Annotated in this window: 106 protein-coding genes, 1 tRNA gene and 1 pseudogene (1 of these 108 running past the window's edge); 59 read left to right on the top strand and 49 right to left on the bottom strand. The window is 56.8% G+C overall.

Annotation, left to right across the window (positions count from 1 at the left end; genetic code table 11):
• Together EB809_RS09525 and EB809_RS09520 are read left to right on the top strand one after the other, a co-directional pair.
• On the top strand, positions 1-940 hold the 3' portion of the coding sequence (locus EB809_RS09525; protein ID WP_123634573.1) for a low temperature requirement protein A. The gene continues 269 nt to the left of window position 1, outside the view; 940 of the gene's 1,209 nt are visible here — the last part of the coding sequence; the start codon falls outside the window, past its left edge; the stop codon is at positions 938-940.
• A complete protein-coding gene (locus tag EB809_RS09520) occupies positions 930-1,388 on the top strand; it encodes an AtaL-like protein (RefSeq protein ID WP_123634572.1) in 459 nt (152 codons plus the stop codon). Before EB809_RS09525 ends, EB809_RS09520 begins: the two co-directional genes overlap by 11 nt.
• 30 nt (positions 1,389-1,418) lie before the next feature.
• Here EB809_RS09520 and EB809_RS09515 read toward each other — a convergent pair whose 3' ends face one another.
• Positions 1,419-2,342 (bottom strand): LysR substrate-binding domain-containing protein, encoded by a 924-nt coding sequence (locus EB809_RS09515; protein ID WP_123634571.1) that lies wholly within the window; start codon positions 2,340-2,342, stop codon positions 1,419-1,421.
• Positions 2,343-2,456: 114 nt separating this feature from the next.
• On the opposite strand from EB809_RS09515, the gene EB809_RS09510 reads away from it, so the two are divergent.
• The 3 genes from EB809_RS09510 (at position 2,457) to EB809_RS09500 (ending at position 4,677) form a co-directional block, all read left to right on the top strand.
• The gene (locus EB809_RS09510; protein ID WP_123634570.1) at positions 2,457-3,326 is read left to right on the top strand and encodes a pirin family protein; all 870 of its coding nucleotides are present in this window, start codon (positions 2,457-2,459) and stop codon (positions 3,324-3,326) included.
• Positions 3,327-3,402: 76 nt separating this feature from the next.
• Complete coding sequence (gene ycaC, locus EB809_RS09505) at positions 3,403-4,023, top strand: isochorismate family cysteine hydrolase YcaC (protein ID WP_123634600.1); 621 nt, start codon at positions 3,403-3,405, stop codon at positions 4,021-4,023.
• Between the two features lie 81 nt (positions 4,024-4,104).
• A complete protein-coding gene (locus EB809_RS09500) occupies positions 4,105-4,677 on the top strand; it encodes an NADPH-dependent FMN reductase (RefSeq protein ID WP_123634569.1) in 573 nt (190 codons plus the stop codon).
• Between the two features lie 664 nt (positions 4,678-5,341).
• Here EB809_RS09500 and EB809_RS09495 read toward each other — a convergent pair.
• From EB809_RS09495 to EB809_RS09465, 7 genes are all read right to left on the bottom strand, one after another.
• On the bottom strand, positions 5,342-6,202 hold the full coding sequence (locus EB809_RS09495; RefSeq protein WP_123634568.1) for a helix-turn-helix transcriptional regulator: 861 nt from the start codon (positions 6,200-6,202) through the stop codon (positions 5,342-5,344).
• 157 nt (positions 6,203-6,359) lie between these two features.
• A complete protein-coding gene (locus EB809_RS09490; RefSeq protein WP_123634567.1) occupies positions 6,360-7,613 on the bottom strand; it encodes a benzoate/H(+) symporter BenE family transporter in 1,254 nt (417 codons plus the stop codon).
• A gap of 54 nt (positions 7,614-7,667) precedes the next feature.
• Positions 7,668-8,471, bottom strand: a complete 804-nt coding sequence (locus tag EB809_RS09485) for an enoyl-CoA hydratase/isomerase family protein (protein ID WP_123634566.1) — start codon at positions 8,469-8,471, stop codon at positions 7,668-7,670.
• Positions 8,472-8,491: 20 nt separating this feature from the next.
• Complete coding sequence (locus tag EB809_RS09480) at positions 8,492-10,021, bottom strand: AMP-binding protein (protein ID WP_123634565.1); 1,530 nt, start codon at positions 10,019-10,021, stop codon at positions 8,492-8,494.
• Positions 10,014-10,547 carry a (2Fe-2S)-binding protein gene (locus EB809_RS09475; RefSeq protein ID WP_123634564.1) on the bottom strand — a complete coding sequence of 178 codons (534 nt, stop codon included), beginning with the start codon at positions 10,545-10,547 and terminating at the stop codon, positions 10,014-10,016. The genes EB809_RS09480 and EB809_RS09475 overlap by 8 nt, the downstream gene beginning before the upstream one ends.
• The gene (locus EB809_RS09470) at positions 10,531-11,376 is read right to left on the bottom strand and encodes an FAD binding domain-containing protein (RefSeq protein WP_123634563.1); all 846 of its coding nucleotides are present in this window, start codon (positions 11,374-11,376) and stop codon (positions 10,531-10,533) included. Before EB809_RS09470 ends, EB809_RS09475 begins: the two co-directional genes overlap by 17 nt.
• A complete protein-coding gene (locus EB809_RS09465) occupies positions 11,373-14,375 on the bottom strand; it encodes a xanthine dehydrogenase family protein molybdopterin-binding subunit (protein ID WP_123634562.1) in 3,003 nt (1,000 codons plus the stop codon). Before EB809_RS09465 ends, EB809_RS09470 begins: the two co-directional genes overlap by 4 nt.
• 226 nt (positions 14,376-14,601) lie before the next feature.
• Between EB809_RS09465 and EB809_RS09460 the strand changes: the two genes are divergently transcribed.
• Together EB809_RS09460 and EB809_RS09455 are read left to right on the top strand one after the other, a co-directional pair.
• A complete protein-coding gene (locus tag EB809_RS09460; protein WP_190294862.1) occupies positions 14,602-15,603 on the top strand; it encodes an XdhC family protein in 1,002 nt (333 codons plus the stop codon).
• A 1,070-nt stretch (positions 15,604-16,673) separates the two neighbouring features.
• Positions 16,674-17,471, top strand: coding sequence for a site-specific integrase (locus EB809_RS09455; RefSeq protein ID WP_123634560.1), 798 nt, complete (start codon positions 16,674-16,676; stop codon positions 17,469-17,471).
• Between the two features lie 395 nt (positions 17,472-17,866).
• Here EB809_RS09455 and EB809_RS09450 read toward each other — a convergent pair whose 3' ends face one another.
• Positions 17,867-18,409: a cysteine hydrolase family protein gene (locus tag EB809_RS09450; RefSeq protein WP_123634559.1), complete on the bottom strand. Its 543-nt coding sequence runs from the start codon at positions 18,407-18,409 to the stop codon at positions 17,867-17,869.
• 43 nt (positions 18,410-18,452) lie between these two features.
• Complete coding sequence (locus EB809_RS09445; RefSeq protein ID WP_008175533.1) at positions 18,453-19,331, bottom strand: MBL fold metallo-hydrolase; 879 nt, start codon at positions 19,329-19,331, stop codon at positions 18,453-18,455.
• 144 nt (positions 19,332-19,475) lie between these two features.
• Between EB809_RS09445 and EB809_RS09440 the strand changes: the two genes are divergently transcribed.
• Positions 19,476-20,429 (top strand): GlxA family transcriptional regulator, encoded by a 954-nt coding sequence (locus EB809_RS09440; RefSeq protein ID WP_123634558.1) that lies wholly within the window; start codon positions 19,476-19,478, stop codon positions 20,427-20,429.
• Positions 20,430-20,510: 81 nt separating this feature from the next.
• Positions 20,511-20,738 (top strand): annotated as a pseudogene (locus EB809_RS21280) (IS3 family transposase); the annotation flags it as partial.
• Positions 20,739-21,007: 269 nt separating this feature from the next.
• Here the strand turns inward: EB809_RS21280 and EB809_RS09430 are convergent.
• The gene (locus tag EB809_RS09430) at positions 21,008-21,310 is read right to left on the bottom strand and encodes a putative quinol monooxygenase (protein ID WP_008175538.1); all 303 of its coding nucleotides are present in this window, start codon (positions 21,308-21,310) and stop codon (positions 21,008-21,010) included.
• Positions 21,311-21,373: 63 nt separating this feature from the next.
• Between EB809_RS09430 and EB809_RS09425 the strand changes: the two genes are divergently transcribed.
• Positions 21,374-22,387, top strand: a complete 1,014-nt coding sequence (locus EB809_RS09425) for a GlxA family transcriptional regulator (RefSeq protein WP_123634557.1) — start codon at positions 21,374-21,376, stop codon at positions 22,385-22,387.
• A 101-nt stretch (positions 22,388-22,488) separates the two neighbouring features.
• Here the strand turns inward: EB809_RS09425 and EB809_RS09420 are convergent, their stop codons facing one another.
• On the bottom strand, positions 22,489-23,358 hold the full coding sequence (locus tag EB809_RS09420) for a LysR substrate-binding domain-containing protein (protein WP_123634556.1): 870 nt from the start codon (positions 23,356-23,358) through the stop codon (positions 22,489-22,491).
• Between the two features lie 198 nt (positions 23,359-23,556).
• On the opposite strand from EB809_RS09420, the gene EB809_RS09415 reads away from it, so the two are divergent.
• Positions 23,557-24,684: an S-(hydroxymethyl)glutathione dehydrogenase/class III alcohol dehydrogenase gene (locus tag EB809_RS09415; RefSeq protein WP_008175541.1), complete on the top strand. Its 1,128-nt coding sequence runs from the start codon at positions 23,557-23,559 to the stop codon at positions 24,682-24,684.
• A gap of 54 nt (positions 24,685-24,738) precedes the next feature.
• Positions 24,739-25,578 carry an S-formylglutathione hydrolase gene (fghA, locus tag EB809_RS09410; RefSeq protein WP_008175542.1) on the top strand — a complete coding sequence of 280 codons (840 nt, stop codon included), beginning with the start codon at positions 24,739-24,741 and terminating at the stop codon, positions 25,576-25,578.
• Between the two features lie 379 nt (positions 25,579-25,957).
• Here fghA and EB809_RS09400 read toward each other — a convergent pair whose 3' ends face one another.
• Positions 25,958-26,848, bottom strand: a complete 891-nt coding sequence (locus EB809_RS09400) for a LysR family transcriptional regulator (RefSeq protein ID WP_123634555.1) — start codon at positions 26,846-26,848, stop codon at positions 25,958-25,960.
• A gap of 97 nt (positions 26,849-26,945) precedes the next feature.
• On the opposite strand from EB809_RS09400, the gene EB809_RS09395 reads away from it, so the two are divergent.
• Genes EB809_RS09395 through EB809_RS09385 form a run of 3 tightly spaced genes read left to right on the top strand, consistent with a single transcriptional unit; the run spans position 26,946 to position 29,853 of the window.
• Entirely contained in the window at positions 26,946-27,728 is a 783-nt protein-coding gene (locus EB809_RS09395; protein ID WP_123634554.1) for a CmcJ/NvfI family oxidoreductase, read from the top strand.
• Between the two features lie 7 nt (positions 27,729-27,735).
• On the top strand, positions 27,736-29,067 hold the full coding sequence (locus EB809_RS09390) for an aldehyde dehydrogenase family protein (protein WP_123634553.1): 1,332 nt from the start codon (positions 27,736-27,738) through the stop codon (positions 29,065-29,067).
• A 9-nt stretch (positions 29,068-29,076) separates the two neighbouring features.
• Positions 29,077-29,853 carry a prolyl hydroxylase family protein gene (locus EB809_RS09385; protein ID WP_123634552.1) on the top strand — a complete coding sequence of 259 codons (777 nt, stop codon included), beginning with the start codon at positions 29,077-29,079 and terminating at the stop codon, positions 29,851-29,853.
• Between the two features lie 138 nt (positions 29,854-29,991).
• On the opposite strand, the gene EB809_RS09380 is transcribed toward EB809_RS09385, so the two are convergent.
• Positions 29,992-30,615, bottom strand: a complete 624-nt coding sequence (locus EB809_RS09380) for a TetR/AcrR family transcriptional regulator (protein WP_123634551.1) — start codon at positions 30,613-30,615, stop codon at positions 29,992-29,994.
• Between the two features lie 154 nt (positions 30,616-30,769).
• Between EB809_RS09380 and EB809_RS09375 the strand changes: the two genes are divergently transcribed.
• The gene (locus tag EB809_RS09375) at positions 30,770-31,630 is read left to right on the top strand and encodes an alpha/beta fold hydrolase (protein ID WP_223807898.1); all 861 of its coding nucleotides are present in this window, start codon (positions 30,770-30,772) and stop codon (positions 31,628-31,630) included.
• 204 nt (positions 31,631-31,834) lie between these two features.
• On the opposite strand, the gene EB809_RS09370 is transcribed toward EB809_RS09375, so the two are convergent.
• From EB809_RS09370 to EB809_RS09360, 3 genes are all read right to left on the bottom strand, one after another.
• A complete protein-coding gene (locus EB809_RS09370) occupies positions 31,835-32,731 on the bottom strand; it encodes a zinc-dependent alcohol dehydrogenase family protein (protein ID WP_223807897.1) in 897 nt (298 codons plus the stop codon).
• Between the two features lie 22 nt (positions 32,732-32,753).
• Positions 32,754-33,761, bottom strand: a complete 1,008-nt coding sequence (locus EB809_RS09365) for a zinc-dependent alcohol dehydrogenase family protein (RefSeq protein WP_123634550.1) — start codon at positions 33,759-33,761, stop codon at positions 32,754-32,756.
• Between the two features lie 74 nt (positions 33,762-33,835).
• Positions 33,836-34,594: an SDR family oxidoreductase gene (locus tag EB809_RS09360; RefSeq protein ID WP_034734193.1), complete on the bottom strand. Its 759-nt coding sequence runs from the start codon at positions 34,592-34,594 to the stop codon at positions 33,836-33,838.
• 159 nt (positions 34,595-34,753) lie between these two features.
• Between EB809_RS09360 and EB809_RS09355 the strand changes: the two genes are divergently transcribed.
• Positions 34,754-35,647, top strand: a complete 894-nt coding sequence (locus EB809_RS09355; RefSeq protein WP_123634598.1) for a LysR family transcriptional regulator — start codon at positions 34,754-34,756, stop codon at positions 35,645-35,647.
• Positions 35,648-35,764: 117 nt separating this feature from the next.
• Here EB809_RS09355 and EB809_RS09350 read toward each other — a convergent pair whose 3' ends face one another.
• The 3 genes from EB809_RS09350 to EB809_RS09340 all read right to left on the bottom strand — a co-directional run bounded on the left by EB809_RS09350 (position 35,765) and on the right by EB809_RS09340 (position 38,576).
• Positions 35,765-36,379, bottom strand: a complete 615-nt coding sequence (locus tag EB809_RS09350) for a tyrosine-type recombinase/integrase (RefSeq protein ID WP_011786646.1) — start codon at positions 36,377-36,379, stop codon at positions 35,765-35,767.
• Positions 36,380-36,513: 134 nt separating this feature from the next.
• A complete protein-coding gene (locus tag EB809_RS09345; RefSeq protein WP_123634549.1) occupies positions 36,514-37,386 on the bottom strand; it encodes a hypothetical protein in 873 nt (290 codons plus the stop codon).
• Positions 37,387-37,475: 89 nt separating this feature from the next.
• On the bottom strand, positions 37,476-38,576 hold the full coding sequence (locus EB809_RS09340) for a CdaR family transcriptional regulator (protein WP_123634548.1): 1,101 nt from the start codon (positions 38,574-38,576) through the stop codon (positions 37,476-37,478).
• Between the two features lie 204 nt (positions 38,577-38,780).
• Between EB809_RS09340 and EB809_RS09335 the strand changes: the two genes are divergently transcribed.
• The 4 genes from EB809_RS09335 to EB809_RS09320 all read left to right on the top strand — a co-directional run bounded on the left by EB809_RS09335 (position 38,781) and on the right by EB809_RS09320 (position 43,534).
• Positions 38,781-39,479: a spondin domain-containing protein gene (locus tag EB809_RS09335; RefSeq protein WP_123634547.1), complete on the top strand. Its 699-nt coding sequence runs from the start codon at positions 38,781-38,783 to the stop codon at positions 39,477-39,479.
• Positions 39,480-39,962: 483 nt separating this feature from the next.
• The gene (locus tag EB809_RS09330; protein ID WP_223807896.1) at positions 39,963-40,832 is read left to right on the top strand and encodes a hypothetical protein; all 870 of its coding nucleotides are present in this window, start codon (positions 39,963-39,965) and stop codon (positions 40,830-40,832) included.
• 31 nt (positions 40,833-40,863) lie between these two features.
• Positions 40,864-41,730, top strand: coding sequence for a class I SAM-dependent methyltransferase (locus EB809_RS09325; RefSeq protein WP_123634546.1), 867 nt, complete (start codon positions 40,864-40,866; stop codon positions 41,728-41,730).
• The gene (locus tag EB809_RS09320; RefSeq protein ID WP_123634545.1) at positions 41,717-43,534 is read left to right on the top strand and encodes a choline/carnitine O-acyltransferase; all 1,818 of its coding nucleotides are present in this window, start codon (positions 41,717-41,719) and stop codon (positions 43,532-43,534) included. The genes EB809_RS09325 and EB809_RS09320 overlap by 14 nt, the downstream gene beginning before the upstream one ends.
• A gap of 2 nt (positions 43,535-43,536) precedes the next feature.
• On the opposite strand, the gene EB809_RS09315 is transcribed toward EB809_RS09320, so the two are convergent.
• Entirely contained in the window at positions 43,537-43,725 is a 189-nt protein-coding gene (locus EB809_RS09315) for an isochorismatase family protein (protein WP_223807895.1), read from the bottom strand.
• A complete protein-coding gene (locus tag EB809_RS09310; protein WP_123634543.1) occupies positions 43,709-44,590 on the bottom strand; it encodes a WYL domain-containing protein in 882 nt (293 codons plus the stop codon). Before EB809_RS09310 ends, EB809_RS09315 begins: the two co-directional genes overlap by 17 nt.
• 287 nt (positions 44,591-44,877) lie before the next feature.
• Here EB809_RS09310 and EB809_RS20935 point away from each other — a divergent pair, with 287 nt between their 5' ends.
• Positions 44,878-45,051, top strand: a complete 174-nt coding sequence (locus tag EB809_RS20935; protein WP_190294861.1) for a hypothetical protein — start codon at positions 44,878-44,880, stop codon at positions 45,049-45,051.
• Position 45,052: 1 nt separating this feature from the next.
• Positions 45,053-45,385 carry a YegP family protein gene (locus EB809_RS09305; protein WP_123634542.1) on the top strand — a complete coding sequence of 111 codons (333 nt, stop codon included), beginning with the start codon at positions 45,053-45,055 and terminating at the stop codon, positions 45,383-45,385.
• A gap of 78 nt (positions 45,386-45,463) precedes the next feature.
• Here the strand turns inward: EB809_RS09305 and EB809_RS09300 are convergent, their stop codons facing one another.
• Entirely contained in the window at positions 45,464-46,201 is a 738-nt protein-coding gene (locus EB809_RS09300) for a tyrosine-type recombinase/integrase (RefSeq protein ID WP_123634541.1), read from the bottom strand.
• 184 nt (positions 46,202-46,385) lie between these two features.
• Here EB809_RS09300 and EB809_RS09295 point away from each other — a divergent pair, with 184 nt between their 5' ends.
• The 5 genes from EB809_RS09295 (at position 46,386) to EB809_RS09275 (ending at position 52,187) form a co-directional block, all read left to right on the top strand.
• Positions 46,386-47,054, top strand: coding sequence for a TnsA endonuclease N-terminal domain-containing protein (locus EB809_RS09295; protein ID WP_123634540.1), 669 nt, complete (start codon positions 46,386-46,388; stop codon positions 47,052-47,054).
• Between the two features lie 128 nt (positions 47,055-47,182).
• Positions 47,183-48,976, top strand: coding sequence for a hypothetical protein (locus tag EB809_RS09290; protein ID WP_123634539.1), 1,794 nt, complete (start codon positions 47,183-47,185; stop codon positions 48,974-48,976).
• Complete coding sequence (locus tag EB809_RS09285) at positions 48,973-49,923, top strand: ATP-binding protein (protein WP_123634538.1); 951 nt, start codon at positions 48,973-48,975, stop codon at positions 49,921-49,923. Before EB809_RS09290 ends, EB809_RS09285 begins: the two co-directional genes overlap by 4 nt.
• Before the next feature lie 393 nt (positions 49,924-50,316).
• Positions 50,317-51,483 (top strand): hypothetical protein, encoded by a 1,167-nt coding sequence (locus tag EB809_RS09280; RefSeq protein WP_123634537.1) that lies wholly within the window; start codon positions 50,317-50,319, stop codon positions 51,481-51,483.
• 83 nt (positions 51,484-51,566) lie between these two features.
• Positions 51,567-52,187, top strand: a complete 621-nt coding sequence (locus tag EB809_RS09275) for a 3'-5' exonuclease (RefSeq protein ID WP_123634536.1) — start codon at positions 51,567-51,569, stop codon at positions 52,185-52,187.
• Positions 52,188-52,285: 98 nt separating this feature from the next.
• On the opposite strand, the gene EB809_RS09270 is transcribed toward EB809_RS09275, so the two are convergent.
• Together EB809_RS09270 and EB809_RS09265 are read right to left on the bottom strand one after the other, a co-directional pair.
• Positions 52,286-56,245, bottom strand: coding sequence for a hypothetical protein (locus EB809_RS09270; RefSeq protein WP_223807894.1), 3,960 nt, complete (start codon positions 56,243-56,245; stop codon positions 52,286-52,288).
• Positions 56,246-56,449: 204 nt separating this feature from the next.
• Complete coding sequence (locus tag EB809_RS09265; protein ID WP_123634534.1) at positions 56,450-56,749, bottom strand: hypothetical protein; 300 nt, start codon at positions 56,747-56,749, stop codon at positions 56,450-56,452.
• Positions 56,750-56,938: 189 nt separating this feature from the next.
• Here EB809_RS09265 and EB809_RS09260 point away from each other — a divergent pair, with 189 nt between their 5' ends.
• The 6 genes from EB809_RS09260 (at position 56,939) to EB809_RS09235 (ending at position 63,946) form a co-directional block, all read left to right on the top strand.
• Entirely contained in the window at positions 56,939-57,853 is a 915-nt protein-coding gene (locus EB809_RS09260) for a hypothetical protein (RefSeq protein WP_123634533.1), read from the top strand.
• Positions 57,854-58,288: 435 nt separating this feature from the next.
• Positions 58,289-58,780 (top strand): DUF1499 domain-containing protein, encoded by a 492-nt coding sequence (locus tag EB809_RS09255; protein WP_317848715.1) that lies wholly within the window; start codon positions 58,289-58,291, stop codon positions 58,778-58,780.
• Positions 58,781-59,066: 286 nt separating this feature from the next.
• A complete protein-coding gene (locus tag EB809_RS09250) occupies positions 59,067-59,801 on the top strand; it encodes a glycosyltransferase family 2 protein (RefSeq protein WP_123634532.1) in 735 nt (244 codons plus the stop codon).
• Between the two features lie 2 nt (positions 59,802-59,803).
• Complete coding sequence (locus EB809_RS09245) at positions 59,804-60,472, top strand: TVP38/TMEM64 family protein (RefSeq protein ID WP_123634531.1); 669 nt, start codon at positions 59,804-59,806, stop codon at positions 60,470-60,472.
• A gap of 6 nt (positions 60,473-60,478) precedes the next feature.
• Positions 60,479-62,242, top strand: a complete 1,764-nt coding sequence (locus EB809_RS09240; protein WP_123634530.1) for an ArnT family glycosyltransferase — start codon at positions 60,479-60,481, stop codon at positions 62,240-62,242.
• A gap of 39 nt (positions 62,243-62,281) precedes the next feature.
• Complete coding sequence (locus EB809_RS09235; RefSeq protein WP_223807892.1) at positions 62,282-63,946, top strand: phosphoethanolamine transferase; 1,665 nt, start codon at positions 62,282-62,284, stop codon at positions 63,944-63,946.
• 55 nt (positions 63,947-64,001) lie between these two features.
• Here EB809_RS09235 and EB809_RS09230 read toward each other — a convergent pair whose 3' ends face one another.
• Together EB809_RS09230 and EB809_RS09225 are read right to left on the bottom strand one after the other, a co-directional pair.
• Positions 64,002-64,766 carry a hypothetical protein gene (locus tag EB809_RS09230; RefSeq protein WP_123634529.1) on the bottom strand — a complete coding sequence of 255 codons (765 nt, stop codon included), beginning with the start codon at positions 64,764-64,766 and terminating at the stop codon, positions 64,002-64,004.
• Positions 64,767-64,976: 210 nt separating this feature from the next.
• Positions 64,977-66,611 carry a M28 family metallopeptidase gene (locus tag EB809_RS09225; protein ID WP_123634528.1) on the bottom strand — a complete coding sequence of 545 codons (1,635 nt, stop codon included), beginning with the start codon at positions 66,609-66,611 and terminating at the stop codon, positions 64,977-64,979.
• Between the two features lie 229 nt (positions 66,612-66,840).
• On the opposite strand from EB809_RS09225, the gene EB809_RS09220 reads away from it, so the two are divergent.
• The 3 genes from EB809_RS09220 to EB809_RS09210 all read left to right on the top strand — a co-directional run bounded on the left by EB809_RS09220 (position 66,841) and on the right by EB809_RS09210 (position 69,586).
• Positions 66,841-67,866, top strand: coding sequence for an adenosine deaminase (locus tag EB809_RS09220; protein ID WP_123634527.1), 1,026 nt, complete (start codon positions 66,841-66,843; stop codon positions 67,864-67,866).
• Positions 67,867-67,977: 111 nt separating this feature from the next.
• Positions 67,978-68,847, top strand: coding sequence for a diacylglycerol/lipid kinase family protein (locus EB809_RS09215; protein ID WP_123634526.1), 870 nt, complete (start codon positions 67,978-67,980; stop codon positions 68,845-68,847).
• Positions 68,848-69,046: 199 nt separating this feature from the next.
• Positions 69,047-69,586, top strand: a complete 540-nt coding sequence (locus tag EB809_RS09210) for a hypothetical protein (RefSeq protein WP_123634525.1) — start codon at positions 69,047-69,049, stop codon at positions 69,584-69,586.
• Positions 69,587-69,596: 10 nt separating this feature from the next.
• Here the strand turns inward: EB809_RS09210 and EB809_RS09205 are convergent, their stop codons facing one another.
• Positions 69,597-70,343, bottom strand: a complete 747-nt coding sequence (locus tag EB809_RS09205; protein ID WP_123634524.1) for a DUF1223 domain-containing protein — start codon at positions 70,341-70,343, stop codon at positions 69,597-69,599.
• Positions 70,344-70,594: 251 nt separating this feature from the next.
• Between EB809_RS09205 and EB809_RS09200 the strand changes: the two genes are divergently transcribed.
• Positions 70,595-72,043, top strand: coding sequence for a TrkH family potassium uptake protein (locus tag EB809_RS09200; protein WP_223807891.1), 1,449 nt, complete (start codon positions 70,595-70,597; stop codon positions 72,041-72,043).
• On the opposite strand, the gene EB809_RS09195 is transcribed toward EB809_RS09200, so the two are convergent.
• The 4 genes from EB809_RS09195 to EB809_RS09180 are packed head-to-tail and all read right to left on the bottom strand — an operon-like array spanning position 71,996 to position 74,768.
• Positions 71,996-72,199, bottom strand: coding sequence for a hypothetical protein (locus EB809_RS09195; protein ID WP_123634523.1), 204 nt, complete (start codon positions 72,197-72,199; stop codon positions 71,996-71,998). The two genes, EB809_RS09200 and EB809_RS09195, sit on opposite strands and share 48 nt — an antisense overlap.
• Positions 72,200-72,228: 29 nt before the next feature.
• Entirely contained in the window at positions 72,229-72,894 is a 666-nt protein-coding gene (locus tag EB809_RS09190; RefSeq protein ID WP_123634522.1) for an alpha/beta hydrolase, read from the bottom strand.
• A 22-nt stretch (positions 72,895-72,916) separates the two neighbouring features.
• Positions 72,917-73,567, bottom strand: coding sequence for an ACP phosphodiesterase (locus EB809_RS09185; protein WP_123634521.1), 651 nt, complete (start codon positions 73,565-73,567; stop codon positions 72,917-72,919).
• 7 nt (positions 73,568-73,574) lie between these two features.
• Positions 73,575-74,768, bottom strand: a complete 1,194-nt coding sequence (locus EB809_RS09180) for a 1-acyl-sn-glycerol-3-phosphate acyltransferase (RefSeq protein WP_123634520.1) — start codon at positions 74,766-74,768, stop codon at positions 73,575-73,577.
• A gap of 236 nt (positions 74,769-75,004) precedes the next feature.
• Here EB809_RS09180 and recQ point away from each other — a divergent pair, with 236 nt between their 5' ends.
• A complete protein-coding gene (gene recQ / locus EB809_RS09175) occupies positions 75,005-76,849 on the top strand; it encodes a DNA helicase RecQ (RefSeq protein WP_123634519.1) in 1,845 nt (614 codons plus the stop codon).
• Positions 76,850-77,051: 202 nt separating this feature from the next.
• Here the strand turns inward: recQ and EB809_RS09170 are convergent, their stop codons facing one another.
• Complete coding sequence (locus EB809_RS09170; RefSeq protein WP_123634518.1) at positions 77,052-77,609, bottom strand: PaaI family thioesterase; 558 nt, start codon at positions 77,607-77,609, stop codon at positions 77,052-77,054.
• 189 nt (positions 77,610-77,798) lie between these two features.
• Between EB809_RS09170 and EB809_RS09165 the strand changes: the two genes are divergently transcribed.
• The gene (locus EB809_RS09165; RefSeq protein ID WP_123634517.1) at positions 77,799-78,755 is read left to right on the top strand and encodes a hypothetical protein; all 957 of its coding nucleotides are present in this window, start codon (positions 77,799-77,801) and stop codon (positions 78,753-78,755) included.
• A gap of 15 nt (positions 78,756-78,770) precedes the next feature.
• Here EB809_RS09165 and EB809_RS09160 read toward each other — a convergent pair whose 3' ends face one another.
• Both EB809_RS09160 and EB809_RS09155 read right to left on the bottom strand, forming a co-directional pair.
• Positions 78,771-80,660, bottom strand: coding sequence for a methyl-accepting chemotaxis protein (locus tag EB809_RS09160; RefSeq protein ID WP_190294860.1), 1,890 nt, complete (start codon positions 80,658-80,660; stop codon positions 78,771-78,773).
• Between the two features lie 296 nt (positions 80,661-80,956).
• Complete coding sequence (locus EB809_RS09155; protein WP_190294859.1) at positions 80,957-82,846, bottom strand: methyl-accepting chemotaxis protein; 1,890 nt, start codon at positions 82,844-82,846, stop codon at positions 80,957-80,959.
• A 205-nt stretch (positions 82,847-83,051) separates the two neighbouring features.
• On the opposite strand from EB809_RS09155, the gene EB809_RS09150 reads away from it, so the two are divergent.
• From EB809_RS09150 to EB809_RS09115, 8 genes are all read left to right on the top strand, one after another.
• Positions 83,052-84,581, top strand: a complete 1,530-nt coding sequence (locus EB809_RS09150) for a bifunctional GNAT family N-acetyltransferase/carbon-nitrogen hydrolase family protein (RefSeq protein ID WP_123634516.1) — start codon at positions 83,052-83,054, stop codon at positions 84,579-84,581.
• 307 nt (positions 84,582-84,888) lie between these two features.
• A complete protein-coding gene (locus EB809_RS09145) occupies positions 84,889-85,305 on the top strand; it encodes a hypothetical protein (RefSeq protein WP_123634515.1) in 417 nt (138 codons plus the stop codon).
• Positions 85,306-85,486: 181 nt separating this feature from the next.
• The gene (locus tag EB809_RS09140) at positions 85,487-86,251 is read left to right on the top strand and encodes a helix-hairpin-helix domain-containing protein (RefSeq protein ID WP_123634514.1); all 765 of its coding nucleotides are present in this window, start codon (positions 85,487-85,489) and stop codon (positions 86,249-86,251) included.
• 139 nt (positions 86,252-86,390) lie between these two features.
• Positions 86,391-88,661: a selenide, water dikinase SelD gene (gene selD, locus EB809_RS09135; RefSeq protein WP_317848714.1), complete on the top strand. Its 2,271-nt coding sequence runs from the start codon at positions 86,391-86,393 to the stop codon at positions 88,659-88,661.
• A 120-nt stretch (positions 88,662-88,781) separates the two neighbouring features.
• Positions 88,782-89,639 (top strand): putative selenate ABC transporter substrate-binding protein, encoded by an 858-nt coding sequence (locus EB809_RS09130; protein WP_123634513.1) that lies wholly within the window; start codon positions 88,782-88,784, stop codon positions 89,637-89,639.
• The gene (locus tag EB809_RS09125) at positions 89,639-90,289 is read left to right on the top strand and encodes a phosphonate ABC transporter ATP-binding protein (RefSeq protein WP_123634512.1); all 651 of its coding nucleotides are present in this window, start codon (positions 89,639-89,641) and stop codon (positions 90,287-90,289) included. Before EB809_RS09130 ends, EB809_RS09125 begins: the two co-directional genes overlap by 1 nt.
• A gap of 15 nt (positions 90,290-90,304) precedes the next feature.
• Positions 90,305-91,783: a PhnE/PtxC family ABC transporter permease gene (locus EB809_RS09120; RefSeq protein ID WP_123634511.1), complete on the top strand. Its 1,479-nt coding sequence runs from the start codon at positions 90,305-90,307 to the stop codon at positions 91,781-91,783.
• A gap of 122 nt (positions 91,784-91,905) precedes the next feature.
• Positions 91,906-92,511, top strand: coding sequence for a hypothetical protein (locus EB809_RS09115; protein ID WP_123634510.1), 606 nt, complete (start codon positions 91,906-91,908; stop codon positions 92,509-92,511).
• 14 nt (positions 92,512-92,525) lie between these two features.
• Here EB809_RS09115 and EB809_RS09110 read toward each other — a convergent pair whose 3' ends face one another.
• The 5 genes from EB809_RS09110 to EB809_RS09090 all read right to left on the bottom strand — a co-directional run bounded on the left by EB809_RS09110 (position 92,526) and on the right by EB809_RS09090 (position 95,775).
• Positions 92,526-92,840 carry a hypothetical protein gene (locus EB809_RS09110; RefSeq protein ID WP_123634509.1) on the bottom strand — a complete coding sequence of 105 codons (315 nt, stop codon included), beginning with the start codon at positions 92,838-92,840 and terminating at the stop codon, positions 92,526-92,528.
• A 473-nt stretch (positions 92,841-93,313) separates the two neighbouring features.
• Positions 93,314-93,784, bottom strand: coding sequence for a hypothetical protein (locus EB809_RS09105; RefSeq protein WP_123634508.1), 471 nt, complete (start codon positions 93,782-93,784; stop codon positions 93,314-93,316).
• 342 nt (positions 93,785-94,126) lie between these two features.
• A complete protein-coding gene (locus EB809_RS09100) occupies positions 94,127-94,504 on the bottom strand; it encodes a PilZ domain-containing protein (RefSeq protein ID WP_123634507.1) in 378 nt (125 codons plus the stop codon).
• 173 nt (positions 94,505-94,677) lie between these two features.
• Complete coding sequence (locus tag EB809_RS09095) at positions 94,678-95,370, bottom strand: RES family NAD+ phosphorylase (RefSeq protein ID WP_123634506.1); 693 nt, start codon at positions 95,368-95,370, stop codon at positions 94,678-94,680.
• Positions 95,371-95,775, bottom strand: a complete 405-nt coding sequence (locus tag EB809_RS09090) for an MbcA/ParS/Xre antitoxin family protein (protein WP_123634505.1) — start codon at positions 95,773-95,775, stop codon at positions 95,371-95,373.
• A 304-nt stretch (positions 95,776-96,079) separates the two neighbouring features.
• On the opposite strand from EB809_RS09090, the gene EB809_RS09085 reads away from it, so the two are divergent.
• The 3 genes from EB809_RS09085 to EB809_RS09075 are packed head-to-tail and all read left to right on the top strand — an operon-like array spanning position 96,080 to position 98,282.
• Positions 96,080-97,006, top strand: a complete 927-nt coding sequence (locus EB809_RS09085; protein ID WP_223807890.1) for an ABC transporter ATP-binding protein — start codon at positions 96,080-96,082, stop codon at positions 97,004-97,006.
• Positions 97,003-97,764: an ABC transporter permease gene (locus EB809_RS09080; RefSeq protein ID WP_123634503.1), complete on the top strand. Its 762-nt coding sequence runs from the start codon at positions 97,003-97,005 to the stop codon at positions 97,762-97,764. Before EB809_RS09085 ends, EB809_RS09080 begins: the two co-directional genes overlap by 4 nt.
• Positions 97,764-98,282 (top strand): DUF192 domain-containing protein, encoded by a 519-nt coding sequence (locus tag EB809_RS09075; protein WP_123634502.1) that lies wholly within the window; start codon positions 97,764-97,766, stop codon positions 98,280-98,282. The genes EB809_RS09080 and EB809_RS09075 overlap by 1 nt, the downstream gene beginning before the upstream one ends.
• 6 nt (positions 98,283-98,288) lie before the next feature.
• On the opposite strand, the gene EB809_RS09070 is transcribed toward EB809_RS09075, so the two are convergent.
• The gene (locus tag EB809_RS09070) at positions 98,289-98,684 is read right to left on the bottom strand and encodes a DUF2306 domain-containing protein (protein WP_123634501.1); all 396 of its coding nucleotides are present in this window, start codon (positions 98,682-98,684) and stop codon (positions 98,289-98,291) included.
• 95 nt (positions 98,685-98,779) lie between these two features.
• Between EB809_RS09070 and EB809_RS09065 the strand changes: the two genes are divergently transcribed.
• On the top strand, positions 98,780-99,328 hold the full coding sequence (locus EB809_RS09065) for a PadR family transcriptional regulator (protein WP_123634500.1): 549 nt from the start codon (positions 98,780-98,782) through the stop codon (positions 99,326-99,328).
• A gap of 9 nt (positions 99,329-99,337) precedes the next feature.
• Here EB809_RS09065 and EB809_RS09060 read toward each other — a convergent pair whose 3' ends face one another.
• The 4 genes from EB809_RS09060 to EB809_RS09045 form a co-directional block, all read right to left on the bottom strand.
• A complete protein-coding gene (locus EB809_RS09060) occupies positions 99,338-100,351 on the bottom strand; it encodes a substrate-binding domain-containing protein (protein WP_123634499.1) in 1,014 nt (337 codons plus the stop codon).
• A 264-nt stretch (positions 100,352-100,615) separates the two neighbouring features.
• On the bottom strand, positions 100,616-102,451 hold the full coding sequence (locus EB809_RS09055) for a reverse transcriptase domain-containing protein (RefSeq protein WP_123634498.1): 1,836 nt from the start codon (positions 102,449-102,451) through the stop codon (positions 100,616-100,618).
• A 106-nt stretch (positions 102,452-102,557) separates the two neighbouring features.
• Positions 102,558-102,643 (bottom strand) — tRNA-Leu (locus EB809_RS09050).
• A gap of 623 nt (positions 102,644-103,266) precedes the next feature.
• Positions 103,267-103,890: a class I SAM-dependent methyltransferase gene (locus EB809_RS09045; protein ID WP_123634497.1), complete on the bottom strand. Its 624-nt coding sequence runs from the start codon at positions 103,888-103,890 to the stop codon at positions 103,267-103,269.
• 284 nt (positions 103,891-104,174) lie between these two features.
• Between EB809_RS09045 and EB809_RS09040 the strand changes: the two genes are divergently transcribed.
• Genes EB809_RS09040 through cydC form a run of 4 tightly spaced genes read left to right on the top strand, consistent with a single transcriptional unit; the run spans position 104,175 to position 110,013 of the window.
• Positions 104,175-105,620: a cytochrome ubiquinol oxidase subunit I gene (locus tag EB809_RS09040; RefSeq protein ID WP_123634496.1), complete on the top strand. Its 1,446-nt coding sequence runs from the start codon at positions 104,175-104,177 to the stop codon at positions 105,618-105,620.
• Positions 105,621-105,622: 2 nt separating this feature from the next.
• Entirely contained in the window at positions 105,623-106,624 is a 1,002-nt protein-coding gene (cydB, locus tag EB809_RS09035) for a cytochrome d ubiquinol oxidase subunit II (protein ID WP_123634495.1), read from the top strand.
• A complete protein-coding gene (gene cydD / locus EB809_RS09030; RefSeq protein ID WP_223807889.1) occupies positions 106,608-108,359 on the top strand; it encodes a thiol reductant ABC exporter subunit CydD in 1,752 nt (583 codons plus the stop codon). Before cydB ends, cydD begins: the two co-directional genes overlap by 17 nt.
• Positions 108,352-110,013, top strand: coding sequence for a thiol reductant ABC exporter subunit CydC (gene cydC, locus EB809_RS09025; RefSeq protein ID WP_123634494.1), 1,662 nt, complete (start codon positions 108,352-108,354; stop codon positions 110,011-110,013). The genes cydD and cydC overlap by 8 nt, the downstream gene beginning before the upstream one ends.
• A 7-nt stretch (positions 110,014-110,020) precedes the next feature.
• Here cydC and EB809_RS09020 read toward each other — a convergent pair whose 3' ends face one another.
• From EB809_RS09020 to EB809_RS09010, 3 genes are all read right to left on the bottom strand, one after another.
• Entirely contained in the window at positions 110,021-111,262 is a 1,242-nt protein-coding gene (locus EB809_RS09020; RefSeq protein ID WP_123634493.1) for a saccharopine dehydrogenase family protein, read from the bottom strand.
• A 55-nt stretch (positions 111,263-111,317) separates the two neighbouring features.
• Positions 111,318-111,725, bottom strand: a complete 408-nt coding sequence (locus tag EB809_RS09015) for a hypothetical protein (protein ID WP_123634492.1) — start codon at positions 111,723-111,725, stop codon at positions 111,318-111,320.
• A gap of 107 nt (positions 111,726-111,832) precedes the next feature.
• On the bottom strand, positions 111,833-112,615 hold the full coding sequence (locus EB809_RS09010) for an SDR family NAD(P)-dependent oxidoreductase (protein WP_123634491.1): 783 nt from the start codon (positions 112,613-112,615) through the stop codon (positions 111,833-111,835).
• 151 nt (positions 112,616-112,766) lie between these two features.
• Between EB809_RS09010 and EB809_RS09005 the strand changes: the two genes are divergently transcribed.
• From EB809_RS09005 to EB809_RS08995, 3 genes are all read left to right on the top strand, one after another.
• Positions 112,767-113,126: a hypothetical protein gene (locus tag EB809_RS09005; protein WP_123634490.1), complete on the top strand. Its 360-nt coding sequence runs from the start codon at positions 112,767-112,769 to the stop codon at positions 113,124-113,126.
• Between the two features lie 14 nt (positions 113,127-113,140).
• Positions 113,141-113,584, top strand: coding sequence for a hypothetical protein (locus EB809_RS09000; RefSeq protein ID WP_123634489.1), 444 nt, complete (start codon positions 113,141-113,143; stop codon positions 113,582-113,584).
• 71 nt (positions 113,585-113,655) lie between these two features.
• Positions 113,656-114,501: an ion transporter gene (locus EB809_RS08995; protein WP_123634488.1), complete on the top strand. Its 846-nt coding sequence runs from the start codon at positions 113,656-113,658 to the stop codon at positions 114,499-114,501.
• Positions 114,502-114,921: 420 nt separating this feature from the next.
• Here EB809_RS08995 and EB809_RS08990 read toward each other — a convergent pair.
• Positions 114,922-115,343 (bottom strand): transposase (locus EB809_RS08990; protein ID WP_148079177.1); only part of this gene is annotated, 422 nt, incomplete at its 5' end.

The following is a 115,343-nucleotide window of genomic DNA, read 5'->3' as shown; positions in this document are numbered from 1 at the left end:
CGCCTACGACAACGATGACAGCCTGCACCGACTGCTGACCATGGTGATGATGGCCGGTTCGCTGATCATGGCGGCAGGGATTCATCGATTTTTCGAGAGCACGCGCATCGACATGATCGTGATCGGTTTTTTGGTGATGCGCATCGCCATGGTCCTGTTCTGGCTGCGTGCTGCTTATCACGATTCCGATCGACGGAAGACGGCCTACCGGTATGCCGGCGGTATTGCGCTGGTCCAGGTGTTCTGGGTCGGGTTGATGCTTGCCCAGCCGATGCCTCCGACATTTCTGTTCAGTCTCTATGCCCTGGGAGCGATGCTGGAGTTGTCGGTCCCCCTGTACGCCGAGAGCCATGTGACAACCCCCTGGCATCGTCATCACCTGATTGAACGCTATGGGCTGCTGAACCTGATTGTGCTTGGCGAAACCTTGCTGGCAGCCGCCATGGCGCTGCAGCACGCAGACGTCGGGCATCTGGATCTCGACTTGCTGAGCGTTGCCGGATCGGCGCTCGTAATCGTGTTTTCGTTGTGGTGGGCCTATTTTTCAAAGGAAGATCACATTGCCCAAAAACGCCTGTCCCTGGCCTTGGTCTGGGGGTATGGCCACCTGGTGATCTACATGGCCGGCGCTGCCGTGGGTGCGGGTATCGCCGCCATGGTGGATGTGCTGACCGGAGAATCCGGAACCAGCTACCGGATCGCGTTGTACGCCATATCCGTTCCTGTCAGCCTGTATCTGATGGGACTCTGGTTCGTCAGGGACCGTTTGGTACTGAGCCATGCGGGGCGCCATATCCTGCTTGGCGTGTCGGTGCTGATACTGGTGGCAACGTTGTTCATGCCGTTGTGGGGGATCGCCCTGACTTTGGCTATCGGGGTCGGCGCGAGGAACATACAGGCCTGCGGCGCCAAAACAGGAGGGGAAGGGCATGCAGTTTGAGCACGTGGTGCAGGTTAATGATCTGACGGACGACCGTATCCCGAACATCACCCGGGCGCAGCTCTGGGACGGTATCGCCCTGCGAGCCACTGAACCCCACCGGTTCGTTGTCGGACTGGATGAGTTCGACCTGGAGTGGCAATCCGACACCCGACTGAAACGTCGACTGGAGCTGCCCGGCGTCGTGGTTCATGACGTCGTGACCTTCGACCGACAGCACAGCGTGCAGTACGACATTATTCCAACGGTAGACGTTGCCGGGGGCAGTCTGACGATGACGATCGAGGAGCCGGAACCCGACGCCCTGTTCGTTCGCTTTCGATACTGTGCCCGTTATGTGGAAGGTATTGGCGACGAGCTGCCTTACGACCTGTTTGTCCAGCAGGCCTACGTCACCATGGACATCGACACGATCCGGATCATCCGTGATCGCGTGACCCTCCACTAGTCGGTGGCGAACGCGGTGCCGGCCGTCTGTCTAATCGGAGTTTTGCGGAACCCTGAAATCCACATCGTCCAGAGACTCCGACAGGAAGTCCAGGAAGGTTCGGATGGCCGGCAGCAAGCCCCGGCGAGTCGGGAAGACGGCGTGGAAAATACCGCCGCGTGGTCGCCACTCCGGTAACACGCTGACCAGACGGCCCTCGATCAAGTCGCGCCCGCCAACAATCATCGGCATCTTGACGGCGCCGAGGCCAGACAGCGCCGCTTCCCGGAGGGTAAACACATCGTCGGTGACCAATCGGGGCTGATGATGAATCTGAACCGACGCGCCTTCAGGGCCGTCCAGGCACCAGACGTGCTGGCCATTCCATTGCTCAAAATCGATACTTGGCAGGCGCGCCAGATCCTCTGGCGTCGTTGGCCTGGGGTGATGCTCGAAAACGGAGGGCGCCGCCATCAGGCACTGTGGACTCTGGCTCAATACCTTCATCGTCAATCCGCTGTCCTCCAGCGGTGGATAGCGCACCCGAAGGGCCAGATCGTAGCCTTCCTTGATCACATCCACACGCCGGCTGGTGGCATCCAGTTCAATATTCACTTCCGGATAGCGCGTCATGAACCGAACCACCAGGGGCGCCACCAGGAAATAGATCAATCCCGGAGGGCAGCTCATCCGGATGCACCCCTTGGGTTCGGACCGGGACCGATCGATGACTTCCTGGGCGGCCTCCGCTTCCACCAGCATCGCCTGACAGTGGCGATAGTATTCCTTGCCCAGCTCCGTAACGGTAAAAACCCGAGTTGACCGGTTGATCAGACGTGTATCCAGGCGATGTTCCAGTGCCGCGATACGGCGACTGAGCTTTGATTTCGGTAGCCCCAAAGCGCGTCCCGCCGGCGCGAAGCCTCCATGTTCCACCACTTTGACGAAGTAGTAGAGATCGTTCAGGTCCTGCATATATCGCCGTCCTATCTATGGAACGCTGAGTATAAGTTTTAATGCCTACTCAGCCCAGTCGTCGAGGTCTATCGTGGTTTGGACGATGTTTCCCACGACACAACGGAGGGGCCGATGAAACAGGTCAAGACCATCTACAGTCCGCCGCAGGGCCATTGGGTTGGCAACGGCTTTCCAGTGCGTTCGCTCCTCTCCTACAACCGCATGGGGGCAGAGAATATTTCCCCATTCCTGCTGCTGGACTACGCCGGGCCGGCCACGTTTTCCCGTGGTCACGAGCGCCGAGGTGTCGGGCCGCATCCGCATCGCGGTTTTGAGACGGTGACGCTGGTCTATGCGGGCGAACTGGAGCACCGCGATTCGTCGGGCGCCGGTGGATTTATCGGCGCGGGCGACGTCCAGTGGATGACGGCAGGTGCCGGCATCGTGCATGAAGAGTTCCACTCCAGCGCGTTTACCGAGCAGGGCGGGACCCTGGAGATGGTTCAGCTCTGGGTCAATCTGCCGGCCCAGCACAAAAGCACGCCTGCGGCCTATCAAACGCTCTTGCATGACGAGATCCCAGTTGTATCGCTGGCCGGCGAAAACGCACAGCTTCGCGTGATTGCAGGTGACTTCCAGGGACATCGAGGGCCCGCGAAGACGTTCACTCCCATCAATGTCTGGGACCTGGTCATTCAGCCCGGAAACCACATCGAGCTGGACGTACCGGAAGGGCATACCGCGCTGATTGTCGCCCTGAAAGGAACGATTCAGATCAACGGAGCAGATGTCTTGCGAGACGCTGAACTGGCGTGCCTGGAACGCTCCGGCTCGGGACTGACCCTCGAGGCCAACAACGAGGCGCACGTGCTTCTGCTCAGTGGCGAGCCCATCGATGAGCCGGTAGTCGGGCAGGGGCCATTCGTCATGACGTCACACCGAGAGATCCAGCAAGCCATTTCCGACTTCCAAAGCGGGAAATTCGGTGAGCTGCGCCATTAGGCCCAGGGCCTGATGGCGACCCATGCCGGTCAAACGACCGGCCAACAACATAATCAGGAAAACAAGGAGATAAATGATGGCCTTTACATACAAGCGACTGGATAAAGACGATGTGGCCCTGTTGATGGTTGACCATCAGGCGGGGTTGCTTTCCCTGGTGAGGGATTTTTCCCCGGACGACTTCAAGAACAACGTGCTGGCGCTGGCCGACATCGCCAAGTTTTTTGGTATCCCCACCATTTTGACCACCAGCTTCGAAGACGGCCCGAATGGTCCGATGGTGCCCGAGATCAAAGAGGCGTTCCCCGATGCGCCGTATTTCCCGCGGCCCGGTCAGATCAATGCCTGGGATAACGAGGATTTCGTCAACGCCGTGAAAGCAACGGGGAAGAAACAGCTGTTGATTGCTGGTGTCGTAACCGATGTCTGTGTTGCATTCCCGACGCTGTCTGCTATTGAAGAAGGGTACGATGTGTTTGTCGTCACCGATGCCTCGGGCACGTTCAACAGCGTCACCCGCGACGCGGCCTGGAGCCGTATGGAAGCCGCCGGCGCACAGATGATGAACTGGTTCAGCGTCGCCGGCGAACTGCATCGGGACTGGCGCAATGACATCGAAGGCTTTGGAGGCATTCTGGCGAGCCATCTGCCGCATTATGCGAATCTCATGCAGAGCTTCGCTTCGCAGCAGAAGTAGCCCGCTCGCGGTAACGCCCACACGGACCGTGGGCGTGTTCGTCAGAATGACAACAGAAACAAACCGTTAAGAGGTGACAAGATGAGCCTGAAACTGCAGATCATCATTTGCAGCACGCGTCCGGGACGGGTTGGGCCGGCCGTTGCGAAATGGTTTTATGAGTGGGCGGAAAAACAACAGCTCTTCCAATGCGAACTCGTCGATCTGGCGGATTTCAAGCTGCCGGTCTACGACGAGCCCAATCACCCCAAGATGCAAAAATACGAACACGACCACACCAAGGCCTGGTCCCAAAGCGTTGCCAAGGCGGATGCCTACATCTTCGTACTCCCTGAATACAATTTCTGCCCACCGCCTTCGTTCACCAATGCACTGGATTACGTGTATTCCGAGTGGAACTACAAACCCGCAGGCTTCGTCAGCTACGGCGGCGTGTCCGGCGGTTTACGGTCAGCCCAGTTGGCCAAGCAATGGGTAACGGCGGTCAAGATGATGCCGATGTTTGAAGGGGTGATGGTTCAGATGCCGTGGACACTCATTGATGACAACGGTCGCTTCCAACCGGAAAAGCCTCATGAGGAGTCGGCCGAAGTGCTGCTCAAGGAACTGTTGAAGTGGGCGGAGGCATTGAAGCCGATGCGTAGCAGTGAGTAGTGAAGAAAACTTCTTCTGGTCAAAACGAGTATGAGCTAGATGGTATCCGGGCATACGGCTCCCAGGTTTCCGCGGAGTTGGGTTATCAACCCACAATACACAGACTGATACCGGCGATGACCACAGCGGTCGGGACGGCTAGCGGGATTAGCTGCGATGTATCGGTGGCTGTGGCGGTGAACGAAAGGCGTCCGATGGAGACGAGTTTCAATCCGCTGGAAATGCTGGGGCTTGGGTGCTCAAATTTTATCTCGAGTTGGACGACCACACAAAGTACTAAATATCTAGAACCGCATATCAGCTACTTGCCCACCAAATTCCACGCAAAGTGCTAAATAAACTTTAAGTAGATTCTAGAATAGGCGGCCTATTCGAGTTTCCACACAAAGTGCTAAATTCGTCGTCCACCGCAGGAGCCGGATTTTTCCAACTCTGGGTGGACCTAATACGGGGTCAGGGGCACCTGGTTTCCACCCAAAGTGCTAAACAAACTTAAAGTAAATTCTAGAATGGCGAGCTGATTTCAGTTTCCACACAAAGTACTGAATTCGCGGTCCAGCTTGGGGGCCGGATTTTTCCATTTCTGGACCTAATTCCTGGGTAGGGTCAGCAGCAAGCGCTAAAAAGAGGCCGGGCCCCTAAGTTGGCGCAGCCGGTTCCAAATCTATAAAATTTCAGAACGGTAAACATCGATGGTTCTGTGGTATTGGCTTGGAGATGCACCAATATGCCTGCGGAAAAAACGAGTGAAATGCCCCTGACTTGAGAAGCCCAGAGAATCCGAAAGATTGCCCAGCGTGCATGAGCGATTTGCTGAGAGCCACTGAAATGCCAGTTGCATCTTTCCAATATTGGCAAGCATTTGTGGTGTCATGCCTGTCGTCTTCTTAAACAGGGAGAAAAATTGTGCCCGGGACAACCCACACTGGCGTGCGATAGTCTCCATATCAAGGTCACCTTGGGGACTCTCCAGGATAAGTTCTTTAGCCTTTCGAATTCGGGCGTCAAGGAAACAGCCTTCAGGATAGACTCTCAAACGCGACAAATGACGCCAATCTGAGTGCCCGTCTATGATGCTGATCATCAGATCGAAGAGTATATCCTCCAGTCTTTCAGGGGATATGGTCTCGAAGGATAAAACCTCCGAAATCAACAGATCTGCCTTGGCGCGAAGGTGAGGCGTGAGCTGAATACTTGGCTGGGTAAAAAAATCAGGGCGACCGCTCAGTGCCAGGATTTGCTTGTGAGATGCGAGCCAGTTTGGATCAATGTAAAGTGCCAGAATAACTGTGTCGCTGGCACCCTTCTGATGATCGTAAAAATGCGGTTCCCATGCATTGATCAACACGGCCGTTTGGTCTGTCAGCGGTTGCTGCGTGTTTCGGACCGAAAAAAAAGTGTCCCCTCCTGACGCTTTGAGGAGAACGTGGCATTCTGAGTGGGCATGCGGCACCAGCGACTCATCCATGCCGAGCAACGCGACCCGCCCGAATGCTCCATGAAGAATCCTAAGAGCACTTGACATTGCTATTAGACCTTAACGGTTGGAGTCTCTCGACTTTACCACCTCATATGACGACTGTATTCTAACAATTTGCAATAGTTCTCCTGCCCGCATCAGAAGGGCCACGATTGCGCAGCCCTTTTGATGCAATTATGGAAACTATCCAGCCATACCTCGATCAGGCCGAATTCCTAGCGGGTGCCTGCTCAGAAAGCAACAACGAAACAAGAATCCCGAAAACCAGTGCCCAGAACGGGGAACTGATACCCAAAAGGCTAATACCGCTCATTGCGACTAACAGTGCAACCATCGCACCGATTTGATGCCCGGCCGCTTTCGAAAAGGCCTGCTGAAAAGCAGCTATCAGAACTCCAATCATCGCAAGGCCGGCGACTGCCCCTATCAAAGCCTTGGGCAGGGCAAGGATGAAGGGAACGGCCGCTCCGGCAAATAGCCCGAAGGCGCAAAATAGAACACCATTGACCACGGTTGCACCATAACGTTTACTTTTGTCGTCACCCGCCTGCTCCGATGAGCAAATGGCGGTCATTGGCCCCGCAATATTGGCGTTGTGACCACCGATTACCCCTGCAACGATGCCACCAATGCCGCTGATAGTGGTCATTGCGTTAACCGGCGGCTTATAGCCTTCAGCCATCAGAACACCCGTCGCCTGTGCGTTTTCCGCACCAATCACCAGAGCGGCTAGTGGAATGGCAATGGCCAGTAATCCGTTCAGCGTGAAGGTTGGCATGGTTATTTCAGGAGCAACAAACGCGATATCCACGTCGGCGGGCTGCACGGAGCCCGTGGCAAGCGCAATGCCAAATCCAACAATAGCCGCTGTCAGCACTGGAGGAATGGCTTTCGTTAAACGCGCGGAGGCGAAGAAGGCAACGGCTGCGGCACCAGCAATCAGTGGCATGCTCTCTACAGCTTGCACCGCACCTGTACCGAACCGGATCAGGGCACCGGCAATCATTGCCATCACAATTGGCATGGGGAGCCAGCTCATAATACGACCGACTACACCGCTGACACCTAATAACAACACAATGGCACCGCTCATGATGAACGCGCCAACTGCTTCCGTAAACGGAATGGTAGCAAGCGCGCCGATCATGATGGCTGCGCCCGGAATCGAGTATGCCCCGGTGATGGGCTGACGATAGCGAAGCGCCATGATCAGACTGATCAGGCCACCAATAAAGTAGATAGCGAGCAGCCAGGCGACAGTCTGACCGCTGCTAAGATTGCCTGCCTCGGCGGCACTTATAACAATCAGCGCGGGTCCAGAGCAGCCAAACAGTGCGGCCACCACGCCAGCGCTGACTGACTTGACGTTCAGGGATTGTAGAAGGCTTCTGAACCAGGGTTCAGCCGCGCCGGTAGTGGACGATATATCTTGGGTTTTGAACGCTTGTTCTTGCATAACCTGTCTCTCATTGTTGTTGGATGTCAGGTATTACAGTGGGTGAATTTGTACCTATTGGCCCCGGAATTCGGGTTTCCGTTTTTCGTGAAATGCTTCTACCCCTTCACGAAAATCATCTGAAGTACGCAGTCGGCTGTAGCAATGCCCCTCCATTTCAATAGCTACCGACAAGGACGCGTCTTCGTTATCGTTAATCATTCTTTTGGCCGTACGCTGCGCGAGAGGGGAAAAGAACAGCAGTTCCTTCACGAGGGCGTCAGTGGCATTCTCCAATTCAGCATCGGCCACGCAGTCGGTCACAAACCCCCACTCCAATGCTTTTGGGCCGCTGATTCGCCTGGCCCGCATGACCATATCCTTGGTGCGCGTAATACCGATGGTCTTCTGCAGGCGTGCAGAGCCGCCGGAACCCGGAATCTGGCCCAGCTTCTGCTCAGGCAAGGCATAGAGGGCCGTGTCTGAGGCAATACGGAAATCACAGGCGAGCGACAGTTCAAAACCCACCCCGAAGGTATAACCACGGTTGGCGGCGATGACCGGTTTACTGCAGCGGGCGGGCGCCGCAACATTGTCGGCAAGTTTCGAGACATGTTCGGGAGACGCTTCCAGGAAACCTTTGATGTTTCCACCACTTGAGAAATGCTCGCCGATGCTCCGCAATACTATGATCCGAATCTCTGGCAGCCGGTCGAGTGCTTCAAAAACCGTGCGGATCTCATCCCGCTGGCTCATTTCGATGACGTTCAGGGGAGGGCGGTTAAGCACGATATCTGCACGCCCTTCGGCGGGATCCAGGTGGACCTCAAAACCATTGAAGTCGGAGGCCAGAAAGCCCTTGAGTTCATTCATGTTCATAATAAAGTGTCCTATAGTGATTACTGGCGGTTGGTGGATGATTCATCGTGCTCCCGCAGGACTCGACGCAGTATCTTGCCAACAGGCGATTTGGGAATTTCATCAACGAAGACGTAGCGACGGGGTCGCTTGAAGCGGGTGAGTTCGCGTTCAATGCAGTGGCGGTCGAGTTCTTTCTCGTCAATGCTTGTGCGAGGTTTGATGAATGCCGTGATGAGGTTGCCCCAGCGCTCGTCGGGAAGACCGACTACAACAACCTCTTCTACTTGAGGGTGCAGGGAAAGAACGTCTTCGATCTCGACCGGGCTGACGTTCTCTCCTCCAGTGATGATCAGATCATCCACTCTACCGGTGACAAAAAGGTCTCCTTCAGCGTCGAAATATCCGGTATCGCTGGTGAAGTACCAGCCGTTTCTCAGCGCCTTCTGATCTGCATCCGGTCGCTGCCAGTAACCCTGGAATGCCTCGTCACCATTCATATCGGCGATGATCTCGCCTTCCTCACCAGTGGGCACTTCCTCATCTGGTGTTTCAGCCCCGTTACGAACCACCCGGATACGCTGATTTAGGGCTGCGCGGCCGGAAGAACCTGGCTTTCGGCTAGCATTCTGGTCAATGGTAAAGGTGTAGATTTCGGAACTGCCGTAATGATTGACAAAAAGGCTGGGACTGAAGGCTTCCTTTACACGTGCGATCAGTCCGGCACTCATCGGTGCGCCGGCATAGCCAAGTTTATCGACGCTGTGAACACGCTCTGGTGAGAAATCAGGATGCTCGATTAACATGTGATAAAGCGTCGGCACCAGGTAGAGATTGCTAACCTGCTCCTTTTCGATCGCCTCAAGCGTTGCCCTGGGATCGAATTTCGGCATGCAAACAAATTTGCCATCAACCAAGGCCATGGAGAGCATTGAGCGCACTCCCATGGTGTGGTAGAGAGGCATGACTCCCAAAGTACATTCATCGTGCCGATACAGGTTTTGCGCTACATGCGCCAGCGCCGCGGCCCGCTCGGCACGATGCATCCGAGGTACCCCCTTGGGTTTACCGCTGGTTCCTGAGGTGTACAGCATCAACGAGATATCATCAGGTCCGGCCCTTACGACTGTCTCCCCCTGATGGCCCAGCAGACTGTCAAAATCGTGACTGTCCGGATCGCCGGCCAGCCCGGCAGTGATGCGGACAAGTGATTGTGCCGCAGGGGACGTTCTGACGGCTTCGCTTGCTGATTCGTCGTAGGCAATAACCCGTGCAGCGGTGTCAGCAATGAAGAACTCAAGATCCTGGGCTGTCGAACGCCAATTGACCGGCGTAACAATAATGCCCGAAAACTGACAGGCCCAATGCAGCGTTGCCATTTGCCAGCGATTCTGCATGACAACCAGCAGGCGGTCGCCCTTTCCGAGACCGAATTCCTCGAGGGCGCGTGCAACGCTCTGGATATCGTTAAACCACGTCTCGTAGCTTTTATGGAGTGTCCCGTCTGCTACCGCATTGGCACGGGGCCGACGTTCCACGGAGGCTAGGAAACTTCGACCAAGGTCAAACATTGTTGTTCTCCTGTTCTTCGATGGTTGGTCCTGAAATTTCGCGGCTACGCGTTTCAGCGACATCGAGGACGGCGTTGACGATGCCGGTATAACCGGTACATCGGCAAAGGTGACCCGACAGCATTTCGCGTACCTGCGCTTCGGAGGGATTCGGAACTTTGGCCAGGAACTCAGTGCTGGACATAAGGATGCCCGCCGTACAAAAACCACATTGCAGCGCATGATGTTTGCGAAATGCCTGTTGGAGATCGTTCAGAGTTTCATCGCTGGCAAGGGACTCAACAGTCTGTAACTGCTTGCCTTCAGCCTGCACAGCCAACATCAGGCAAGAGCGACTGGCCCGGCCATCGACCAGTACGGTACAAGCACCGCAAACGCCGTGCTCGCAGCCCACTCGTGTACCCGTCGCACCGAGTTCGTGACGCAGGAAATCACTGAGCTGTGTGCGTGGCTCGGCAAAGCCGCTGCACACGCGCCCATTGAGTGTGAAAGTCACGCGACAGCGCATATCAGCTTTGAGATGCATAGAAGTTGTCCTCTTCGGTCGAGCAATCGTTGACCAGTCGGAAGCCCAGTTCACGTACCAGATGGCGGCGGTAAATCGCCGAGGCATGGGCGTCGTCCTGTGCATTGAGGGACCAGGCAAATTCATTGAGTGACGCACGGAGCTTTTCATCGAGGGGCAGGCTGCGGCGGACCGGCCTGTCAGCAACACCGCCGACAGACAGATCAGCACGATCCCCGGATACCGATGCGGCCAGCGCCACTATTGCAAAGTCACCGTGGCGCATGGACACTTCACGGAAGCGATAACTTTCACCCTGACGCCGGAGCGGGAAACGCACTTCTGTAAGCAATTCATCCGCACGTTTTGCCGTGGTCAATACCCCTTGGAAGAATTCCTGAGCCGGCACCTGCCGCGACTTGCCCCTGCGAGATTCCAGCACTACATCACCTCCGAGTGCGGTCAAGCACAGCGGAAGTTCAGCGCTGGGATCGGCATGGGCTACAGATCCGCAAACGGTGCCCCGATTGCGGGTCTGGGCATGGCCTATCCAGGGCATGGCCTGCGCCAGGAGTGGTACCTCGTCGACGAGGGCGGGGTACTCCATCAACTCGGCCTGGGTAATCCCGGCCCCAACCGCCAGATAGTCCCGGCGACGCTGGATGTAGCGCAGGTCGTCAATGCCGGCGATGTCAATCAGCACCTTTGGCTGGGCAAAGCGCATGTTGAGTACCGCCATCAACGACTGGCCACCAGCAATAATGCGGGCGTCGTCACCAAAACTGTGCAACAACTCGCAGACCTCCCGGCGACTGCCGGGCCGGATATACTCAAATGCAGCAGGTTTCATGATGCCCCTCCCTTGCCGGTAAATAATGCCTTGACGCGCTTCCAGAGTTGCTGGAGGAACACGAAACGAGAGGGCCGACCGCCCATTCGGTGGGAGAAGCGTGAAAAAACCTGGCCTATAATCATTTTCGAGGCGCTCTGCAGCATTCGCCCTCCGACCGAGGCAATCTTTCCACCCACCGTAGCCTCGTAGTCGTATTCCAGGCGTGTTCGGTTACCGTCGAGATCTGTCAGGGCAACCCTTGCGACGGCTTCTGCGGATCCCATGGCGCTGTTTCCAGAGCCGCGTAACTGAAGACTGAATGGGGGGTTAAGCTCATAAAGGCCGACCCGGGCATCAAAGAGGGCTCGGATCATGCCTACACCCACCGTGACATCGGCCCGGTACTCATTTTCTCCGGTTAACTCAAGGCCATGGCAGCCGGGAATGATTGCCCGTAGTGTTTCCGGATCAAGAAGCGCATCGAAAACTTCACTGGGGGACCCCGGCAACTCTACAAAGTCTTTTGCCTTGAGCCGGGAGCCCCCACCCGAAATTGCTTCGGCTTCGGGCTCTCCGACCCCTTCGGGGCGGGGCGGCTCGTCGATACCCATGAGGGTACGAACCTTCGATGGAGTCAGGGGCAGTTCGATGTCGTCAATACCGAGTGCATCAGCAACGGCATTGGCGATGCAGACCGGTGTGCTCATGTTATTGCCTTCGCCCACACCTTTGGCTCCCAGGGGAGTAAACGGTGAGGGCGTCTCCATATGCAGAATAACGGGCTCTGGTACTTCCACGCTGGTGGGAATCAGGTAGTCGGCAAGGGTTCCAGACTGAAAGCTACCGTCATCGCCGTAAGAAAACTCCTCCATCAAGGCGGCCCCGAGAGCCTGGGCAAATCCGCCCCTTATCTGTCCATCCACCAGTTGCGGATTAAGCATGCGCCCCGCGTCATGAAGAGTGACGTATCGGTCAATGCGGACGGCGCCGGTAATGGAATCAATTTCCACGCCGCAATAATCAAAAATAAAGCCATAACACAGAGAACTGTTTATCAACTCATCATCTTCCGGAGCCGCCAGTTCCGGTGGGGTCCAGAATGCTGTTTCCCTCAGGCCTCCTGGCTCGCTTTCCGGTGTGGTTGCGGGCGACCAATGAGCTGAACCTGCAATTCTATGGAACGATGCTGATTGCTCTTCCGTACCTTCGACATAAATCCGGTCCGCTGCAAAACGTATCCGATCATTGGGGACGTTCCACTGCCCGGCGGCAATATTCGTCAGCCGCTCGCGAACCTTGAGCGCCGCCTTGTAGGTCGCGCCCGCCACAGCTCCAGAGAATCTGCTGGAATAGTTTCCGGAGGCAATCGACCAGGCATCCTTTCCGGTATCCAGCTCCACATTGACGTTAATGGAGGCCATCGAAACGCCCAGTGTATCTGCCACCACCTGCGCGACGACCGTCTTGTGGCCCTGCCCCTGAGGTGTGGAGGAGATATGCACACTGATACTGCCAAGTGGGTCAACGGTAATAGTTGCAGTACTGACGGCGCCGTTCTTGGGGCCTGCGCGTCGCCGCTCCTCGGGAGTAAACGCCATGGTGATATAGCCCATGTTCGAGATAGACGGCTCCACTGCTGCGGTATAGCCGATGCCGTAAAGGCGGCCGTTGCGTCTAGCGTCGTCACGGTGCTTCAGGAGCTCGTCCAGGCCGCCTTCTTTAACGCCCTTTTCCAGTCCTGCCGGATAATCGCCGGAATCCAGAAGTGCACCCGCCGCTGACCGATAGGGAAAAACGCCGCCTGGAACAAGATTGATGCGGATGACGTCAAGAGGGTCCATTTCCAATTCTTTGGCGATACGCTGCATCAGCCTTTCCAGGGGAAAATACACCTGCGGCCCCCCAAAGCCACGATTGAGACCCGTCGGGGTCTTATTGGTCATGACAATTCGATTGCGCACCGAAAGATTTTGAATGGCATAGGCGCCCGTGAGGTTTCCGTGCATCCGGTAGGTCGTGGCTGGCTCCGGAGCACGCAAGTACGCTCCACAATCATCGACCTGATCCAACCGGAGTGCGGTAATTCGGCCGTCCCGGTTGACTGCTGCCTCAAGGGAACTAACCCGATTGGTTCCCGACGATGCGCCCTGAAGATGCTCAAGACGATCTTCGACCCACTTGACCGGTGCTCCCACTTTGCGAGCTGCGAGCCCCATCATGACCACGTAGGGGAACACTCCCTGCTTAATTCCGAAGCTCCCGCCCGAGTCGGGTGGAGTGCGCAGTCGCAAGCGATTCGCCGAGACCTTAAGCGCCCGACACATCACTGAGTGAAGTGCATAGGGCCCCTGGAAATTGGCGGTAATATCAAAAGCAGAGTTGGCGGGATCGAACTGGGCGAGCACTACATAACACTCAATGGGCATGCAGGAGCTGCGAGGGAAGCGGGTCTTTATGGATATATGCCGGTCAGCCTGAGCGAAGGCAGTATCAGGATCTCCGTAACAGAACTTGCGGTCACTGACGACGTTCCCTCCCACGCCGTCATGAAGCACTTCAGAGTCAGGCTCTATGGCAAGCTCAGTGTCGACAGTAACTGGAAGCACCGCATATTCGACAGTTACCGCGCTGAGGGCATCTTCAGCCAGATAACGGTTTTCGGCGATGACAACCGCTACAGGCTCGCCAACATAACGCACCTTATCTATGGCGAGACACCAGTGCTCCATGGGTTGCCTTACTCCGACAGGGAAGGGCGATGCCCAGCGCCGGACATCCTCACCGGTCAGAACACCATGAACTCCTTCCATCGCAAGCGCCCGAGACGAATCGACGGATTTAAGCCGTGCATGTGGGTGGGGAGAGCGGACAATGGCAGCATGCAATGTTCCTGGTGGCGTCGGAACGTCATCACCATAGCACCCCAAGCCACGCAAAAGTGCTTCATCTTCAATGCGGGCTTCACGTGCTCCGATATGCTGCTTTTCTTTTTTTGTAGTTAATGGGGCCGAACTCATAATCTCCTCCAGGGCCGCAAACTCGATATAAGGGGCCAGCTTTTGGAAAGTCTATCGGGCAGCTGTAGACGAGTCGTTACCCCGGAAAACTGTTTATTGCACTGGCGTACAAGGTTTTACCCGAGAGTCTGATTTTCGCTGGAATACCCGGAAATATGACGGACAACGAGCTCCAGAATGTGTGAAGATCGGAGCTGTCCCGTTTCAGATGATGGAAGAGGCTGCCATGACATCCTTGGAAAACCTGATCCCACATTTCATCAGTTTCCGGGAAGCTGGCCAGCTGGTTGCTTTGGTAACGCTAATCGGCAACACCGGTTCTTCACCGCGACCACCTGGAAGTCAGATGGTGGTGTCAGAAGATGGCCACTCAGTAGGCTACCTGACTGGTGGCTGCGCCGAATCGGTTATCATCTCCGAGGCAATTGCAGCTATCAGAGCTCAGAAAAATCGGCAGATTCGCCTGGGGGTAGGCTCTCCTTATATGGATATTCGGCTGCCCTGCGGTGCGGGGATCGATATCTATATAGATGTGGGTGTGTGTGATGAAGAGGCTCAGCAGATCAGCCAGTCCCTGGAATCCAGACTGCCAATCGTGCTGGACACCTGCCTGAATACCGGCAACCACCAGGTATTCATGACGCCGCCCCCTTGTGTGCAAAATGGCGTATTCAGGCGTTGGTACCTACCTCGTCGTCGCCTGCTGATCGCAGGGGTAGGCCCGAATACCGAGGCACTCACCAGTCTTGGCACAGCCGCAGATTACGAAGTGAGTGTGCTGTCCCCGGATCGCAGAACCCTGAATGCCAGCATATGCGCAGGTGCAGATTCAAAGGCTCTGACCAGCCCGGCAGTTGTTCACCTACCTGCAACTGACGCTTGGACAGCTGCCGTCCTGTTGTTTCATGAGCATGAATGGGAATCGGCTATCCTCAAACAATTACTGAGGTCAGACTGTTTCTACATTGGCGCATTGGGAAGCCGAAAAACCCATGACCAGCGCATTACTGAGCTCAAGACCGAGGGGTTCGGGAACGAGACCGACAGGATTCATGGGCCGGTGGGGATGAATATAGGCGCTATAACTGCGCCTGAAATTGCGATTTCCATTCTTGCAGAGGTTACATTGGCGTATCGAAATGCTGGGTCGTTGTCTCTTGAAACTTCAACGTCGACTTATCGACCCTGCAAAAGTAAAAATCCAAATAATGGCATAGAGTTGGCCTGAATCTGCAGTATTGTATTGACCGCAAATCTCACAGTTTCTTCTCAAAGCAATACTGCAGTCGGTTTCGTGCTGACCACTTGAGCCTGGCCTGAACCAGCACGGCGTTTCGTCTTGGGTAGCGGTGCTTCGGGATAACGCTTGATAGCTGGGCGAACTGTTCGGGCGTGAGCACGAATGCTCTTGGTGCAGCGAAGGAATGGAATGCGAGGAGAGGGTGGATGACCACTCAAAATACTTAATCAATCTAAGCAATAATCAACACGTTTCGAAACAAATTCGACATAAAAAGCCGACGATGCGGACGCATCGCCGGAAGTCCGACCTTTATCTGGACTTATCCTTGTGCAGTTGACGCTGCAAAGCAATACTGCGCATAATGTATATTATGTTAAATACGATATTTGGATAGAAACCCATACCAACCTCCGGTGGACGACCACAGAAACTGCTAAAGAAACTTGATAGAAAGCACTAAAATTTCACAGAAAGCCCTAAACCTGTCGTCCAACCATGTATCTGCATGAATTTACGAATAAAAAAGGTCATCATCTGTGACTAGACACGGATGATGACCCTTCAAAAAAAGTCGATTAAAGGGCTAAAGCTCAGGTTTGCTCCGGTTGCGCCAGTGTGCCCTCTTGCTCCTCAGTAACCGGTACATGCACATCGCCTTTGTTGTTGTTTCGATGGCTAGACCGAGCGACGTAAGAAGCATGGACAGCGATGCGAGAATCGCTACAGCAGCTCCCAGAAGTTGCTGTTCAGGAATCCCAGAACCAGCAAGCTTTATTCCGTAAATTTGAAACGCGATCGCGTGAACATGCACTCGACTTTCTCTAAATCTCTCTACCATCAAACCTCCTCCTGTTATTTCTCAAACAGGCGACACGATCTGCCGCCTTAGATAACAGACAGGAGGACATGCGAGTTGGACCCAATTTGAGGGCTCTCAGAGGGCCCCATGGCGAGAAAATTTCTATAAATTGTCGAAAATCCGTTAAAATAACATTATTACGGATTTTATTTTCGCCCTATCCTTGCGCCCATGCGGCCTTCCAGGAGCTTATCGGATGAGCAAAACCGGCCAAGCACGCGTGCTCACGCCCGAGCAGTTCGCCCACCTCTTGCGCGTGATACAGGATCACCGTTATCCGGGAAAAAACACGGCACTGGTTCAGATCAGCTTCAAGCTCGGACTGCGGGTCCAGGAAATTGCACTGCTGCAGATCAAGGACATCGCCGAGCTCGGCCCTGCAACTTCGGGTAAGCGCTCGTTCAAACTGAAGGAAATTCTGGCATTGCCGGCCGCTTACACCAAGGGTGCAGATGCGCTGAAACGGTCTAAATCCACGTACCAGCGGCGTCGGATCGGTTTCAGCGTGCATGATTTCGACCAGCTGGTTCGGCGCATTGAAACCATGGCCAAGGCCGGCGCCGAGATCAAACCGGAGGATTTTTATCCCGAGGTTAAGAAGCATCGTGGAAAATCGCGCGATCTTCCTTTGTATGACGCGGCGCTGAGAACGGCTATCGAAGATCATCTTGCGATCCGCCTGGCAGCGCACCCCTCGGTGAAAAAGACGGCTCCTCTTTTCCTGACTCAAAAAGGAGGTCCCTATTCTCCCAATACCCTCCAGGAGCACTTTGCTCTCATGCAACGGCATTGGGCAGGTGTTGAACGAGCCAGCTCACATAGTGGCCGGCGAACGTTAATGACGAATATCATTCATGAACAAAAGAAGTCAGTTAAAGTCGCACAAAAAATCGCTGGCCATGTGTCGCCGTCAACGACGCTAATTTACGAGGAACCTCCCGAGGAGTCACTGAAGGAGGCGTTGCAGGATGCTGGGTACAAATATGTTGGTTAACCCAGCAAACGAATAAACCTTGAAGCGCAGTCATTAGTGCTGCTCAAATACTCTGTTTTGCTTACTAAAAAACTGAAAATTTCGACCCGGTTGTCTTTTTGATAGCGCCGGAACCATAGCTGCCCTGCCCGCCTCTAGATAATCCCGTATTACAATTCGGGCACTCCACACGTGGGCTTCCTGGCAACGGGATATGGCCTTGGCGACAAAAATTGAAATTCAGTTTGGTCGCAAAGCGAACGTTCAGATTTTTGGAATCTGCACGCAACATATGAGGCCGTCCAGCAATAGATCCGGGCCGAACGATACCACTGAAACGACCGGCTGAAATGTTTCTGGCCGGTCGGCTTCAGTTTACGGGAGCAACCACCCGACAGATACGAAGAGCAAGATCCTCACAGGTAATCCCGGGTGGACTGGACACTCGCATAGGCAAACCCAAGAGCCGCCATAGCCGTGGCATGAACCTGTGCCGCCGGCACCTTCACGCCGTTGAACTCCAGGTCCATCGTGGCGCAAGCATCTTCCAGCACAGTGACCTTGTAGCCAAAATCTGAAGCGGCTCGGCTGGTGGCTTCGATGCACATGTGACTCATGGCACCGATCACAACCACTTCCTCAATGTCGCTGGCATCCAGCCGCTCTTTCAGGTTGGTTTTCAGGAATGAGTTGGGATAATTCTTCAGAATCACCGGCTCATCACCTTTTGGTGCCACGGATTCGTGGATGTTGATGCCGTTTGTACCCGGGGTGAATACAGGCGCATCCGGGTCCGGAAACTCATGGTGAACATGCACCAGCAGGTCTTTGTTCTGACGCGCTGTAACTATCACCTGGGCAGCCTTGGCGGCTGCCTGTTCAATGTTCACCAGAGGCAGTTTGCCGGAGGCAAAGTACTCATTCTGGATATCGACAACAATAACGGCTCGCTTGCTCATTTGACTGTTCCTCATTGGATCATTTGTTTCAGGGGTGTTCTGGTCAGAAAGAAAGAATCTCACCATCCGCCGGGATCAATACCCGCTCATCAATCCCCTCGTTCTCCACGAACTCTGCCAGCTCTTCACGGCTCAGGGTCATATGGTTCACCGCATCCATGTGCACGGCGACAATGTCCGCATCTGGTAAAGCTCGGTGCACTCGCAGGGTATCTTCTTTGCCCATGATGATCGAGTCGCCCTCAAAGCCTGTCAGTTCCGCCGCCCCGGCATTCAACACAACAACGTCCGGCTGAAAGCGCTCCAATGACTGAACCACTTCATCACGCCACACGGTATCGCCTACCACGTAAGTGGTTTCCTGCCCCTCGGCTTCAAAAACCACACCCATGATTTCACCGAGCGCCTTGGCCAGCTCGGGAATGGCATAAAGGGTATTGGAGCCGTGTTGGCCGCCGGTTTTATGGAGTATCACGCCGCCGAATTCAGCCTCGCCATCCAGAATACGCACATCCTTGAAGCCTTGTGAGCGGATCAGCTCGGCATCCGCCCCGTTCTGCACAAACAGGGGAATGTTCTTCGGCAACAGCTTCTGGGCGGCATCGTCCCAGTGGTCCAGGTGGGTATGGGTAACGATCACCGCATCGGTACCCTCAATCACATCCTCAGCGGCCATGGGCAAGCCGACCAAAGGATTACGCAGCTCACTGCGGTAAGTGTCCGGAAAGCCCGGGTAAGCTCCTTGTTCGGCCAGCATAGGATCAATCAGAAAGGTGGTCTCTCCGTATGTAACCTTGATGGTGGCATTGCGGATTTGCTGTATCTGGTGGCTGGGTTCCCGGGTATACGATTCGGCGAAAGCAGCGCCAGTAAAAACAGTCGAAGCAAGCATCAGGGCGCCAGCGAAAGTTTTGATCAACATGGTATTTATCCTCCAACAGGGTGTTCGTTGATGGAGTAAGTCTACGGAGATGTGATCACCACCAATATTGACCTGAAAGACAATGATCGAAAGGATCGGGCCAAGCAGTTATCATCGGGTTAAATGAACCACAGGAGTGACACCGTGGCGCTACCGAAAGTCGGGCTTATCCTTCACCCACAATTCAGCCCCTTCCATTTCTCTGTTCCTTACATGGTGTTCAGTATTGCCTTGCCCGACGGCCCCTTGTTCGAGTTGCTGATTATCACCCCAGACGGCGAGCCCCTCACATCCGAACGGGCCATGACCGTTCAGCCAGATGGCGGGCTGGAATTATTGGATGCGGTTGATATTGCGGTAGTACCCGGCTGGCACGATCTGAGCGAAGCCCCACCGCCGCAATTGGCGGAGGCTCTCACCCGCTGCCATGAACGGGGCGCACATGTGGTAGGCCTTTGCTACGGCACCTATGCGCTGGCCTATGCGGGTTTGCTGGATAACAAGAGAGCCTCGACCCACTGGCTGGCAGAACAGGACTTCCTCAATAGGTTTCCACAGGTGAATCTGGATACCAACGCCCTCTATGTGAAGGATGACCGGCTGGTCACGTCCGCTGGCACAGCGGCGGGGCTGGATTGCTGCCTGTTTCTGGTGCGGGAGTATTACGGTGCCAGGACCGCCAATACCCTTGCCCGCCTGATGGTTGTTCCGCCGCACCGGGAAGGTGGCCAGGCTCAGTTCATTGAGCAGCCGGTCGCGATTTCCACTCAGGATGCGCATATCAACCGACTACTTGACTATCTGCGGGAACATCTGGCCGAAACACACACAATCGATGAACTGGCCGCCCGCACCGCCATGAGCCGGCGCACCTTCACCCGCCATTTCCAGAGAGCCACCGACATGACGGTAGTGGAGTGGTTGGTGAGTGAACGACTTCGGCGAGGACGGGAACTGCTGGAGACCACATCGCTGTCTGTGGAAGCCATCTCGGAAAGAATCGGCTTCCACACAGCAACGTCATTCCGGCAGCATTTCAAGCAACGTCACCACGTAAGCCCTCGTGACTGGCGCAGGACCTTTGGAGATGTGGCCTGATAATCCAGCCACCAGTTCAGCGGGCAGGTAACAGGAGTACTGCGGGAAAGCCCGAAATACCGGTTCGGCTAGTCGAAGTGAGTGCCACAATCTCTGGAATGGCTGACGGATAATGGCAACTGCTACATTGCCAAAGAAACGCGAGTCTTCGCATCCGCTCTGGGTTTTGTGGTGTATATCACACCCGCGCGAAGCCCTCATAGTAACGGCATAGCGGAGGCTTTTGTGAAGGCGTTTAAGCGGGGCGATGTATACCTGTACGACCTTCCTAATCCAGCCACAGTGATGGCCAGATTGCCGAAATGGATCTGAGACTATAATCGCAGCCACCCGCACAAGAGTCTGAAATGCCACCGGGGAATACCGGGCTGAACTGGCAAGATGGTGCTCAGTTTAGTTGGGGCAACTACAGGCATCAGTATTATCGACCTTGTTAAAATCAGAAGGCTGGCTGCCAAGAGAATTGTCGCCAACTGGTCATCCTAATTGTCGCCGAACATCCCCCCGGCAATCGAGGGGGGCTGCGTAGGGCCGTGTGGCCCTACGCAGCGTGACCTGATTGAGTCAAGGCCGGGTTGTCATGCAGGCAGTTTGGCTGCAAGCAGTTCGACCTTCTCGATATTGGGCGGAGAACTGAGCAAGGTCTCGGCGTTGGCCATCAAGGCCTCGGCGATCTGGCCGTTCAGATGTGCCTGGCGACCTGCCTCATCGGCAAAGGCATCGAACACACCGAACGTCGAAGGGCCAAACTTCAATGCGAACCAGGCAGTGGTGCCGGACTCGGCGTTGGCGAGCGGCAGTGCGCTGGCCAGGAAGTCGGCAAGCGCAGCCTCCTGGCCGGGTTTGGCTTCGAGGCGAACAAACAGGGCGAGCTTGGTCATACTGTAATCCTTTGGGTAAATGGGTTAGGTGAATGGATCAACGAGCCTGAAGTCTAAGTCGTCATGACAGCCATCTCTATAGACAATAATGACAACTTTGATATCATTCTTGCCATGAAACTCCACATCCTTGTTTGTGATGGCGTGTTTGATCTGGGGCTTGCGGCGCTCACTGACACAGTGGGCTTGGCCAATGCGATGGCAGGCTCGCTGCCACAAGCTCCCGCGCACATAGAGCTCACGCTGGTGGGCGTGCGGCGTCGCATCCGAACTGCGCAAGGCTTGACGGTCCCCGTGGTCCCTGCGCGTGGTGTGCCGGAACCAGACGTCGTGCTCGTGCCCGCGTTTGGTGACAAGATGCCTGACACGCTCTCGGCTCGGCTCACACGCCCCGACGTGCCCGATGCGGTCGCCATGCTACAGCAGTGGTCCACCGCTGGCGCGCACCTTGGTGCCGCCTGCTCCGGTAGCTTCTTGCTTGCAGAGAGCGGCCTGCTTGATGGGCATCGTGCGACGACGTCATGGTGGCTGGGGCCGATGTTTCGGCAGCGCTATCCGAACGTCACGCTGGACGAGTCACGCATGATCGTGAACTCGACACGCTTCACCACCGCGGGTGCCGCTTTGGCCCACGTCGACCTGGCCTTGCGCATCATCCGGGAGCGCAGTCCGGCGCTGGCTGCCCTGGTGGCACGCTATCTGCTGGTCGAGACACGCAGTTCGCAAGCCGAGTTCGTGATTCCCGACCACCTTGCGCATGCCGACCCGATGGTGGAGCGCTTCGAGTGCTGGGCCAGAAGTCAGCTCGCGAAGGGGTTCTCGCTGGCCGAGGCGGCCAGCGCCGCGGGCACAAGCGAGCGCACCTTGGCGCGGCGGCTGCAAAGCGTTTTGGGCAAGACACCGTTGTCGTATTTCCAGGACCTGCGCGTGGAGCATGCCGTCCATCTCTTGCGCACCGGAAACGCGAGCGTCGACCAAGTCGCCGCACAGGTCGGGTACTCGGATGGGGTGACCCTGCGGGCCCTGTTGCGCCGCAAGCTGGGTCGGGGTGTCAGGGAGTTGCGACGCGGCGGATGACCAGAGGCGTTTGGTATATGTACGGCTGGAGACCGCCGCGAAACTGACGCAGGCCAAACGGCGCATTTGGACAAACTGACAAAACTACTGCCCCACAGAATTTAACTTAACGATTCGTCCAGGAAATCCAGCAGCATCCGCACTTTTGGGGATAAATGCCGGTTATGTGGATAAATCGCCCAGATTCCATCGTCGGCTTCTTGATAATGTTCCAGCAAGTTCATAAGTTTTCCACAGGCCAATGACGGCTGAACGTAATAATCGGGAAGTTGCACGATCCCGATGCCTTTCAGGGCCGCGTCCAGCAACGCCCAACCGCTGTCGCACTTCATGTTGCCTTTAACGCGAACGTTGTAGGGCTTACCTCGGTCCTGAAAGCGCCAGTAATCCAGATTGCCTTGCAAACAATTGTGCCGGTCCAGTTCCGAAAGCGAATGCGGCACACCATAGGTGGATAAGTATTCCGGCGAGGCGCACACGTATAAGGTTCGTGACGACAACCGCTTGGCCATCATGGATGAATCTTCCAGTTTTCCCAGCCGAATCGCCAAATCGTAACCGCCACCGACCAGATCCAGCTTCTGGTTGGTCAGATTCAGCTGCACCTCCAACTCCGGGTAGCGCAGGATGAAATCGTTCACCAAGGGGGCGATCACCTTCTCGCCATAGGTCACCGGTGCGGTCAGCCGTAATTTTCCCTTGGGGATAAGTTGCAGGTTGGTCATGGCCCGCTCGGCCTCTTCCAGACCATCGAGTACCTGGCGGCAATACTGGTAGTAGGTTTGGCCGGCTTCCGTCACCGAAACCTTGCGGGTGGTGCGATACAGCAGTTTGGTCGAAAGCCGGGATTCCAGTGCGCTGACCTGCCGGCTCACCTGAGCTGTGGAAATGCCCAATCGTTTCGCCGCAGCGGTAAAACTTTCGGCTTCCGCGACCGCCACAAACTCACTGACCCCTTCCCAAATAAACATGTTCAGTTCCTTGCGTTACGACTTGGGTGAGCTTAGATACAAAATGCCGCCAGCAAACAAAATACGGTTCATTGTTACTATACAGTAAAGGTGATTTGCTTAACTGGCCGATTATCTATCTTAAGAACAATAATACAATGATCCCATCAACATGGCAGAAGAACCTGCCGAAGCCCGACAAAATCTGGAGCACACAACATGACTCAGACCATCAAATCTAAAGCCGCTATCGCCTGGGGCCCGAAACAACCTCTGTCCATTGAAGAAGTGGATGTGATGCCGCCTCAAGCTGGCGAAGTACGTATCCGGGTGATCGCTAGCGGTGTGTGTCATACCGATGCGTTTACCTTGTCTGGCGAAGATCCCGAAGGCATTTTCCCGACCATTCTCGGCCACGAAGGCGGCGGTATTGTTGAGTCGGTAGGCGAAGGCGTTACAAGCCTGAAAGTGGGTGACCACGTTATTCCGCTGTACACCCCTGAGTGCGGCGAATGTAAATTCTGCACCTCTGGTAAAACCAACCTGTGCGGGAAGATTCGTGAAACCCAGGGCAAGGGCCTGATGCCAGACGGCACCACTCGTTTCTCGTTAAACGGCGAGCCGATCTATCACTACATGGGTTGCTCAACCTTCTCCGAGTACACCGTACTGCCCGAGATTTCTCTGGCAAAAGTGAACAAAGAAGCGCCATTGGAAGAAGTGTGCTTGCTCGGTTGTGGCGTAACCACCGGCATGGGTGCGGTGATGAACACCGCCAAAGTAGAAGAGGGCGCTACCGTGGCCATCTTCGGTATGGGCGGCATCGGCCTGTCGGCGGTGATTGGTGCCACCATGGCTAAAGCCAGCCGCATCATTGCTATCGACATCAATGAGAGCAAATTTGAGCTGGCCCGCCAGTTGGGCGCGACCGACTGCATCAACCCGAAAGATTACGACAAGCCGATTCAAGAAGTGATCGTAGAACTGACCGACGGCGGTGTGGATTATTCCTTCGAGTGCATCGGCAACGTAGATGTAATGCGTTCAGCACTGGAATGCTGCCACAAAGGCTGGGGTGAGTCGGTGGTTATCGGTGTTGCGGGCGCCGGCCAGGAAATTTCCACGCGTCCGTTCCAGCTGGTGACCGGTCGGGTCTGGAAAGGCTCTGCCTTTGGTGGCGTGAAGGGCCGTTCCGAGCTGCCGGGCATCGTTGAGCGGTACATGCAAGGTGAATTCAAGTTGAACGATTTCATCACCCACACCATGGGGCTGGAAGATATCAACAAGGCGTTTGATCTGATGCACGAAGGCAAGAGCATCCGTACCGTTATTCACTACGACAAGTAATGAAATCTGGTCGCCTGCCAGTCAGGCGGGCGACCGTTTTGTTGAGAGGTTGCAATGACTATTGAAAATCTGAGCAGTAATAAAAGTTTTGGTGGTTGGCACAAGCAGTACAGTCATCACTCCGAGACGTTGAACTGTTCGATGCGGTTTGCTATCTACCTGCCGCCGCAGGCCTCCAATGGCAAAAAGGTGCCAGCGCTGTATTGGTTGTCCGGGCTGACCTGTACCGATGAAAACTTCATGCAAAAAGCCGGTGCGCATCGCATGGCTGCCGAACTGGGTGTCGCCATTGTTGCCCCGGACACCAGCCCGCGCGGGGACGATGTCGCCGATGATGAAGGCTACGACTTGGGTAAGGGCGCCGGGTTCTATGTAAATGCGACTCAGGAACCCTGGAGCAAGCATTACCGGATGTACGATTACGTGCTCAACGAATTACCGGCACTGATTGAAGATATGTTCCCGGTGAGCGATCAGCGTTCCATCTTTGGCCACTCGATGGGCGGGCATGGTGCGTTGGTGCTGGCACTGCGCAACCCGGAGCGTTTCCAGTCCGTCTCGGCGTTCAGCCCGATCAGTAACCCGGTCAATTGCCCGTGGGGTAAGAAGGCCTTTGGCGCTTACCTCGGTAAAGACACCGCCAGCTGGGCCGAGTACGACGCCAGCTTGCTGATGCAAAAGGCGAGCAAGTTTGTGCCGGCGTTGGTGGACCAAGGCGAAGCGGACAACTTCCTGACCGAGCAGTTGAAGCCGGAAATGCTGGAAGCCGCTGCCAAACAAAGTGGCTATCCGCTGGAACTGAACCGGTATGAAGGGTACGACCACAGCTACTACTTCATCGCCAGTTTTATTGAGGAGCACCTTCGCTTCCATGCGAAGTATCTAATCGGCTGATAAATTTACACCTCATGTCCCGCGAAACCTACTACCGCCATAAACGAGAGCTACTGTCGACTTTTGGGATCGATATTTCGCACAGGGTGTGACCCGAAAACCCCTTAAAAAACAGACCTCTGAATATACATTATGCGCAGTTTAATATCAGTTTAAATAATATTATTACGGATTTTACCTTTACTCTCCTCGCATCCGAGTGGCTTAGTAGGAGCTTTCCCGATGAGCAAGACCGCCCAGGCGCGCGTGCTCACGCCCGAACAGTTCGCCCACCTCTTGGGTGAGATTAAAGAGCATCGTTACCCGGAAAAGAATACGGCGCTGATTTAGATCAGCTTCAAGCTCGGACTTCGAGTTCAGGAGATCGCGCTACTCCAGATCAGCGTGAAACCTGAACCAGTAAAGCCCTAATCCAAATATTCAGAGGGTCCTGCGATGAGCGCTGGTGCCACACGGCGATCACGTCGAATCCGGGGATCTCGGCATTCAGCTCAATCGGCCGCAACGAGTCGTCGGGCAGCAATCGCGACGGGATGAAGCCGACAAGGTCAGTCTCAGAAATCGTTGCTTTGGCCGCCGTGAAAGTTGGTACCGAGAGCATGGCTTGCCGTGGGTGCCCCTGGTCTTCAAACCAGCGATGGACGGCACCGGTAAAGTCTCCCCGCGAAGGCGACACCACAACCTGAGGCATGCTGGCGATCTCGGCAACCGACATAGTGCTGCGAACCGCCTCATTGGCCTTCCCTGCCACACAGACATAGCGCTCAGAATACAGGGTTAACGACGGATAACTCGGCGGTGCAAACTTGGGATTGGTCAACACCAGGTCCACGGCACCATCCAGCAGGTCACTTGCCATCTCATCTTGCTCAAGTTTTTTCACCGCCAACCTCAGACCCGGCGCTTCCCTTCTCAGGCGCTGCATCAGAAAAGGCAGGATGGTTTTCTGCTCCAGATCGGTGGAGCTGATGGTAAAGGTACGCGTGGTTGTTGCCGGATTGAACTCGTCCTGCTCCAGCAACTCGCCAACGGCATTGAGGATGACGTCCAGCTTCGGCTCCAGTGTCCGGGCATACGCCGTCGGAGTAACGCCATTGCCGCTGCGGATAAACAGGCGATCATTGAAGGTGGCGCGGAGCTTTTTCAGCTGATCGCTGACTGCCTGCTGAGTCACCCCGAGCTGATCCGCCACACGGGACAGGTTGCCTTCGCGAAGCAGGCACTGAAGCGTTCGTAACTGTTTAAGGTCTACCCGGTTTAAAGCGTTCACTTGTATCTCTTACATCAAACCCTTGTTTCAAATCCTATCGGCTACTCCCTAAGCTGACAAACCAAGAATCCAGCAACCCTACCCGCAAGGAGGAGCCATGTTCAGCATCAACTACGTCCAGCCCGTTGGCGACCTGGAGTACGACCAGCGATACAAGGGTCCAGGTGCCTCCGAGCTCACTCAATCGGTCGACCCCCGACACATCGACGTCACAGACATTCGCAACCAAGCCAACGACTTCAACCTGGACGACCAGGGCTTCGAAGCGGTCCGGGTCGCCTTTGATTTTGACAACTACCAGAATGACGACGCCATTCGCGAACATTTGTATCCGCAGGTGATCGAATACCTCCGTGATCAGCTCAAGGCCAGCGAAGTGCTGATCTTTGATCACACTTATCGGTCAACCAGTCGTCTGGACCAAACCATCCATAACCGGGCGCCAGTGAAGACTGTTCACAACGACTACACCGAGAAGTCTGCGCTCCACCGCATGCTGGAAGAGACCGAACAACGACCAGAGCTTCGCGACCGCCCCTACCGGTTGGTGAACCTGTGGATGCCTGTCGGCCACCGTGTCGAGGAATCCCCATTGGCTGTTCTGGACATCAACACCGTGGCTGCGGATGACTTTCATCGCATCAAACTGGTGTACCCCGATCGCATCGGTGAGATAGCCGGGATCTCCTACAACCCGGATCATCGCTGGTACTACCTGTCAGACATGGAACCCGGCGAGGCCCTGCTGCTGAAAGTCTTCGATTCACGTTCCCCCGAGGGCATATTTGGCACCCCACACACCGCGGCCGACCCCGTGAACACACCGGACAACGCCCGTAACAGAAACAGCCTGGAAGTGCGAGTCATCGCCTTTAGTTGAGAAAGTCATGAGCGAATTTCTTGTGTCATTGAACCCGTTGAATCAGGAGCCGGTCGGACAGGTGCCAATCACCTCCCGGTCCGAGCTGACAGAAATTGTGGGCCGGAGTCGGATCGCGCAGGCGAACTGGGGCCGGTTATCGCTAGAAGAGCGTGCAACCCGCCTGAGGGATGCTTACCATGCGCTGGCGTCTGCCCAGAATCAACTCGCCCGACTGATCAGCCTGGAAATGGGTAAGGACGCACGCCGGGCGACCTATGAGGTCGCCGGTACTGTAACGAATGCCCCCTATTTCATTGAGGAGGCCGCCGCTGCCCTGCAAACCGAACAAGGCGAAGGCCGCAGCCGTATCCAGTATCGGCCGCTTGGGGTTGTTGCCGTCATTTCACCCTGGAACTATCCACTGGCCATGGCCAACAACTTGCTGCTCCCTGCCCTGATGGCGGGCAACAGCGTCATTCTGAAACCCTCAGAACACACGCCGCTGGTTGCAGATCTGTTCGTTCGCGCACTACAGCACCATCTGCCCGAGCATCTGATTCAAATTGCCCACGGCCACGGAGACGTCGGTCAGGCGCTGGTCAAATCTGACATCAATATGATCGCCTTTACCGGGTCGATGGCCACCGGTCGTAGCATCATGGCGGACGCTGCCGAAGGCGTTAAACGCCTGGTCATGGAACTCGGTGGTAATGATCCCCTGATTGTCATGAAAGACGCCAATCTGTTGGCTGCTGCGCGATTTGCCGTTGCCAGCTCGTTCGAGAATGCCGGGCAAATGTGCACGGCAACCGAGCGAGTGTATGTCGACCGTACCGTTGCCGAGGAATTCAAACGCCAGGTGGTAGCGGTTGCATCGGCTTACCAGGTCGGCCCATGGGATCAACAGGGCGTCAACATAGGCCCGATCGCCAACACTACCCAGCATCAGCTTGTGCTGCGACATCTCAAGGATGCGGAGACAAAAGGCGCACGCTTTCTGCTCGGCAAGGCCGACTACCCAGCGCCATTTATTCAACCCACGGTTGTCGATGGCATGACCCCCGACATGCTCCTTGAGCGCGAAGAGACCTTTGGCCCGGTCGTTGCCATGGCTGAATTTGATGCCATCGAAGACGCCATCGCCCGTGCCAACGACTCCATCTACGGCCTGGGGGCGGTGGTCTTTGGCGGCCGGGGCGCCGCAGCCGTAGCTGACCAGCTGGAGGCCGGCATGGTGTCAGTCAACGGCGGGGCCGGCGGCAGCCCCTGGGTTGGCGCCAAACAGAGTGGCTTTGGCTTCCACGGCTCCGCCGCAGGCCATCGCCAATTCGCGCAAGTACGGGTCATGAACTTTTAAGAGGTGACTATGAAACAGCATCAGGAATCATTTTTCGTCGTTGCCCGCGAGCCGGGCGCAGAAAACCCGTCGCTACCGACTTGGGCAAATAGCGTGCCGAATCCAGCGGAACTGGACGAGAGCCGTGAGGCCTCGGCGGTGTCACGGCGGGAAATTCCGGAAGTGCCCGGTGCCTATCAGCTGCTCAATGTCTTTAGTCGCGAGGAGTGTGACCGCCTCATCGAACTGACCGAAAACCTGGGTTACCTGAAAGACGCGGCGGTCTCACTACCTCGTGAAGTTCGCCACAACGACAACGTGACCTGGGTTGTGGATGAAGTGACCGATCGCCTGATCTGGCAGCGGGTGCGCGATGCCGTGGCCGACAACCTGGACCTCTTCGGCAACAAGCAGCCTCTGGGCATCAATCGGCGCTTCCGTTTTTATCGTTACCGTGAAGGAGATTTCTTCAAGTTTCACATCGACGGTGCCTGGCCCGGCTCCAGAGTTGCTGGCGACCGACTGATTGCGGATGCCTTCCCGGACCGGTTCAGCCAGATGACGTTCCTGATTTTGCTCAGCGACGACTTCGAGGGTGGTGAAACCCGCTTTCTCGTCGATGCAGACGACCCGACCAAACCAGCAAGGCGAAGCGACAACGTACGCGAGATCGATGTACGAACGCCGGCCGGCGGCGTTCTGTGCTTTCCCCACGGCCATCACCCCCTGCACTGCTTGCACAGTTCAGCGGAGATCACTTCGGGCACTAAATACATCATCCGTACCGACCTGCTGTTTGAACGCTAGCCGCGGGCGTGGTGGTCACCAAAGAATGCGAGATGCCAGTCAAACATCGGAATCACCATGTACAGCAATTCGTTATGGCTTTGCATGATCACCCATTGTGGCGGAATATGATCCAGGAACAACGCGAGGCAAATATTTTCAGCTGGATCTCCTCTGAAGCGATCGCCATGCGGATTCCGCGAATTCTTCCCGATAATCCCGAGGCGAAGTCTGTACCCGGCCAGCTAGCCAGGCTTTGCAGTAATTTTCCGACGGGCCGACGATCAGAGAGATTACGATCTCGAACGGCTGAACAATGCTGTTACTTTCGTTACCGAAGCCAAGCAACTTTGCTTTGAGTTCCCGGAAGCCTTTCGCATTCCGATCTTTCAGCTCCTCCTGAAACGGCCCTTTGGCGACTGCTGATCGCGCCTGATACAGAAACCTTGCCCATTCGGGATTGGCGACAACCCAGTCGAGATAACTACAGATAACTGAATACACAGCCTCGCGAAGGCTGTTGGTGTTGGCTAACTCCCGGTCCAGATGTTGTCGCTGATCATCCTGAGCTGCAAAAAAGAGTGCGCTTAAAATACCCTCCTTGTTGCCAAAGTGGTGATAGATCGCCCCTACACTCGTTTCGCAGCGGGCTTTGATAGCTTCGATCGTGGTGGCTTCCACCCCAAGCTCAATAAAACAATAGAGCGCCTGTTCCAGGATGTCCCTTTTCAGCGCAGCCCTGCGGCCCGGAAACTTGTTTTCTAAAATATGGAATGGGTTCATCAAATCGATATTAGCCTGTTTGAACTAGCCGTGACCTTCATTCTACCGTTTGACAGCTTCGGCAAAACAAGAATAATCTTCTTTTACAGAATATTGTTCTTTTATTTCACAACTGCCGAATTGTTTTGGCAACAGCGGCTTACTAATTGGGTAAATGATGGAAAAAACCATAATAACCTGTGACGACGGCTATCGGCTCACCGGGCATTTTTTCAGACCAGCAACAGACGTTCCTCGCGGTGCCGTTCTCATCGCCCCTGCCACCGGGTTTCGACATCAGGTCTATTTCAGTTTTGCTACCTGGCTGAGCGAGCAAGGCTTCGCCGTGCTGACGTTTTCCAATAGAGGCATTGGGGATTCTCGCAACGGTATTCCTCTAGCAGAGATCTCTAGCGACCTGGTCGACTGGGGTACGCTGGACCTGCCGGCAGCGCTAGAAAAACTCGTCGCTCTTGCACCAGGCCTGCCGGTAAGCCTTGTTGGCCATAGCGCCGGTGCGCAGTTGATCGGTTTAATGCCCAACTTCGCTCAAATAGACAGCTACGTTCTGATTGCAGCATCGTCAGGCCATTTCGATAACCTGAAACTGAAAACAAAGCTGGCCGCCAAACTACTGTTCCACGGTTGGCAACCGCTCTCCGTTGCAGTCAAAGGATACTGGCCGACCAAAATCATCGGTTTCGGTGAGGATCTTCCCGCCGGTGTCGCCAGGCAATGGCGACAGTGGTGCCGTTCGCCAGGGTACGTAGAAAACAGTTTTGGAGAGGAAATAAGGCAGCATCACTATGCGGATATAAAAGCCCCCGTTCTGTCGCTAACCGCAACAGATGACCACATTGCCGTGCCTGCAAACGTGGAAGACTTTCTGCGCCTGCTGCCCAACGCCCAGATAAAAAAACATTTTTTGGAACCAGGCAGTTTTGGCTTGAAAGAAATCGGCCACAGCGACCTGCTACGCAGCCGATGCAAAGCCTGCTGGCCGCATATTCTGGAAGGCTTGGAGTCCAACGGCTGAACCTGATACCTCCACTCCACCGCGTCAGCTTTGAATTTCAGGGCACAGGTTTGGCTACTCATGGCAGTCCCTCCTGTGCTCTTTTTGTAGACTAGTATACCGGGGCGAATCCAAATAAGATCTATAGCCCCATTGCTGGCGATCCAAGTGCTGAAGCAATGGGGCAACTTGATCGTTTGCCGGGTTCTTTAAGAGTGACTCTTCTTAGGAATGTCCGCAGTAACGGGGTAGAACCCTTGCTCTGCGAAAACGCTCGATGTCTTTTATAACTTCAGTAAACACATACCCCCTAACTGTCAGACTTTTACGAAGTGCTATTTTTAAGGGAAAAGGGGTTGTTTCGGGACTTAATGCTCCGTGCACTATTATTGTTCCTTCAGGGCTCATTGCTTCAGCAATTTCAGCTATCTGCGGCCCACCGACAGCATCAAATGCCATTTTTAAATTGTTTGCTCCCAAGATGCTTCTCAAGCTATCCAGTAGCGGTTCTTCTTGGGTTGCAATCACATGGGCCGCGCCAGCCTTGAGCACAGCAGCCTTTTTAGCTCCTGTTAGAGTTGTAGCGATAACGGTACCCCCCAGAGAATTCACAATTTGAATCGCAGCCAATCCAACACTGCTCGATGCGGCGGTTATCAGTACTGCATCGCCTTTTTGCACGTTAGCAATTTCGACCAAAGCGCCATAAGCTGTCAGGTACTGCATCCAAGCTGCTGCGCCTTCAGCAAAGGTTAGCCCTGCTGGTTTGAGTGACACATATTCACTTGGTACGACAATCTCTTCTGCGTAGCAGCCATTCTGAGAAAGCCCCATCTGAGGGACAATACAAACCTCTTCCCCAATGCGTAAATGATTCACCTCTTCCCCGACTTCAATGACTATCCCGGATGCTTCATAGCCGATTCGCGAAGGGAAGTCAGCCTTTTCTATATAGTGGCCTCGCCTAAACATGGCATCAGCACGATTGAGCCCAACAGCTTTGACCGCAATACGAACATCAGTGGCCTGCAAACTTGGACTCGCCAGTGAGTCAATAGTTAACACCTCGGGGCCACCTAATTCATGGAAACGAACAGTTCGAATTAGTTTTCTTGGGCTCATATGCATCCTCAACAATGTCTCTTTAAGCAATTACATCAATAACTACTTTACCCATGGACCCCAACTCTACGGCATTATGTGCATCCATTGCCGTGTCAAGGGAGAAGCGTAACGGATCGAGTATTGGCTTAATTTGTCCAGCTTCAACGAGAGCCGTAATTTGCCGCAGAATGTCACCATGATGTTTGCGCCCCTCTCCGCTGAGCTGTGGGTGTAACACAAAAATCGCTGACAATGTTGCAGAGCGCAATGACGACGGTACCAGGTTATGTGAGCCGAATGCAGCACAGCTTAAAATATGTCCATAATGTGCAATGATACCTAATGAGGCATCGAGTACAGAGCCACCGGCAGTGTCGTAAATGATATCGAATCCTTTGCCTTGGGTGTATGCGTCCACGTACTCCGCAGGGCTTGCAGTGTGATAATCAATTGGCGTGGCACCAAGCGCCTTGAGCAGTTGTTGTTTTCCAGTCGATGCAGTGGCATAAACGTCGGCACCTAAGGCCTTAGCAATTTGCACAGCTACATGCCCAACTCCGCCAGCTCCACCCTGGATAAGGATTTTCTGGCCCGCTTTAACATTCGCCTTGTCAACCAAACCTTCCCAAGCGGTAAGTGCAACCAGAGGTAAAGCCGCAGCTTCACGCATGGACAAATTTTTCGGTTTGAGAGCAAGTAACTCAGCATCTACGTTGGCATATTCAGCCAATGAGCCTTGCAACCCTCGCACTCCGCCAGTCAGACCATAAACTGCATCGCCTACTGCAAAGTCGGTGACGCCGTCGCCGATAGCAACAATTTCTCCAGCCAAATCGGTGCCAAGTACTGCGGGTAATTCCGGCATGGCATAAGGAGCTATACCTCGGCGGATCTTGTAATCAATAGGATTGACGCCACTCGCAAATATTTTTACTTGCACCTGACCTGCTGATGGAGAGGGTAAGTTAATCAGGGCATCCCGGAATACTGTACCTTCTTCATAGCTATCTAATATCAAAGCACGCACTTGTCCGTTTAACGCAGTCATCAATAACCTCACAATCTGAATATTCAGCGGGTGGTTAATTCACCCGCTGGTTAATAGGTCTTTTATTAAACGAATTAAAATTCTTGAACAGTTGGGCGCAGAACAATCTCGTTGATATCCACATCCGCAGGCTGCTCAATTGCGTATGCGATAGCACGAGCAACAGATTCAGATGGAATTTCATTTTGCTGATAAAAATCTTTTACAAAGGCTGCACCCTGAGCATCTGAACTTCCATGTTTTAATTCAGATTCGACTGCACCTGGTGAAATGATTGTTGAACGAATTTTACCCCCAACTTCATGGCGCAAGCCTTCGGCAATAGCGCGAACAGCGAATTTGGTTCCGCTATAAACCGTGCCGCCGGGACTGAATACTTTGATACCCGCTACGGACGAAATATTGATAAAGTGGCCGGATCCCTGTTCCTGAAAGATCGGAAGCGCTGCGGCTACTCCATACAGCAGACCTTTAACGTTGATGTCAATCATGCGATCCCATTCGTCAACTCGAGTCTCAGCTAACGGAGCAATAGCCATTAACCCTGCATTATTGATAACCACATCAACTTTACCGAAGCGCTCTTGTGCAAGATTTACAAGGGCCTTCACTTCGTCCTGGCGAGTCACATCTGTCGCTTGAACCGCAACTTTTCCGCCCGCTGTACGTATGTCAGCAGCAATAGCTTCAAGCTTGTCGATGCGTCGGGCACCTAAAACAACAGACGCGCCAAGACTGGCTAAATGTCTTGCCGTGGTCTCACCTAAACCGCTGCTACCACCAGTGATCACAACGACCTTACCGCTGATGTTGTTTGCTGAAACACTACTCATAGTTAATATCCTCAAATCAGTTGAATGAATGACTATGTCTAACTAACAAGCAAATTATCCCTCACCTTCAAAAACCAATAAATGGAAACGTTTTGATTTGACAATTCCATAATTTGGAATAATATTTGTGTATTCATACCAAACCTGAGTGTGACTGTGATGCTTAACAGATTGGAAATGCTCCGGATATTTTGTACTGCTGCAGAGTCTCGCAGCTTTAAAGAAGCGGCTAACCGTCTGGGAATTTCTCCTCAGGCAGTGACGCGAGCAGTGAAGGAGTTAGAGCGATTGCAAGGGGAGCTTTTATTTCATCGAAATACGCGACACATACAAGTGACCCTGGTTGGAGAAAAATTTGCTGTGATCGCAAAAGAACGCCTGCGCGCTGTAGATGAATTGTTTCAAACAAGTGCCCCTGACTCGGGTAATGAATTACAAGGGCGGGTTCGTATCGCAGCGCCTGTTGGTTTTGGTCATAAATGCTTGATGCCAGCATTAATGGAACTCTCAACAGTACACCCTCAACTGGATATAGACCTGACACTCAGTGACGAGCGCGTGGATGTAGTTGACGAAAAAATAGATATTGGGATTCGTATCGGCTTCATGAGGGATAGTCGATTTATTGCCCGCCAGCTCGCCAAAATTAATCTGTATGTCGCGGCTTCGCCTGACTTAATAGATAGAGTGGGAAGGCCTGCGTCTATTGAAGATCTAAACCACTTGCCGGTTACAGGGTTAGTAGATCGCAATACGGGAAAGCTTTGGCCATGGGTTTTTTCCATGGACAGACAGTGGATGCCATCCATAACACGTTTTCGAAGTGCCGACGCCGAAGCTGAATTAATGGGTGTACAAAATGGACTGGGGTTTGCTCAAATTCCTGACTTTTTGGCCCAAGACTTATTACGCCAAGAGAAACTTGTGAGAGTGTTAGAAGAGGCCGAGCCTGTGCCTTGGGATTTATTTATTTATCGCCCTCAACGTGGTCCAGTACCACAACGTGTTCGATTGGTTTTTGATCACTTGGTGACAAGATTTAGTGTCCGCTAATGGCACAAAAGTAATATTCATAAAGCGACGGGAGGAGCCTGTAACCCGAGGGTGATCATCGACCGGGGCTTGCAGCGTCTGAGGCATCCAAAGGGACCAAGGACACAAGTTACGCACCTAGATCTCAATACTCTCAGCTATCTCCAGAGCATCCTCGACCTCGACACCAAGGTACCGCACGGTGCTCGACATATTCGTGTGCCCCAACAGCAACTGAACGGCTCGAAGATTTTTGGTCTTCTTGTAAATCAATGTCGCTTTGCTACGTCTCATTGAATGGGTTGCGTAGACGGAAGGGTCAAGTCCAATGCTCGTAATCCACTTTTTGACAAGACGGGCGTATTGGTGAGTAGTGATATGGTCGAACTTTCGCATCCGGCTCGGCCACAAATAATCCATCCCTGAGAGTCCACGCAACTCGATCCATGCTTCGACCGATTCGCGCGTCTTTTTGGTTATCTCAAACTGAACAGGCTGACTGGTCTTCTGCTGGATGACTTGCGCCCGGTCCAGAACCTCACCGTTTCTGGAAATATCTCGAACCAATAGCTTTACCAGATCGCAGGATCGGAGTTTGCAGTCAATTGCCATGTTGAACATCGCCAGCTCGCGGATGTTCTTTGCTATCTCTAACCGAATACGGATAGCCCATATTTGTTCGAGTTTGAGCGGCAGCTTCTGGCCGACGAGCTTCCCTTTGTTCCAGGGAACTTTGCTGGTAGGAAACGTCATGACGTGGCCCTCTTCGGAGGGTAAGGGCCTTTAAGTATGGCTCAAAAGATTGTTCTCTGCTGGCCAACCTGGTCGCAAAGCGAACCCTCAACCTAACGGCGTAAGTATTAAACGCTGCGGATTGCCCTCATCAATCAAAAAGCACGCAGCCTGACATAGAGCCGGAAGACCGGATTATTAAATTCATATATCCCTTGGCCCTCTGGTATTCTTCGAAGAACTGGGCCATATTTGCTATCCAGTAATCTCGGTAGGTTTTGATCGAGATAATCGACGTTAAAATCCTCAGCATCTTGCCTTGCGTGCTTTAGGAAGATTCGGCCTACATCCTCGTGGAAGAGAGTTTTTTGCTCCGTCTGTTCCGCCAGTAAGTGAAGTAGCATTTGACGGTTTTCTGAGGTCCCGATGGCTCGCTGGTACGCGCTTTCAAGTGTAGGAAATGCAACCCCATTCTTAATATCTCCCAGCACAGCCTGATAGATCTCAGTATCGACCCTATTTGTTTTACTTTGCGAAGCTTTAGTCACGCATGATTTTCCAATCATCTGAACAAAATATGGATAGCCTTGGGACACATCAACAATGTCGCGCTTTACATCGAGGTCAAACTTTAGCTCTCCTTGGTAAAGCTCTTCAGCCTTATCTAGCACAGCCAATGCTTCCGGTTCTGGCATCGGTCTAACGTGAATTGCTCCCTGCTCTAATAGGCGTTCTACAGATGCGTGATCCTCTATTAGGTCTGTGAGATCTTGACCGATACCACAGATGGCGAATTTAACGTCCTTTGAACTTAATGACTTGATGAGCGAACCTAAGCCTTTTTTATTGGCCAAAACATCAAATTCATCTAGCAATATCAATAAACCATCTCTCTTCATCCTTTTTTTAACCTGGTGTTGGACAATCGAAGAGAGAAAATTCCGAAAGGTTTGAACAGTGTCGTCGGGGACAACTTTGGCATACTTGGTGGACTCAATCCCTTTTGCTCCCCAGTTTACAACCTTCAAGTCGGCACCTGCGGAAGCTTCCTTTGCCCGAGTGAACTCGATGACCTCTTTTCATTCTTTGCTGTTTCAAGCCCTTTTTTTGTACTTCTTTACAAATTCATCCAGCGTGTTTCCAGTGCGAGCTGCAACGCCAACAAGTCCCGGAGCACGAAAGGCGACAAGCGGGTAAGCGCACCAATTTTCTGCAGTCGATAACGAACGGTATTGGGATGAATGCTGAGTTGATCGGCACACCGCTGTATTTCGCCGTCACAATCAATGTAGCGCGACAGTGTCTTGAGATAGAGCTCTCCCTGCCGATGCGCCAATAGCGGTTCAATCATCGACTGCAATTCAGCTTGCTGCCAGTGTGGCGCGAGACTCTGCCAGAGTGCCGGGATGCGTAGCTCTTCGAAGCGGAGAACTTTTGCGCCCGGGTGTTGCCCGCGTCCTACTTCCAACGTCGCGACAGCAGACTGATAACCGGCCTCAAAATTCCTGGTGAACAATTTTCCTGTCGCCAGTATGACATCGTCTTCGCTGCGGGCATTCAGGGTAGCCAACAGGTTTTTGAGTTCCGACCGATTTGGCCCGGTTTCCACGAAAATCAGGAGCTGCCGTGGTGATAGGCGAACGGCAAGTGCTGCTCGGTGACGTTGCTCGAGATAAGGTGTCAACGGTACAAGCACCTGCTCTACCGCAACCTGGCTTGTTGCTTCGAGTATCAGTCCTATCCTCGGACTATCAGCTTCAATACCTAACTGCTCGAACCAGATTTCCGGCACGGTTTTACCTTCACATGCTGCCAGCAACACGTCTTCAATCTGTCGGCGCCGATGCTGTCCTGCTTCCAACAGAGCTGCCTGCTCGAGCATTAGCTCAGCGGTCATACGAACCAGGTCCGCATACTGGGAGACTGCATCAGGTGTACCGGAGATACCAACAACTGCCGCCAACTCCCCGCCAACAGTGACGGGCAGATTTACACCCGGGCGGGTTCCCGAGTACGCGCCGGAGCGAGAGTCATCGATGATCAATGGATGCCCACTGCTGGCAACAAGCTTCGCAGCTTCGTGGTGATCACCAACCCGTCGAGGCTCGCCGGACGCGATAATAATACCGTCCGGCGTCATCACGTTGACGGACCAACCAATCGCCTGCATTGTGCGATCGACAATTCGTTGCGCAGTTTGTTCGTCCAGAGTCAGCACGTGTTTTCGGGGCCCATGGCAGGTTCAGAGAAGCGTTCCGAAGGTATTGTGCCGCAGAGAAGCCTTCCGCTCCTAATAGTGAGCGGCCAAGGAGCGCACGCTACCGAAAATGGTGACTAAACGGTGACTCTTTTGTGATGAACGCCCTCGTCAGCTTTGACGACACTGGATAGGCACGTCCAACCCTTTCAGAGGAGTCCAACAATGAAACGTGTCATCCTTACACTAACGCTGGCGGCTGCACCCTTAATAGTGCAGGCGGCTGAATTCGACGTAGAAATTCACAACCCGACTCGGGGGCTCTACTACACACCCCTGCTCGTCACGGCTCACCCTTCAAACATGAAGCTTTTCGAAGCTGGCGAAGCGGCTTCCAGCGAATTACAGGCCATGGCAGAAGGCGGTGACATTATGCCGCTGGTTACCGCCCTGGACTCAACGGGCGCCACCACGGTAGCCAATCCCGCTGCGGGACTGTTAGCGCCGGGAGAAACCACGACGGCAATCGTCAATACTAACAACGCCACAGCCAACACCCAGCTTTCCATCGTGGCCATGCTGCTGCCCACCAACGATGGCTTTCTGGCCCTCAACAGCCTGACAGTGCCCACTCAACCTGGCACTTACACCTACAACCTGAACGCCTACGACGCCGGCACCGAAGCCAATGATGAGTTGCGTGGCAGCGGCGCTCCCGGACAGGCTGGAATGCCCGTACCACCGCCGCTTGATCCTGTTCTTGGAACTAACGGCACAGGGGCCGCCAGTAATGCGGAAGGCTACGTTCACATTCATCGCGGAAACCTGGGCGATACCGACACTACCGGCGGCAATAGTGACATTGTCAGTACGCTGCATCGGTGGTTAAACCCCGTGACCCGCGTCACCGTAACGGTGAAATAGCCCGGAGGTGCCCCATGGTTGTTCATAAACACATGCTTGTACTGGTGCCACTGGCGGTGTTGTTGGCAGGCTGCCATTCCGACAGCGACGACGACACACTGACCAGTTCCCGGTCCTGCTGCCAGTGGACTGGCCGAGGGTTTCAACGCCGATAGGGACGATGTTAGAAATGCTGTTTACATTCACCCCGGAGTCGTTACCCAGGACGATGGACTGAACACCTCCACACTGGGAGGCAGTCAGCGCTGGGATAACCCTATTGCGCGGGTGCAAATTGAGCGAGTGCAGTAGTCGATAGCCACCGGCACAATTGGTTGTGCCGGTGGCCCCCCTCCTACTGAGTAAGACCAAATACTCAGCGCGTTCCGACGAAATATCAGTTATTCGTAACTGAAGCGTGGTTTAGGCTCATCGATAACCAGACTCAACGCATCGTATATGGCATTTCGATGCCGCTGAGTATTTTCGTATGAGGAGCCCCACGTGAACCTCTTCGGTTTCCAGCACAGCATCATCAAGAACTGTGTAAACCTCGCCAAGTACCCGCTGACTCTGCCAGGTGACAGTGCCTGGAACGACACCATCGACGGTATACGTCAGGATTTGGCGAGGGAAGGTTGCGCCATTCTTCCATCCTTTATTTTGCCGGAAGCTCTGGCACGTCTTGAGGCTGAAAGTTCAGCAATGGCAATCAACGCGTACTACAGGACGGAGATGGTTAACGCCTACAACATCGATATCAATACGGCGCTCCCCCGTTGGCACCCAGGCAACCTGACCATGGAACGTGGCAACGCATTTGTTGCACGAGACCAGATTCCCTCAACGGCTATAATCCAGCAACTCTACACCAATCCACTGTTCCAGAGTTTCATCGCAGATTGCTTCCAGCTTAAACGCGTCCACGAGCTTGCTGACCCGTTTTCCGGGCTCGTACTCAACGTCATCGCTCCAGGCAAAGAGCATCCGTGGCACTTCGATACGAATGAATTTACTGTCAGCCTGCTTACCCAGTCGCCAGAGGCGGGTGGCCTATTTGAATATTGCCCGCACATTCGCACAGTTCAGGAAGAGCACTTGAGTGACGTCAACGCTGTTCTCCGGGGCTCACGTAGCGACCGTATTCGTAAGGCCAACCTGTTTCCCGGTGATCTGCAGCTCTTCATGGGGCGTTACTCCCTGCACCGCGTAAGCAGAGTCGAAGGTGCAACCACGCGACACTCCGCGATCTTTGCGTACAGCGAACGCAGCGGCGTTATTGGAAGCCCCGCACGAACCCTTCAGCTATTCGGACGACTGGCTCCAGTCCACTCGGCAAAAGCTGCTATAAGAAACGATCGTTTACTGGATTAGCTGTCAACAGGCTTGTGCTAACGGAGGCGCAATGAACGATACATCGCAACTGGACAATACCGGCAAAGTCTCACTGGAGCACATCTACACCGCGCCGGACCCCCGCGACTATTTCATAACGCTTCAGCGCCTTGGTTATTGCATCCCTCAACTGGCACTACCCCACTTTGCCCGCCTGATTGACACCTATCGCCGGGCTCGGCGAGTGTCGACGCCAACCATTGTCGACATTGGCAGCTCCTATGGAATCAATGCCGCGTTGATTCGCTACGGCACCAACATGAACAGGCTTTACAAACACTACGGCTGCCAGAGCGCCGGGGCTCTGTGCAGGGACGCATTGATCAAACGCGATAGAATGTGCCTAACGGCGCACTCGTCAAAAGATGACAGCCGATGGGTTGGTCTCGACCGCTCAGCCCCGGCATTAGCGTACGCGATCGACGCTGGACTGTTAGACGATGCGATAAACGCGGACTTTGAGCATGACCAACCCTCGGCAGAGCAGCTTGCGCAACTTGAGAACACGGACATCGTTCTATCGACCGGTTGTGTGGGTTATGTGACGGAAAAAACCATCACACGAATCATCGATGCCTCCGGGGACAAGCGCCCCTGGATGGCACATTTTGTCCTGAGAATGTTCTCTTTCAAAGCGGTTGCTGACGCGTTGGCTGTACGGGGCTACGAAACCAGAAAAGTGGCCGGCGTCTTCAGGCAGCGCCGATTCGCTGTCCCACAGGAACAGGCGCGGGTGTTTGCCGCACTGGCGGATGCGGGCGTTGATTACCGGGGCGTTGAGGATGACGGCTGGCTCTATGCAGAACTGTATATCTCAACGCCAGCCAACGAAAGCCGATCCATGCCGACACAAGAGAATAGCAATGCAGAAGCCTGACAAAACAGCCAACATACCAGAGACTTTTTCCAAAGAGGCAGACCTGCCCCGAGTTAAACTTCCTGGACTGCGTCAAAGTGCTGAGCAATTTCTCGACTGGTGTCGCCCCTTGATCACCGCCGCAGAATATCAGGAAACCGTTACATCCGTGGCAGATTTCCTGAAGCCTGACAGTCCCTCACACACACTGTACGCGGCACTTGAGGCGTTCGATCAACGTAGCGACGTATACAGCTGGCTCGACAAGTTCTGGCAATACCGATATTTGGGACGGCGTGACCGAATCGCCCTCAACGCCAATTTCTTCTTCCTTTTCAAGGAAACCGGAGAGCCTTTTGTACATCGGGCGGCAACGCTGGTTGATCGTGCGGTAGCCTATAAACAAGCGCTTGATTCCGGTCAGGTTCCGGTACACATGCAGCGGGGAGCCCCCCTATCCATGCGCCAGCACCAGTTCCTGTTTTCAACCACACGTATCCCCGGGGACCCGCTTGATACCGTACGCGCGCCATACACACCTGAGTGGCCGGGGCCGTCCAGTGCGCGGCATATCCTGGTGTTCCGTTGCGGGCGAATGTTTCGCATGGATGTGCTGGACGTCGACGGTCAACGAATACCACAGCGTATGATTCAGTCCGCAATCGAGATTATTCTGGCGGCTTCAGAGACACATGCAGCTGTGGACATGTCGGTTGGTCATCTGACGACCAAAGCCCGTGCCGAATGGGCAGAAAGTCGGCAACACCTGCTGAGCATTTCCCCGATCAACGGCGAGTCTCTGGACAGTATTGAACGTGCCTTGTTCTGTCTGTGCCTGGACGACGTTCAGCCCCAAACTACTCTTGAAGCGTGCGACCAGTTGCTCAGAGGTAACGGCGGTAATCGCTGGTTCGACAAATCGCTATCCCTGGTGGTCATGGAGGACGGTAACGCCGGCATCAACATCGAACACTGTGAACTGGATGGCACGACCGTACTAAGCTTGGTAAACAGTCTAATGGAGACTCCTACAAACCCATCGAACTCATTAGGGCAGGACAACGGCAGTTCCGCTACGCTGATATCACCCGTTGAGTTCGTCCTGAATGACGCAGTGAGAAAAGATATTCGGGAAGCTGCTACAGAATTCTCACATTATGCAGCTAGCATGACTTCTACCGCGGTTTCACTGGACACTTTTGGAGCCAATCGAGCAAAACAGCTTAACGTCTCTCCGGATGCTTTGGTGCAATTGGCTTTCCAACTCGCCCATTACCGTGCGAAAGGTTTTATCGGGCCCACTTACGAGTCAATCGCCACCCGTCAGTACCGTCATGGGCGGACCGAGGCCATGCGCGTCGTCACTCCTGAAATACTTCAGTTTGTCACGGCTATGGAAAGCCGCGACACCAGTGATAAAGAGTGTTGCAGCGCACTAATGGCAGCAGCAAAAGCGCATGTCGCAAGAGCAAAATCCTGCCAGATGGGTGACGCACCGGAACAGCTTTTATGGGAACTACAACTCATACAACGGCGCGATGGCAAGCGTCTCGGCGCGCACAGACCACTGGCACTTTATGACTCTCCGGGCTGGCTCACAATGAGAACAGACGCCCTGAGTACCAGCTCGGCACCTTCAGAACACATTCAACATTTTGGGTTTGGCTCAACCAGTGAAACCTGCATTGGGGTGGGATATGTATTACTGCCCGGCAGCCTCAGAATCTACTTGAGCACAGCGAATACTGTTGCCAGCGAAATGGACGCTTTTGCCGAAGCGATTCCCGAGGCACTTAACGAACTCTGCAACCTGCTGCAACCATAGGCTTATTTTTCCTGGATGGTAAACCCTGCAAGGATGAGGTTTTTAATACCCTTAGCTTTGAGCTGTTCATCCAGATCGGTTTGCACAAACGAATTTGGAAAGTTTTTGGTCATAACCGGCTCGCCGCCTTTCGGCGCAACCGCGTCAGCAATTGAATGGATCTGAGCAAAATCCTCATAACTGTGGTGCAAGGACGTAGTTCCGGATTCCCATTTCCATAATCTCCGAGGCATTTCGCAAGTGCAGAAAAACGTGTTCGCCCTTTAATTCGGCACCAACTGTTGAATCAATGTTCCAGCTATTCAGGAGGTAACCTACTTCTGCTTTTCTAACTTGCTTTTGAAAAACACCGTCTTTCATACGGTATTCAGTTTCAATCGCACGTCTACCAGAAGCAGATAGCCTAGGATGAGGCTCAACAATAACGGTGACTTCCTCATTCCAATCAACATCCTCTGACGAAACCTCGTTCGATTTGACGGCTTCGCGTCCCAGAATCTTTGCCTCTAAGATCCGATTAACAACAAAATCACCGAATTGTTGCCTTTTTCGATCGTACGCTCGCACATGCCATCGCAATCCATCATTAATGATACTGTGCGGGCATATCACTCTGGTGGATTCCCCGCTTCCCATCGACACGTATTGCATTTCAATTGGTTTTGATAAAGAAATCGCGCGCGACAAAGTTGCGGTTAGGTTTAGGTCTGGATTTTCGAGAGCTATCAGGTGCGCACATCGAAATTCTTCTCCACCCACCATCACGTCACCGAACCCGCTCGTTAGCGTGGAGAGACATTTGTCAGCAGACAGCGGAAGTAAACACCTAAATTGATTGGTCGCCACATAATGCTTTTGCCTGGGGTCGTACACGATGTTCTCAGGAGCCTCCTCGATATAGGCGCCAATATCGCGGGTTGCGGCCGCAGAGCTGACATCGAATCGCATCATGATGTCTTTGCGCGAAACCTTGCCGGTGAAGTAAGCCAAAAACTCAATGTGCGCCAGTCTTTCCCGTTGTTGGCCAGATACCTCTTCAAAAAGCACGTTGTTCATGTCTCCTCCTCCATCGCATGCCAACCCGGGATCTTGTCCTTTGAATCTACTATAGGCACCTCACACCAGGGGTTCAACTCATTTCGACTACTGTCATCACAGTGATTGACATAATCATAATGATGCGTATTATGGATTTGACACTAAAAAGCCCGAGCGGTGTAACACCGGCCGGGCTCGTTAGTGGACCTGAACCGCCAATAGGCAGTAGGTACCAGCTTTGGTCAGCCAGGATTCTACTGTCGCTTGGCATACATGTAAACGATTCGTTCGAAAGGAGAACGGTCATGGCAGTGAATCGTCCTTATGGTGACAACAAGCGTATCGGTGCAGTCCGCAAGCGATCCCAAACGCAAATGAGCAACGGGAAATGGGTCAAACGCGACGCAGAAACGGGCCGTTTTATGGACGTGAAGTCCGACAAGCAACCCTTTAAAGGCGTTCGCAAGGAGGCTCGCTAAAATGGCAGCACGATACGAAATCTTCATCGGCAGTAACTCGCAACATTACTTTCGCCTGAAGGCTGGTAATGGCGAAATCATTTTGCAAAGTGAAGGCTATCAGAGCAAAGGTGGGGCCCAGAACGGCGTCGATTCAGTCCGGCAACACAGTCCTCATGACCGGTACTACGATCGACAAACGTCGAATGCTGGTCAGCCTTACTTCAACCTTTACGCGTCAAACGGGAAAATCATTGGCACGAGCCAGATGTATTCCTCGACGTACGCGAGGGATAACGGGATTGCCTCGGTCAAAGCAAACGGGCCCAGTGCTCCGTTGGTGGATCTGACTTAGGTATACAAAAAGCCGCGAGTAGTACCCAATACCGCCTTTTCAAAAAGGCGGTATTGACTCCCCTCTCCTCAAACTCCGTCAATGAAAATCCACCCCTTCCAAAAAATGCTCCTGATCAAAGGTCAGCACGTTGGTATAGATCTCCGTCGATTCGATACTGCGATGCCCCAGCAACTGGCTGACGTACTTAAGCGGCCGGCCGTAAAGCAGCAGGTGAATGGCAAACGAATGGCGGAAGGTGTGACTGCTGATGGCGAAGGGGGCACCGCCGACCTGCTCCACCAGGCGGTGGATGTGGCGGTTCACGGTCTGGCGGGTAATCGGGAACAGGCGCTCGTACTGCCGGAAATGCCCGCTCCAGAGGTAACTTAGCACCCGGTCTTCCAGTAACGCATCGGCGATCGGCACGTAGCGCTTGGGCGAGCGCTGCAGGCTGCGTTTGGACGGGCGCCCGGTGCCCTGCTTGAGGGTCCGCAGAATCACGCCGAAGTCGTAGCCGTCGTCGACGAAATGGGCCGGCGTCAACGCCAGCACTTCCGAGATGCGGGCGCCGGTCGTCCACATCAGGTCGAGGATCAGCCGGTACATGGCGTGCTTCTCGGCGCTCAGCAACCCAACGACCTCCGGTTTGAGCAGGTAAACCGGCATCGCATCCACCGTCTCCAGCAACAGCGGCCGCTTGGTCACCAGCCGCTCCCAGTTGATCTCCACTCGCTCGATGGGATACGCCACCTCTGGCGGCGCCTGCGGCGCAAACAGGCGCCGGGCCCGCTCAGGGCGGCGAAATGCGGCGGTGGTGGGACGCGGTCGTTCCATTTCCCGGCCTTGTTTGGTGCAGGTTGGTGGGTGGGCGCCAGCATGCGCCGGGTAGCACCCCGTCAGTATGCGCCGCGGCTGGGCGGGGCGCCAGGGTTCCAAACTAGGAGCAAACGTAAAACATTGGTCTCTTTTTATCCGGAGGCCGGGCGCATAAACTAAGGATAAGGCAAGGAGGCTTGCCATGCGCTCAGTTAAACGAACACCGCCGAAAGTGTCGGTCGCCACATTGGAACCTCGGCAGCAGCCGACCCGGCGATCGTTCCGAATTGCCGTAAATTTGTATGTCCAATGGATGCTCAAGCACCCCCACCGAAGCGAATTTCATTCCCGCGCGGAATACCTTTACGCCGGACTGCTTGAGGGTACGCCGGCGGTTACTGCCTTCGTGCCCCAGCCCTTTCGTCTGCGTATCGGCCGACGTTCCTACACACCAGATTTTTACGTGGTTCACCATGGCCAACCTCGTGTCGTTGAACTCAAGCCGGCGGACGAGGTGGATCGCTCATTGGTGGAACCGGCAGAAGCCTTCCTGGCCGCCAACGGCATTGATTTTGAAGTCGTAGATAACTCAAGTGTCTTTGCTCGTGTGATGGAGGCCGAGAACTGGCTCGAGATTGTGCGGGTTCTACACGCATGCCGCCATGTGCCAACGGAGTCACTGGAGCCGCAGCTCCTCGACGAATTCCGGGGGCAGCCGTTCCTGCAGTTGGATGACGTCATCGACCCCGGTGACCGTGACGCGTCGATGGATCGGGAAATTGCTTTGTTTCGATTGCTCCACCGAGGCCAACTGCAGGCGGATTTCGCCGACAAGCCTTTGGATTTCACAACACAGGTATGGCTCCCGTGAGGTGGCTTGATCGACTGGCTCAGGAACCTACTCTATGGACGTTCAGCGAGTGGCCGGTGATTGAGGCCACCACCTTGCCCTCTCAGCGGCGGGGCCCCTATCTCCGGAATCGTCGCATCGTAGCCAAGGTGCTGGACGGTACTACCCTGACCCAGGTGGCGGAGGAAGAAGGGCTGACCGTCGGGCGCATCAGTCAGCTCCTGGACCGTTGCTTGGGTGGGGATCCGGACAGGCCAGCAGCTCTCACCGATGCACTTATCCCGTTCAAGTCGGTGAAGCCGCGGCAGCGACATATGCCGCTACCTTGCCTCCATTCGCCAGGGGGGTATGTCGGCAGCTTCTCCGCATTGCTGGCATTAGCTCCACAGGTTCAGAAGACCCTGGATGGGGCCATTGAAGCCTACCTCAAACGCAAGCGCCAATCAGAACGTCTAACCGCAGCCGGCTTGCACCAACAATTTTTGCGCCGTCTGGCCGAACTGGATTGGCCGGTCGATCGGTACCCCTACACCACGCAGTCTCGTGGGCGCGAGGCCGTCCGCCGGTATTTCCACCGCCGCCGCGCAGAGCTCGCTCAGGCGCTGACCCAACGCCAGATCAGCCGTTATGAGGTAGGCATCATCTCCCCGCTTTCTAATCGGGCCCTGTCTTATATTCAAATTGATGAACACCCGATAGACCTCCACAACCGGTTGGCGATCGAATTCAATGGCGAATTGATCAATCTTCGCATAGCCCGCTGCACGCTTCTCTTGGCCATCGACGTGGCAACCCAATGTATCTTGGGGTTTCTCATAGTGCCCACGGGAGCGCCCAACCAACAAGATGTACTCGCGCTTCTCGAGCGCTGCCTGACATCCCAAGAACCGCCGGCGATAACAACTCCACAGTTTGAAGCGCCTACTGAACCTGTGTTTCCCACCGAACTACGACCGGTTCCGCCTCTCAGTTTAGGAGTGGTTTTGCTGGACAATGCCTGGATACACCACAGCAATGCCGTGATCGACTTCCTTGGCTGTACTTTGGGCGCCACCCTAAATTATGGATTCCCCGCCCTGCCCTTGGGCCGCGCACTCGTCGAACATGTCTTCGATTACTTGGAGCGGCACCTGGGACACCGATTCGACTCGACAACCGGCTCGTCTGTGGTCGATCCGATCAGGGAATCCGAGCGGAATGCCAAGCAGGCGCCTGCCCTGAGTTTTCAAAGCTTGGAAGAGGCGACATATTTGATGATCGGCGAATTCAATCTTACTCCCCGCCCGCATATGGCAGGAGCGGCGCCGTTTAGTCTGTTTAGGCATCACACTACCAACCACTGGCTGCGGCATCTCACTCGGGCGTCCGATCCGGCGCCGCAGCCCTTGCGTTATCGATGTACGGTTCAGGTTCACCGGCCTCCTTACGGACAAGGTCACCCCTACGTTCAGTGTATGTACTGTCGATACCGGGGCGATTGGCTGACCCAACTGCCGCTCGACGAAAAAAAAATCTTAATTGAGTTTGATCGCCGCGACATCCGCTGGCTCCGGGCAAGAAGGCTCAGTGGTCAGTCGCTGGGCACCCTCCGGGCCCCGCGCACGTGGCTGCGTTTCGCCCACTCGCTGGCCACCAGGCAGCTGCTCTTCCGAAACAAGCGCACACAGCGGTCGGATCACCAAGATCCGTTGACGGGATGGTTTCTGGACCAACTTGAGCACCGTGATCAACCGCAGGCGGCGTCACAGATGCTCCGTATCTATCTTGAATACACAGCGTCCGGGAAGGCGGACCTCCAACTGGGCCAAACCAGCGACAAGGAGACAATCGGCGGCGTTGAATCAGCCTCCCATCAAAGTAACGCCAGCGGTGAACGGGTATCTGACTCAGGGTTCACTTGGTCGCCACTGGCGGCGCTTTTTCCCCCTCGAGGAGCAGAATGACAGCATTAACGGATACCCTATTTAGTCACCCGGTGCTGCATCCCTGGCAGTTGGTGCTGGACACGCCTGCGATGGCCCAACTCCGCGGCGAGATCACCCAATGGTTGTGGACTGGTCTGCCGGGCGCAATCATTGCCGGACCTGCAAGGGTGGGCAAAACAACCGCTTTAGATGCGGTGTGTGATGATCTCGTCGACCGCAGCGGACGACACATTGCAGTGTTTAGAGTAAGCATGCCGATGCGAGACCAGTTTACCGTGGTTTCGGTGTTCCGGCAGCTTTGCACTGGAGCCGGCCTGGAATTCACTCAGCGCCACACCGCAGATCAGCTGGCTGACCGCTACATTCACTGCATCGCAGACGCCATGGCCGAAACCGGCATCGCCCAGGCCGTACTGATGGTCGATGAATGCCAGCGTCTGACTCCCAAGCAATTTAATGCTTTCGCTGAACTTTACGACCGTTTGCGGGCGCTGGAAAGAGCCCTTCTCGTTGTCTTCGTCGGTAACGACGCAGAGACTTGGAGTCTGATTGATGGAATGGATCCGCACTACTACGCGCATCTGCACGGTCGCTTTTTTCGCGTACGACGGGAATTCCGCGGCATCAGTTCCGCCCAGGAAGTTGGCGATTGCTTGCGCCAATACGACACGCGGCGTCATCCGCCGGAATCTGGCCGGACATTCGTTGCCGAATTTCTTCCGGAGGCCGTGGCCGCCGGATTTCGACTGGCGTCGGCCAGCAGTTTACTGTGGAGAGTGTTTCGAGATTATCAGAAGGCCTACAAGCTCGATGCGTGGGGCATGCAGTCGTTCGCAATAACGACCAACACGCTGCTGACGGATTTCCTGCCACGCTATGGAGTCGACGCTCTGGATGAGCAAATGGTCGAGGAGGCCTTGCGGATGTCCGGTTTAATTCCCTCTCTGGTTCATACCATACAGTGAGCGTTGCGGCGGGCCCCCATAATGGAACACGGTGTCAACACTGGCCGCTGGATGGAGAGGCCTCATCAAAGCATTTACGCCACAGCGCGCCAGCGTTTAATCGCAAATCCCGGCATGTCGGCTATCAAGTTGCGGCGGGTACTCGGCCGCGCGTTTCCAACGCCGTCCGAGGTGACACACGGCCTCGTAGCACAATGCCCGTGCTGCGCGTGGCACCTCTATCACTCCCCACTGTTTAATTTACCGTGGTTGCAGCGATGCCCGTTGCATCAGGAGCCCCTGCTGACCCGTTGCCCCCAGTGCGGTCAACCATGGCCAGACCTGCTTCAGCTGCGGCAGCGCGCCTGTAGCTTGTGCGGATTACCTACGGTGGCTGAGCTCCCGGGACGCCTCGTGCCGACCGATCAGTTCAAGCCGCTAGTCCGGCTCAGCGCCTTCGTTGAGAAGAATCACTCGGCCATGGCTTCGGCGAAATCGTGGGCTTGGATGGATGAACTCGATGCCTTGTACTGGGCGAATCTAGAGCGACATCCCTGCTGGACGCCCTTGACTGTGGGTTCTCAATGGTTTCCGACGTTCCAGCAGTCCTGGCACCCCGAATTCTCTGCAGCCGAGCTGCGCGCTCTCGGGGTGAGTCTGATGAACCGGTCGATTATTTACACAGACACCCCGCTTCGCCCTTGGACACCACCAAGCATTTCGTATCGAACCTGGTGGCGACACAGTGGAAGGGTCGAACGAATGATTCGTCCGGCATACTCAGCGCGATTGCGAAGCGTTGCCTACTGTGCCCGACAGATTACGGGCTGGGTGGAGCGTCATGCACCAGTCGGTCACACGCTAACGCTTGCCGATTTCACGTGTGAGTCTTTTCCAACCATCCTCAAACAAAGTTCGGCACCCTGCCCCTTTTGCTTAGCGTTCGCACTTTGGTGGCTGGTTGTTACGCAGCGTTACCGGTCGCCGCAAAATGCCTTAACTTCTGGCCATATTTACTTCACCCAGACATTAGGTTACGCCGGATGGCCTGCCCTGCTTGAGAGAGCCGTTCTCACTCTCGATGGTGAGGGTGCCGACTTCTCCGCGAATCAGTTCCGGCCCAGCCTCGGCTTTCGACGATGGTTTTATGAACGCAGCCTTCTGCAAATTTTCAAAGAGCTGTTTGACCTGTCCTGCTTCTTGCTCGATCGTTACGTCAAGTGTCGCTATCAGAACCCTCCGGACCTGTACAGCGCAGCCAACCGCTGGCAACCCGCTCCGGCTGACTCTGCGATGATGGCCCTAAGCGTCGACAACGATAGGCTGCGCGTGTGGTGTACTGCAGAGAACCCACTGGACAACATCAACATCACTTTACCGCCCGGCCTGGTGTACACACACAACAATCAATGGGCCGGCCGGTCGTTGGTTTGCCGTCTGAAATGGCGATCGCATTGTAATCGCCTTTGGCAGCCATGCGTGTTCAACCCACTTTTCCCATCACTGGTATATGAACTCGAGGAACTCGCAGGCCTCGGAAACCCCTGGTATCGCGGGCGTTGGGCCCGATGGGAAGAGTAAAACTTCGTGTAACGGATGCCTTCGCTTGATTTGCGCCAGTACTGTAATGTAAGCGGGCTGTAGCACGTCCAAGGAAAGTCTGAATGAGCAATGCTCGGAACAAGAACGCCCCTCTTCTGATAATCGACCTTGAGGCCACATGCTGGGAAAACCGAACGGCACCTTCCGGTAACCCGCAGAGCGTGTGGAACATGGACATCATTGAGCTCGGCTGTGCACTGGCAACCCGAGACGGTAATCTTCTGGATAGTCGGTCTTTTTTGGTCAAACCGAGTGACTCGCCAGAGCTTTCCGGTTTCTGCCAGGCGCTGACCGGCATCACCCAGGCCATGGTCGACGAAGCACCGGCGTTTCCAGGGGCCAGCATGATGCTGGAGGATTGGCTGGGCATGCCGGCCGGGTCGTTTATCTGGTGTAGCTGGGGAAACTATGATCGACTGCACATTCTTGCCGACGGCGAGAAGCATGGTCGCGTGCCAACATTCATAGAGAGCCCTCACCTGAACCTAAAGCGCCTCTGGCGCCGCACGACGGGGCAAAAACGCAAAAACGGATTGGCTCACGCGCTGGAGTATCACGGGCTTTCTTTTGAGGGACATCATCATCGCGGGGTAGATGATGCCCGCAATATGGTGCGGTTGTTGCGCTACATGGACTGGTCGCTGGAATCCGAACTTCTGAATTATCCCAATCGTTCAACCTAAAACGCAGACGTCGATCAGTTAAGGCCCTGGCTCGACTTGAATCAGGAACGATGACTGTGGAACAAGTGGCGAGCCCTGTCATAGGTCGGGTCACGCCGCTATGATGTTCTCGAGACGTCCAACACGAAGATATCAATCGTCCCGGTGAGTTCCGACGGTAAAGCGTCTTGGATCGACAATTTAAGCTCCTTGGCGTTTGCCACAGAATGCCTCTTGGCTCCCGCAACTGGGTACATCGGGCCAAACCAGATGACCAGAAAAATCCCTTGCTGTTCTGCCGCTGGATGAATTGAGTAGCGCTCGCGCAGCTGCGTTGCAGCAGCCGCATACAGCTCCCTGTGCCACTGACCTTTCACCTCGGTCACCAGCAATCGCTTCTTGCCATCAAGGAGCTTCGTTGCTGTAAAGTCACTTCGCTTAGCATCCTTTAGCTGATGTTCGGGCGTTATGGATATTCCGCGAGGCTCAAGCTTCAAACTCAGACGCTCGGCTATGATGAGAGTGGAGCGTATCTCGTCCAATCGATCGCCCTTTTCATAAAAGACATCGGCTGAATTGAATTCACCGCCGTCGATGGCCTCCTGATAGCTTTGAAGTTCATCAAGAACAAGTTGACGCAGCCCCTCTACGGTCACAACCTCATTATTGTCCAGTAAGCTCACTATGTCCTGGGGGGATGGGGGCTCAAAATCCCTTAGCGCCTTCTTTCTGACTTGCCTGGCACGAATACCCTTTAGGTCCTGATGCAAGTCGGAGAATTGCGCATTTGAGATGAGTCGGTCCAGGACCGGGAAGGCGTCATCTGGGTCGCATGAGCTCATTGACCAGATGACCTCGGTCAGGAATCGGTAAGCAATTTCCTCTTTCGGACTGCTGGAGTCCCAGTGGCTCGGCAGGTCAACCTTGGGCCATTGAGGAATAAAAGCTTCCAGAACGCTCTCGACCATTTCCGAAGTCAGTTTGGGCCAATACGACTTGTTGCCAAAACCCGTCCGGCCTGATTGCTCCTGAAGCAAAAGCACGGTGTTTCTTTCGGTTTTGAGCCAGTTCCAACAGGCATCCGGTGGATTGTTCAGAAAGTACCAAGCGCGTAAAAACCAGAATCTGCGCTTTCGCTCAAGGTCTTCGTTGTCAGTTGGTACAGGCCAGTCGGACAGAAACTTGGCGGTGCGGTCTGAGATAATGTTCGCCAGTTCGTGGCGATTCCCATGCTGGGCGGCGACTTCAAAAAGACCGTCGAGCGACTCCAGATCCAAGTCCTGGAACCGACGAAGCCATTCGATTGAAAGTGCAGCACGCGTATCGGCGAATGCTTCATCGTACCGCAAGAGACCAACTTCAGGGTGTGAGCACCCTGCCTCTGCTAGTTGGGGCTCAAGGTACTCCCGGAGAAAGTGCTCGGCACTCTGGGCATCGGGAAAAATCAAGCGGTCTACTTCATGTTTCAGCGCCTGGCGGTCTTCTGCAGAGACGTCTCGGTAACCCATATTAATGTTGGTTCTTAACGCTTTCAGAAGCCCAGTATCGACCTCTTCCAGGTTTCCCTTTTCACGCAGGAGCTCTAGACAGCTCGCGTAAAGAATCGTCTCCGAGTGCAGGCCTTGGGAAGCACACTGAAGTCGCGCGAGCTCGGTTAGGCCGGGAACGTACGGCGTGATGAACTCAAGGCAGTTTTTAAGTGCGTTGCGAACGATCGCTTCATCACCGAATTCATGCTCAATTTCATGTGGCGCCTGAAGCGCCAATCCGGAAAATCGAACGAGGCAGCCCCAATGCTGACCGCTTTCGATTAGCTCCCGATTGTTTCGGACAAACTCGATGTTAGCCAGCCGAGTCTCGTTTTGGCGCCTGCGGCGGCGGTTAATTTTCCGGTTACGACCCAGCCGGGATATCCCGTGCTCTCGATGAAACAACGCTTCGTCTCGGTTGGCCTTGACCCAGGCCTTCATGAAAGCTGGCTTTTCCAACGCTTGCTCGCGCATATGACGACGCAGAAAATCCGGCCCTTTCTTTTCCTGATTTCGATGTCTTTGATGCAGCGCAGCAAAACGTACCCATAAGTTGGGGTTGTCAGTTTCGTATGCGTAGTCAACCAAGAATTCATCATCCCTAGCTTGAAAGTGAAGACCAGAATGTGAGAGCCAATCGAATTTGGTTACTCTGATCGTGAAAATCTGTTCCTGTTCTGTTAAACGCCCAAATACATGTTTGAGAATGCCGTGGCGCAATTCCTTGGTTTCGGCAAGCGCCCTAACAGCCCAGCTTCGGTCCGGAGTCATGGGTTCGTGGAAGTTCAGCTTATTGACCCAACCCCAGACGCGTACGGGATCATAGGGCGGCGACTGAAGTTCGAAAAAACGATCCAGCATTGCTCCAATGATCTTGCTCATTCCGGTGCGACAATCACACTCATACGCCTCCTTGCCGCATCGGCACTGCAAGCCTCTAGACAGTTCATCCAGAAGCCATTCAAGTGTTGTCACTTCGAGACAGGCTATGAGCTGCTTTATGAAGAGACGCGCACCGATGTCTGAAGCTGCCTCCAAGCGCTCTTCGCGTGTTGGGTATAGGTGCGAACAAACCTTGAAATATCCGGCCAGAAAGTTGCGATCGAATGTTTGTGGCCCGAGCTGTTCGATCGTTTCGGCCGCGATTCTCAGTGAAACATGGCTTGCCTCAAAGAGAAGAACAGATAAGGCGCCGACATGATCATACTCGGACAGTTTGAGAATACATCTGGAGGCCAACAAGCGAGAGGTTTCGTTTTCGTCAGGCGATAGGACAAGCTGGCGCAATTCGTCCGTCAACAACTCAATAGCCGGGGAGTCAGCCAAGAGCTCGAGAACCAGAGTCCGAAGGTGTCCGGCACCGCCGACCATGAGTAACGGTTTAATTGTGTCTACGACATCCTGACTGAAAAAGCCGGCGACACTGAATCGACGGCCAAAGTCACCTCTCCGAAAGTAGGGATCCGTGGTTTCAACTTTTTTTAGCCGTTCCAAGAGCAACCGCCTGGAAGAAGCCTCAAGTAAAGAGGGATCACCGTTTGCCAAGACAGCGTAGGGGTCGAGTTCAATCGCAGCCCTTTGAACAGGTTTGATACCGAGACAGGCCATCCAACCCAGCAGGCCTCTTAGCTCATCTCTCACAGTGGCGTTTGGAGCAATGATGGGGAGGCAGTGAGAGAGCGTGAGGGAGTCTGCTGGGTCTGAGATCCGGCCCGTGAGATAGCCAGCCGCGCAATACTCGGTAACAATTTTATGAACTGGATTATGTAAATCCACACTGTTGCTGGGCTTAAACAGGCGGGTAGCCAAGATGCTGACGCCATCGGCGGGAAGGTACAAAGACGCCAGTAGCGGATACATACGATCGGTGCTGGCCTCAACCGTACTTACACCGTCTGCGCCCGACAGCAGGAGCTTGGCAAAAATCTCGGATGCGATGTCAACTTTCTGGGCGGTTGAAAGCGCGACGTTCGGTTTCGCAACAGCCGCGTTGGTTTCTTTTGCCAGACGCTCTACGGCTTGTGTGAAGATCGATTGCTTATCAGAAAAATGCCGTTCACTCTCGATGTAAGCGTCGATAAACAGCTTCAGAAATTGGGGATTTGGTAGTAAAGGGTCTAAATCAAAACGGGCCACTTCGGCCTGAAAAGCTGAGAACTCTTCCCCTTCCGCGTGATGCTCAAAGATTGCTCGCTGTTCCGTCTCATCAAATTCACATAGCTGTGCCACAACAGGTTCGTGACCGATAAATTCCTCAAATGCTCTCGTGGACGCGTTATCCCACTCACTGGACCGGCTCGACACATATACATGGGTTGGCTCTGCCTGGCTGGCCTGACCTAGAAGCGTGTAGATTCCAGCCGCGTCCACTTTTGAGAGTTCGTCGAAGGCGTCTATGACCAAGGGCGACTTTTTAGTTTTTGCTCCTAAAACTCGGAATTTATTTGCGGATATTGTTTCCGTTTTCAGCTGTTCGGCGAGACTGCGCATCAGTTCCGTCTTGCCACCGCCCGGCTCCGCGAGAACAACCACATATTTGGACGAAGCCAATAGTTCTGCTTCAGTGTATATTCGCCCATTAATAAGTAGGTTGCGTGGTATATAGAAGGCCGAGCTCATAGGACAAACGTGTAGCAAATAGCGGTCTTTTCGAAACCCACGACGTAAAACGGGCTGTGGGATGGCTCAAATGAATTTGATACGCGTGTCATGATTTGTCGCAAAGCCTTGTTCCCTGATTAATGCAAACGGTCGTTACTCAGAGAAGTTTTCAAAGTCATCTGGACTCATTTTCAAAATAGAACGGCCGTCATCGTTTGCAATCCTTTGCATGAGTTCGGGCGTCAGGTGGAACCGCCCCGGGACCGCAGTTTGTTTGGCACCCGTCTCTACTAAAGCTACCAAATGCTCAAATATATCAGCACCGATGGCGTATCCAACGGGCTTTCCATGATCCATCACGGCGACAATATGGTCACCTAAATATGCGCCTGGGTTTTTCTCAAACTCAGTGAGTGTCACTTGGACGTCACCCAGTTCAATCGATGCTATCATGCCTTGCCTCACTCACTGTCCACGGTTGAAGTGTATGTCATCGGCCATGATTCGCGCCTACCGGTCCCTAATCCAATCATAAGACAGGAGTAACTGACAGGGCGAGTGATTCCATGTCTAACGCCCGACGCGACTTCGTTGTGGCATGCCCTACTTTACACCGGCAACCGGAGGTGGCGGTTACGGATCATGACAGTTCCAATAAAATGGCTGTACTTTTTGAGCTTTGGCCCAATCACTACTGGGCTAGTATTGACAATATGGAAAACTGATCTGGGAATAGATAGACGAAGCGTCGTTTTCAACAGCCTTGCTGATGTGGTTTCTACGTCTCTCCAAAACATGCCTTATCAAGCGGCAATCTTTATTGGCGCTCTATTATGGGCAGTGGCTGTGCGAGCTCTATGGCACGGTGTTAACGGCTCACTAAAGGCTGACAGTTTGATCGGTCGCACAGCCCCGGGCCTACCTGGGGTGCTAATTCCGTTAGCGATCAGCTGTGTATTTTTACCCGTCATTTATGTGAATGCCTTTACGACGCTAGCGGTAAACATCATATCCTTTCTAATTCAGGGGTCGTTCTTTGCCTTTCCCGCGGAAGTGTCACACTACAGCGATATTTTTTGGTCCTCAGTTGCAGCATCTGGAATTTTCTTAATTGTAATACCTACATTCGCGAGAACTGCTGAAGCAGACATGAGAGCTATCTATTTTGCTGGCTCACAATCTTTGCGAGTATCCATCAGTCAATCTGGCCGTCATTGGAGGATTCACTTCAAACCAGATCCAGACCATAGATGGAGAGCTAAAGACTTTTTCACTCTCGAGATGGGCAACTTCGCCGTCGAGCTTGAACGTCTTGGCAAAAGGAGACCTGAAGTAATTGAAGCGGACTCAACGTTGCTCGCTGAAAAAGATTACATCGAAAAGCAGAATCGACTGTTCGACCAATTGGCTGAAGAGTTTGGCTACCGGATATCATCACAAACCCGCCACCTTACGCCGTTTCAAGTAACGATAAGGAAGCTTACCTATCCGCAGCTGAAAAACCGGATAAAAAGCAAGGAGCCGGTCCCGAGCCGAAAAGTAACACTCTTTCAGTAACCACAAGGCAGAGTTATCGGCAGGAACTACCCACGGCCAAGCTTTCCGCTCGACAGGATCTTTTAGGGGTAGCTTCTCCCCCTTGGCGAAGCTTTACCCTCAATTGCGATTTCAGGTGGGGATTGGTAATCGCCCCGACAATCGCTCGGCGAGATATTTAGTACATTGTGTAAATTAAGAGCGGGCAGCACGATTTTAGAAACTACTTTAAGTCTCTTTAGCACTTTGCGTGAAAAAATTGCCGCAACCACCTGATTTTTAGAACAGGAGGTTTAGGGGTTAGCGAGGTCGTCCATCCGGTCCTACCCAGCGGTGCTCCAAATAGCCGCCTCTGCTACTCTCCCTCGCCCAGAGCAATAAATCGAAGAGACAGCCCGAGTTCGTCGTCGTACCTTTATTGCTTTCACACTGGGCAAGCCACTTTTCAGACAAGGTATGTTCTCAGCGATGCGACACATGGCTTCCGCATTATGCGCGCTGCTCCTTCTGGCAGGATGCAGTGCCACGCGAACGGTTCCCCCGACCGGGACCGATTTTGAACTCGATGGGTGCACGCCGTTTCTCAACTGTGTATCGAGCGAGTCTTCGGTATCCCTGTATAACGTGCCTCGTATGCCTCTGACCGGACCGTTGACTGAAGATGCCTGGAAAAGGATTCTTTCGGTGGCCCTCGATCTACCCGGTGCGACGTTGGATAACGCCCGATTTGGTTACGCGCAGATCACTTGCTACAGCGATTCACTTGGCTTTCCGGATTACCTGGAAATATTGGTGACTAAGGATCAGCGGCATCTTGAGGTGCGCTCCCAGTCACGGCTGGGTTTCTACGATTTGGGCGTCAATCGGGATCGGGTTCAGGCTCTGCGAGTGGATTTACAGAGCGCGGGGCTGGTTCGCGAGGCCGCCCGAGCAACAGCCATGGAATGAAGCCCGCCAGGTCAACCGTTGCAAATTGCGTTAATTTACAACATCCATCACTTCGGTGACTGTAAAATCAAGGGCTACCCGCCTACACTTCACTCCGTTTTTGTCTGCCGCCGCCTATACGTTGACCTTTGAGGTGGCTTTGACTTTATTTTGATATTGCCGGGGTTACCCTATGCGCGCTGGTGCTGGGTAGCACTCTTCGGCGACAAAATTTACGCATACCGCTCTACAGTCGTTGCCGTTTCACAGTGTTTAATCGTTTAGTCAAGACTCTGGAGTTTTAGGATTGAAAGTTTCTGTCGTCATTCCTGCCAAGGATGAAAGTGAGAACATTGACCCACTTGTGGCGGAAATCCATCGGGCGGTTGACGGGGTCGTCCCGTTTCAAGTGATTGTCGTCGACGATGGCAGCAGTGATGGCACTGGCGACGTGGCGCTCAGGACCGGCGAACGTCTGGGGTGTGAGGTCAAATGCATTCGTCATCAGAACAGCGTTGGCCAGAGCACGGCGGTTCTGACCGGGGTGCGCCATGCGGATGGCGAGTGGATCGTGACGATGGATGGTGATGGGCAGAATGATCCGGCGGATATTCCGGCGATGATCGAATGCGCCAAAACCATGAAAAACGACATTTTCTGCATTGCCGGTTACCGCCGGGCGCGCAAGGACACCGCCTGGAAACGGTTCCAGTCCAAGCTTGCCAACCGGGTTCGGGACGCCCTGCTCCATGACGGCTGTCCGGATACCGGCTGTGGCTTGAAACTGTTCCCCCGTTCGACGTTCCTGTCTCTGCCCTACTTCGACCACATGCACCGTTTCCTGCCGGCCCTGATCCGCAGCCAGGGTGGCGATATCGAAGTGGTTGTGGTCAGTCACCGTGATCGGCAGCGTGGCCAATCCAAATACTCCGCCTGGAACCGGGTGTGGGTGGGTATTGTCGATCTGTTCGGTGTCATGTGGCTGCAGCGGCGCGCCAAGGTGCCGGTTATTGCCCGTGTTGATGATACAAAGGCCGGTTAGCCATGCGTTTTCTGAAAAAAGTGTCCGTCATGGTGATCGTGATGGCGCTGGCTGCGTTTGTCGTGCAGCAGGACTGGCTTGTCCATATCGCCGATAGCCAATGGGTGGCGGATTACCTTGCCCACGAAGGCTGGCCCGCTTTCCTGCTCATGTCAGCGGTGGCGATTGTTTACACCGCCGCGGGCGGTCCCCGTCAGGTTCTTGCCTTTGTCTTCGGGTACGCGTTGGGCGGCTGGATCGGAATGGCGGTTTCGACGCTGCTGACAACCCTGGGGGCTATGGTGTGCTTTCTGGTCTCCCGTTTTCTGGTCGGCGATTGGGCACGACGCCGTTTCGGCAAGCGCCTGGACAAGGTTCAGGTCATGCTGGCCGAGAAAACGGCCCTGAAAGTCCTGATGATCCGGCTTCTCCCGGTGGGCAGCAACCTCATCACCAATCTCCTGGCGGGCGCGACGCACATTCGGCTACTGCCATTCCTGGCGGGCAGTTTCGTCGGCTACATCCCCCAGATGGCGGTGTTTGCGCTATTGGGCGCCGGGATCGGGGTATCCGACCACCGCAAGATGATTCTCAGCATCGTGCTGTTCATCGTCGCATCCATCATCGGCCTATACCTCTATCGCACGCGCAGCAGCCGTCAAATCGGTGAACTGGTTACAAAGGATCTGTGAAGTCCCATGAATCGTTCTGTTTCCCTGTCACAACAAATCTATGAAACGCTTACCAGTGATGAATACAGCCGGGTAGTCTGGTTTCTGCTGGCGTTTGCAACGGTACTGATTTTTCTGGGAATTGGACTTCGCTCCCCGTGGCCGGCCGACGAGCCTCGGTTTGCGGAAGTCGCCCGGGAGATGGTCGATTCCGGCCAGTGGCTAATTCCCATGCGGGGTGGCGAGCCCTACCCGGACAAACCGCCGGTCTTCATGTGGTCGATTGCCTTTTTCTACTGGCTCACCGGCAGTCTGAAAGCGGGCTTCCTGCTTCCCAATGCCATCTGCGGGTTGATCACGGCGTTCCTGGTCTTTGATCTGGGAGCCCGGATCTGGAACGTTCGCGTCGGCCGCAACGCGATGCTCCTGCTGCTTCTGGTTCCCCAGTTCATCGTCCAGGCCAAAAGTGCCCAGATCGACATGATGGTGGCCTGCTGGATCACCATCGGCTGCTACGGCCTGCTGCGCCACTTTCTGGCCGGGCCGGCCTGGGGCTGGTACTTCGTGGCCTGGGCGTTTATGGGGCTGGGCATCATTACCAAGGGCGTGGGCTTCCTGCCAGCGCTGATGATGGTGCCGGTATTTTACCTGGCGTGGCGTCGCAAAGGCGCCTTGGCCGTTGCGCCGACCTGGACCTGCCTGCTGGGACCGGTGGTCATGCTGTTGGTGGCCGCCGCCTGGCTCGTGCCGATGGTGCTGTATGTGGACGCTAGCGGCTCTGAGATGTTCATGCAGTATCGCGACAACATTCTGTTCAAGCAGACGGCGGAGCGTTATGCGCACTCCTGGGGCCACATCCAACCCTGGTATTACTTCATTGCCAATGTGATTCCATCGCTCTGGTTCCCGCTGCCGTTGATGCTCCTGGCGGGGCTGGGCCGTCTTCGAGAGGCTTGGCGCACTGAGCCGGGCGTGTTCCTAATGCTGGGCTGGATTGTTCTGGTCGTATTCTTCTTTAGCATGAGCCCGGGCAAACGAGGCGTTTATATCCTGCCGGCATTGCCGATGTTCGCCTTATCCCTCGCGGTGATGTACACCGGTTATCCGCTTGCCCGCTGGTTCCGCCCCTTGATCGGTGGTATTCAGGCGCTGCTCGGTGTCGTGCTGATCACGGTGGGCGTACTGGCCTGGTGCAATCTGCCCAAACTGGTCGAGAAAGCCGCGGATTACACCAAGGATCTTGGTCAGCTGCATGAGGCCGGCAGTGTGTTGATTGTGGCAGGCCTGATCTGGCTGATGTCGCTGTTCTTCCTGCGCAAACAACACGCGCTCCTGCGCCTGCTGGTGGCGATGTCGTTGACCTGGGCACTGCTTTCTACCTGGGGCTATTCCGTTCTGGAACCGTTCCGCACCCCCCGAAACATTCTTGCCAACGTGGAGAGCACCGTTGCCGGTGAACCGGATGCGGAACTTGGTCTCATCGAATTTAAGGAACAGTTCATCTTGTTCTCTAAAATGGACGTGACGCAGTTTGGCTATTTCAATCCTCCCCAGGTTCAGGAGCGAACCGCCTGGCAGTGGATGAATGCCGCCGAACACCGTTATGTGCTGGTTTCAAGCCGCGAAAAACTGGACTGTTTCCGAATACAGAACGGCCAACCCATGGGAGTGGCGCACAGTGAAACGTGGATATTGCTGTCGCGGGATGCGATGACGCCGACCTGTCCGGCACCCAATCCGGACAAGCGCAAAATATTCACGACACCCAACCCGGGTCGATGGCTGGACTAGCAAAGCCGCACGAACCTAGATTTTCAGACGAGGGTATTTATGGCGCGTTCCAGGCTTTTCTCGCCAACGATGACCAAGTTCCAGTTGATCCTGCTGGTTTCGGTTTTCCTGATGCTGGTTGGCAATCAGCAGTTCTTTTCCAACATTACCAAGGTCTATCCGCTGGACTGGTCGACAGCGCCCTTTATTGCGTCGATTGCCGTCGTGTTCACAGCCGCACTGGTATTGCTGCTGTCTCTGGTCTGTTTTGGACGAAGTACCCGCCCTATTCTGATCCTGTTGCTGATGCTGTCTTCCTTTGCCGCCTACTTCATGGACAGCTACAACGTCGTGATCGATGCCGACATGCTTAATAATGTCGTTCACACCAATGTCGACGAAGCCGGCGATCTGTTTTCCTGGCGATTGGTGGCCTATGTGGTTCTGATGGGCATCCTGCCGTCGCTGTTCGTCTTGCGGGTGCGAATCGAGCCGGTACCCTTCAAGAAGGAACTGCTGTCCTCGGCCAAGATGTTCGGCGGATCGCTGGCCTTGGCCGCCGTGTTGATTGTCAGCCTGGGCAACTACTACGCGTCATTTTTCCGCGAGCACAAGATTCTTCGTTACTACGCCAACCCCACGTTCTACATCTACTCGACGATCAAATTCGCCGGGCGCTATGTTGAAACCGCTCCCCGGGCATTTGCGTCGATTGGCGACGATGCCCACATTCCGCCGGAAGATCAGGATCGTGAGCTGGTGATCATGGTCGTGGGTGAAACGGCACGGGCCGATCATTTCTCGCTCAACGGGTACAAGAGGGACACCAATCCCTTCCTTGAGAAAGAGGAAAACCTGGTCAACTTCAGCAATTTCTGGTCCTGCGGAACGTCCACGCAGGTCTCGGTGCCCTGCATGTTTTCCGAGTTGGACCGGGACCACTATTCCGAAGAAAAAGCGGACAGTACCTCCAACGCCCTGGATGTACTGGCCAAGTCGGGCGCAAACGTCCTCTGGCTGGACAACAATTCCAGCTCAAAAGGCGTGGCCGACCGGGTCGAATATCACAGCTATAAATCCTCCGACACCAACCCCGAATGCAGCGGCGAGGAATGTCGGGATACCGGTATGCTGACCGGTCTGGACGATTACATCCGCAATCACCCCAAGGGCGATATTTTCATCGTGCTGCACCAGATGGGGAATCACGGGCCGGCCTACTACAAGCGTTACCCCAAGGAGTTTGAGCGGTACACGCCTGTCTGCAAAACCAGTCAGCTTGAGGAATGCAGCCAGGAAGAAATCATTAATGCGTATGACAACGCCATTTTGTACACGGACTACTTTCTGGACCAGGTTATCGATGTCCTGAAGCGTTATACCCCGCAATTTGAAACGGCCATGTTCTACCTCAGCGACCATGGTGAATCCCTGGGCGAATATGACGTTTACCTGCATGGACTGCCCTACATGATCGCACCGGATGAACAGAAGCACGTGCCAGCGGTCATGTGGTTCGGCAGCAGCTATGACAGCGTGAACATCGACAAGCTTCGACAGCACAAAGATGACCGGCTCTCCCAGGACAATGTGTTCCATACCATTCTGGGGATGCTTGAAGTCCGCACGGACGTTTACAAGCCCAAGCTGGATATTCTTAGTTCTTCACTTGCGCCGGAAGATTGGCAGGAAAAGTCGGCATCGAACGCGCAACCCAAAGAATAGGCAGCAGAAAGTCCTGTCGGGTCTAACCCGACAGGCAGTTTAAAACAACATGTTGTTAGCGGGTGAGCTTGCCAAAGAAGGCAATTTTGTCGCTTTCCATGATGTAACGGATGTCAGTTGCAATGCCCTTGCTGTCATAAACGAAAACCCCAAGCCCCTGATATTCACCATTTAAAATGCCGCAATTTGCCAGAGTTAATGACAACGAAAACGCCGCGCCGGAGATGCTATGGTCATCTTCGGCTATCGAGCCGTTGACATCACAACTATCGGCGGAGTCGGATATTTTGGTCACTCCCGTTATTGTATTATCGCTACTCACAGTGAGGCTGGTCGTAGAATTAACGTTGTTGTACGTCGACGCGTAGTCGCCGTTCTTCATGCAAAACGATGACGGTTGTTGGTAGTCAAGTGTTGTAGTCAAATCCGGTGAAGTAGAGGATAACGAGAGCCGATCACCCACTGCCAGCGTCCCACTCAGGACGATTGATGTAGGTTTGCTGTTCGACCCAGCGATACCTATTCGACCATCTTCGACTGAAAGACTCGAAGCGTCTCTTTGAACCATCCCGGAAAGATACCCATCACTCGATATAACCCGGAATTCTCCGTTAGCGCCAAAAAAGGCACGGGCTTCGCTATTTCCGGCAGCATTGATGTTCATCAGCCCTTGATAGCTGCCCGACGCTTGTGCGACGCCAGAAACATCTTGAATGGACTTACAGGCGCCAGCACTATCTGACGGGGAGCCTGAGTCACTACTGCCTCCACCCCCACCCCCACATCCAGCTAATAGCAAGGAGGCACTGGTGGCAATCATTGCCCAGCAACACTTCATTTGTATGGTCCTTATACTGCTCTTAGCCACATTTCTCATTATCAATTCTGTCGCGATGTGGCCAACTCGATATACCGATGACCTGAAATTAGCACCAAATCAAACGCTTTAATAAGCAATCATTTGTATTTTTTTGCTTTGATTTCTTAACCGGCGCTCAGGGAGGCGGTTGCCTCCCCTCACCTATCCTCACTACTTAATCCAGTGATTCCCCCAATGGGTGACGTCGAGAGTCTGTTCAACCGACAGTGCCCGGGCACCCAGGGTGCTTTCTGAGGACTCAGCGGCTTCGATCTCGTCATCGATCAGGCGCGTCGACAGGGAAAGCCAGCTGGTCACAAAGGCGACGGCATCGGCGTTGATTTCAAACGCCTCGTCATCGAGATTGGTGATGTCGTCGCAGGCAGCGTGATAGCAGGGGTCGAACGCCACATCCGCCTCGCCACCGAATTTGTCGGCCTGCTCTTGTGTCTTCAACACTTCCGCGCCGGTGAAGAGGCCACCGAAGGCGATGTCGTTGTCGAAATAAGCCGCATAATCAGAGCGGAAATCGATTTCCGTGCCCTCGGACGGCAGTCCGCGGAGATTGAAGTACTCCTCAAACAGGCTTTCGATGGCAGCCGATCCGGGCGGTCCCTCAAGACCAAAGTCCGAACCATCGCCGTCGTAGATGAAGTAGGCGAAGTTGGGCGAGGCGATCATGTCGAAGTTCAGGTACGCCTTGATGCGCCCTTTTTCCTCGTCCGACAGGCTGTCGACGTAGTAAGTCGACCCCACCAGACCGGCTTCTTCCGCGCCCCACCAGGCAAAGCGAACCTGGTTATGCGGATGCGCCCGCTTCATTTGCAGCGCCAGCTCCAACAGCGCCGAAGACCCAGAGCCATTGTCATTGATGCCAGCACCGTCGTAGACCGAATCCAGATGGGCACCAACCATCACGACGTTATCCGAATCACCGCGCCGGGAATTGGTCACCACGTTGTAGGTTTCGGTTTGCTCACGCACGACGTTGGCGACCATGTTCAGTTCCAGGCCGTCGGTCTGGGCCCAGGCTACGCCGTTGTCGTAAGTTGCAAAGAACACCGGAATACCGCCGGAGTAATCTTCACCCAGGGTGGCGCTGATCAGCCCGGTTCGATCTTCCGTGTCGCCCTGATTGAAGATGATTACGCCAACGGCACCGGCGTTTGCGGCGTTCTCGGCCTTGAGGCCGAAGTTGCAGGCGCCTCGTTGCACCAGCGCGATGGCCCCTGCCGGGAAGCCGGCGAAATCCGCAGGCTCGCAGCCACTGGTCGAGGCGTTCCCCGCGCCCAGGTCCAGGTCAACCGGCACGACGGGTCCGGTCACGTTGCCAGGCTCAGTCTGGGACAGGTAGTTGAAGTCCTCCTCCCACACGTAACTCTCAGGCGTAGGCGCCGTTGCGGCCAGTTCGCCGTCGGCTTCGGGATAGAACGCGGTGAACGGGAACGTCTGAACGGTCACATCGTAACCCGCGCTTTCCAGCGTCGATTTCACATAGTCCACCGACGACTGGTAGCCGGGCAGACCGGCCGCCCGATTGCCGTCGTTGGCCTGGGCGATGCTGTACAGCATCTGTTCGTGATACTTGATGTTCTCCACCTGCATGCAGCGCGGCAGCCCAAACGGCGTGCTGTTCAATATGCCGGCGCGACATTCAAAGAAACCCAGGTGATCCGGGCTCCAGAAGCGGTTCAGCAGGTCGCTGGTGGAGGGTTGATCGATCGGCAGCTGAGGCGCTGCCTGCAAGTTGAAAGCAAGAAGACATGACCCCAGTCCCAGGGCCACATTCGATATAGCCAGTTTCATTTTTTTCTCCATTCCTCGGAGTTTTTATCCCGGCAAGGGCAGCGCAAGGCCTCCCTTGCCGCGCTGGCACCACTACGTCCTTCGGTGCTGTTAAAAAAGCGTAGACGCAAATGGCCGAGTGCAAAAATTAAACATTCACATGGCATCGGCTAATCAGCGTTCGAGCCCGCTGGGACGCGGCTTGAGCGACTGTGATAAGGTTCTCGAAAATTGCTTTCAAGGAAATGGTATGACCGAGTCCACTCTCGCCCTCGCCGACAAACTGCCCAAGGCGGAGCTTCATATGCACCTGGAAGGGAGTCTGGAGCCGGAACTGATGTTCGCCCTGGCCCGCCGCAATGGTGTGAGCCTCCCCTACCCGGACGAAGCGGCGTTGCGCCAGGCCTACCAGTTCAACAACCTGCAGGAATTCCTGGATCTCTATTACAGCGGGATGTCGGTCCTGTTGACCGAACAGGATTTCTACGACCTGACCTGGGCCTATCTCGAGCACTGCCAGGCTGACAACGTGGTCCATACTGAAGTGTTCTTCGATCCTCAGGCCCACCTGGAACGGGGCATCGCCTTCGACATCCAGTTCAATGGCACCTACAAGGCACTGTGCGATGGGCGTGACAAGCTGGGGATCAGCTTTCGTCTGATCCTTTCCTTCCTGCGCCACCTGAGTGAAGACAGTGCTTTCGAGACGTTGGAGCTGGCGACCCCTTACCTCGACCGAATCGATGGCATCGGACTCGATTCCTCGGAAATGGGCCATCCGCCGGAGAAGTTCGAGCGGGTGTTCAAGCGTTGCCGGGACCTGGGGCTCAAAGTAACCGCCCATGCCGGGGAGGAAGGCCCGCCCGATTACGTCTGGCAGGCCATCAAGCAACTGGAAATTCAACGCATTGACCACGGCAACCGGGCCCTGGAAGACGAACAGCTCACCGCGCTGATTGCCGAGAAAGGCCTCACGCTGACGGTCTGCCCCCTGTCCAACCTCCGGCTGTGCGTCGTCGACACGCTGGATGATCATCCCTTACCAACCATGCTGGAAAAAGGGTTGCACGTTACGCTGAACTCAGACGATCCCGCCTACTTCGGCGGCTACGTCAACGCCAACTTCCACGCCATGATCGAGCATCTTCACCTGACGCCCGAGCAAGTCGTCCAGCTGGCACGAAACAGCTTTGAAGGGAGCTGGTTGAGCGACGCCGACAAGCAGGCGGCGCTGGCCCGGGTCGAAGCCGTCTGGCAGGCCCACACCGGTCACTGATCCTTCCACGAAGCCGGCGTCCCTGTGGTGAATATGGCATCCGGGGGCCTGCTCCTCTATAAAGGATGGGTACCACTCCAGACGATCCCGGCCAGTGAGGGTAAGGACACCATGACGACCTGGTTAATAGCCAATCCCAAGGCGGGCGACGGCCAGCGCGGTGCCGATTTCTGGTCTCCACGGCTCACCGACGCGGGCGTGACCGGATTGGAAATCTGCGACCTGGAGGATCAGGGGTGGATGCGGCGGGTGCAATCCGATGACCGGGTGCTGGCGGCCGGAGGTGATGGCTCGGTCAACCGCGCCGCCGCCCTGTGCCTGGACACCGGCGCCACCCTCGGCATCCTGCCCTCCGGAACGGCTAACGATTTCGCCCGCAATCTGGGGTTGCCCGAAGATCCGGTCGCCCTGTGTGAACTGATAGCCAGCGGTAAAACGCATTGGCTGGATGTGGCCCGTTTTGACGACCAGATTTTTCTGAATGTCGCCCACATCGGTCTGGGAACCTGGCCGGTGCGGGAATCGTCCGGTCAGACCAAGCGGCTCCTGGGACGCTTCAGTTACGTTGCCACATTACTGCGCCGGGTGACGGACAAACGGGGTTTCCGGGCCATTATCGAGTGTGAGAACGGCACCATCGCCGGGCGCTGGCTATCGATCGCGGTAGCAACCGGGGCGTTTTTTGGCGGCGGCAATGAGATTCCTGAAGCCTCCGCCAACGATGGCCAACTGGATATTGTCGCCGTCAAACCCCGGTCTTTGCTCCGGCTTTTGCTCACCTTCCTGAGAGTGCGTATCCTGCGCCGCTCGCCCGGGCACACCGATACGATCGTGCACCTGAAAAGCCCCTGGAGCCGAGTGGTTACCCGCAAGCCAAAAACCGTTACGGCGGACGGTGACGTCGCCGGCAAAACGCCACTGGATGTGACCTGCCAACCCGGCTGCCTGAACGTAATCTGCGAACAGGTGGTGTCTACCTGACCGTTGTCATGGCCTCCCATGAAAATTGCAGGTTCGATTTGGCATTTCTGACATCTTTTATGTCGAATTCGCCACATCATTAAAACGATGGATGGCGTCAGCATAGCGTCTCGTACATGCGCATTTTCAACCATCGTCTGTGAGCCGGCGGGCGCCGTATAATAGAGGCGATGTCTGTAAGACAGAGAGGGAACGACGAATGAAACGCAACACGCTGTTAGGCCTGGGTTTGCTCACTGCAGGCCTGCTTACCGGATGTGCCACTACCACGACCGATGGCATCTCGGTCAAATACGCGACGGATGACCTCCAGGACCAGATCCTCGTCACTTCGGAGCTGTACGATCAGCCCTTCACCGGCTTCCCGTCGCCATCCGATTACTTCTTCGCCGCGTCTATCGATAAACAGAGCGGCCAGAAGGTCTATCAGATCAACCTGCTGGTCAATTCCGAAGACTGGAAACGTTGGGACCAGCTGCAATTCAGCCAGAACGGCGAGCCGGTCACCCTGCCGCTGGCCTGGCAGGGCGCGGACATGACCTGCAACGATTACGGATGCGCGCACACCGAATACGGCGTGGCCAACCTGGATGAATCGACGCTGCAGTATATTGCCAGTCAGAGCAGCCCGGTCGAGGTGCGCATGCGGTCATCCCGCGTCAACAGTCACCTCGACGTGAAAGTGCTTCCGGATGAGGCGCGGGCGTTCCTGGCCAAAGCCGATCGTCTGCCGATGTAAGCCGACGCCATCAATCCAGATAGCCGCCGACAGCCTGGACGATTTCCGGGCTGCCCGGCGGTGACACCCAGACAGCCAGCGCGGTTCGGGCCTGCCCGGCCTGTGGCCTGGGCGGCAAAGTGACCGACCACGGCGACCCGCCTTCCGGGCGAGCCACATCCAGCACCACAAAATCGTGAGTCAACTCGCGGCCCCGGTTTTCTCCGGCTTTCACTTCGGACGTCATCCCCATCCCGAGATAGGCCACATTGAGCCGCTGTCCCGGCTGATACCCCGCGTACGCCACCGTCAGCCGCTCCTGTCCGTCCAGCGTGGCGGTCATCTTGCCTACTTTGGCCGGTGTTGACTGCCAATCCCGATGCCCCTGAAACCAATCGCGCCATTCGTGGCTGTTAACGACGATGCCCGGCGTGTAGGCCTGGCTGACATCCCCTGCGGCCACATAATCACGCTGGCGAGCACTGAAGGCCGGATCGGCCATGCGATCCTTCCAGCCTATGTAATCCCAGTAATCCACATGGAACGCCAGCGGGATGAAGGACTGGAATACACCGGGCCTGGATTTCAGGGATGACAGCCAGCGATCTGCGGGCGGGCAGCTGCTGCAGCCCTCGGAGGTGAAGAGTTCCACGGTATCCGTCGATTCGGAACCGCTTTCCCAGCGTTTGACCGGCTCCGCGACCACGGCGCTGGAGAGACTGAAGGCAAGAACAGGAACCAGGAAACCCTGGATTAAAACGCGTCGGGACAATGGCATGGTGGTGGCCTCGAACGTTGTCATTTCTGCCGGGCGAAGCGGTGTGTACCGTATGTTTCTGGTTCGAGTCACGGAGACCGGGATGGTTCCCCGGAAACCTGCTCCGGTTTGTTTCGATGGAAAACATGAAAACAGCGGTCATGGCCTCCCTTATTGACTAGGATTATGACAACATTCGCCTTTCGCGGCGCTTGAAGGTACCCTTCGCGCATCGCGACCGGTCGGCCGTTCATGGAATGACGTTGTTCTGAATGAGAAACCTGTCTCCCGTTACCTATATCGTTAGCATCATGATGGTGCTGCTCAGCATCTTCATGGCCATTCCTGCCGTGCTGTTTCTGGGTGATGCCAGCGCCAACACGACCGCATTTACCTATCCGGCCATCGGTGTCCTCGCGGCAGCGGTCATCGGCATTCTGCTGACCCGCAACCGTTCGCATCGGCTCCAGCCCCGGTACATGTTCGTGCTGACCGTCAGCAGCTGGCTGATCATCTCTATCCTGTGCGCCCTGCCCTTGTATTACAGCAACCTGGACCTGTCGATGACAGATGCCATTTTCGAGAGTTTCTCGGGCATCACCACGACCGGCTCCACGGTGCTGAGTGGCCTGGACGCCATGTCGCCGGACATCCTGCTGTGGCGTTCGATCATCCAGTGGATCGGCGGCATCGGGATCATCGGCATGTTCGTGGCCGTCCTGCCTTTCCTGGGGATTGGTGGTATGCGCCTGTTCGCGACCGAATCGTCGGAATGGACGGAAAAAGCGCTGCCGCGGATGAAGAGCCTGAGTCGCGGCCTGCTGTTTGTCTACTGTGGCCTCACGCTGGCCTGCATCCTCATTTACTGGGCGTCCGGCATGACCCTGTTTAATGCCGTGAACCATGCCTTTACCACGATTTCGACCGGGGGCTACTCCACCTCCGATCAGTCCATGGGCCAGTTCGATTCCAACCTGATCCTGTTTGAATCCTCGATCTTCATGGCCCTCGGCAGCATGCCGTTCTTCCTGTTCGTGCGGGAGCTGCATGGCCAGCACTGGGTCCTGTTCCGGGACCAGCAAGTGCGGGCGTTCCTGGGGCTACTGGTGGCGGCGGCGCTGGTGATGACGGTTTACCGGCTCTGGATGCACGAGGAGCACCCGGTGGACCTGTTCGTGTCGGCGCTGTTCAACGTGACGTCGATCGTGACCACCACCGGCTACGCCTCGGAGGATTACCTGCAATGGGGATCATTCACCAGCGTGGCGTTCTTCTTCCTGACCTTCATCGGCGGCTGTTCCGGCTCGACCAGCGGCGGCATGAAGATCTTCCGCTTCCAGCTGTCGTTCATGGTATTGCGGGAGCAGTTCCGGCGCCTGTTGCACCCTCGCGCGGTGCTGACCCGGAACTTTAACGGGCGGGCCGTGAGTGACGAGATCATCGCGTCGATGATTGCCTACGTCTTCGTGTTCCTGATGTGTATGGCGGTGATGACGCTGTGCCTGTCGCTGATGAACGTGGACCTCACCACGGCGCTGACCGCGTCCATTACGGCGCTGACCAACGTGGGACCCGGCCTGGGCCCGGTGATCGGCCCCGCCGGCAATTTCGCGTCCCTGCCAGACGCCGCCAAGTGGATCCTCAGTGCCGGCATGATCCTGGGGCGTCTGGAGCTACTGAGCGTGATTATCCTCTTCTCGCCGGCTTTCTGGCGAACCTGACACCGCCTTGTCCGCGGATGCCTTCTCAATCGGCTGGCGACCGGTCTCGTCCGGCGCCAGCACCGAATGAAACAGCACGCCCTTGGAAATCGCCGACGCCAGCATGATCAGCAGCGCCAGGATGGTGACGCGCACAATCACCTTTTGTGGCGTCATTCTGGAACGTCGGCGAAAAAACACGGCAATCAGCCCAGGTTAAGGTGTTTGCTGAGGAACTGACCGATATCCAGGATTTCCTCCAGACAGACGCTGTGGTCCATCGGATAGGTTTCGTAGCTCACGTCGTAGCCCATGTCCTGCAGGGTCTGTACGCTCTTTTTGCCCAGGCTTTCGGGCACCATCGGATCGTGCGTGCCGTGGTAGATCCGGATGGGGATGGCTCGATTGGCCTCGGAGGGCTTGATGGACTGGGCGGTCGCGAAATAAGTGGACAGGCCCAGAATGCCTGCCAGTGGCTTGTCGTAGCTCAGCCCCACTTCATAAGCCACCGCCCCGCCCTGCGAGAAGCCGGCGATGACAATCCGCTTGCTGTCGATGCCCCGGGCGATCTCCTGCTCGATCAGCTCCACGATCGCATCGGCGGATTGACGCAGCTGCGCTTCATCGACGGTGCGATCAATGTCCATCGCCTTGATGTCGTACCAGGCCGGCATGTGCATGCCGCCGTTGATGGTCACCGGCAGGTTGGGCGCGTGAGGGAAAATAAACCGGATACCGGCGTCCTGCGGCAGCCGCAGCTCCGGCACCACCGGTTCGAAATCGTGGCCGCTGGCACCCAGGCCGTGCAGCCAGATGACGGCGGCATCGGGATTCGGCCGGGTTTCGAGTTCAATGGTCTTGAGTGTGGTCACAATTACCTCACAGCGTCTGTTTTCAGGATTGGGATTCGTCGGCAGTGTATCGAATCCAGTGCCAGGGCTCACCTGCGGTGGATTCGATCGGTGTTTCCGTCTGGCGGCTTTGCACGTGGGCAATCAGCTCGGGCATGAACTCCAGGAAATGGCGCTCCAGTTCTTCATCATGGCCCCGGATCTCTTCGATGACACCGTCAAAGCGATTGGCAAAGCGGATGCGGCCGGCAATCCGGTCCAGCGCGAACCCCACCTGCTCCAGATCCCGGTAGGCATCAAACCAGTCGTGACGAATCATCCGTCCGACAACCGTCGCCATATGGGACGGCATCAGGTGCTCGCCGGCCTCCAGGTCAGCGTAGGCCCCGGCCACAAAGGCGTCGAAGTCGACCGCCGCGAAGGTGGCCCAGTGGCGAATCAGGAAGTGGTCGTACAGCACATCCAGTGCAATGCCCGCAAAACGCCGACGGCGTGACGAGAACAGGGCCTTGGAGGCCCGGACCTCCGGATGCTGGTCGGTGTAGGCGTCCACCGTCCAGTGATTCTGCAAGCCATGACGAACCGGCGCCGTCAGCGCCTCGGTATCCACACCCCGGGCGAAATCCCCCAGCAGATTGCCAACGCGTGAAGGCGTTGTCGGCTGGGCCAGAAACAGGTGCGCGAGGTGGTTCATGACCGGATCAGCCGTCCGTCAGCGGCGGCGCCAGGGCTTTCAGCATACTGTTCACCGGGTTGGCGTACATCGCCAGCAGGAAGGGATGTAATGCCCGGTCCACGGCACCCAGGCGCCGCTCCAGTTCGGACCGTGCGGCTTCGATATCCGCTGGTGACCAGGCCTCTGCGGTTTCGATGGTTTCCGGGACCTGGGGTTCCGTCTGATGGCTCAACTGGTTTACCTGGCTCATGTCGTAGGCAATGAGGTTGGAGGCATGCAGGTGGTAATGGCGATGCATGTCCTCATCGATGCGCGCGGCCAGTTCTTTCGCCGAATCCGGCGAGTCGCTGATGGGCGCCCCGAAATGCACGTGCACATGGCCCTTGAATCCGGTCAGGCCCTGCACGATCTGATCGGTGTCCTCATCGGCGTGCTTCTGGTAGGAGCCGGTGCGGGCACGAGCCTCCAGCTCGCGCGCCTTGGGCACATCGCAGGGGTCGTATTCGTAGGCGATGGAAACCGGCACGATGCGTAGTCGATTCATCGATTCGGCAAAGCTGATGCCGGACTTCTTCTGGCTCATGTAGAACATCTTGATGATCGCCGGATCCGTCAGGTCCAGGCCATCCTTTGCGCGCCCTTCACGCTGGGCGATCCAGATGCTCTGGTTGTCCTCGATCGAATGATGGATGAACGCCGAGAGCGTCTGGTAGGCGTCCCGCATCTCCCTCGGGCTCGACATGTTGCGCTTGACCACGAAACTCTTGTTGAGGCGCATCATCTCGGCAAACAGCCGGTTCTGGAGCAGGTTGTCGCCGATGGCGATGCGAGTGGTCTGCTGCTTGTTCTCATGTAGCAGGTAATTGACCACCATGGGATCGAATACAATGTCCCGATGGTTGGAGATGAACACGTAGGCCGTGTCCTTATCCAGTCCCTCAAGTCCGGAATGACTGAGCCGGGTGGTGGTTCTCTCGATCAATTGACCCACGAGGGGGTTAAGGCGAGCCTGCAGGCTGCCAATGGAATCCACACTGCCGAACTCGCGCTTCAGCCAGCGGCTGATCCAGAAGCGGGTCACCGCGGGCGCGAGACGGGTCATGGTGGGCGCCTTGAAGCGGCCGATAAGCGTCAGGAACTCCGGGTCGTTGACCAGGCGGCTGATGGCATCCGGGGTTTCATCATCCCGGTACGGCCGAATTGCATCAAAATCCTGCATGGTGTCCTTGTTGGATATTTTTCTGGGGCGATAACCGCTGGCTATGCCCATCCATGCCATGGCCTTGGGCGGGCGACGTTCAGGTCGCCGAGTCAAAGACCTGTCGGCAAGTTTAGGTGGCGCCATTCTACCGCGCCAGATCAAAGGGCGACATTGTACCGTCCCCGACGGTGAGAAAAAGGCCCTGTCTCTGGTATCCTTCTCGCCTTCCATTCATCTGCCGCCCTGAACCTTCTATGACCCTGACCGAAACGCCACCGGCCACCGATCCCGAAAGCCTCAAAGTCCGTGCCCAGACGGTGCTGCACGACACCTTCGGTTTCGAGGATTTCCGTCCGCTCCAGGGGGACGTGGTCGAGGCGTTGTTGCAGGGTGAAGACGCCCTGGTACTGATGCCCACCGGCGGCGGTAAATCACTTTGTTATCAGGTGCCGGCCGTGGTGAGGCCGGGCGTAGGTATCGTCATATCCCCACTGATCGCATTGATGCAGGATCAGGTGGCGGCACTGAACCAGGCCGGAATTCGTGCCGCCTTCCTGAATTCCACCCAGTGGCCGGATGAAGCCCGGGATATCGAGAACGCGCTGGTCCAGGGGGAACTCGACCTGCTCTACTGCGCGCCGGAGCGGTTGCTCCAGCCGCGCATGCAGCAGCTATTGCACCAGGCACCGCTGTCCCTGTTCGCCATCGATGAGGCGCACTGTGTGTCCCAGTGGGGGCATGACTTCCGGGAGGACTACCTGTCCCTGGACATGCTGGAGCGGGAATTTCCGGCCGTTCCCCGGATCGCCTTGACCGCCACGGCCGACGAGCGCACCCGCAAGGAAATCGCCGAGCGCCTGCATCTGACCGACGCCCGCCACTTTGTCAGCAGTTTCGATCGTCCCAACATCCAGTATCGAATCGCTGAGAAAGACAACGCCAACAAACAGTTATTGGCGTTTATTAAAGAGGAACATCAGGGCGATTCCGGGATTGTCTATTGCCTGTCGCGCAACAAGGTAGAAGCCACCGCCAAGATGCTGAGCGACAAGGGCTATGCCGCACTGCCCTACCACGCGGGGCTGCCGGCGGATACGCGAGCCGCGCACCAGGAGCGCTTCCTGCGGGAAGACGGCATCATTATTGTCGCTACCATCGCTTTCGGCATGGGGATCGATAAGCCCGACGTGCGCTTTGTCGCCCACCTCGATCTGCCCAAGAGTATCGAAGCCTATTACCAGGAAACCGGCCGCGCGGGGCGTGATGACGCGCCCTCCAATGCCTGGATGGTCTATGGCCTGCAGGATGTGATTAAACTGCGGCAAATGCTGGAGTCCTCGCCGGGCAACGATCAGTTCAAGCGCGTCGAACGCCAGAAGCTGGATGCGATGCTGGGGCTCTGTGAGGTGGTGGACTGCCGCCGCCAGGTTCTGCTGCGCTACTTCGGCGATGAACTGCCGGAACCTTGCGGCAACTGCGACACCTGCCTTGAGCCGCCGAAAACCTGGGACGCCACCGTGGCTGTGCAGAAAGCGCTGTCCTGCGTGTTCCGGACCGGCCAGCGATTCGGCGTCAACTACCTGATCGATGTGCTGCGCGGCGCCGAAAACGAACGCATTCGCAGCATGGGACACGACAAGGTCAGCACCTTTGGCATTGGCGCCGATATGTCAGCCCGGCAATGGAAGAGCGTGTTCCGGCAATTGGTGGCCAACGGCTCGCTGCAGGCGGACGCCGAAGGCTACGGCGCGCTCAGCCTGACCGAAACCTGCCGCCCTCTTCTGCGAGGCGAAGAAACGGTCTGGCTGCGGCAGGATCCGGAACGCAAGAAAACCAGCAAAGGCAGCGCCGGTGGCAGCAAACGCCAGCTGGTGGTCAGCGATCCTGATGGCTGGGAAAAGCTCCGTGCCCGCCGCAAGGAACTGGCCGACGAACAGGGCGTCCCACCCTACGTCATCTTCCACGACGCCACCCTGCTCGCCATGCTGGACCAGAAACCCCGGGATCTTGAGGCCATGGGCGAAATCAGCGGCATCGGTGCGGCGAAGTTGGAAAAATACGGCGCGAAGTTTCTAGAGGTGCTCGGGACGCTGGACTGAACTTTACCTGGCAATCCTGCGTGGGCTGACTGTAGGTTGGGCTGACGCAGGAAGCCCAACAGGCGCTATCCCGAAGACGAAGCTTTAATGCCCAACGGTTGTTGCCAGTCGCCGGAAATGTATAGTGCCTTAGAGAGGCGCGCAATCCGGAAATATTGAGATGCCTGGACACGATTTGTTGGGCTTCCTGCGTCAGCCCAACCTACGGGTGGCCAATGGCTTGCTCAAATCCTTTCTTCCGCACCCGGTAATGCGCTGTTGAACGGGCGACCAGCGTGCCGGTTTCGTCTTTCAGTTCGCCTTCCAGCGTAAAAGCCGCACGGCCCGTGGTGTCCGCATCCGCCTGGATCGCTTGGCGTGTGGTTTCGGACATGCTCAATTCGATGGTCACGTCACTGTTGGCCGGTTCCAGAAATTGCAGTGACATTTCCTTGAGGATGGGGATGTAATCGGGCCCCAGGTCGAAGAGCGTCATCACACCGCCCGGAATTTCCGCCACCAGGAAATAGGCGCCGGCGTAGAGGCTGCCAAAGTGATTGCGGTTGCCCTTGAGCGCAATGCGCGCCCGTACGTAGCCCCGGCTGACCGCCTCGACACGGAACCGGTTGCGGGTGGCGAATGGAATCGATAAGCCGACCAGCCGGTTCACCATCCGCAGGCCGCCATGGCGCTGCAGCCAGTTCAACGGCTTTTCCAGCCCCGCTTCCGGATCCAGGCCGGCCAGCCAGTCGCCGGTCATTGCTATCAGTCGATTTCGCATGGTGTCATCCCTTTCACAGTGAACCGCAGATTCCCAAAATGGGACCCGGGATACAACATTTGTCATCATTTAATGTTTCACTGACCGCCGTCGTGGCCAAAGCCGCTACACTGACAGAAGTGGTACCGCATAGGACGTGCTGTGTTGTTACGCCGAGGATTCTCATCGGGGGCTGACCAGGCAGAGCCCATGGCCCTTATCCCCCATATCCTGATCTCGCTTTGCCGGGGCTGCCTGGTTGCCGCATGCCTGATGCAGCCGGTTGCCGCATCCCCGTCAGACGAGCACGCCGAAGCAGAACCACCTCAACAGATTATCCTCTGGTACCGCAACTACGACAGCCCTGCGATACACGCGCTGCTGGATCTGGCGCTGCAAAAGACTCCGGAATACGGTCCCTACACGATCGTGCGCAGCCCGGAAATGAATCAGGGGCGAGCCCTGAGGGAATTGGCGAGCGACCGTTCGCGGTCCGTGCAGGTGGCCAATGTCGCGACGACGCCGGAACGGGAAGACAACCTTCTCGCCGTCACCATCCCGATTGATGGTGGCCTGCTGGGATACCGGGTGTGCGTGACGACCAAAGAAATGCTGCCCCGGTTCAAGGGCATCACCCGGCTGGCCGACGTGCGGGAGCGCCAGATCCGGTTTGGTCAGGGGCGCCATTGGCCGGACACCAAGATTTTGGAAGCCAATGGGTTGGACGTGGTCACCCATCCCGGTTTCGAAACCCTGTTCGATATGCTGGAAGGCGGCCGTTTCGAGTGCTTCGCCCGGGGTGTCAGTGAGGTGTATTACGACCTGGACCTGAGGTCGGACAAGAACCTGGTTATTGAGCCCACGCTGCTGTTCACCTACACCATGCCAAACTATTTCTTTGTGGGCCGCAGTGACCTCAACCTGGCGGTCCGGATCCAGTTGGGGCTGGAGCGTGCGATCGCCGACGGCAGCTTTGCCGACTTCATAAACACCTACTACACCAAGCCTGTCCAGGCACTGCACCTGTCCGAACGCCATGTGTTCCATCTGGGCAATCCCTGGCTGCCGGGCGGCATGCTGGGCATTGGAAAGGATGTGCTACAGGACATGAAAGTCCGAATCCAGCTGGGCGAAGAACCGGGATCCCGGCCCTCGCCCATCGAGTGACGATTCAGTCCCGAATCAGACCTTGAACCGTTCCACATTGTCCTGCAGGGACTGGCCGATCTCGTCGATCTTGCCGCTGTAGATGTCGTTCTCGCTGGTTGCGGCGGCGGCTTCCTGCCCCTGATCCGCAATGCGGTTGATGGAGGCGTTCAGCTCTTCGGTCACCGAGGTCTGCTCCTCGGAGGCGGTCGCGATCTGCGTGGTCATGTTGCTGATGGAGGTGATGGCCTCGGCGATCCGGTTCAGTGAATCCATCGCGTCCTGGGCCTTCTCCATGCTGACGTTAGAGACGGCGCGGGACTCTTGCATCACGTTGACGGCGTTGTCCGCTCCCTTCTGCAGCCGCTCGATCATGGCGTTGATCTCTTCGGTGCTGTCGTGGGTGCGACGGGCCAGATTGCGCACTTCATCCGCCACCACCGCAAAGCCTCGCCCCGCATCACCGGCGCGGGCGGCCTCGATCGCGGCGTTCAGGGCCAGCAGGTTGGTCTGCTCGGCCACGTCCTGGATGACTTCCAGGATCGTGTTGATCTGGGTAACGTCCTTGCCGAGGGTTTCGATGACTTCAGCCGCCTGGCCAATTTCGGCAGCCAGGCGCTCGACGGCGTCACGGGACGCCTTCACGGTTTCCTGTGTGGATTGGGCGTCCTGATCCGCGGTATTTGAGGCATCCGCGGTTTGCTGGGCGTTCTGGGCAATTTCGTTGGCCGCCGCCGACATCTCGTTGATGGCCGTAGCCACCATATCGATCTCGGTCTGCTGGCTTTCCACGCTATTACGGGACGCGCCGGCGGTCTGGCGCAGCGATACCACGGCGTCGCGCAGCTCGATCGCGCCCCGCTGCACATCCCGCACCACCGTCTGCACATTGCCGATAAACGCATTGAAGCTCTCGGCGGTCTGGCCAAACTCGTCACTGCTGTCGACGTCCAGGCGCTGGCTCAGATCCGCATCGCCACTGGCAATGTTCTTCATCGCGTCACGCAGGTTGCGGACCGGCTTCATCAACACGCGCACGCCGATGTTGAGCAGAATCAGCGTCACGATAATGCCGATGACCGCCACAATGGTGCCGGTGACACGGGCAGACCGCACCGGTGCCATGATCTTGTCGTCGTTGGCGAAGGCGCCCAGATACCAGTCAACGCCCTGCGCGCCTTTGATCTGGTGGAAGCTCACGCGCCAGTCGGCATCCTTGATGTTGTAGATGTGGGAGCTGCCGTCCAGCTGCGGTGCGCCGCCAATCAGCTCATTGATTTTCTTGCCGACCAGTTTTCGGTTGGGATGGTAGAGAATCACGCCCTTGTCGTTGATCAGCGTGGCGTAACCGGTGTCGGCCAGGGTCACCGGCGACAAGATATGCTCGATGGTTTCCAGCGTGATGTCACCGCCGGCCACGCCCTTGAAGGTGCCCGAGTTCACCGGGGCCACCGTGGAAATAATCATGTTGCCGCTGCTGGCGTCCTGGTAAGGCTCTGTGAAGGTGCCGTTGCCGCCGGACTGGCCCAGTTTGTACCAGGGGCGTACGCGGGGGTCGTAATCGTCTGGCAGCGTGGCGTCATCGGCTGGCGTTTTCATCAGCATGTAGCCGTCAGCCCGTCCGACATATACATTTTCAAACCCGCCACCCTGGGTGGCCGATTGCAGGATGGCCCGGGCTTCATCCTCACCGTCCACCTGGCGCAATGCGCTGGCGGCGCCTTCGGTAATCGCCAACCGGCTGTTGAGCCATTCGGCAATACTTGCCGTGCTTTGTGCGATGGAGTCGTCGATCAGCGCATTGACGTAGGTGTCCGTCGTCGACACCAGGCGGCGGTCGCCCATGACGGCGTAGATGCTTACCACAAGGATGAGAAGGATGGCGACGGCTGTCAGCAGTTTCTGGCCGAATGACATACTGCGCATGGAAGGGGTCCCCGATCTGAGCGTTGGAATATTAATTATTGCCCGTCCCTGGTTTTTGTAGCAGCGACTGCAAACAAGGGACCCCTTGGATCAAGGCCAGGGTTCCCCATCGCATCCAGCGCCTGCGGCGCCTACACCTCCAATGGCGACCGCTCTTATCTAAGAGATCGGCCGGCGGTGTCTTAACTTTAGTTAAGTCTTCAGGGAAGCGTTAAGTATTTGGGAATGGGCCAGGCAGAGCGCTCGGCCGGAGGGGAAGGATGCCGGCACCTCATTGGGTACCGGCATGGGCCACGTCAGACGTTGAACCGTTCGACGTTGTCGTGCAGCGTCCGGCCGATGTCGTCGATCTTGCTGCTGTAGACATCGTTGTCGCTCGCCGCGCTGGCTGCTTCCTGGCCCTGCTCGGCAATGCGGGTGATGGAACTGTTCAGCTCTTCGGTGACGGAGGTCTGCTCTTCGGACGCTGTCGCAATCTGCGTCGTCATGTTGCTGATGGCGGTGATGGACTCGGCAATCCGGTTCAGCGCGTCCATCGCATCCTGCGCTTTCTCCATGCTCACGTTGGAAATGGCCCGGGAGTCCTGCATCACGCTCACGGCGTTGTCCGCCCCCTTCTGCAGCCGCTCGATCATGGCATTGATCTCTTCGGTGCTGTCGTGGGTCCGGCGAGCCAGGTTGCGCACTTCATCGGCAACGACGGCAAAACCGCGCCCGGCCTCACCGGCCCGGGCGGCTTCAATAGCGGCGTTCAGCGCCAGCAGATTGGTCTGCTCCGCCACGTCTTGGATGACGTCCAGAACGGTGTTGATCTGGGCAACATCCTTACCCAGGGTCTCGATCACATCCGCGGCGCTGCCGATGCCCGATGACAGGCGTTCGACGGCATCGCGGGAGGCCTTGACCGTCGTCTGGGTCTCCTGGGCGTCCTTGTCGGCGGTGCTGGAAGCATCGGCTGTCTGCTGGGCGGACTGGGCAATTTCAGAGGCCGCTGCAGACATCTCATTGATCGCGGTGGCCACCATATCGATTTCCGACTGCTGACCTTCCACGCTGTCGCGGCTGGCCCGGGCGGTCTGGCGCAGCGAGCCTACGGCGTCACGCAGCTCGATGGCACCCCGCTGGACATCCCGGACGACACCCTGAACGTTCGTTATGAAGGCGTTGAAGCTCTCAGCGGTTTGACCAAATTCGTCGCCACTGTCCACGGACAGGCGCTGGGTCAGGTCGGCGTCGCCGCTGGCGATGTCCTTCATCGCATCCCGCAGACTGCGGACGGGCTTCATCAAGGCGCGCACAACCAGGTGCAGCAGGATCAGCGTGACCAGGATGCCAATCACGGCCACGATCGATCCGGCCAGTCGTGCGTCCTTCACCGGTGCCATGATCAGGTCGTCATTGGCGAACGATCCCAGGTACCAGTCCACGCCGCGGGCGCCCTCGATGGGATGGAAGCTGACCCGCCAGTCGGCGCCGTCCAGGGTGTATTCGTGGGAGGAGCCATCCAGCGACGGCTGGCTGCCGAGCAGTGTCTTGATGTTCTTGCCGACCAGCTTGGCGTTCGGGTGGTACAGGATCGTACCCTTGCGGTTGATCAGCGTGGTGTAACCGGTGTCGGCGAGGGTCACTGACGACAGCAGGTGGTCGATGGTTTTCAGCGTGATGTCCCCACCGACGACGCCCTCAAAGGCACCACTTTTGACCGGCGCCGCGGCGGAAATAATAATGCCGCCGTTGGTCACGTTCACAAACGGCTCGGTAAAGGTACCCTGGCCATTCTGACGGGCCAGCTTGTACCAGGGGCGCGTGCGCGGGTCGAAGTCGTCCGGCAGCGTGGCGTCGCGGGCTTCGGTCGGCATCAGCATGGAGCCGTCAGCGCCGCCGACATACACGTCGTTGAAACCGCCGCCCCGGGTGGCCGTCTGCAGCAACGTGCGGGCCTGGGCTTCGTTTTCCACGTGGCGCAGCCCGTCGGCGGTGGCTTCCACCATGTCGAGTCGGCCATTGAGCCATTCAGCGATACTCGCCGTACTCTGGTTGATTGAATCGTCAACCATCGCCTCCACATAGGTGTCCGTGGTCTTCACAAGGCGGCGATCGCCCATGACGGCGTACACGCTGATCACGGCGATCAGCAGGACGGCAACGGCTGTCAGCAGCTTTTGGCCGAACGACATACTGCCCATGCGGACATTCTCCTGGTTAGCACAACAGATTGAGGGCCGGCAGGCCGGTGAGGAATCCCGGGCCTGTGGATCACACGATCAGTCCGGGATTGAATGGCCAGCAGGATACCGCAAGGCCTGATGGCGATCTGTTATGCTAAACCCTTATTGATCGCCCTTTTTTGTAACCCTTTGCAACACGCTTTTACTGCCGGGAGATGCCTCGATGGCTCACGAAGAACTGCACCTCAATCTCCGTAACCTGACCGATGACGACTATCCCCAGCTCAAGGCGCTGATGGATCTTGTCTACGACGATATTGGCGGCGCCTGGCCCGAAGACACGATCAAGGAACTGGTGAAACAGTTCGCCGACGGGCAGATCTGCATCGAAGACAACGGCGAACTGATTGCCGTCGCCCTGACCGTCTGCGTCAACTACGAGCGCTTCAGTAACCCGCACACGTACGATGACCTGATCCTCAAGAACGAGCGCATCTGGCACAACGACGACGGCGACGCGCTGTACGGACTGGATGTGTTTATCCATCCCGACTATCGGGGTTACCGCCTGGGCCGGCGTCTCTATGAGGCGCGCAAGGAACTGTGCCGCTCCCGGAACTTCCGTGCGATCCTGGCAGGCGGCCGGATCCCCAACTACTACAAGTTCTCCGATCAGTTCACCCCGGCGGAATACATTGAGCGGGTCGATCGCAAGGAAATCTACGACCCGATCCTCACCTTCCAGCTCTCCAACGATTTCCAGGTCACCCGGCTGATGCACAAGTATCTTCCGGAAGACCAGAAATCAATGGGTTATGCCACACTCCTCGAGTGGAACAACATCCTGTACACGCCACCGGCGCCAGTCCTCAAGACGCGCAAGACCCAGGTGCGCATGGGCGCGGTCCAGTGGCAGATGCGGGAATTCACCTCCGTGGATGAAGTGCTCAAGCAGGTGGAATACTTCGTCGATGCGCTGTCCGACTACAAGAGCGACTTCGCCCTCTTCCCGGAGTTTTTCAACGCGCCGCTGATGGGCCTGACCGACCAGCTCGACCAGACCCGAGCCATCCGGTTCCTGGCCGGGTTCACCCAGCAGTTCCGGGACCAGATGTCGGAGATGGCGGTCAGCTACAACATCAACATCATCACCGGCTCCATGCCGTTGCTGGACAACGACCGGCTGTATAACGTGTCCTACCTGTGCCACCGGGATGGCCGTGTGGACGAGCAGCGCAAGATCCACATCACCCCGCACGAACGCCGGGACTGGGTCATTGAAGGCGGCAACCAGTTTGAAGTGTTCGAGACCGATGCCGGCCGCGTTGCCATTCTGATCTGTTACGACATCGAGTTCCCGGAACTGGGAAGGATCGCCGCATCTCAGGGGGTCGACATTATATGTGTGCCCTTCTGGACCGACACCAAGAATGGCTACCTGCGGGTGCGTCATTGCGCCCAGGCCCGGGCCATCGAAAACGAGTGCTATGTTGTGATTACCGGCAGCGTGGGCAACCTGCCCAAGGTCGAAAACCTGGACGTCCAGTACGCGCAGTCATCGGTCTTCTCACCGTCGGACTTCGCCTTCCCTCACGATGCGGTGATGGCGGAGACCACGCCCAACACCGAGATGATCATGTTCTCGGATATGGACCTGGAAAAACTGACGCTGGTGCGTGACGAAGGTTCGGTCACCAACCTGAAGGATCGTCGTACGGATATGTATTCCGTGTCCAAGACCTCGGACCAGTAAAACCCCGGGCCAGGCTGCAGACGACGTGGCACAAAATGTCACAAATGGTTACCATGCGTCTGCATCTGGCCCTATACGACACCTTGTAAACTTGAACAAGACGTCAAAAAGTTTAATGTACAAGGCTGATCACGTTGCCATATTGCCCGTCGCTGACTACAGTTTGAGCAATATGGCAGGTGAAAGGCGTCAGTCGAGGGTACGATCGAACGCAGTCGATGCCCATTGAAGGTGCCGCCGGGGAACCCCGACGGTGCGAACCTGTCTTCAACCGGTAGTAGATTTTGCCGGAACAGTGGTTTTGCCCATGGATCGAATGGATCTCACAAGCACACAGCCCCTGCCCGACCTGACGGCGCGCTTTCGTTTCAAGAAAGGCCTGTTCAGGAAGGAACTGATCGAATCCCGAATTTTCGGCCTGGATGAATACGGCTGCATCCTGAAAACAGACAAAGTCTTCGAACCCGGCGACACCCTCCAGTTCGACCTCATCATGCAAATGCCGTTCGACAACATCGAAGCGGAAGGCCTTCAGGGGCTGGTCGTTGAGGTGAGAAAGCACTGTAGCAATTTCTTCTATTCCATTGATTTTGCAGCCTCGCAGACCCGCACCGACGCGGACCTGCGCGGCAAGTTGGGTCGCATTCAGGAAGTGCTCGAGCGCAAACAGTCGTTGCGCTCAAGGCGCAGTCAGAGTGGCACCGGCGCCACGCAACTGGCCTGATCGTACAGGGATTCTGGACAAAACCCGTGGCAGGTTGATGGCGCCACAGGCAATCCGGACAGACAGGGAAAGGGCGTCACACTCCCCCAATCCTGCTTGAAGATTTCAGCGTAACCGCCTGACGGGAAACGCATCGAAACACCGCAGTCATCAATAAACCAGAGCAAACGGGGAATGAACCATGGCCAAGAAAGAGAAGGCAGGTGTCGATAAACTGGTGAAGAAGGTCAACAAGGAATTCGAGAAGACCTCCACCCAGATCGAAAAACTCATTAACGACGCATTCAAGCAGTTCGACGCCCTGCAAAGTCAGGTCCAGGAACCGATTCGCAAGCTGCTGGATGAAGTGGAAAAGCTCCGTGAGCGCGAAATGAAGCGTTTCAACGAAGAGCTGGATCGTCGCCTGAACGAATTCCACGAACTGCAGCATCATCTGCTCGAGCGCGTAGGTCTCGCTTCCAAGGAAGTGAAACAGACCACCGCGAAGGTCGCCGACAAGACGCAGGAAACCGCTGCGAAGGCAACGCCGCCTGCTGCGAAAACCGCGGCGAACAAGGCTGCCAAGACCGCCAAGACGACCACCAAGAAGGCCACGACCAAGCCAGCGGCCAAGAAGGCTCCGGCTAAGAAGCCCGCCGCCAAAGCCTCGGCGAGCAGCAAGGCATCCGCATCCAAGGCGCCCGCCGCAAAAAAAGCGGCTGCACCGAAGAAAGCCGCAGCCACCAAGACGGCCACGGCCAGTAAGCCGAAAGCCGTGAACGAAAACGACCTGACCAAGGTCAAGGGCATCGGTCCGGCGACTGCCAAGAAAATGCAGGCCAAAGGCATCACCTCCATCAAGCAGATCGCCGATCCGTCCGCCGAGGAAAAGGAGAAAATGAAAGAGTTCTCCACCATGCGCGGTTACGACACCTGGTCTGCCGAGGCAAAGAAGCTGCTCTCCTGATTCGAATACCGGGGGACGGTCACTGCGCCGTCCCCCAACCTTTCCCCATTGCGTTGATCCGATCCGAGCGCCGTCCGGCGGTTCTCGTCAAACGTCTGTCTGCGTATCATACGCAACCGTTTATCTTGTCTGAGGTTGAATGATGCGCTCTCCCGAGCAGCCCGTCCTGCGCGATATCGTCCTGATCGGCGGTGGCCACAGCCACGTCGGCGTGTTGCGACGGTTTGCCATGAAGCCGGTGCCAGGCGTTCGACTGACCGTGATCTGCCGCGACACCCACACCCCCTACTCCGGCATGTTGCCGGGTTATGTGGCCGGCCATTACAACTATGACGACGTGCACATTGACCTGCGTCGCCTGGCCGAATTTGCCGGTGCTCGCTTTTTCCGGGATGAGGCCCTGGGCATCGATCGATCGTCCCAACAGGTGCTCTGCCGCAATCGACCGCCAGTGCCCTATGACCTGCTGTCGATCAATATCGGCTCCGCACCGGGACTGCGCGACGTACCCGGAGCGGATCAATACGCCGTCCCCGTCAAACCCATCCACGATTTCAACAACCGCTGGCAGGCCTTGCTTGAGCGTTGCGAGCATCATCAGGGGCCGCTGTCGATTGCCGTCGTCGGTGCCGGTGCCGGCGGCGTCGAGCTGATCCTGGCCATGCAGTATCGCCTGCGCCAGGTGTTCAAGTCCCTGAACAAGGATCCGCGCCAGTTGCGCTTCCATTTGTTCGATGCGGACAGCACGTTGGTGCCCACGCACAACGCCCGGGTTCGGGCCCGGCTGGAAAGCGTGGTCCGGGACCGCGGCATCCGCCTTCACCTGGGCGATCCCGTGGTCAAGGTGAGTGCCAACCAGATTCATACCGCCGGCGGCAGCTCGCTGGCCGTCAATGAAACCCTCTGGGTCACCCGGGCCGGCGCGCCGGGCTGGTTGAAAACGACCGGGCTGGCGCTCGACGAAGACGGCTTTATCCGCACCCGGGACACACTGCAAACGGAAACCGACGATCGCATCTTCGCGGCTGGCGATATCGCGCACGTCTCCGAACATCCCCGGGAAAAAGCCGGCGTGTTTGCCGTACGCCAGGGCCCGCCTTTGGCGGATAACCTGAGACGAGTCGCACTGGGGCAAACACCCAGGCCGTTCCATCCTCAGCGCCACTGGTTGGCACTGATCAGCACCGGCGACCGCTACGCCATCGCGTCCCGGGGCGCCCTGGGATTCGGCGGCCGATGGGTCTGGCGCTGGAAGGACTGGATCGACCGGCGCTTCATGGCCCGTTTTAATGATTTGCCCGCGATGGCGGAATCGACGCAACAGCCCGACACCTCGGCCGCGCTGAACGACGAGGATGCCGCCCAGGCGATTTCAGCACTGGCCATGCGGTGTGGCGGTTGCGGTGCCAAGGTGGGCAGCACCGTCCTGTCCCGAGCCCTGGCCCGGATCCAGCCCGTCGAACGCGATGACATCCTGGTGGGGCTGCATTCACCCGATGACGCCGCCGTACTCGCCGTCCCCGACGGCAAGGCGGTCGTCCAGACCATCGACTTCTTTCGCGCGTTCATTGACGACCCCTATGTGTTCGGACGTATTGCCGCCAACCACAGCCTGGGGGATGTTTTCGCCATGGGCGCCGAACCCCAGAGCGCCACGGCCATCGCCACGGTGCCGGCGGGGATCGAGTCCAAGATGGAAGATCTGGTGTTCCAGATGATGAAAGGCGCCGTGGATGTCCTCAACAGCGCCGGCTGCGCCCTGGTTGGCGGGCACACCGGTGAAGGGCTGGAGCTGGGATTGGGCTTTGCCGTCAACGGTCTGGTCGACCCGGATGCCATCCTGCGCAAGGATGGCCTGCGACCGGGCAACGTCCTCATCCTGACCAAGCCGCTGGGCACCGGCACCCTGTTTGCCGCCTACCCGCGGCTCAAGGCCCGCGGACGCTGGATCGACGGTGCCCTGGCGCAGATGCAGGTGTCCAACCAGAGAGCTGCCCAGTGTCTGAAAGAATTTGGAGCCACGGCCTGCACCGACGTCACCGGCTTTGGATTACTGGGGCATCTGGTGGAAATGACCCGGCCGTCCGGCGTCGATGCGGAGCTGGCCCTGCCCAGCCTGCCCCTGCTGGAAGGCGCCGAAGAGACCTTGAAAGACGGCATTCTGAGTTCGCTGCAACCCGCCAACGTGCGATTGCGGCGGGCAATTAGCAACCAGGCCGAGAAAGCGAATGATCCCCGCTACCCGATCCTGTTCGACCCGCAAACCGCTGGCGGGCTGCTCGCCGGCGTGCCAGCGGACCAGGCTGAGGAATGTCTGGCCGCCCTGAAAGAGCGGGGGTACGGGCAGGCAGCGATCATCGGAAAAATCCTCGAGGCGGGCGATGAGCTGGCGCCCATTCGCCTCGTGTAACCGCGCAGGATGCGTCAGGCGGAGTGCTTCAATCCCCTGCAGTAAGGCGGTATTCTTGCGCACCCAGAACCCAATGCCGGAGGGAAACCCGGCGAAACAGGCATCGACGGAGAAAACAACATGCTAAAACAGATTCGACGGGCGTTACTGCTGTCCCTGGCACTGGTGGCCCCGGTCATGGCGGACACCTTTGTCTTTACCGCGATTCCCGACAACGACGAAACCCGTCTGCGTGAGCGTTTCCAGAGCGTCGCCGACTACCTGTCCGAACAGCTGGATGTGGACGTACGTTACGTACCGGTGAAGAGCTACGCCGCGGCCGTATCCGCCTTCCGCAACAACCAGGTGCAACTGGCGTGGTTTGGTGGCCTGTCCGGCGTCCAGGCCCGGCAGCTGGTTCCCGGCTCCGAGGCGATTGCCCAGGGCAAGGAAGACACCCAGTTCATCACCTATTTCATCGCCCACAAGAGCACCGGCCTGGAGCATTCCGACACGCTGCCCAAGGCGATCAAGGGCATGACCTTTACCTTCGGTTCCAAAGGGTCCACTTCCGGTCGCCTGATGCCGGAATACTACATTCGCCAGACCTTCGGCGAAGCTCCGGAAGACGTCTTCAGTCGCGTCGGTTTCAGTGGTAACCATTCCCGCACCATTCGTCTGGTGGAATCCGGCACCTATCAGGTGGGCGCCGTAAATTACGCCGTCTGGAACAGCGAACTGGACGCCGGCAAGATCGACACCGACGCGGTCAAAGTCATCTGGGAGACCCCGTCTTACCAGGACTACCAGTGGACCATCCGCGGCGACGTCAACGAACGCTTCGGCGATGGCTTCAAGGATAAGGTCAAGCAGGCGCTGCTCAACATGGACGATCCCGAGCTGCTCAAGAAATTCCCGCGTTCCGCCTTTATCCCGGCGAGCAACTCGGATTACGACTCCATCCGCGAAACCGCCAAACAGATCGGAATCATCGACTGATGGATGCCGTCCACCTGCGCAACCTGACGGCCGCCTACGGTGGTCAGCAGGTCCTGGGTCCCATCTCGCTGGACATCCGTCCGGGCGAGCACATTGCGCTGGTCGGCGGCAGCGGTGCGGGTAAATCAACGCTGCTCAACCTGCTGTACGAACAGGTGCGGGACCGGGCAGCGCTGGTGCCCCAGGAGCAGGGGCTGGTCCAGTCCCTGCCCGTATTCCATAACGTCTATATGGGGCAGCTGGCCGCGCACTCGCGCTGGTACAACCTGCTCAACCTGGTGTGGCCAAGGCGGCGGGAGCTCCAGGCCATCGAACCCTTGCTGGAAAAACTTGGCATCCGGGAAAAACTGCGTACGCCGGTGGAGGCTCTGTCCGGCGGCCAGAAACAGCGCACGGCGATTGCCCGGGCCCTGTTCCAGAACGCCGAGATCCTGTTGGCGGACGAGCCGGTGTCCGCGCTGGACGGTCCCCTCGCTCACGTCGTCATGGGCCTGATGACTGAATCCTATGCCACCTCCGTCGTGGCGCTGCACGATATCGACCTGGCCCTGCGCTACTGCGATCGCATCATCGGCATCCAGAACGGCCAGATTGCACTGGACGACATGACCCGACGCCTCACCCCCAGCGATATCCTGCCGCTATACTAGGAGACGCCCAGCCTCGTGTTTCTATCGTCCACATCCGTCAGGATTACCGCCGCCTTCGTGGCGATTGCGATCCTGTGCCTGTTTGCGGCGGATCTGGCGATCACCACCATCAATCCCTGGCAGGACCTGGCCGCCCTCTTCCTCGGCATGGTCACGCCGGATTTCTTCTCCCTGGAACACATCGGCACCGCGCTCCTGAGAACGCTGGCGTTCGCCTTTACCGGCGTGGCACTGGGCAGCATCAGCGGCTTCCTGCTCGCCCTGGTGTTCCGGTTCCGGGCGGTACGCATGTTCTGCGCGTTTATCCGCGCCATCCACGAGCTGTTCTGGGCGCTGATCTTCCTGCAGTTCTTCGGCTTCCATCCGCTGACGGGCGTGCTGGCGATCGCCATTCCCTACGCCGGCATCTTTGCCAAGGTCTATTCCGAGATCCTGGAGGAGACCGATCCCACGCCGGAGCGGGTGTTGTCCCGCAAAGTCGACGTGCTGTCGTCGTTTCTCTACGCGCGGATTCCGGACGCTCTGCCGCACCTGATCACCTACACCTCCTATAGACTGGAATGCGGCCTGCGCTCCAGTGCGGTGTTAGGGTTCGTGGGGCTGCCGACGCTGGGCTATTACCTGGAATCGTCCTTTTCCCAGGGCTACTACTCCGAAGTGGGCGCCCTGCTCCTGCTGTTCTACGTCTTGATTGCCACCCTGCGGCTCTGGGCCCGACCCCGGCTGATTCCACTCTACGTGATCGCCGCTCCGTTCTTTCTGGGGGATGGGCTGCCCATCGTCTGGGGTAATGTGGTGCGATTCTTTACCCAGGACATCGTCCCGTCACCGCTACGGGATGGCGAAGGGCTATCCGGATTGTGGCACTGGCTGTCGGATCTTGCTGTCAACCAGGCGATGCCCGGCATCTGGAACACCCTGGTGTTGACGCAGATCGCCCTGGTGCTGACCGGCCTGGTGACGCTGATGGCCTTTCCGCTGATTTCCCGCCATTTTGGTGGACCGACCCGGCGGGGGCTGGGCCATGTCGTACTGGTCATCGCGCGGTCGACGCCGGAATACGTGATCGCGTACATCCTGCTCCAACTCTGGGGGCCGTCCATGCTGCCGGCGATTGTCGCACTGGCGCTGCATAACGGCGGCATCATCGGCCACCTGATCGGTCGTCGCAGCAATGAGATCACGTTGCGCCCGGATGCCCCCAAGGGCATAGAACGCTATGGCTACGAACTGCTGCCGCGGCTGTACAGCCCGTTCCTGGCCTTCCTGTTCTACCGCTGGGAAATCATCATGCGGGAAACCGCCATCCTGGGTATTCTGGGGATCTACACGCTCGGCTTCTTTGTCGACAGCGCCATCCAGAACATCCAATTCGACAAGGCCATGGTGCTGATCCTGGTTACCGCATTCCTCAATATCGGCGTCGACGCCATCTCCCGCCGCGTTCGTGCCCGGCTCAAACTCAAAGTATCGATGACCTGTGAAGGCCACTGACCGTCACGGACTCGCCTTTTACAAAAGATTTTGCACTCCTTCACGTCTTTGACCTGATATTTGGCAGTAACATTTAGTTACAATTCAGGCTCAACACGACCGACCAGCACGACAGGGATCGTATGACGGGATTAATCGTATCGGGTGTGGAAATCAGTCTGGCTGTCCTGCTGGCGCTGATGGCCTATCGCATGTACACACTGGCGCGTCTGCGGCCTTTTCGCTCGACGTCGGCGTTCACGCCAGCGTCCGTTGAACTGGCCGCCGCCTCCTTTCCAGCCGCCGAGGCCACCCGGGATGCCTACCAGCGCGTGACCGCCGGGCAAAGCCGAAAACGCGTGCGCGCCAACGACCTGGTGACGCAGCTGCACATCTTCTCGTCGATCCAGCTCACGGATGTGCGCCATCACGGGCTTACCCTCCGCGACGCCGCGCCCACGCTGAAATCGCTGGCTGTCGCCTATTTCTACGGCGCGGCCTGCGGCCTGGCGTTTGGTCACGTGAAGGAACGGGAAAAGATACTGGAAGCGGCCATCAAGGTGATCCAGCACGCGCTGGACATCGGGGATATCGTGATCGAGCAGATGCTGTCGGATCTGACCACCAGCAGCAGTCTGCTGCATTGCTATCGGAACGGGCTCGAAGGCGCAGAGCACTGGCAGCAGCATCGGTTTGTGCCTGAAACCCAGTCTCTCTACGCCTCACTGACGGCGAACGCCCTCCTCTGAACCCGTTCGGCCAATCAGGGGCCGGCCCGGCCAACCGGGCCTTTGGCCGCAACCCAGTCCGTGCCCAGACTCAGCGGCGCAATATCCGGGTCCGCCCCCTCCGGAATCCCCCACACGACCGGCCGTCTCAGACTGCCGTCTTCCTCCCGGGTCATGCTGTCCAGGTCCACTGATTGAACGAGGTAATGCGTCTCACCGACGATCACCTGACTGCGGTGCGTCAGGCCGAAAATAAAGCGGCAATAATCCAGTTTGAGTTGCATCAGGTCCTGCTCAGCCTTGTTGATCTTGCGCAGGAGAACCTTTTGTACACTGTCGGCGTAGTCCATAGCATCATCCGTGAAGCGAGAAAGTAAGAGCGGTATCGCTTTCACACGATTTTAACATGTCCGGCCCTCGACAGCGCCTGCCGTGTAGGTCTGGAGGTGATGGAATTCACGTTCCTGGAGTGGGAATAGGATGGAGGAGCTAGGGAATGTGCCGGGGGCACGAATGGGGCACCTTCGGCGCCTCAGAAGCTAAAGCATCTGCTACATGCTCGAGCTGTATTCAAAATGTAGCCGACGCTTTAGCTTCGGAGCAGCCCGCAGGGCTGCCCTGTGTTCCAGGCGCCTGACTGGCCCTCAAACCAGCAGCGTAGGTTGGGCTGACGAAGGAAGCCCAACATCCGTTATCCAATACATTCAAAATTTTGGCAGGAGCTCCAAAGAGCAAAAGGCCGGATAGAGATCGGGGCCTTCCGTAAATTGTTGGGCTTCCTTCGTCAGCCCAACCTACGTAGGGATTGCAATAAAGGTGGTGTCTATTTGGCGGATACCACGTTATGGAACACCACAACCTCAGGCATCGCGACATCCGATCCACCCTGCTGCAAAGCCACCTGCCAGGTCATCTCGGGATCCACACTACAAACCGGCGCCTGACTTTGCCCCCGAAACTGGCCAGGTTCACCGGTCGGCGTCAGCACCACCGGGAAGGTCCCCATCTCCATGGAATAACCGCTCAACACGGCCATCATCCGCTCAGATGAGGGAACGCTTTCAGGCGCAGACAGCGACAGCGTAAGGGTTGGAGGTGTGGTCTTCCCGGATAGACTCAGGCTCATTTGCCAGTCGCCGGCCTCATTTCGCCACTGGCAGGCGCCATCATCCAGGTTGCAGGTTTCGGCCGACGTCTTGGCCGCCTCATCGGTGGACCGCAGGTAACGCGGCCCAAGTACCAGCAGGGCAACCAGCCCGACGATCAATACAACAACAGACAATCCGCGCAGCAAACCCGTTCCTCCCGATCAAGCGAGCTAGTGTCCCGTCTGGTTAATTCGCTGATCTTCTGAGCGCCTGAACGCTTTGAGAGCAAGGCGCGGTAGCGAAGGTTTGGTGGTTCCAAATCGAGCTGCCGCAACACCGCTATCAAAGCGTTCAGGCGCTCCCGAAGGGCGCACCGCTGACGCCTCTGGACCTGCGTTGCCAACCCTGGATGTGGAACCACCACACCGGCGGGCTGGCGCCTTGGCCAGAGACGTCAGCGGTACGCAGTAGGTCAACGAATTAACCAGACGGGACACTAGCATTCTCCGGGAAAACAACGGGCAATGCCATGCTACGCCTGCGGCGGATCACGTCATGCGCTGGGTCACGGCCTTGAAGCGGGTCAGGACGCTTTCGATCCGGCTCAGGGATTCGGCCACGCCGCCTTTCTGGCTATCGACAAACTCCAGGCCAAAGATTGTCCCGCTGTCGCCGACCCGGGAATTGCGGACCACCGCCTGGGCCTGCTCCACCGTGATATCGCCCACTTCGGTGTTCAGGCGCAGGCTGAACTGGATTTTCTCGCCTTCGCGAAACTCATGGTCGCCGACAATCGCCATGCCCAGTTTGTTGAAGTCGCTGACGCTGACATCAATCCAGCGATTGGAAAACAGATTTCGCCGCACTTTCACGCGCGCATCCATCTGGATGAAAGGTAAGCGTTCCCGCCGCCGTCGTTCCTGCATCAGTCTCTCCGCTTGTCGATAGGCCGTGGTGGTCTGGCAAAAGCCAATTGAAGTTATTGTTTTCCATGACTTTATCAGATAAACGCGGCAGAACCCGGTGCTGGATCACAGTTTATAAGGTGGGTTAGACGAGTTTTTGGCGTTGGTTTTGACAAAATGCCAACGGCATCTCGTCAAAGAGAGCGGTGCCGGGTGATGCGGAACGTATCGGTGATAGATTCGCCGTTCCAGACATAACGCAGGTGCGGCCCCTGCCAGGGCAGCCCCATGGTGCGGGGGCGAAAGGCCGCCAGACATTCGCCACCGGCATGGCGCACGCTGGGATACAGCAGGCCGTGGCTGCCAGCCGCCCGGCGTTGGGCCGCGAACCCCTGGCAACGGGGATAGCTGTCGAGGTCAGGCTGCTGCAGGCTCGAATAGGCTTCCGGGCGAATATCGTCCAGCGGCAGCACCACACGACTGATGTAGCAGCGCATGGTCAGCTCCATGGGCGGATCCTGGGTGGCCCGCAGAAAACGCTCGCGATGAAAGACTGTCTCCCGGATCGCGGTTTCCAGGGAACTGGCGGCGTAGTACACGCCAAAATGGCCGTCGGTAAACCGGCTGGCGGCACCGATGTGGGTGAAAGCCGCCATCAGCGGCGTCGAACCGGCCCCGAACACGCGATCCTCTGCTGTAACGCGTTCAATGTCGCCCGTCAGATCCCGCAGCCGGTCGTTGGTCAGGCCTTCAATCTCGGCGGCAATGTCGTATTCGTCCTGGGACAGCACCGATTCGAAAATCTCGATCGGCGGGAAATGCGACGGCACGATCCGATGGGCTTCCCAGCCGGGAATGCAGGTCTCCGGTTCGGGCCATGCCGTCATTTACCAACCCCGCTGCGCGTCGAGATAGCGGCGGGTTTCCGCCAGGTGCATCATGCTGCCACGGGTCATGAACGCCAGCGCGGAAACCCCGTTGAACGGCAGCGCGGCGTTGGGCGCCTTGATCCAGCGTGCGGCCAGCTCCCGCGTGGGGTAGAGAATCTGCAGGGCTTTGTAGATCCCCATGATGTAACTGATCCGCTCCAACAGATCCCGGTTCAGGCGTTGCGCCGGCAGACGGGCGTAATTGTTAAGCGTGGAGCGCGCAATCTCCCCCAGCAGTTTCTGGCGTTCCGCCTGGGTGCAACCCCACTCCGCGGTGATATTAAAAAACGCCTTCAGGGCAACCTGCCCACGCCGTTCTTCGCCGTGGAGGTCGGTGGCGGTTGAAGTATCCGTTTGTGTCATCGCGCTTGCTCCCGTGGGCACCCGGCCCATTGCTGATTCCAGTCTATTCTCCTGTGCTCTTTCTGTCCATAATTGTACATCAGTGTCCTGAGCGACCATATCCGGACAAGTGCAGTGTACGTAAATTCCACAACAACCCATGACATGAATCACCGAAAACAGCGGGATCCGGCGTGATTTATGGAGAATCGGGTCATGCCCGACGGCCCTGCTTTCGTATAAAATGCTCGTTTGCCCGAACGGGCACCCGATCGAATCGAACCGCGGGGAGCCTTTTTCCCGAATCGGCCAGACAGGAGCGCGCGTGCATCCCGACATCTCTGTCAAAAACCTCTACAAAACGTATGCCTCCGGGCATCAGGCCCTCAAGGACATCAACCTCGATATCCGCCGGGGTGAGATCTTCGCCCTGCTGGGCCCCAACGGCGCCGGCAAGACCACGCTGATCAGCATCATCTGCGGCATCGTCAATCACACCAGCGGTACCGTGCTGGCGGATGGTCATAACATCGCCTCGGACTACCGCGCCGCTCGCACCAAGATCGGCCTGGTACCCCAGGAGCTGAACACCGATGCCTTCGAAACCGTGTGGGACACCGTCAGCTTCAGCCGCGGCCTGTTCGGCAAGGCACCGAACCCGGCGCACATCGAGAAAGTGCTCAAATCCCTGTCGCTCTGGGACAAACGGGACTCCCGCATCATGGCCCTGTCCGGCGGCATGAAGCGGCGGGTCATGATCGCCAAGGCCCTGTCCCACGAACCGCAAATCCTGTTCCTGGACGAACCCACCGCCGGCGTCGACGTCGAGCTGCGCCGGGACATGTGGGAACTGGTCCGCCGCCTGCGGGAAAGCGGCGTCACCATCATCCTCACCACGCACTACATTGAAGAAGCCGAGGAAATGGCCGATCGCATCGGCGTCATCAGCCAGGGCGAGCTGATCCTGGTGGAAGACAAGCACACGCTGATGCAGCAGCTGGGCAAGAAAGAACTGCGTCTGCACCTGCAGGCACCGCTGGAGAGCGTCCCGGAATCCCTGTCCGACCTGCAGCTTGAGCTGTCCGACGATGGCACCGAGCTGGTCTACACCTTTGATACCAGTGAAGAGCGTACGGGCATCGCCACCCTGCTCCGTCGTCTGGCCGAACAGGGTGTCGACTTCAAGGACCTCCGAACCCGGGAAAGCTCCCTGGAAGAGATTTTCGTCAACCTGGTCAAGGCGAAGGTATGAACGTTTACGGAATCCGCGCAATCTACAAATTCGAAATGGCGCGCATGTGGCGAACGCTGATGCAGAGCGTGCTGTCGCCGGTCATCTCCACCTCGCTCTACTTCGTGGTGTTTGGCTCCGCCATCGGCTCCCGCATGGGCGACATTGATGGGGTCAGCTACGGCGCTTTCATCATCCCGGGCCTGATCATGCTCTCGCTGCTGATGCAGAGCATTTCCAACGCCTCGTTCGGCATCTATATGCCCAAGTTCTCAGGCACCATCTACGAGGTGCTGTCCGCGCCCGTGTCTTTCGTGGAAGTGGTGATTGGCTACGTGGGCGCCGCGGCGACCAAGTCGACCATTCTCGGCCTGATCATCCTGCTGACCGCTCGCCTGTTCGTGGATTACTCCATCGACCACCCGGTCTGGATGTTCCTGTTCCTGGTGCTGACGGCCATCACCTTCAGTCTGTTTGGCTTCATCATCGGGATCTGGGCGGACACCTTCGAGAAGCTGCAGATCGTCCCGCTGATGATCGTCACGCCGCTGGTATTCCTGGGCGGCACCTTCTACTCCATCAGCATGCTGCCGCCGATCTGGCAGACCATCACCCTGTTCAACCCGGTGGTGTACCTGATCAGTGGCTTCCGCTGGGCGTTTTACGGCATCTCGGATGTGAACGTACTCCTCTGCGCCGGCATGACGTTCCTGTTCATGGTCATCTGCCTGGTGATCATCGCCATGATCTTCAAAACCGGCTACCGACTCAGAAGCTGATGCGTCGCCGAGCTCTCTTCACCGCCACGGCCATCGTGGCGGTCGTCACCGGCCTGCAGGCCTGTCGGACGCCGACCGAAGCCGCGACAAAACTCGATCAGGCGCAGCTCTGTATCGAATCCGGCAACGGCCAGAAAGCGGTGACGGCCGAACTGGCGGTCACCGATACCCAGCGCCGCAAGGGCCTGATGGGCCGCGAATCCCTGCCGCCGGACCACGGCATGCTGTTCGTCTATCAGGAATCGCGCCCGCCGGAAGCCACCTTCTGGATGTACCGCACCTTCATCCCGCTGGACATTGCCTACATCAGCGAGGCCGGCGAAATCCGCGCGATACGCAAGATGCTTCCCTGCGCCGCCGACGATCCCGATCGCTGCCCGCAATATCCGGCTGGTGTCACCTACACCACCGCCCTGGAAATGCCGCAAGGCTTCTTCCGCACCAACGGCATTCGTGTGGGGCACCAGGTCGACGTCCTGGACGCTCCAGGGGCCCATTGCCCGCAACCGGATGCCTAACCACATCTAGCCGAAGAACACCGCGTGCATCAGGCGCCCGGGCAACAGCGTGAACAGCCCGGCGCCGATCAGCCCGAATACGAACAGCGACACCATGATGCGCCCGTGTTGGCGATAGCGGCGCTTCCAGAGCGTTACCAGCGCACCCCAGAGCCCAAACAGCGTGAGTAGTGACAGTAGGTGAATGGGGCTCCAGGGGCCAACCAAACGGATCTGGTGTATGAAGAAAGACGACACCGCCACCACGAACATCGCCGCCACCCATACCAGCCCCAAGCTTCGATGCCAGCGGGTTCCTTTTGTACTGCATAACTGGATGCTTCCCAGAGCCAACGCAGAAACCGCCGCTACGACATGGATCTGAATGGCCGTTGTGGTGCCTAGAAGTATGTTGACGTTCATTCCCTTCCCGTTCCATTTTATGCAATTAATTGCATATTGCGACAACCTTTTACCCTTATGCAACAATATGCATAAATTTAAAGCGGAGAATTCCATTGGCATTGCGCTACGCACTCTTGGCAGCGCTTCACGAAGCGCCGGCCACAGGTTATGAGCTCACCCAGCGATTTCGCTCCCGACTCGCGAATGTCTGGAACGCCAGCCACCAACAGGTGTACCGGGAACTCGCGCGCCTGCTTCAAGACAACAAGTTACTGGTCGAGACCGTTGAGCAATCGGACAAACCGGATAAGAAGCGCTACCACCTGACCTTGTCTGGCAAAAAGGACTTGCAGGACTGGCTTAACCAACCCCAGTCGCGTCCGCCCGTCCGGGATCCGCTCCTGGTGAAGCTGTTCGCTGGCGATCTGCTGGAGAGCGAGGTACTGCGAGAAGATCTGGAGCAGCTGAAGCAGGATTGGCTGGCGCAGCTCGGCTACTTCCGCAGTATTGAGCACACCTACTTTCGCCAACCCGACGCCCTGTCACGGCAATACCGGTTGCAGTACATGGCGCTGCGCCGCGGTGTCACTCAAATCACGGCCGGCCTTGAGTGGATTGAAGAAGTGGAAGCCACGCTTGAGGATCTGGATAACGCGCCATAGCGCTCCGCGCTACTCAGGCTGGGTTGATTCTCCGCCGGTCACCGGCGCCGGTTCCGGCAAAACCTGGATCACCGGTGTCGGCCAGTATTCCTCGACCGCCCTGCCCTCATGCAGGCGTTTCAGCACGTCATAGCTGGTTCGCCCCATGGCTTCAAAGTCGATCGACACAAAACCCTGGATCAGCCCTTCGTCCATCAGCGAATAATCCTGCGGTCGAAGCCCGCCAGTGGCCAGGATAAACAGCTTCTCCCGGGAGCGGAGCGAATCACGAAACGGGAGCAACGCCTCGCGCAACCGGTTGTCGTCCAGCAGCGGCCAGGCCCCGACCGACACAATCGCATCCGAATGCTCATAGGTGTAGGCGGTAAACACCTGCGTGACGGCCCGGCTTTTGTCATCGGCGTTGTACCAGGGGCACCGCCCGGTCTCCGTCCAGCCATTCTCACCGGCCAGCAGCCCCGGCTCGTCCGGTTTGGGATCGCCGGTCAACGCCTGTCTGACGCCCATCAGGCGTTCATTCAGGTTGGTGTCGAACGGGCTGGCCGACATCAGGCACAGCGTCCCCTCATCCATGAACCGATTCACAATCCCGCCCAGCTGCTGACCGATCACCCGGTTGTCCGGCCCGACATAGGCGCTGCGCAGGAAATGCAGATCCTCCGGCAAGTCGGAATCAAAGGTAATCAGGGGAATGTTTCGCTTGGTAACCTGCTTCAGACTCTGCCGCGCCAGATACGCGCCGTTGGTGACCGACAACGCAATGCCATCCACGTCCTGTTTGAGCAGCCGCCGAATGGCCAGATCCTGGCTTCGAAAATGCGCTGCCCCTTCAGGACCGACGTGAAGGCAGTGATTCCCATCCTCCGAAGCCGCCGCCTCACAGCCGCGAGCGGCTGCAATGAAGTTGGCGTCCTGAAGGCTCTTGCTGACCAGGGCAAACGTCAGCCCCTGACCATAAGCGGCCGGAATCGAGAAAAGGAAAACGAAAAGAAGTGACTCAGTGACTCGCCTGCGGAAATCCATATCCAACCCCGCTGGTGCAGGAATGTGGCCACGTGCCTGTGGTCTACGGCTACTGTGGGAAACAGTATAGCGGACGGCCCGGCGCTCGTAGGAATTAGTCTCAAGATGACAGACAGTCTTTGGTGCCCGGGGCCGGACTCGAACCGGCACGACCTAACGGTCAAGAGAGTTGGGTCGCTTACCAGCGCCTAGAAGGACACCCAATAAGCTCCCACCGAACCGTACGTGCTACTTTCATAGCATACGGCTCTCCAGTAGACTCCTTCACGTAGGAATAAAGGCAAGTTCAGATAGGCTAAGCCCGTCATATCTACCTGCATGTACCTCATTATGACACTTCTGACAAAGAGGCACCTGTTTCCTATTGATGGCGCTAAGTATGCGATTAAACCCTTTCGTAATGTCCTTGTTTCCTTTCCGCAGTGCTCGAAGGTGATGCATTTCCACCTTGTTATTGCTCCCGCAGACAGTGCAAGGACTACCCAAGCGCGAATGAGTCAGCTTGAAGGTCAAAGTATTTAGTTGGTCAATATCCAACTCTCTGTTAGACGCCAATTTTGGCATTTGCCACTGTTTGGGCTTCCAGAACTTCGCCTTCTTCTCCGTCCCATTTGCGTCTTTGTACGTAATGGATGGAAAAACGCCAGTGACTGCTATGGTTTTCGGAAGTCTTCGCCTATGTTTGTGACTCAAAGTCATGAGACATGAGTACTGAAGTATGTACATCACCCATCGCAGCTTGTGGGCGTTATCGCACACGCAATAGTAGTTGTAGATTCCTCTCCATACCGAATTAAAGCTCATGACTATGTCATGGTCAGTCGAAGCCACTAGGGACTTCTTTGAGCATGGAAAGAACTCCTTACCACCTTTTGCATGGCAGTAGCCCTTCTGCTGAAGCTTCTGTACGACCTCCATCACAGGAACATCGACTCTCGTCTGCCACCCAGTAGTGCGCTTCATGGTCGTGCGTTTGCCTTCGGTTTTCACCTTCCGGCGCTTCACCGAGCTTCCTACGGATAGGTTAAAGCTCAGGAACTTTGCTGCACGATCCTTAGCGTTGGTTATTAACGTCTTTTCCTTCGACAGTTCGAGCTTGAGTTTCTCGTCTAGGAACTTGGCTGCCTGCTCTTTGAGCTGCTTTGCCAGCTTCTTCGGACCAGTCACTCCAATTATCCAGTCATCCGCATACCTTACATAGCGAACACGTATGAAATCTGGGTCATTGACTAACACCGTTGGCAGTTTTTCCGCCCTGCGTGTTAATTCTCTAATCTCTTCATCATCCGGTTTGGCTTTCCCAGTTTTCAGAAGATAGTCCTTCTTTCTAACCAGGGATCGCCATTCAGGATTTGGCTTCCTTTTACTACCCTTAGTGAGCTGCTTCTGAGTCTTCTCGACCCATTGGTCAAACTCGTGAAGATAGATATTGGCGAGTATTGGGCTGATGGTGCCACCCTGTGGGGTTCCGAGCTTACTGGGGGTCAAGGACCCATTTTCTTCTCTTATCCCTACTCTAAGGAACTTCCAAATAAGGTTAATGAATCTTTCATCCTTGATCCTTTGCCTAAGCAATTGGATCAGCGTATGATGATCGATATTGTCGAAGAAGCCTTTAATATCTCCTTCGATTAACCAAGTCGTTCCATGCCAGCTGGTGTACTCCTTAATGGCAGTATGACAGCTCCTACTTGGTCTGAATCCGTGGCTAGCTTCACTAAAGCTTGGCGTTTCTGGAGCGTCATAGATGGATTCGAGAATTTCTCGAACCATTTCTTGGACAATTTTGTCACGAGGTGAAGGGATACCAAGAGGCCTTGTTTTACCATTAGCCTTAGGTATGTTCTTCCTCCTGACTGGGGTAGGTTGATATGACCCATTACGGATCGCATTACACAACCGTTCCACGTATGCCAGTGACATACTGTCCAGTGTGAGCCCGTCATCGCCCGCCGTCATGTTACCGGCATCGGACTTTATCCTTTCGTAAGCTATAATCGCAAAATCGCGATTACACACCAGCCTGAAGAGGTCGTCGTTTACCCACTTTGGGTTTCGGTTCAACCGTTTCAGCGTTGCCAGTCTTTCAATGATCTTCAATAAGCTCTCCAGCTTGATCAAGTTTCCGACTAGCGGCGTCTACCTGTGTCCCTTCTGAGACACAACCTTCGCAGGTTGCTGTCCCCCTTCCCTATTAGGGAAATAATGGTGCCACGAGCGGGACTCGAACCCGCACAGCCATTGGCCGAGGCATTTTAAGTGCCTTGTGTCTACCAATTCCACCATCGTGGCGTCACTCTACTACGAACACTCCGTGGCCATATCACTTGCGCAACTTAGGCCATCCCCGCGTTAATGCAGAAACGTTGCATAGGACTTAGGTATCCCTTTCGTCTTTGAGAGCCCTCGCTGGGCCTGTGCCTTAAGGGGAAGTTTTAAGAGGCCTTAAAATCTTGCCTCTCAACCTTAAGGAATGGGGTCTCAGTGTCATTCCCCATCGGTGCGGGGCAAACCGCACTCAGACTAGGATTCAAGCAGTCTAGCTTTTACCGTATCCTTTCTACCTGCCCCTCCACCCCACTGACACGTCGGATTTTGGGACTTTTCACGTCATGCTACGGTCCCCGCTCCCTGCAAAATGATAGTTACATTTTCCAGTTTGGGAATCAGTTACCTGATTCTCACAAGTTTCCTTGCCGAGTAAGACGCTGGTTTATCTACTTCACCTCCAGTAGAGATGCATGCCTGCATCATCGTCTCTGCACCCTCTACGGGCGCACTTTTAAGTCTCCAGTGTCTACCAATTTCACCACCCGGGCAGAGGGAGTGCTGAAAGGAGCGGGGATTGTATAAGCAGCTGTGGCTGATCGCAATCTTGCCCTTCAAATCGGTCAAATCTCAACCAAACCAATCCCCTATTCGGGCTTTCGAGCCACTCCGTACGTCACAAATCCCGCGATCTTCGGCGTGTTCTGGATGTACAGGCTGTCGGCCGATTCGATCTCGAAGCCGGCGGACTCGAGCAACCGTGTAATCGGTCGGTTCAGGTGGCAGCCACCTGCGACTTTTCGCCACGCCGGGGTCAGGCGGTCCTGCCATTTGCGCACGCCCGGCTCGGGGGCGCGGCCGTGTTCGCAGAACAGGAGTTGGCCGTCCGGTTTAAGCACGCGCTTCATCTGCTGCAAGGCCTGGAACCAGTCCGGGATGGTGCAGAGGGTGAAGGTGAGCAACACGGTGTCCACGCTGTTGTCCTCCAGCGGGATGCGTTCGCCCGGTAAATCCAGCCATTTCACCTCCACCGGCGCGGCGGCCACGTTTCGCGCGGCAATCCGTCGCATGCCCTCGGACGGTTCCAGACCCCATACTGAATTGACCCTGTCGGGATTGTAGTACTGGAGGTTCACCCCGGACCCCATGCCCACTTCGAGGACATCGCCCCGGGCCTGAGGCACCAGTTGCTGGCGCAGTTTCATCACCGGTCCGATGGAGCAGGCCCGGTTGATCAGATGGGGTAAAACATGATCTTCATAAAGTGACACTTGAACACTCCGGTTTGCGCACTACTATTGTGAGAGGCATGTAGGCTATTGATTTCCGATATTGATTTCAGTCAATGCATGCGATGGCTCGACAGGTACGCTGAGCAGGATTTTCGGACTGGTCATGGATCCTCACAGTCCGTCATTCCGGATGCCGGTAACAATAAGGGGTCTTCTGGTCACCAGACAGCACCCCGCTCCTCAGATGGCATTTCGTTTTCGTTTGAGCGGCAGCTCCAGCATGACCTGGAACGCCTTTGTCTAACCTGTGCCCGGAGGTACCCGTGGATTTAGATCCCATTCTCCTCTCCCGTATCCAGTTCGCCTTCGTTGTATCGTTTCACGCGATCTTCCCGGTCTTCACGATCGGCCTGGCGTCCTATATCGCAGTCCTGGAAGGACTGTTCTTTCGCACTCAAAACCCGGCCTGGGAAAAGCTGTCGGCCTTCTGGACGAAGGTTTTCGCCGTGGTCTTCGGGATGGGTGTGGTCTCCGGTATTGTCATGTCGTTTCAGTTTGGTACGAACTGGAGCAATTTTGCACAAGCCTCGTCAAATATTATCGGGCCATTGCTCAGCTATGAGGTGGTGACGGCCTTCTTCCTGGAGGCGGGCTTCCTCGGGGTGCTGCTGTTCGGGCGTCACAAGGTGCCGGCCGGTGTGCATCTGTTTGCCGCGCTGATGGTGGCCCTGGGCACGTTCATCTCGGCCTTCTGGATCCTGGTGGCCAACAGCTGGATGCAGACCCCGGCGGGCACTGAGATGCGCGACGGCGTGATCCACGTGCTGTCCTGGAGCGAGGCGATCTTCAACCCCTCCTTCCCGTTCCGCTTCCTCCACATGGTGATGGCGTCCTTCCTGACCGGTAGCTTCGTGGTGGCGGGCGTGAGCGCCTGGTACCTGTTGCTCGGCCGCGAGGTGGAAGCCAACCGCAAAGCGCTGTCCATGTGCCTGTGGCTGATCCTGTTCCTGGCGCCGGCGCAGGCGTTTGTCGGCGACGAGCACGGCCTGAATACGCTGGAGCACCAGCCCACCAAGGTGGCGGCGATGGAAGGCAACTGGGAAACCCAGTCTGGCGTACCGCTGCTGCTGTTCGCCTGGCCGGATAAGGAGACCCAGTCCAACCTGATGGAAATCGGCATCCCGCATATGGCGAGCCTGATCCTGACCCACGACTGGAACGGTGTCGTTCCGGGCCTGAAGGAAGCGTCGCCGGATGAACAGCCGCCGGTCTCCATCGTGTTCTGGAGCTTCCGCATCATGGTCGCCATGGGTCTGCTGATGATCCTTGCCGGCGTGATTGGCGTGATCCTGCGAGCCACCGGCAAGCTGTACAGCACCGTCTGGTATCTGCAGAGCCTGCGACTGATGAGCATTGCGCCCTTCCTGGCGGTTCTCAGCGGCTGGTTCGTGACCGAAGTGGGCCGTGCGCCCTGGCTGATCTACGGCATCATGACCCAGGCGGAGGCGGTCACCCCGTCGCTGACCGGTGGTATGGCCCTGTTCACACTGATCGGCTACATCGTGGTCTACGCCATGGTGTTCACCGCCGGCGTCTACTACCTGTTCCGGGTCCTGCAGATGGGCGTGGAAGACGAAGAGCCGGTGGACGAGGAACACGATCGCGCGATGCGTCCGCTGTCGGCCGCGCACGTGACCTTCGAGGCTAGTCCCTATCCGGGACGTGATCACGACACCCATGCCGCACCGCTGAACAAGGGAGGCCACTAATCATGCAATTGATCGATTTACCGCTTATCTGGGCTGTGATTATCGGCTTCGGCGTCATCATGTACGTCCTGATGGACGGCTTTGACCTGGGGCTGGGCATCCTCTTCCCCTTCGCCCCGGACGAGCAGGCCCGGGATGTGATGATGAACTCCGTCGCCCCCATCTGGGACGGCAACGAAACCTGGCTGGTACTCGGCGGAGCCGGGTTGCTGGCTGCGTTTCCACTGGTCTACTCCATCCTGCTGCCGGCGCTGTATATCGGGGTCTTCCTCCTGCTCGCCGGGTTGATCTTCCGGGGTGTGGCGTTCGAGTTCCGCTTCAAGGCACGCACGTCCCGCTATCTTTGGAACTGGGCCTTTGCGGTCGGCTCCATGATCGCCTCGTTCGCGCAGGGATGCGTGGTCGGCGCCTACATCCAGGGCTTTGAAACCCAAAACGGCGTTTACGTCGGCGGCGCGCTGGACTGGCTCACCCCGTTCACCGTGCTCACCGGCCTGGGCCTGATGGCGGGCTACGCGCTACTGGGCAGCACCTGGCTGATCCTGAAGTCCGAAGGCTATATCCAGGAATGGGCCTACAAGATCACCCGTCCGTTGTTGCTCGCGGTACTGGTCGTGTTTGCCATCGTCAGCGCCTGGACGCCCTTTGTGGACGAGATGGTGCGCGAGCGTTGGTTCTCCACCATTGAAGTGATCTGGATTTTCCCGGTGCTGGCGCTGTTCTGTGCTTATCAGGTCTTCCGACATGTGGGCAAACGCAGCGAAGGCATGCCCTTTGTGGCCACGATGGGCATGTTCGTGTTCACCTACCTGGGACTGATTGCCAGTCGCTGGCCTTACGTGGTTCCGCCGGACTACACCCTTTGGGATGCCGCTTCGGCGCCTGAGTCACAGCTATTCCTGCTGCTCGGGGTACTGTTCGTGGTTCCCATTATTCTGACCTACACCGCCTGGTCTTACTGGGTCTTCCGCGGCAAGGTTAAGGCAGGTGTCGGCTATCACTGAACCAACCTCCTCCATTGACGAGGCTCCCGGCGCTGACGCCGGGGGCCGTTCCTCAACCGATCGGGAAAGGCAACGGCGCGTTCGGCAGTGGCTCAATGAATTGGCCGGTCCGGCGCGACCCCAGATACGACTCACGATTGTCGGCGGCACCGCGTCCGCCGTGGCCATGGTGGTCCAGCTTGGTCTGACGGCCTGGCTGGTGTCCCAAGTGGTGATGAAGCACGTCGAACTGGCCAAGCTGACACCGCTGATTGGCGGTATTCTCGCCGCGATTCTGCTGCGCGGTGCCTTCCAGATCATGCGCGACAACGCGGCCGCGGCGTCCAGCGAAACCATCCGGCAATCCGTCCGTCGCCAACTGATCGACAGCTGGCAGGCTCAAGGCCCCACGGGGCTGTCCCAGACCAGTCCGGCGACGCTGGCCAGCGAATGGCTGGAACAGGTGGAAGCCCTCCACGGTTACTTCGCGCGGTTCCTGCCGCAGATGATGCTGTCGGTGATCGTGCCGCTGCTGATCCTGATCGTGGTGTTCTGCTACGACGGGCTCGCCGCTCTTTTCCTGTTGCTGTCGGCACCGCTCATTCCGCTGTTTATGGCGCTGGTGGGCATGGGCGCCGAGAAGCTGAACCAACAGCACTTCGAAACCCTGGGCCGGTTGTCCGGTCATTTCATGGACCGGTTGCGTGGGCTCACGACCCTGCAGCTGTTCGGCCAGACGGATAAGGCCACTCGCGAGGTGGGCCAGGTTACGGACCAGTTTCGCAAGGTGAACATGAAAACGCTCAAGGTGGCGTTCCTGTCCTCGGCGGTGCTGGAGTTTTTCTCGTCGGTTGCCATTGCGGTGATCGCCATGTACATCGGCTTCGGGCTGCTGGGCTATATCCATTTCGGCGGGGCCGATGAGCTGACGCTGTTCAGCGGCCTGTTCATCCTGCTTCTGGCGCCGGAGTTCTTCCAGCCGCTACGCCTGCTGTCCCAGCATTACCACGACCGCGCCTCTGCCATCGGCGCCGCGGATTGCCTGCTGGAACGCCTGGAGGCCGAATCCGCTCGTTCTCTAACGGCCCCGACGGTTTACGACACGCCGGACACCGCCCAGGGCATTCACCTGAAGCACGTCTCGTTCGGGTTCGCCGATCGCGGCCCGCTGTTTGCCGATCTGTCGCTGACGATCGGTGCAGGCGAGATTGTCGGGCTGGAAGGGCCTTCGGGCTGCGGCAAGTCCACCCTGCTGCACCTGATTGCCGGCTTCTGCCAGCCCCAGTCCGGATCGATCAGCGTGTTTGGTGAAATGCCGGGTGCCCGCCCCTTCGGCTGGCTGGGTCAGTCCCCCTTTATCCTGCAGGGCACCTGGGCGCAAAACCTGCGCCTGGTGGCGCCAGACGCCACTGACGAGCAATTGTTGGATGCCCTCGCCAAGGCCGGCCTGACGCACCTGGTGGAGAACCACCCGCAACGGCTGAACGCGCCCGTGTCCGAGTCCGGCGCCGGGCTGTCCGGCGGTCAGGCGCGTCGATTGGCCCTGGCGCGTATTTTCCTGGCGGATTACCCGCTGGTGCTGCTGGATGAGCCCACCGCCGGCCTGGACGCCGAAAGCGAAGAACAGGTGATCGCCGCCCTGGACGAGCTGGTCGCCAACGGCCGGACCCTCGTGCTGGCCAGCCATCACCCGCAATTGCTGGATATGGCGGACACGGTGTACCGCGTCCGTCACGGAGGGCTGATCCATGAATGAACTCTGGCCCTGGCTGAAACTGATCCTGCAACGTCGTGGCCGCTTGGTGATCGGCGGCGTGCTGATCCTGCTGACGGTGCTGTCCGCCATTGGCCTGCTGGGTCTGTCCGGCTGGTTCCTGACTGCCTCGGCCATCACCGGCGCCCTGCTGGCCAAAGGCATCCACGCGTTTTTGGACATCTACGTGCCGGGCGGCGGCATCCGCTTTTTTGCCATCACCCGGACCGTGTCCCGCTATGTCGAGCGGGTGTTCAACCACGACACCGTGCTGCGCCTGCTGGCCGACCTGCGCGTTCGCCTGTTTTCGACCCTGGCTCACCAGCTGCCCCATGAGCACCTGTTCGCCCGGGCCTCGGATCGGCTGAGCCGTCTGGTGCAGGACATCGATGCGCTCGACAACCTGTATCTGCGGCTGCTGGCGCCGCTGGGTGTGGCGATTCTGGCCATTGGCGCTGTCAGCCTGTTGGCGTTGCTGGTCAGCGGTCAGCTTGTCCTGTGGGTGCTGGTCGCCCTGCTGGCGCTGACTGCCGTCATCACGCTGGGTCTGGCCCGAATGAATCGACAGCGCACCGCGCGCCGGGTCGAGCGCCTGGAAGCCCTGCGGGGTCGACTGATCGAGACCCTGGAAGGCCAGGCGGAACTGCGGGCAGCGGGCCTGATCGGCGCACATTGCGACCGTCTGCTGGACGACGATCAAGCCATGATGCGCCCGCAGTACGCCACGGAGCGGTCGGTTTCCACGGCGCAGGGCCTGATCACCTGGACCGTGCAGGCGGTTGCCCTGCTGGCACTGGTTATGGGCCTTGGCGGAGTCGAATCCGATGCGGTCAGTGGCCCGGTGGCGGTGCTTATCGCGTTGGCGGTGCTGGGCCTCGGTGAAATCCTGATTGCCCTGCCCCCGGCTTACGCGGAATTCGGCGGTACCGTGGCCTCCGCCCGACGCCTGAACACCGAAGTGCACTATGAGCTGATGGATACCCCCGAGGCCGTGGACGAGCCCACGCCCGGCGAACTGGAATGGCACGATGTGGGCTTTGCGTTCGAAGATCACCACCCGCTGTTGCGCCACTTCACGTTGAAACTGGCTCCCGGAGACCGGGTTGGGTTCATCGGGGCGTCCGGCAGCGGCAAGTCCACGCTGGCCGATCTGGCCGCTGGTCTGCTGACGCCGGATACCGGCGAGATTCGCTGCCACGGCCGAACCCGCTGGCCGGCCAACGGCATCGGCGCGCAGCGGGATGTGGCCTACCTGACCCAGCGCACTCACCTGTTCAACGGCACCCTGCTGGACAACCTCAAGCTGGCTCGCCCGGACATCACCTCTGGTGAAATCTGGCACGTGCTGGAGGTCGTTCAGCTGGCAGAGGCTGTCGATAGCTGGCCTCTGGGCCTGATGACCTGGGTCGGCGAAGCGGGCCGTCAGCTGTCAGGCGGTGAAGCCCGCCGGGTCGCCCTGGCGCGCGTGCTCCTGCTGGATGCGCCGATCGTGATTCTCGACGAGCCGTTCACCGGCCTGGATCGCGACACGGCCGCGCAGCTGTCCAAGGCGCTGGAAATTGAGTTGAGCGGGAAGACGGTGGTGGGACTGGCCCACGACGCCAGCGCCCTGCCACCGATGCACAGGACGCTGACCACGGAAGATTGGAAAGCGTGAGGCGGGTCTAGCGGTTCTCGAGCAACTCGAACCGCAGGCCGGCGTTTTTCACCAGACGGTCGATGGCTTTCTGGCCCAGCAGGGAGGCCGGGGTCCAGAAGCCGCCGGGACGTTTTTCCGGCGTGTCGATGTCAAACGCCAGGCAGATGGCCGCTTCGCCCAGCATCTTGCCGGTGGAGCCGTAGCCGGGATCACGATCGCCGGTGACCTTGGTACGAATCATCTCGCCTTTTGCGGAAATACCCACAAAGCGCAGGTCGAAGAAACCTTCCTCCTGGGCTTTGGGCGTCGGGCCTTCGCCCGGCTTGGGCAGGACAAACTTCTCCAGCGCCCAACGGGCCGGTTTGATGGTCGCAGCCACCAGGAAACCGCCCAGTCCCGCCGCCACGCCCAGCGCCGCCGCGCGTCCCTTGAGTCCTTTACCGGTCAGGACCGCCTCGTCGTAACCGAATTCCTGACCGTAGGCGGCACCCTGCAAGGCGTTGGAGCGGTGTACGACACGGGTATTGATGGCGCCCATCACGAACGGCGCCGTCCACGCCTGGAAATCCTCATCGTATTCCGCCGCTTTCACGTTGTGCTGACGACGGGCCGGCCGGAAATCCTTCGGGCAGATGGAATACGGGTTGGCCAGTTCCTTGCGCAGTGCGGGATCGGCCACCGCTTCCTTGGTCACGTTGATCATGCTGGCGACGGTACCGCCGGACAATCCGCCCTTGGCTGCCTTCACCCGCATTTTCACCGTCGAGCACGGCTCACCGAACTGGGCTTTCGCCTGCTGCTGCAGGTAATAAACGCCCAGGTCCGAGGGAATCGAGTCGAAGCCGCAGCAATGAACGATCCGCGCGCCAGTCTTCTTGGCTTGCTCCTCGTAGCGCTCGATCATCTTGCGAATCCACTGCACCTCGCCAGTCAGGTCGCAGTAATCCGTACCGCTGTTCACGCACGCCTGAACCAGCGGCTCGCCGTAGAGTGCATAGGGCCCGACCGTGGAAATGACCACGCGGGTCTGTTCGCACATCTCGGTCAGCGATGCCTCGTTGCCAGCGTCCGCGATGATGACCGGAAGATCCGCGGCCGCCTCACCCAGCCCCGACTTGAACGTCACCAGCTTGGCTTCGGAACGCCCGGCGATCGCCCATTTAACCTCGCCGCCGGCGCCGTAGCGCTCCAGCAGGTATCGAGACAGAATCTGCCCCACAAAGCTGGTCGCGCCAAAAACCACAATATCGAATGGTGCCTGACTCATTCTGAGATCCCTTTTTCTGAAAGTAGCTGAAAAATATTCTTTAGAATTATGATTATTATACTTTTTTACGATTCACCATAAACGCCATGAACACCGCCAGGCCCAGGCCCCAGAAGCCGTTCAGGACCAGACCGCCCATCCAGGTCTGTGCGGTTACAGGGATTCCCTTGAGCGGGAACACCACCAGCATGGCAACAACGGTGGGCCCGATGGCCCCCAGGACGATGGCGCTGATCCAGTGCATCAGCGGCTTCATGCGCCGGATGATGGCCCAGATGGGTATGCCCCACAAACCGCCAAAGAACGCCAGCGACATCACGGCGGGCACATGGAACGGCGGAACCGGCGTCATGTTGTAGGGTGCGGCCGGCACCAGACCCGCCAGATAAAACAGACCGAACAGCCCCTGATGAAACAGGAGCGTCGCCAGAAAACCAGCGACAAAAGCTTTGAGCCATTCCATAGCGATCCCCCGGTTGCTGCCACAAAAGAGGCAGTATATACAGCATTCAACGTATTAGCGGTGACAGAGGTTTGATACGTGCCCTCGACCACTGCGGTTCAAGATGTTCAATAAATACGGCCCCGCCGTCCTAACTGGTAACGAACGGACTCAGGAAGCAACCCGCTGACCGACGCGATGACCTTGTTGAAGCGGCCCGGAACGCAAACCGGCTTGCCGGCCAACGCGGCCTGATAGCCTTCTTCGACGACGGCCGGCACGTTCTGCCACAGAATCGACGGCAGGCGACTGACCTGCTCGCGCGTGCCCTGGACGTCGTGGAATTCAGTGTAGGTAAAGCCCGGGCACAATGCGGTCACCCGAACGCCGTGCTGACGAAATTCCATGTCGGCGCTTTCGGACACGTTGACCACGTAGTTCTTGATGCCCGTGTACAGCATGCCCGCCGGCGACGGTGCAAAGGCGGCCAGGGACGCCACGTTGATGATGTGCCCGTAGCCTCGCTTCACCATGCGCCGGCCCAGTTTGACCATGAGTTCGGTCAGCGCCGTGACCATCACCTGGATTTCCTGGTTCAGCACCGACCAGTCGCTGTCCACCAGGCTGGTGCGCGCGGCAAAACCGGCGTTGTTCACCAGGAAGTCCACATGGAGCCCCGCATCGTCGACGGCGTGGAGGATGCGTTCGACAGCATTGGAATCGCCCAGGTCTTCGGCCACGATGTGAACCGCCACCCCAAAGCGAGCTTGCAGATCCTTACCGAGCGCTTCCAGACGCTCCCGGCGGCGGGCTACCAGCACCAGATCATAACCCTGACTGGCAAGTTTCTCGGCGAATCCCTGGCCGATGCCGGCGGAGGCGCCGGTGACCAAAGCGGTTCTTCGGCTCATGTCATCTCCCTGTTCGGTGCGGCCTCGGGTTTCCGGGCGCCCGTAATTAAAGCGGCACTTCGGCCAATCGCAACGCCGCTGACGTCCCTCACACTATGCAGGAAAGCCTCGCAGGCCAAGTGCCTGTAGGGACCACAACGATGAAACAACCATGGTAACAGGAGTTTCCAACGTGACGGTGTTCCTCGCCTTGTGCGTGATTGGCCTGCTCATCGCCGCGATTGTGCTGTATCGCCAGCTCAAGCGTCAGGGTGAAATGCTGGAGAGCGCCCTGTCCCGGATCGAATCTTTGAACGGTGGGCGCCGTAGCGAAGAACCGCAGATGGTATTGACCGTGCGGGTGCTGGACCCGATCGCCGTGGCCAAACGGGAGTCCCGGTCCGCGCGAATTGTGGCGGATCACCTGCCCAATATGGTCTGTCGCCGGGTTTATCAGCAGGTGATGCGAGAAGTCGGCGCTGAACTGGCCGAGCGCGGCGTCGAAGCCGAAATGAAGGTGGAATATCGCTAACGGAGAAGGTCACCATGCTCTGGATATTGCTGACCGGCACAGCCGCGACCGCCTTGTTATTGGGGCTGGCCTGGCGTCGTGCGTCGCACATCAGTGAGCAGTTCAAGCGACTGGAAGCCACACTCGCCCGAGTCGAGAGCGTCGAGCGCAAACGCGAATTCGAGCGCATCGAGGCCGACAATCGGCGCCTGATGCTGCAGGACTCCGTCGACGGCGGCACCGCGGCGATTGCCGTCCTGCACCGCATGCTAAGCGACACCACCTTCCAGGCCATCGATCGCCTGTCCGGCGATGACCAGATCCGTGAGAACAGCCTCCGCGCCCGGGAAATCCATGACGACGTCTCCACCCGGGTGTATCGCTCCATCCGCGTCGCCAATCGCCAGATCCATTCCCTTGCGGACGTCATCATCCGCCTGAACCGTCGACGCCAAAAGAACAACGGCGATAAGGACTGAGAACGCTTCTCCTTTGGCGGGCAACTGAATAAAATCCAACGCTACCCTGTTTATTTCGGAGACTCCCCGCCATGTCGTACTCCACGGATGCCTCGTCCGTGCTGGGAAGCCTGCGCCGTATCGAATCGAGCAAGCTGTTCCAGACGTCGGTTATCGCCATCATCATCCTGTCTGCGCTCGCAATCGGCGCCAAGACCTATGACCTTCCCGAGGTGGTCGAACAGTCCATCCTCTTCCTGGACGGCGCGATTACCGTGTTCTTCCTGCTGGAGATTATCTTCCGTTTCGCGGTCTATCCCGACAAGAAACGCTTCCTGCTGGACGGCTGGAACCTGTTCGACACCATTGTGGTGGTGGGCAGCCTGATCCCGCTCGATAATTCCGAAGCGGTGCTGCTGGGCCGGCTGCTCAGGGTGTTCCGGGTGCTGCGTCTGGTATCCGTGGTACCGGAATTGCGATTCCTGATCAACTCGTTACTCAAAGCGATTCCCCGCATGGGTTACATCGCCCTGCTGATGTTCATCATCTTCTACATCTACGCCGCGATGGGCTCGCTGTTCTTTGCGCCGATCAACGAGGACCTGTGGGGCGACGTGGCCGTGTCGCTGCTCACGCTTTTCCGCGTGGCGACGTTCGAAGACTGGACGGACGTGATGTACGAAACCATGTCCGAATATCCGCTGAGCTGGCTGTACTACATCACCTTCATCTTCCTAACAGCGTTCGTGTTCCTGAACATGATGATTGGTGTGATCCTGGAAGTGATGAGTGCCGAGCAGAACAGCCGCGAAGCCGAACAGGCCCACCGCGAACGGGACGACATGGCCCGCAAGTTGGATGAAGTGCAGCAGCAGTTGCAGGCGTTGACGGAGATGGTGAATCACCGGTTGCCGGTGCGGGACAGCGAGAATCGCTGATAGGTATCGATGGACGTGAGCTCCCGGCATCCCAATGCAGCGATGCTTTGCGGACGCCGCCGCTTTAAAAGCCTCTCTCCCCTCGCGGGAGAGAGGTTTGGAGAGAGGGGGACGAGGCGAAAGCCTCGCCGGGATGCTTGTGAGACTGATGGGCGCCTGATGGCGCCTCCCCCTCTCCCCGGCCCTCTCCCGCGAGGGGAGAGGGAGATATAAGCCTGCAATTCCGGAATGCAGAATCGTAGGTTGGGCTGACGCAGGAAGCCCAACAGGTCTGTCCAGCGAGACCCGATGTCACACCGCCTCTTTCCATTCACTCCGGATCGCCGTCTCGGATTCAGAGGCAAACACGGACAAATGCGAGGCCTATGTTGTTGGGCTTCCTTCGTCAGCCCAACCTACCGGGAGACCAAAATAATTGGTTCATCGCACTTTACCGGGAAAAGCGGCTTTGATCTTCAGGAAGAAGTAATCGCTGTCCCGGTATCCGTAAGCCATTCGTTTGATCACCTTGATCTTGTTATTCATGCCCTCGAGTACGCTCGTGTTCAGGCGGTAGCGGGCACTGGCGACAATGCCCTCCCGATAGTCTCTAAGCCGTCGGGCAAATTGCTGCACAGGTCTGAGGCCGCTACTGATGGCCAGATTGAACCAGTCGCGCCAGCGCTGCCTCGCCTCGTCCTCAGAGGGCGCATACCAGAGCTCCTTGAGCTGGTCTTTCAGCAGGTACACCGTCATGAGTGACTGATTGGCCTGGAGCAACTCCTTGAGCTTAACGGCCTGGTCTTCCTTGAGGTTGTCTCGGTTTCTCAACAGCAGCCAGCGGCTGCGTTTGATCACTTTGC

Origin of the sequence: Marinobacter sp. R17 (assembly GCF_003789045.1) — a bacterium.
In the GTDB taxonomy this organism is placed as follows: Bacteria; Pseudomonadota; Gammaproteobacteria; order Pseudomonadales; family Oleiphilaceae; genus Marinobacter_A; species Marinobacter_A mangrovi.
Note: the sequence above shows the minus strand (reverse complement) of the source record. Positions and strands in the feature narration are given on the sequence as shown.

Excerpts from the sequence above, each read along its gene's own strand:
- EB809_RS09080 (WP_123634503.1), top strand. The coding sequence starts at position 97,003 with ATGAACGTTTACGGAATCCGCGCAATCTACAAATTCGAAATGGCGCGC.
- EB809_RS09360 (WP_034734193.1), bottom strand. The coding sequence starts at position 34,594 with ATGAGTAGTGTTTCAGCAAACAACATCAGCGGTAAGGTCGTTGTGATC.
- EB809_RS09350 (WP_011786646.1), bottom strand. The coding sequence starts at position 36,379 with ATGACGTTTCCTACCAGCAAAGTTCCCTGGAACAAAGGGAAGCTCGTC.
- ycaC (WP_123634600.1), top strand. The coding sequence starts at position 3,403 with ATGGCCTTTACATACAAGCGACTGGATAAAGACGATGTGGCCCTGTTG.
- EB809_RS09160 (WP_190294860.1), bottom strand. The coding sequence starts at position 80,660 with ATGCGCAGTATGTCATTCGGCCAGAAACTGCTGACAGCCGTCGCCATC.
- EB809_RS09215 (WP_123634526.1), top strand. The coding sequence starts at position 67,978 with ATGACGACCTGGTTAATAGCCAATCCCAAGGCGGGCGACGGCCAGCGC.
- EB809_RS09320 (WP_123634545.1), top strand. The coding sequence starts at position 41,717 with ATGCAGAAGCCTGACAAAACAGCCAACATACCAGAGACTTTTTCCAAA.
- EB809_RS09125 (WP_123634512.1), top strand. The coding sequence starts at position 89,639 with ATGGATGCCGTCCACCTGCGCAACCTGACGGCCGCCTACGGTGGTCAG.
- EB809_RS09390 (WP_123634553.1), top strand. The coding sequence starts at position 27,736 with ATGAGCGAATTTCTTGTGTCATTGAACCCGTTGAATCAGGAGCCGGTC.
- EB809_RS09385 (WP_123634552.1), top strand. The coding sequence starts at position 29,077 with ATGAAACAGCATCAGGAATCATTTTTCGTCGTTGCCCGCGAGCCGGGC.
- EB809_RS09225 (WP_123634528.1), bottom strand. The coding sequence starts at position 66,611 with ATGAAACTGGCTATATCGAATGTGGCCCTGGGACTGGGGTCATGTCTT.
- EB809_RS09500 (WP_123634569.1), top strand. The coding sequence starts at position 4,105 with ATGAGCCTGAAACTGCAGATCATCATTTGCAGCACGCGTCCGGGACGG.
- EB809_RS09375 (WP_223807898.1), top strand. The coding sequence starts at position 30,770 with ATGATGGAAAAAACCATAATAACCTGTGACGACGGCTATCGGCTCACC.
- selD (WP_317848714.1), top strand. The coding sequence starts at position 86,391 with ATGATGCGCTCTCCCGAGCAGCCCGTCCTGCGCGATATCGTCCTGATC.
- EB809_RS09090 (WP_123634505.1), bottom strand. The coding sequence starts at position 95,775 with ATGACACAAACGGATACTTCAACCGCCACCGACCTCCACGGCGAAGAA.
- EB809_RS09240 (WP_123634530.1), top strand. The coding sequence starts at position 60,479 with ATGAATCGTTCTGTTTCCCTGTCACAACAAATCTATGAAACGCTTACC.
- EB809_RS09010 (WP_123634491.1), bottom strand. The coding sequence starts at position 112,615 with ATGAGCCGAAGAACCGCTTTGGTCACCGGCGCCTCCGCCGGCATCGGC.
- EB809_RS09460 (WP_190294862.1), top strand. The coding sequence starts at position 14,602 with ATGACATCCTTGGAAAACCTGATCCCACATTTCATCAGTTTCCGGGAA.
- recQ (WP_123634519.1), top strand. The coding sequence starts at position 75,005 with ATGACCCTGACCGAAACGCCACCGGCCACCGATCCCGAAAGCCTCAAA.
- EB809_RS09005 (WP_123634490.1), top strand. The coding sequence starts at position 112,767 with ATGGTAACAGGAGTTTCCAACGTGACGGTGTTCCTCGCCTTGTGCGTG.
- EB809_RS09100 (WP_123634507.1), bottom strand. The coding sequence starts at position 94,504 with ATGCAGGAACGACGGCGGCGGGAACGCTTACCTTTCATCCAGATGGAT.
- EB809_RS09130 (WP_123634513.1), top strand. The coding sequence starts at position 88,782 with ATGCTAAAACAGATTCGACGGGCGTTACTGCTGTCCCTGGCACTGGTG.
- EB809_RS09425 (WP_123634557.1), top strand. The coding sequence starts at position 21,374 with ATGACAGCCATCTCTATAGACAATAATGACAACTTTGATATCATTCTT.
- EB809_RS09115 (WP_123634510.1), top strand. The coding sequence starts at position 91,906 with ATGACGGGATTAATCGTATCGGGTGTGGAAATCAGTCTGGCTGTCCTG.
- fghA (WP_008175542.1), top strand. The coding sequence starts at position 24,739 with ATGACTATTGAAAATCTGAGCAGTAATAAAAGTTTTGGTGGTTGGCAC.
- EB809_RS09520 (WP_123634572.1), top strand. The coding sequence starts at position 930 with ATGCAGTTTGAGCACGTGGTGCAGGTTAATGATCTGACGGACGACCGT.
- cydB (WP_123634495.1), top strand. The coding sequence starts at position 105,623 with ATGCAATTGATCGATTTACCGCTTATCTGGGCTGTGATTATCGGCTTC.
- EB809_RS09275 (WP_123634536.1), top strand. The coding sequence starts at position 51,567 with ATGAGCAATGCTCGGAACAAGAACGCCCCTCTTCTGATAATCGACCTT.
- EB809_RS09000 (WP_123634489.1), top strand. The coding sequence starts at position 113,141 with ATGCTCTGGATATTGCTGACCGGCACAGCCGCGACCGCCTTGTTATTG.
- EB809_RS09450 (WP_123634559.1), bottom strand. The coding sequence starts at position 18,409 with ATGAGCAAGCGAGCCGTTATTGTTGTCGATATCCAGAATGAGTACTTT.
- EB809_RS09490 (WP_123634567.1), bottom strand. The coding sequence starts at position 7,613 with ATGCAAGAACAAGCGTTCAAAACCCAAGATATATCGTCCACTACCGGC.
- EB809_RS09260 (WP_123634533.1), top strand. The coding sequence starts at position 56,939 with ATGACAGTTCCAATAAAATGGCTGTACTTTTTGAGCTTTGGCCCAATC.
- EB809_RS09060 (WP_123634499.1), bottom strand. The coding sequence starts at position 100,351 with ATGGATTTCCGCAGGCGAGTCACTGAGTCACTTCTTTTCGTTTTCCTT.
- EB809_RS09370 (WP_223807897.1), bottom strand. The coding sequence starts at position 32,731 with ATGAGCCCAAGAAAACTAATTCGAACTGTTCGTTTCCATGAATTAGGT.
- EB809_RS09415 (WP_008175541.1), top strand. The coding sequence starts at position 23,557 with ATGACTCAGACCATCAAATCTAAAGCCGCTATCGCCTGGGGCCCGAAA.
- EB809_RS09480 (WP_123634565.1), bottom strand. The coding sequence starts at position 10,021 with ATGTTTGACCTTGGTCGAAGTTTCCTAGCCTCCGTGGAACGTCGGCCC.
- EB809_RS09230 (WP_123634529.1), bottom strand. The coding sequence starts at position 64,766 with ATGATTGCCACCAGTGCCTCCTTGCTATTAGCTGGATGTGGGGGTGGG.
- EB809_RS09495 (WP_123634568.1), bottom strand. The coding sequence starts at position 6,202 with ATGTCAAGTGCTCTTAGGATTCTTCATGGAGCATTCGGGCGGGTCGCG.
- EB809_RS09220 (WP_123634527.1), top strand. The coding sequence starts at position 66,841 with ATGACCGAGTCCACTCTCGCCCTCGCCGACAAACTGCCCAAGGCGGAG.
- EB809_RS09470 (WP_123634563.1), bottom strand. The coding sequence starts at position 11,376 with ATGAAACCTGCTGCATTTGAGTATATCCGGCCCGGCAGTCGCCGGGAG.
- EB809_RS08995 (WP_123634488.1), top strand. The coding sequence starts at position 113,656 with ATGTCGTACTCCACGGATGCCTCGTCCGTGCTGGGAAGCCTGCGCCGT.
- EB809_RS09255 (WP_317848715.1), top strand. The coding sequence starts at position 58,289 with ATGTTCTCAGCGATGCGACACATGGCTTCCGCATTATGCGCGCTGCTC.
- EB809_RS09475 (WP_123634564.1), bottom strand. The coding sequence starts at position 10,547 with ATGCATCTCAAAGCTGATATGCGCTGTCGCGTGACTTTCACACTCAAT.
- EB809_RS09015 (WP_123634492.1), bottom strand. The coding sequence starts at position 111,725 with ATGGAATGGCTCAAAGCTTTTGTCGCTGGTTTTCTGGCGACGCTCCTG.
- EB809_RS09380 (WP_123634551.1), bottom strand. The coding sequence starts at position 30,615 with ATGAACCCATTCCATATTTTAGAAAACAAGTTTCCGGGCCGCAGGGCT.
- EB809_RS09165 (WP_123634517.1), top strand. The coding sequence starts at position 77,799 with ATGGCCCTTATCCCCCATATCCTGATCTCGCTTTGCCGGGGCTGCCTG.
- EB809_RS09235 (WP_223807892.1), top strand. The coding sequence starts at position 62,282 with ATGGCGCGTTCCAGGCTTTTCTCGCCAACGATGACCAAGTTCCAGTTG.
- EB809_RS09485 (WP_123634566.1), bottom strand. The coding sequence starts at position 8,471 with ATGAACATGAATGAACTCAAGGGCTTTCTGGCCTCCGACTTCAATGGT.
- EB809_RS09300 (WP_123634541.1), bottom strand. The coding sequence starts at position 46,201 with ATGGAACGACCGCGTCCCACCACCGCCGCATTTCGCCGCCCTGAGCGG.
- EB809_RS09155 (WP_190294859.1), bottom strand. The coding sequence starts at position 82,846 with ATGGGCAGTATGTCGTTCGGCCAAAAGCTGCTGACAGCCGTTGCCGTC.
- EB809_RS09200 (WP_223807891.1), top strand. The coding sequence starts at position 70,595 with ATGAGAAACCTGTCTCCCGTTACCTATATCGTTAGCATCATGATGGTG.
- EB809_RS09205 (WP_123634524.1), bottom strand. The coding sequence starts at position 70,343 with ATGCCATTGTCCCGACGCGTTTTAATCCAGGGTTTCCTGGTTCCTGTT.
- EB809_RS09355 (WP_123634598.1), top strand. The coding sequence starts at position 34,754 with ATGCTTAACAGATTGGAAATGCTCCGGATATTTTGTACTGCTGCAGAG.
- EB809_RS09510 (WP_123634570.1), top strand. The coding sequence starts at position 2,457 with ATGAAACAGGTCAAGACCATCTACAGTCCGCCGCAGGGCCATTGGGTT.
- EB809_RS09170 (WP_123634518.1), bottom strand. The coding sequence starts at position 77,609 with ATGCGAAATCGACTGATAGCAATGACCGGCGACTGGCTGGCCGGCCTG.
- EB809_RS09445 (WP_008175533.1), bottom strand. The coding sequence starts at position 19,331 with ATGTTGATCAAAACTTTCGCTGGCGCCCTGATGCTTGCTTCGACTGTT.
- EB809_RS09420 (WP_123634556.1), bottom strand. The coding sequence starts at position 23,358 with ATGTTTATTTGGGAAGGGGTCAGTGAGTTTGTGGCGGTCGCGGAAGCC.
- EB809_RS09210 (WP_123634525.1), top strand. The coding sequence starts at position 69,047 with ATGAAACGCAACACGCTGTTAGGCCTGGGTTTGCTCACTGCAGGCCTG.
- EB809_RS09365 (WP_123634550.1), bottom strand. The coding sequence starts at position 33,761 with ATGACTGCGTTAAACGGACAAGTGCGTGCTTTGATATTAGATAGCTAT.
- EB809_RS09075 (WP_123634502.1), top strand. The coding sequence starts at position 97,764 with ATGCGTCGCCGAGCTCTCTTCACCGCCACGGCCATCGTGGCGGTCGTC.
- EB809_RS09310 (WP_123634543.1), bottom strand. The coding sequence starts at position 44,590 with ATGAACAACGTGCTTTTTGAAGAGGTATCTGGCCAACAACGGGAAAGA.
- EB809_RS09465 (WP_123634562.1), bottom strand. The coding sequence starts at position 14,375 with ATGAGTTCGGCCCCATTAACTACAAAAAAAGAAAAGCAGCATATCGGA.
- EB809_RS09295 (WP_123634540.1), top strand. The coding sequence starts at position 46,386 with ATGCGCTCAGTTAAACGAACACCGCCGAAAGTGTCGGTCGCCACATTG.
- EB809_RS09455 (WP_123634560.1), top strand. The coding sequence starts at position 16,674 with ATGAGCAAAACCGGCCAAGCACGCGTGCTCACGCCCGAGCAGTTCGCC.
- EB809_RS09195 (WP_123634523.1), bottom strand. The coding sequence starts at position 72,199 with ATGACGCCACAAAAGGTGATTGTGCGCGTCACCATCCTGGCGCTGCTG.
- EB809_RS09325 (WP_123634546.1), top strand. The coding sequence starts at position 40,864 with ATGAACGATACATCGCAACTGGACAATACCGGCAAAGTCTCACTGGAG.
- EB809_RS09110 (WP_123634509.1), bottom strand. The coding sequence starts at position 92,840 with ATGGACTACGCCGACAGTGTACAAAAGGTTCTCCTGCGCAAGATCAAC.
- EB809_RS09285 (WP_123634538.1), top strand. The coding sequence starts at position 48,973 with ATGACAGCATTAACGGATACCCTATTTAGTCACCCGGTGCTGCATCCC.
- EB809_RS09245 (WP_123634531.1), top strand. The coding sequence starts at position 59,804 with ATGCGTTTTCTGAAAAAAGTGTCCGTCATGGTGATCGTGATGGCGCTG.
- EB809_RS09430 (WP_008175538.1), bottom strand. The coding sequence starts at position 21,310 with ATGACCAAGCTCGCCCTGTTTGTTCGCCTCGAAGCCAAACCCGGCCAG.
- EB809_RS09305 (WP_123634542.1), top strand. The coding sequence starts at position 45,053 with ATGGCAGCACGATACGAAATCTTCATCGGCAGTAACTCGCAACATTAC.
- EB809_RS09515 (WP_123634571.1), bottom strand. The coding sequence starts at position 2,342 with ATGCAGGACCTGAACGATCTCTACTACTTCGTCAAAGTGGTGGAACAT.
- EB809_RS09395 (WP_123634554.1), top strand. The coding sequence starts at position 26,946 with ATGTTCAGCATCAACTACGTCCAGCCCGTTGGCGACCTGGAGTACGAC.
- EB809_RS09020 (WP_123634493.1), bottom strand. The coding sequence starts at position 111,262 with ATGAGTCAGGCACCATTCGATATTGTGGTTTTTGGCGCGACCAGCTTT.
- EB809_RS09265 (WP_123634534.1), bottom strand. The coding sequence starts at position 56,749 with ATGATAGCATCGATTGAACTGGGTGACGTCCAAGTGACACTCACTGAG.
- EB809_RS09335 (WP_123634547.1), top strand. The coding sequence starts at position 38,781 with ATGAAACGTGTCATCCTTACACTAACGCTGGCGGCTGCACCCTTAATA.
- EB809_RS09180 (WP_123634520.1), bottom strand. The coding sequence starts at position 74,768 with ATGCAGGATTTTGATGCAATTCGGCCGTACCGGGATGATGAAACCCCG.
- EB809_RS09145 (WP_123634515.1), top strand. The coding sequence starts at position 84,889 with ATGGATCGAATGGATCTCACAAGCACACAGCCCCTGCCCGACCTGACG.
- EB809_RS20935 (WP_190294861.1), top strand. The coding sequence starts at position 44,878 with ATGGCAGTGAATCGTCCTTATGGTGACAACAAGCGTATCGGTGCAGTC.
- EB809_RS09095 (WP_123634506.1), bottom strand. The coding sequence starts at position 95,370 with ATGACGGCATGGCCCGAACCGGAGACCTGCATTCCCGGCTGGGAAGCC.
- cydC (WP_123634494.1), top strand. The coding sequence starts at position 108,352 with ATGAATGAACTCTGGCCCTGGCTGAAACTGATCCTGCAACGTCGTGGC.
- EB809_RS09070 (WP_123634501.1), bottom strand. The coding sequence starts at position 98,684 with ATGAACGTCAACATACTTCTAGGCACCACAACGGCCATTCAGATCCAT.
- EB809_RS09185 (WP_123634521.1), bottom strand. The coding sequence starts at position 73,567 with ATGAACCACCTCGCGCACCTGTTTCTGGCCCAGCCGACAACGCCTTCA.
- EB809_RS09150 (WP_123634516.1), top strand. The coding sequence starts at position 83,052 with ATGGCTCACGAAGAACTGCACCTCAATCTCCGTAACCTGACCGATGAC.
- EB809_RS09140 (WP_123634514.1), top strand. The coding sequence starts at position 85,487 with ATGGCCAAGAAAGAGAAGGCAGGTGTCGATAAACTGGTGAAGAAGGTC.